General features: G+C 71.4%; 125 protein-coding genes and 1 pseudogene (2 of these 126 running past the window's edge). 57 read left to right on the top strand and 69 right to left on the bottom strand.

The window, feature by feature from the left end; translation table 11 throughout:
* From ACFVST_RS02780 to ACFVST_RS02655, 26 genes are all read right to left on the bottom strand, one after another.
* Positions 1 to 128, bottom strand: the 5' end (the start) of a protein-coding gene (locus tag ACFVST_RS02780) for an HK97 gp10 family phage protein (protein WP_390146174.1). 286 nt of this gene lie to the left of the window's left edge; 128 of the gene's 414 nt are visible here — the first part of the coding sequence; the start codon lies at positions 126 to 128; its stop codon lies beyond the left edge, outside the window.
* Complete coding sequence (locus tag ACFVST_RS02775; RefSeq protein ID WP_390146172.1) at positions 125 to 253, bottom strand: hypothetical protein; 129 nt, start codon at positions 251 to 253, stop codon at positions 125 to 127. The genes ACFVST_RS02780 and ACFVST_RS02775 overlap by 4 nt, the downstream gene beginning before the upstream one ends.
* Entirely contained in the window at positions 253 to 777 is a 525-nt protein-coding gene (locus tag ACFVST_RS02770; RefSeq protein ID WP_390146171.1) for a hypothetical protein, read from the bottom strand. Before ACFVST_RS02770 ends, ACFVST_RS02775 begins: the two co-directional genes overlap by 1 nt.
* Positions 774 to 1,610 (bottom strand): hypothetical protein, encoded by an 837-nt coding sequence (locus ACFVST_RS02765; RefSeq protein ID WP_390146169.1) that lies wholly within the window; start codon positions 1,608 to 1,610, stop codon positions 774 to 776. Before ACFVST_RS02765 ends, ACFVST_RS02770 begins: the two co-directional genes overlap by 4 nt.
* Before the next feature lie 59 nt (positions 1,611 to 1,669).
* Positions 1,670 to 2,674: a hypothetical protein gene (locus ACFVST_RS02760; protein WP_390146167.1), complete on the bottom strand. Its 1,005-nt coding sequence runs from the start codon at positions 2,672 to 2,674 to the stop codon at positions 1,670 to 1,672.
* Positions 2,675 to 2,687: 13 nt separating this feature from the next.
* Positions 2,688 to 3,992 carry a hypothetical protein gene (locus ACFVST_RS02755; RefSeq protein ID WP_390146165.1) on the bottom strand — a complete coding sequence of 435 codons (1,305 nt, stop codon included), beginning with the start codon at positions 3,990 to 3,992 and terminating at the stop codon, positions 2,688 to 2,690.
* Complete coding sequence (locus tag ACFVST_RS02750) at positions 3,992 to 5,449, bottom strand: hypothetical protein (protein ID WP_390146163.1); 1,458 nt, start codon at positions 5,447 to 5,449, stop codon at positions 3,992 to 3,994. The genes ACFVST_RS02755 and ACFVST_RS02750 overlap by 1 nt, the downstream gene beginning before the upstream one ends.
* 75 nt (positions 5,450 to 5,524) lie before the next feature.
* Positions 5,525 to 7,303, bottom strand: coding sequence for a major capsid protein (locus ACFVST_RS02745; RefSeq protein WP_390146161.1), 1,779 nt, complete (start codon positions 7,301 to 7,303; stop codon positions 5,525 to 5,527).
* 344 nt (positions 7,304 to 7,647) lie between these two features.
* Positions 7,648 to 9,870, bottom strand: coding sequence for an NUDIX hydrolase (locus tag ACFVST_RS02740; protein ID WP_390146160.1), 2,223 nt, complete (start codon positions 9,868 to 9,870; stop codon positions 7,648 to 7,650).
* Positions 9,871 to 9,881: 11 nt separating this feature from the next.
* Positions 9,882 to 10,658, bottom strand: a complete 777-nt coding sequence (locus tag ACFVST_RS02735; RefSeq protein WP_390146158.1) for a phage minor head protein — start codon at positions 10,656 to 10,658, stop codon at positions 9,882 to 9,884.
* Complete coding sequence (locus ACFVST_RS02730; protein ID WP_390146156.1) at positions 10,658 to 12,532, bottom strand: hypothetical protein; 1,875 nt, start codon at positions 12,530 to 12,532, stop codon at positions 10,658 to 10,660. Before ACFVST_RS02730 ends, ACFVST_RS02735 begins: the two co-directional genes overlap by 1 nt.
* A 12-nt stretch (positions 12,533 to 12,544) precedes the next feature.
* Complete coding sequence (locus ACFVST_RS02725) at positions 12,545 to 12,919, bottom strand: hypothetical protein (RefSeq protein ID WP_390146154.1); 375 nt, start codon at positions 12,917 to 12,919, stop codon at positions 12,545 to 12,547.
* 32 nt (positions 12,920 to 12,951) lie between these two features.
* On the bottom strand, positions 12,952 to 14,484 hold the full coding sequence (locus tag ACFVST_RS02720; RefSeq protein ID WP_390146153.1) for a terminase large subunit domain-containing protein: 1,533 nt from the start codon (positions 14,482 to 14,484) through the stop codon (positions 12,952 to 12,954).
* Positions 14,481 to 15,050 (bottom strand): hypothetical protein, encoded by a 570-nt coding sequence (locus ACFVST_RS02715; RefSeq protein ID WP_390146151.1) that lies wholly within the window; start codon positions 15,048 to 15,050, stop codon positions 14,481 to 14,483. Before ACFVST_RS02715 ends, ACFVST_RS02720 begins: the two co-directional genes overlap by 4 nt.
* Positions 15,051 to 15,148: 98 nt before the next feature.
* A complete protein-coding gene (locus tag ACFVST_RS02710) occupies positions 15,149 to 15,430 on the bottom strand; it encodes a hypothetical protein (RefSeq protein ID WP_390146149.1) in 282 nt (93 codons plus the stop codon).
* An 18-nt stretch (positions 15,431 to 15,448) separates the two neighbouring features.
* Entirely contained in the window at positions 15,449 to 15,622 is a 174-nt protein-coding gene (locus ACFVST_RS02705; RefSeq protein ID WP_390146148.1) for a hypothetical protein, read from the bottom strand.
* 32 nt (positions 15,623 to 15,654) lie between these two features.
* Complete coding sequence (locus tag ACFVST_RS02700; RefSeq protein WP_390146146.1) at positions 15,655 to 15,918, bottom strand: hypothetical protein; 264 nt, start codon at positions 15,916 to 15,918, stop codon at positions 15,655 to 15,657.
* 64 nt (positions 15,919 to 15,982) lie between these two features.
* Entirely contained in the window at positions 15,983 to 16,822 is an 840-nt protein-coding gene (locus ACFVST_RS02695; protein ID WP_390146144.1) for a hypothetical protein, read from the bottom strand.
* Positions 16,819 to 17,205: a hypothetical protein gene (locus tag ACFVST_RS02690; protein ID WP_390146142.1), complete on the bottom strand. Its 387-nt coding sequence runs from the start codon at positions 17,203 to 17,205 to the stop codon at positions 16,819 to 16,821. The genes ACFVST_RS02695 and ACFVST_RS02690 overlap by 4 nt, the downstream gene beginning before the upstream one ends.
* Before the next feature lie 32 nt (positions 17,206 to 17,237).
* Positions 17,238 to 18,098, bottom strand: a complete 861-nt coding sequence (locus tag ACFVST_RS02685; RefSeq protein ID WP_390146140.1) for a hypothetical protein — start codon at positions 18,096 to 18,098, stop codon at positions 17,238 to 17,240.
* Positions 18,095 to 18,796, bottom strand: a complete 702-nt coding sequence (locus ACFVST_RS02680; RefSeq protein ID WP_390146138.1) for a GIY-YIG nuclease family protein — start codon at positions 18,794 to 18,796, stop codon at positions 18,095 to 18,097. The genes ACFVST_RS02685 and ACFVST_RS02680 overlap by 4 nt, the downstream gene beginning before the upstream one ends.
* Positions 18,797 to 18,807: 11 nt before the next feature.
* The gene (locus ACFVST_RS02675; protein ID WP_390146136.1) at positions 18,808 to 19,599 is read right to left on the bottom strand and encodes a DUF2637 domain-containing protein; all 792 of its coding nucleotides are present in this window, start codon (positions 19,597 to 19,599) and stop codon (positions 18,808 to 18,810) included.
* A gap of 150 nt (positions 19,600 to 19,749) precedes the next feature.
* Entirely contained in the window at positions 19,750 to 20,019 is a 270-nt protein-coding gene (locus ACFVST_RS02670; protein ID WP_390146134.1) for a hypothetical protein, read from the bottom strand.
* A gap of 75 nt (positions 20,020 to 20,094) precedes the next feature.
* Positions 20,095 to 20,268: a hypothetical protein gene (locus ACFVST_RS02665; protein WP_390146133.1), complete on the bottom strand. Its 174-nt coding sequence runs from the start codon at positions 20,266 to 20,268 to the stop codon at positions 20,095 to 20,097.
* Complete coding sequence (locus ACFVST_RS02660) at positions 20,265 to 20,390, bottom strand: hypothetical protein (RefSeq protein WP_390146131.1); 126 nt, start codon at positions 20,388 to 20,390, stop codon at positions 20,265 to 20,267. The genes ACFVST_RS02665 and ACFVST_RS02660 overlap by 4 nt, the downstream gene beginning before the upstream one ends.
* Before the next feature lie 109 nt (positions 20,391 to 20,499).
* On the bottom strand, positions 20,500 to 20,868 hold the full coding sequence (locus ACFVST_RS02655; protein ID WP_390146283.1) for a hypothetical protein: 369 nt from the start codon (positions 20,866 to 20,868) through the stop codon (positions 20,500 to 20,502).
* A gap of 242 nt (positions 20,869 to 21,110) precedes the next feature.
* On the opposite strand from ACFVST_RS02655, the gene ACFVST_RS02650 reads away from it, so the two are divergent.
* The 7 genes from ACFVST_RS02650 (at position 21,111) to ACFVST_RS02620 (ending at position 26,255) form a co-directional block, all read left to right on the top strand.
* On the top strand, positions 21,111 to 21,446 hold the full coding sequence (locus tag ACFVST_RS02650; protein ID WP_390146129.1) for a hypothetical protein: 336 nt from the start codon (positions 21,111 to 21,113) through the stop codon (positions 21,444 to 21,446).
* A gap of 145 nt (positions 21,447 to 21,591) precedes the next feature.
* Entirely contained in the window at positions 21,592 to 21,843 is a 252-nt protein-coding gene (locus tag ACFVST_RS02645) for a hypothetical protein (protein ID WP_390146128.1), read from the top strand.
* Positions 21,843 to 22,298: a DUF6907 domain-containing protein gene (locus ACFVST_RS02640; protein ID WP_390146126.1), complete on the top strand. Its 456-nt coding sequence runs from the start codon at positions 21,843 to 21,845 to the stop codon at positions 22,296 to 22,298. Before ACFVST_RS02645 ends, ACFVST_RS02640 begins: the two co-directional genes overlap by 1 nt.
* Entirely contained in the window at positions 22,295 to 22,573 is a 279-nt protein-coding gene (locus tag ACFVST_RS02635) for a DUF6907 domain-containing protein (RefSeq protein ID WP_390146124.1), read from the top strand. Before ACFVST_RS02640 ends, ACFVST_RS02635 begins: the two co-directional genes overlap by 4 nt.
* A 239-nt stretch (positions 22,574 to 22,812) precedes the next feature.
* The gene (locus ACFVST_RS02630; protein ID WP_390146123.1) at positions 22,813 to 23,892 is read left to right on the top strand and encodes a helix-turn-helix domain-containing protein; all 1,080 of its coding nucleotides are present in this window, start codon (positions 22,813 to 22,815) and stop codon (positions 23,890 to 23,892) included.
* A 77-nt stretch (positions 23,893 to 23,969) separates the two neighbouring features.
* On the top strand, positions 23,970 to 25,370 hold the full coding sequence (locus ACFVST_RS02625) for a replicative DNA helicase (protein ID WP_390146121.1): 1,401 nt from the start codon (positions 23,970 to 23,972) through the stop codon (positions 25,368 to 25,370).
* A gap of 432 nt (positions 25,371 to 25,802) precedes the next feature.
* Positions 25,803 to 26,255: a hypothetical protein gene (locus ACFVST_RS02620; protein WP_390146119.1), complete on the top strand. Its 453-nt coding sequence runs from the start codon at positions 25,803 to 25,805 to the stop codon at positions 26,253 to 26,255.
* A gap of 53 nt (positions 26,256 to 26,308) precedes the next feature.
* Here ACFVST_RS02620 and ACFVST_RS02615 read toward each other — a convergent pair whose 3' ends face one another.
* The 12 genes from ACFVST_RS02615 to ACFVST_RS02560 form a co-directional block, all read right to left on the bottom strand.
* A complete protein-coding gene (locus tag ACFVST_RS02615; protein WP_390146117.1) occupies positions 26,309 to 26,842 on the bottom strand; it encodes a WhiB family transcriptional regulator in 534 nt (177 codons plus the stop codon).
* Between the two features lie 436 nt (positions 26,843 to 27,278).
* A complete protein-coding gene (locus tag ACFVST_RS02610) occupies positions 27,279 to 27,509 on the bottom strand; it encodes a hypothetical protein (protein WP_390146115.1) in 231 nt (76 codons plus the stop codon).
* Positions 27,506 to 28,075 carry a 3'-5' exoribonuclease domain-containing protein gene (locus ACFVST_RS02605; protein ID WP_390146113.1) on the bottom strand — a complete coding sequence of 190 codons (570 nt, stop codon included), beginning with the start codon at positions 28,073 to 28,075 and terminating at the stop codon, positions 27,506 to 27,508. Before ACFVST_RS02605 ends, ACFVST_RS02610 begins: the two co-directional genes overlap by 4 nt.
* Entirely contained in the window at positions 28,072 to 28,461 is a 390-nt protein-coding gene (locus tag ACFVST_RS02600; RefSeq protein WP_390146111.1) for a hypothetical protein, read from the bottom strand. Before ACFVST_RS02600 ends, ACFVST_RS02605 begins: the two co-directional genes overlap by 4 nt.
* A gap of 10 nt (positions 28,462 to 28,471) precedes the next feature.
* Positions 28,472 to 28,909: a hypothetical protein gene (locus tag ACFVST_RS02595; protein WP_390146109.1), complete on the bottom strand. Its 438-nt coding sequence runs from the start codon at positions 28,907 to 28,909 to the stop codon at positions 28,472 to 28,474.
* 70 nt (positions 28,910 to 28,979) lie between these two features.
* Positions 28,980 to 29,930, bottom strand: coding sequence for a DNA-methyltransferase (locus ACFVST_RS02590; RefSeq protein WP_390146107.1), 951 nt, complete (start codon positions 29,928 to 29,930; stop codon positions 28,980 to 28,982).
* Between the two features lie 63 nt (positions 29,931 to 29,993).
* Complete coding sequence (locus ACFVST_RS02585; protein WP_390146105.1) at positions 29,994 to 30,266, bottom strand: hypothetical protein; 273 nt, start codon at positions 30,264 to 30,266, stop codon at positions 29,994 to 29,996.
* Positions 30,263 to 30,703, bottom strand: a complete 441-nt coding sequence (locus ACFVST_RS02580; protein WP_390146103.1) for a DUF4326 domain-containing protein — start codon at positions 30,701 to 30,703, stop codon at positions 30,263 to 30,265. Before ACFVST_RS02580 ends, ACFVST_RS02585 begins: the two co-directional genes overlap by 4 nt.
* Positions 30,703 to 30,885: a DUF6011 domain-containing protein gene (locus ACFVST_RS02575; RefSeq protein ID WP_390146282.1), complete on the bottom strand. Its 183-nt coding sequence runs from the start codon at positions 30,883 to 30,885 to the stop codon at positions 30,703 to 30,705. The genes ACFVST_RS02580 and ACFVST_RS02575 overlap by 1 nt, the downstream gene beginning before the upstream one ends.
* Before the next feature lie 17 nt (positions 30,886 to 30,902).
* Positions 30,903 to 31,121, bottom strand: coding sequence for a hypothetical protein (locus tag ACFVST_RS02570; protein WP_390146101.1), 219 nt, complete (start codon positions 31,119 to 31,121; stop codon positions 30,903 to 30,905).
* Positions 31,122 to 31,179: 58 nt separating this feature from the next.
* The gene (locus ACFVST_RS02565; protein ID WP_390146099.1) at positions 31,180 to 31,911 is read right to left on the bottom strand and encodes an ATP-binding protein; all 732 of its coding nucleotides are present in this window, start codon (positions 31,909 to 31,911) and stop codon (positions 31,180 to 31,182) included.
* Between the two features lie 11 nt (positions 31,912 to 31,922).
* On the bottom strand, positions 31,923 to 32,783 hold the full coding sequence (locus tag ACFVST_RS02560) for a hypothetical protein (RefSeq protein ID WP_390146097.1): 861 nt from the start codon (positions 32,781 to 32,783) through the stop codon (positions 31,923 to 31,925).
* Positions 32,784 to 32,913: 130 nt separating this feature from the next.
* Between ACFVST_RS02560 and ACFVST_RS02555 the strand changes: the two genes are divergently transcribed.
* Positions 32,914 to 33,117 carry a type II toxin-antitoxin system prevent-host-death family antitoxin gene (locus ACFVST_RS02555; RefSeq protein WP_390146095.1) on the top strand — a complete coding sequence of 68 codons (204 nt, stop codon included), beginning with the start codon at positions 32,914 to 32,916 and terminating at the stop codon, positions 33,115 to 33,117.
* Between the two features lie 15 nt (positions 33,118 to 33,132).
* Complete coding sequence (locus tag ACFVST_RS02550; RefSeq protein WP_390146094.1) at positions 33,133 to 33,597, top strand: GIY-YIG nuclease family protein; 465 nt, start codon at positions 33,133 to 33,135, stop codon at positions 33,595 to 33,597.
* 71 nt (positions 33,598 to 33,668) lie between these two features.
* Here the strand turns inward: ACFVST_RS02550 and ACFVST_RS02545 are convergent, their stop codons facing one another.
* From ACFVST_RS02545 to ACFVST_RS02480, 14 genes are all read right to left on the bottom strand, one after another.
* Positions 33,669 to 33,854 carry a helix-turn-helix domain-containing protein gene (locus ACFVST_RS02545; protein ID WP_390146092.1) on the bottom strand — a complete coding sequence of 62 codons (186 nt, stop codon included), beginning with the start codon at positions 33,852 to 33,854 and terminating at the stop codon, positions 33,669 to 33,671.
* A complete protein-coding gene (locus tag ACFVST_RS02540; protein WP_390146090.1) occupies positions 33,854 to 34,090 on the bottom strand; it encodes a hypothetical protein in 237 nt (78 codons plus the stop codon). The genes ACFVST_RS02545 and ACFVST_RS02540 overlap by 1 nt, the downstream gene beginning before the upstream one ends.
* Positions 34,087 to 34,563 (bottom strand): hypothetical protein, encoded by a 477-nt coding sequence (locus tag ACFVST_RS02535; RefSeq protein WP_390146088.1) that lies wholly within the window; start codon positions 34,561 to 34,563, stop codon positions 34,087 to 34,089. Before ACFVST_RS02535 ends, ACFVST_RS02540 begins: the two co-directional genes overlap by 4 nt.
* Entirely contained in the window at positions 34,560 to 34,751 is a 192-nt protein-coding gene (locus tag ACFVST_RS02530; protein ID WP_390146086.1) for a hypothetical protein, read from the bottom strand. The genes ACFVST_RS02535 and ACFVST_RS02530 overlap by 4 nt, the downstream gene beginning before the upstream one ends.
* Positions 34,748 to 34,915, bottom strand: a complete 168-nt coding sequence (locus tag ACFVST_RS02525; RefSeq protein ID WP_390146085.1) for a hypothetical protein — start codon at positions 34,913 to 34,915, stop codon at positions 34,748 to 34,750. Before ACFVST_RS02525 ends, ACFVST_RS02530 begins: the two co-directional genes overlap by 4 nt.
* 112 nt (positions 34,916 to 35,027) lie before the next feature.
* Complete coding sequence (locus tag ACFVST_RS02520; RefSeq protein WP_390146083.1) at positions 35,028 to 35,750, bottom strand: exonuclease domain-containing protein; 723 nt, start codon at positions 35,748 to 35,750, stop codon at positions 35,028 to 35,030.
* Entirely contained in the window at positions 35,747 to 36,277 is a 531-nt protein-coding gene (locus tag ACFVST_RS02515) for a hypothetical protein (RefSeq protein ID WP_390146082.1), read from the bottom strand. Before ACFVST_RS02515 ends, ACFVST_RS02520 begins: the two co-directional genes overlap by 4 nt.
* 67 nt (positions 36,278 to 36,344) lie before the next feature.
* A complete protein-coding gene (locus ACFVST_RS02510; RefSeq protein WP_390146080.1) occupies positions 36,345 to 37,190 on the bottom strand; it encodes a Rad52/Rad22 family DNA repair protein in 846 nt (281 codons plus the stop codon).
* Entirely contained in the window at positions 37,187 to 37,837 is a 651-nt protein-coding gene (locus tag ACFVST_RS02505; protein WP_390146078.1) for a hypothetical protein, read from the bottom strand. Before ACFVST_RS02505 ends, ACFVST_RS02510 begins: the two co-directional genes overlap by 4 nt.
* Positions 37,834 to 37,980 (bottom strand): hypothetical protein, encoded by a 147-nt coding sequence (locus ACFVST_RS02500; RefSeq protein ID WP_390146076.1) that lies wholly within the window; start codon positions 37,978 to 37,980, stop codon positions 37,834 to 37,836. The genes ACFVST_RS02505 and ACFVST_RS02500 overlap by 4 nt, the downstream gene beginning before the upstream one ends.
* Before the next feature lie 110 nt (positions 37,981 to 38,090).
* The gene (locus ACFVST_RS02495) at positions 38,091 to 38,423 is read right to left on the bottom strand and encodes a hypothetical protein (protein ID WP_390146075.1); all 333 of its coding nucleotides are present in this window, start codon (positions 38,421 to 38,423) and stop codon (positions 38,091 to 38,093) included.
* Positions 38,420 to 38,803, bottom strand: a complete 384-nt coding sequence (locus ACFVST_RS02490) for a hypothetical protein (protein WP_390146073.1) — start codon at positions 38,801 to 38,803, stop codon at positions 38,420 to 38,422. The genes ACFVST_RS02495 and ACFVST_RS02490 overlap by 4 nt, the downstream gene beginning before the upstream one ends.
* Positions 38,800 to 39,168 carry a hypothetical protein gene (locus tag ACFVST_RS02485; protein WP_390146071.1) on the bottom strand — a complete coding sequence of 123 codons (369 nt, stop codon included), beginning with the start codon at positions 39,166 to 39,168 and terminating at the stop codon, positions 38,800 to 38,802. The genes ACFVST_RS02490 and ACFVST_RS02485 overlap by 4 nt, the downstream gene beginning before the upstream one ends.
* A gap of 249 nt (positions 39,169 to 39,417) precedes the next feature.
* On the bottom strand, positions 39,418 to 39,633 hold the full coding sequence (locus ACFVST_RS02480) for a helix-turn-helix transcriptional regulator (protein WP_390146069.1): 216 nt from the start codon (positions 39,631 to 39,633) through the stop codon (positions 39,418 to 39,420).
* A gap of 237 nt (positions 39,634 to 39,870) precedes the next feature.
* Here ACFVST_RS02480 and ACFVST_RS02475 point away from each other — a divergent pair, with 237 nt between their 5' ends.
* Complete coding sequence (locus ACFVST_RS02475) at positions 39,871 to 40,284, top strand: helix-turn-helix domain-containing protein (RefSeq protein WP_390146067.1); 414 nt, start codon at positions 39,871 to 39,873, stop codon at positions 40,282 to 40,284.
* 148 nt (positions 40,285 to 40,432) lie between these two features.
* Positions 40,433 to 40,675 (top strand): hypothetical protein, encoded by a 243-nt coding sequence (locus ACFVST_RS02470; protein WP_390146065.1) that lies wholly within the window; start codon positions 40,433 to 40,435, stop codon positions 40,673 to 40,675.
* A 76-nt stretch (positions 40,676 to 40,751) separates the two neighbouring features.
* Here ACFVST_RS02470 and ACFVST_RS02465 read toward each other — a convergent pair whose 3' ends face one another.
* The gene (locus tag ACFVST_RS02465; protein ID WP_390146063.1) at positions 40,752 to 42,299 is read right to left on the bottom strand and encodes a recombinase family protein; all 1,548 of its coding nucleotides are present in this window, start codon (positions 42,297 to 42,299) and stop codon (positions 40,752 to 40,754) included.
* Positions 42,300 to 42,336: 37 nt separating this feature from the next.
* Between ACFVST_RS02465 and ACFVST_RS02460 the strand changes: the two are divergent.
* The 4 genes and pseudogenes from ACFVST_RS02460 to holA all read left to right on the top strand — a co-directional run.
* Positions 42,337 to 43,965 (top strand): annotated as a pseudogene (locus tag ACFVST_RS02460) (ComEC/Rec2 family competence protein); the annotation flags it as partial.
* Positions 43,966 to 44,311: 346 nt separating this feature from the next.
* On the top strand, positions 44,312 to 45,211 hold the full coding sequence (locus tag ACFVST_RS02455; protein ID WP_390146061.1) for a YceI family protein: 900 nt from the start codon (positions 44,312 to 44,314) through the stop codon (positions 45,209 to 45,211).
* Between the two features lie 59 nt (positions 45,212 to 45,270).
* On the top strand, positions 45,271 to 45,516 hold the full coding sequence (locus tag ACFVST_RS02450; RefSeq protein ID WP_390146059.1) for a hypothetical protein: 246 nt from the start codon (positions 45,271 to 45,273) through the stop codon (positions 45,514 to 45,516).
* A 127-nt stretch (positions 45,517 to 45,643) separates the two neighbouring features.
* Positions 45,644 to 46,627 (top strand): DNA polymerase III subunit delta, encoded by a 984-nt coding sequence (gene holA, locus ACFVST_RS02445; RefSeq protein ID WP_390146057.1) that lies wholly within the window; start codon positions 45,644 to 45,646, stop codon positions 46,625 to 46,627.
* 384 nt (positions 46,628 to 47,011) lie between these two features.
* On the opposite strand, the gene rpsT is transcribed toward holA, so the two are convergent.
* Positions 47,012 to 47,278 (bottom strand): 30S ribosomal protein S20, encoded by a 267-nt coding sequence (gene rpsT, locus ACFVST_RS02440; protein WP_390146055.1) that lies wholly within the window; start codon positions 47,276 to 47,278, stop codon positions 47,012 to 47,014.
* Positions 47,279 to 47,597: 319 nt separating this feature from the next.
* Between rpsT and lepA the strand changes: the two genes are divergently transcribed.
* From lepA to hemW, 3 genes are all read left to right on the top strand, one after another.
* On the top strand, positions 47,598 to 49,466 hold the full coding sequence (gene lepA / locus ACFVST_RS02435) for a translation elongation factor 4 (RefSeq protein ID WP_390146053.1): 1,869 nt from the start codon (positions 47,598 to 47,600) through the stop codon (positions 49,464 to 49,466).
* A 319-nt stretch (positions 49,467 to 49,785) separates the two neighbouring features.
* The gene (locus ACFVST_RS02430; RefSeq protein WP_390146051.1) at positions 49,786 to 51,678 is read left to right on the top strand and encodes an AMP-dependent synthetase/ligase; all 1,893 of its coding nucleotides are present in this window, start codon (positions 49,786 to 49,788) and stop codon (positions 51,676 to 51,678) included.
* A gap of 67 nt (positions 51,679 to 51,745) precedes the next feature.
* Positions 51,746 to 52,987, top strand: a complete 1,242-nt coding sequence (gene hemW, locus ACFVST_RS02425) for a radical SAM family heme chaperone HemW (protein WP_390146049.1) — start codon at positions 51,746 to 51,748, stop codon at positions 52,985 to 52,987.
* A 270-nt stretch (positions 52,988 to 53,257) separates the two neighbouring features.
* Here hemW and ACFVST_RS02420 read toward each other — a convergent pair whose 3' ends face one another.
* Together ACFVST_RS02420 and ACFVST_RS02415 are read right to left on the bottom strand one after the other, a co-directional pair.
* Complete coding sequence (locus ACFVST_RS02420) at positions 53,258 to 54,058, bottom strand: DUF3097 domain-containing protein (RefSeq protein ID WP_390146047.1); 801 nt, start codon at positions 54,056 to 54,058, stop codon at positions 53,258 to 53,260.
* A gap of 35 nt (positions 54,059 to 54,093) precedes the next feature.
* Entirely contained in the window at positions 54,094 to 54,888 is a 795-nt protein-coding gene (locus ACFVST_RS02415) for an MBL fold metallo-hydrolase (RefSeq protein WP_390146045.1), read from the bottom strand.
* A gap of 430 nt (positions 54,889 to 55,318) precedes the next feature.
* Here ACFVST_RS02415 and hrcA point away from each other — a divergent pair, with 430 nt between their 5' ends.
* From hrcA to ACFVST_RS02380, 7 genes are all read left to right on the top strand, one after another.
* Positions 55,319 to 56,335, top strand: a complete 1,017-nt coding sequence (gene hrcA, locus ACFVST_RS02410) for a heat-inducible transcriptional repressor HrcA (protein ID WP_390146280.1) — start codon at positions 55,319 to 55,321, stop codon at positions 56,333 to 56,335.
* On the top strand, positions 56,336 to 57,469 hold the full coding sequence (gene dnaJ, locus ACFVST_RS02405) for a molecular chaperone DnaJ (RefSeq protein ID WP_390146043.1): 1,134 nt from the start codon (positions 56,336 to 56,338) through the stop codon (positions 57,467 to 57,469).
* Positions 57,470 to 57,547: 78 nt separating this feature from the next.
* Entirely contained in the window at positions 57,548 to 58,633 is a 1,086-nt protein-coding gene (locus ACFVST_RS02400; protein WP_390146041.1) for a nitronate monooxygenase, read from the top strand.
* Complete coding sequence (locus tag ACFVST_RS02395; RefSeq protein WP_390146039.1) at positions 58,630 to 59,385, top strand: 16S rRNA (uracil(1498)-N(3))-methyltransferase; 756 nt, start codon at positions 58,630 to 58,632, stop codon at positions 59,383 to 59,385. Before ACFVST_RS02400 ends, ACFVST_RS02395 begins: the two co-directional genes overlap by 4 nt.
* A gap of 97 nt (positions 59,386 to 59,482) precedes the next feature.
* Complete coding sequence (locus ACFVST_RS02390; RefSeq protein ID WP_390146037.1) at positions 59,483 to 62,734, top strand: S41 family peptidase; 3,252 nt, start codon at positions 59,483 to 59,485, stop codon at positions 62,732 to 62,734.
* Positions 62,735 to 62,916: 182 nt separating this feature from the next.
* Entirely contained in the window at positions 62,917 to 63,276 is a 360-nt protein-coding gene (locus tag ACFVST_RS02385; protein ID WP_390146036.1) for a histidine triad nucleotide-binding protein, read from the top strand.
* A 48-nt stretch (positions 63,277 to 63,324) separates the two neighbouring features.
* Entirely contained in the window at positions 63,325 to 64,230 is a 906-nt protein-coding gene (locus ACFVST_RS02380; protein WP_390146034.1) for a ribonuclease Z, read from the top strand.
* 40 nt (positions 64,231 to 64,270) lie between these two features.
* Here the strand turns inward: ACFVST_RS02380 and ACFVST_RS02375 are convergent, their stop codons facing one another.
* The gene (locus tag ACFVST_RS02375; RefSeq protein WP_390146033.1) at positions 64,271 to 65,611 is read right to left on the bottom strand and encodes a 6-phospho-beta-glucosidase; all 1,341 of its coding nucleotides are present in this window, start codon (positions 65,609 to 65,611) and stop codon (positions 64,271 to 64,273) included.
* Between the two features lie 76 nt (positions 65,612 to 65,687).
* Here ACFVST_RS02375 and ACFVST_RS02370 point away from each other — a divergent pair, with 76 nt between their 5' ends.
* The 18 genes from ACFVST_RS02370 (at position 65,688) to era (ending at position 84,877) form a co-directional block, all read left to right on the top strand.
* A complete protein-coding gene (locus tag ACFVST_RS02370; protein ID WP_390146032.1) occupies positions 65,688 to 66,848 on the top strand; it encodes a carbohydrate kinase family protein in 1,161 nt (386 codons plus the stop codon).
* Positions 66,849 to 66,980: 132 nt separating this feature from the next.
* A complete protein-coding gene (locus tag ACFVST_RS02365) occupies positions 66,981 to 68,030 on the top strand; it encodes a PhoH family protein (RefSeq protein WP_390146030.1) in 1,050 nt (349 codons plus the stop codon).
* A 12-nt stretch (positions 68,031 to 68,042) separates the two neighbouring features.
* Positions 68,043 to 68,540 carry an rRNA maturation RNase YbeY gene (gene ybeY / locus ACFVST_RS02360; protein ID WP_390146028.1) on the top strand — a complete coding sequence of 166 codons (498 nt, stop codon included), beginning with the start codon at positions 68,043 to 68,045 and terminating at the stop codon, positions 68,538 to 68,540.
* A gap of 4 nt (positions 68,541 to 68,544) precedes the next feature.
* Positions 68,545 to 69,846 (top strand): hemolysin family protein, encoded by a 1,302-nt coding sequence (locus tag ACFVST_RS02355; RefSeq protein ID WP_390146026.1) that lies wholly within the window; start codon positions 68,545 to 68,547, stop codon positions 69,844 to 69,846.
* Between the two features lie 22 nt (positions 69,847 to 69,868).
* Entirely contained in the window at positions 69,869 to 70,225 is a 357-nt protein-coding gene (locus ACFVST_RS02350) for an MmcQ/YjbR family DNA-binding protein (RefSeq protein WP_390146024.1), read from the top strand.
* Positions 70,226 to 70,700: 475 nt separating this feature from the next.
* Positions 70,701 to 71,843, top strand: a complete 1,143-nt coding sequence (locus ACFVST_RS02345; RefSeq protein WP_390146022.1) for a polyprenyl synthetase family protein — start codon at positions 70,701 to 70,703, stop codon at positions 71,841 to 71,843.
* 11 nt (positions 71,844 to 71,854) lie between these two features.
* Positions 71,855 to 72,565, top strand: a complete 711-nt coding sequence (locus ACFVST_RS02340; protein WP_390146020.1) for a methyltransferase domain-containing protein — start codon at positions 71,855 to 71,857, stop codon at positions 72,563 to 72,565.
* Positions 72,562 to 73,464 carry a 1,4-dihydroxy-2-naphthoate polyprenyltransferase gene (locus tag ACFVST_RS02335; protein WP_390146018.1) on the top strand — a complete coding sequence of 301 codons (903 nt, stop codon included), beginning with the start codon at positions 72,562 to 72,564 and terminating at the stop codon, positions 73,462 to 73,464. The genes ACFVST_RS02340 and ACFVST_RS02335 overlap by 4 nt, the downstream gene beginning before the upstream one ends.
* The gene (locus tag ACFVST_RS02330) at positions 73,461 to 75,032 is read left to right on the top strand and encodes a flavin-containing monooxygenase (protein WP_390146016.1); all 1,572 of its coding nucleotides are present in this window, start codon (positions 73,461 to 73,463) and stop codon (positions 75,030 to 75,032) included. The genes ACFVST_RS02335 and ACFVST_RS02330 overlap by 4 nt, the downstream gene beginning before the upstream one ends.
* A complete protein-coding gene (locus tag ACFVST_RS02325) occupies positions 75,019 to 75,450 on the top strand; it encodes a DUF2834 domain-containing protein (RefSeq protein ID WP_390146014.1) in 432 nt (143 codons plus the stop codon). Before ACFVST_RS02330 ends, ACFVST_RS02325 begins: the two co-directional genes overlap by 14 nt.
* Positions 75,447 to 77,321 carry a prenyltransferase/squalene oxidase repeat-containing protein gene (locus tag ACFVST_RS02320; protein WP_390146012.1) on the top strand — a complete coding sequence of 625 codons (1,875 nt, stop codon included), beginning with the start codon at positions 75,447 to 75,449 and terminating at the stop codon, positions 77,319 to 77,321. Before ACFVST_RS02325 ends, ACFVST_RS02320 begins: the two co-directional genes overlap by 4 nt.
* Positions 77,318 to 78,793 (top strand): FAD-dependent oxidoreductase, encoded by a 1,476-nt coding sequence (locus ACFVST_RS02315; RefSeq protein WP_390146010.1) that lies wholly within the window; start codon positions 77,318 to 77,320, stop codon positions 78,791 to 78,793. Before ACFVST_RS02320 ends, ACFVST_RS02315 begins: the two co-directional genes overlap by 4 nt.
* A complete protein-coding gene (locus tag ACFVST_RS02310) occupies positions 78,790 to 79,575 on the top strand; it encodes a 2,3-dihydro-2,3-dihydroxybenzoate dehydrogenase (protein WP_390146009.1) in 786 nt (261 codons plus the stop codon). The genes ACFVST_RS02315 and ACFVST_RS02310 overlap by 4 nt, the downstream gene beginning before the upstream one ends.
* Before the next feature lie 38 nt (positions 79,576 to 79,613).
* Positions 79,614 to 80,327, top strand: a complete 714-nt coding sequence (locus ACFVST_RS02305) for an isochorismatase family protein (RefSeq protein WP_390146007.1) — start codon at positions 79,614 to 79,616, stop codon at positions 80,325 to 80,327.
* Positions 80,321 to 82,225 carry an anthranilate synthase family protein gene (locus ACFVST_RS02300; RefSeq protein WP_390146006.1) on the top strand — a complete coding sequence of 635 codons (1,905 nt, stop codon included), beginning with the start codon at positions 80,321 to 80,323 and terminating at the stop codon, positions 82,223 to 82,225. The genes ACFVST_RS02305 and ACFVST_RS02300 overlap by 7 nt, the downstream gene beginning before the upstream one ends.
* Positions 82,222 to 83,427, top strand: coding sequence for an FAD-dependent monooxygenase (locus ACFVST_RS02295; RefSeq protein WP_390146004.1), 1,206 nt, complete (start codon positions 82,222 to 82,224; stop codon positions 83,425 to 83,427). The genes ACFVST_RS02300 and ACFVST_RS02295 overlap by 4 nt, the downstream gene beginning before the upstream one ends.
* Before the next feature lie 33 nt (positions 83,428 to 83,460).
* On the top strand, positions 83,461 to 83,817 hold the full coding sequence (locus tag ACFVST_RS02290) for a cytidine deaminase (protein WP_390146002.1): 357 nt from the start codon (positions 83,461 to 83,463) through the stop codon (positions 83,815 to 83,817).
* 100 nt (positions 83,818 to 83,917) lie between these two features.
* Positions 83,918 to 84,877: a GTPase Era gene (era, locus tag ACFVST_RS02285; protein WP_390146000.1), complete on the top strand. Its 960-nt coding sequence runs from the start codon at positions 83,918 to 83,920 to the stop codon at positions 84,875 to 84,877.
* Positions 84,878 to 84,895: 18 nt separating this feature from the next.
* Here era and ACFVST_RS02280 read toward each other — a convergent pair whose 3' ends face one another.
* Both ACFVST_RS02280 and ACFVST_RS02275 read right to left on the bottom strand, forming a co-directional pair.
* A complete protein-coding gene (locus ACFVST_RS02280; RefSeq protein ID WP_390145998.1) occupies positions 84,896 to 85,174 on the bottom strand; it encodes a protealysin inhibitor emfourin in 279 nt (92 codons plus the stop codon).
* Positions 85,175 to 85,251: 77 nt separating this feature from the next.
* Complete coding sequence (locus ACFVST_RS02275) at positions 85,252 to 86,343, bottom strand: M4 family metallopeptidase (protein WP_390145996.1); 1,092 nt, start codon at positions 86,341 to 86,343, stop codon at positions 85,252 to 85,254.
* Between the two features lie 319 nt (positions 86,344 to 86,662).
* Between ACFVST_RS02275 and leuA the strand changes: the two genes are divergently transcribed.
* From leuA to ACFVST_RS02255, 4 genes are all read left to right on the top strand, one after another.
* A complete protein-coding gene (gene leuA, locus ACFVST_RS02270; RefSeq protein WP_390145994.1) occupies positions 86,663 to 88,420 on the top strand; it encodes a 2-isopropylmalate synthase in 1,758 nt (585 codons plus the stop codon).
* A 193-nt stretch (positions 88,421 to 88,613) separates the two neighbouring features.
* Complete coding sequence (locus ACFVST_RS02265) at positions 88,614 to 89,321, top strand: TerB family tellurite resistance protein (RefSeq protein WP_390145993.1); 708 nt, start codon at positions 88,614 to 88,616, stop codon at positions 89,319 to 89,321.
* A 75-nt stretch (positions 89,322 to 89,396) separates the two neighbouring features.
* On the top strand, positions 89,397 to 90,146 hold the full coding sequence (gene recO, locus ACFVST_RS02260; RefSeq protein ID WP_390145991.1) for a DNA repair protein RecO: 750 nt from the start codon (positions 89,397 to 89,399) through the stop codon (positions 90,144 to 90,146).
* Between the two features lie 11 nt (positions 90,147 to 90,157).
* On the top strand, positions 90,158 to 91,009 hold the full coding sequence (locus tag ACFVST_RS02255) for an isoprenyl transferase (RefSeq protein ID WP_390145990.1): 852 nt from the start codon (positions 90,158 to 90,160) through the stop codon (positions 91,007 to 91,009).
* A 24-nt stretch (positions 91,010 to 91,033) separates the two neighbouring features.
* Here the strand turns inward: ACFVST_RS02255 and ACFVST_RS02250 are convergent, their stop codons facing one another.
* The 4 genes from ACFVST_RS02250 to ACFVST_RS02235 all read right to left on the bottom strand — a co-directional run bounded on the left by ACFVST_RS02250 (position 91,034) and on the right by ACFVST_RS02235 (position 94,265).
* The gene (locus tag ACFVST_RS02250) at positions 91,034 to 91,441 is read right to left on the bottom strand and encodes a Fur family transcriptional regulator (protein ID WP_390145988.1); all 408 of its coding nucleotides are present in this window, start codon (positions 91,439 to 91,441) and stop codon (positions 91,034 to 91,036) included.
* 69 nt (positions 91,442 to 91,510) lie between these two features.
* The gene (locus ACFVST_RS02245; protein ID WP_390145986.1) at positions 91,511 to 92,437 is read right to left on the bottom strand and encodes a metal ABC transporter permease; all 927 of its coding nucleotides are present in this window, start codon (positions 92,435 to 92,437) and stop codon (positions 91,511 to 91,513) included.
* 8 nt (positions 92,438 to 92,445) lie between these two features.
* Positions 92,446 to 93,237 (bottom strand): metal ABC transporter ATP-binding protein, encoded by a 792-nt coding sequence (locus tag ACFVST_RS02240; protein WP_390145984.1) that lies wholly within the window; start codon positions 93,235 to 93,237, stop codon positions 92,446 to 92,448.
* Positions 93,238 to 93,278: 41 nt separating this feature from the next.
* Positions 93,279 to 94,265 carry a metal ABC transporter substrate-binding protein gene (locus ACFVST_RS02235; protein ID WP_390145982.1) on the bottom strand — a complete coding sequence of 329 codons (987 nt, stop codon included), beginning with the start codon at positions 94,263 to 94,265 and terminating at the stop codon, positions 93,279 to 93,281.
* A gap of 229 nt (positions 94,266 to 94,494) precedes the next feature.
* On the opposite strand from ACFVST_RS02235, the gene ACFVST_RS02230 reads away from it, so the two are divergent.
* The 3 genes from ACFVST_RS02230 (at position 94,495) to ACFVST_RS02220 (ending at position 96,895) form a co-directional block, all read left to right on the top strand.
* Positions 94,495 to 95,877, top strand: a complete 1,383-nt coding sequence (locus tag ACFVST_RS02230) for a glycine--tRNA ligase (RefSeq protein WP_390145981.1) — start codon at positions 94,495 to 94,497, stop codon at positions 95,875 to 95,877.
* Between the two features lie 214 nt (positions 95,878 to 96,091).
* Positions 96,092 to 96,625 (top strand): GNAT family N-acetyltransferase, encoded by a 534-nt coding sequence (locus tag ACFVST_RS02225; RefSeq protein WP_390145979.1) that lies wholly within the window; start codon positions 96,092 to 96,094, stop codon positions 96,623 to 96,625.
* 72 nt (positions 96,626 to 96,697) lie between these two features.
* A complete protein-coding gene (locus ACFVST_RS02220) occupies positions 96,698 to 96,895 on the top strand; it encodes a hypothetical protein (RefSeq protein ID WP_390146286.1) in 198 nt (65 codons plus the stop codon).
* Positions 96,896 to 96,926: 31 nt separating this feature from the next.
* Here the strand turns inward: ACFVST_RS02220 and ACFVST_RS02215 are convergent, their stop codons facing one another.
* Positions 96,927 to 98,387, bottom strand: a complete 1,461-nt coding sequence (locus tag ACFVST_RS02215) for an MFS transporter (RefSeq protein WP_390145977.1) — start codon at positions 98,385 to 98,387, stop codon at positions 96,927 to 96,929.
* Positions 98,388 to 98,452: 65 nt separating this feature from the next.
* On the opposite strand from ACFVST_RS02215, the gene dusB reads away from it, so the two are divergent.
* Positions 98,453 to 99,604 carry a tRNA dihydrouridine synthase DusB gene (gene dusB / locus ACFVST_RS02210; protein ID WP_390145975.1) on the top strand — a complete coding sequence of 384 codons (1,152 nt, stop codon included), beginning with the start codon at positions 98,453 to 98,455 and terminating at the stop codon, positions 99,602 to 99,604.
* A gap of 22 nt (positions 99,605 to 99,626) precedes the next feature.
* Here the strand turns inward: dusB and ACFVST_RS02205 are convergent, their stop codons facing one another.
* The gene (locus tag ACFVST_RS02205; protein ID WP_390145973.1) at positions 99,627 to 100,337 is read right to left on the bottom strand and encodes a sulfite exporter TauE/SafE family protein; all 711 of its coding nucleotides are present in this window, start codon (positions 100,335 to 100,337) and stop codon (positions 99,627 to 99,629) included.
* A gap of 509 nt (positions 100,338 to 100,846) precedes the next feature.
* On the opposite strand from ACFVST_RS02205, the gene ppdK reads away from it, so the two are divergent.
* The 3 genes from ppdK to ACFVST_RS02190 all read left to right on the top strand — a co-directional run bounded on the left by ppdK (position 100,847) and on the right by ACFVST_RS02190 (position 105,555).
* Positions 100,847 to 103,567, top strand: coding sequence for a pyruvate, phosphate dikinase (gene ppdK / locus ACFVST_RS02200; RefSeq protein ID WP_390145972.1), 2,721 nt, complete (start codon positions 100,847 to 100,849; stop codon positions 103,565 to 103,567).
* A 177-nt stretch (positions 103,568 to 103,744) separates the two neighbouring features.
* Complete coding sequence (locus ACFVST_RS02195; RefSeq protein WP_390145970.1) at positions 103,745 to 104,671, top strand: oxidoreductase; 927 nt, start codon at positions 103,745 to 103,747, stop codon at positions 104,669 to 104,671.
* A gap of 101 nt (positions 104,672 to 104,772) precedes the next feature.
* Positions 104,773 to 105,555 carry a sulfite exporter TauE/SafE family protein gene (locus ACFVST_RS02190; protein WP_390145968.1) on the top strand — a complete coding sequence of 261 codons (783 nt, stop codon included), beginning with the start codon at positions 104,773 to 104,775 and terminating at the stop codon, positions 105,553 to 105,555.
* Between the two features lie 25 nt (positions 105,556 to 105,580).
* Here ACFVST_RS02190 and ACFVST_RS02185 read toward each other — a convergent pair whose 3' ends face one another.
* The 3 genes from ACFVST_RS02185 to soxR form a co-directional block, all read right to left on the bottom strand.
* Positions 105,581 to 106,198, bottom strand: a complete 618-nt coding sequence (locus ACFVST_RS02185; protein WP_390145966.1) for a class F sortase — start codon at positions 106,196 to 106,198, stop codon at positions 105,581 to 105,583.
* 111 nt (positions 106,199 to 106,309) lie between these two features.
* Positions 106,310 to 106,969, bottom strand: coding sequence for a hypothetical protein (locus tag ACFVST_RS02180; protein WP_390145965.1), 660 nt, complete (start codon positions 106,967 to 106,969; stop codon positions 106,310 to 106,312).
* A 304-nt stretch (positions 106,970 to 107,273) separates the two neighbouring features.
* Positions 107,274 to 107,819 carry a redox-sensitive transcriptional activator SoxR gene (soxR, locus tag ACFVST_RS02175; protein WP_390145963.1) on the bottom strand — a complete coding sequence of 182 codons (546 nt, stop codon included), beginning with the start codon at positions 107,817 to 107,819 and terminating at the stop codon, positions 107,274 to 107,276.
* A gap of 63 nt (positions 107,820 to 107,882) precedes the next feature.
* Between soxR and ACFVST_RS02170 the strand changes: the two genes are divergently transcribed.
* Together ACFVST_RS02170 and cutA are read left to right on the top strand one after the other, a co-directional pair.
* A complete protein-coding gene (locus ACFVST_RS02170) occupies positions 107,883 to 108,554 on the top strand; it encodes an NADPH-dependent FMN reductase (protein ID WP_390145961.1) in 672 nt (223 codons plus the stop codon).
* A 219-nt stretch (positions 108,555 to 108,773) separates the two neighbouring features.
* Positions 108,774 to 109,103 (top strand): divalent-cation tolerance protein CutA, encoded by a 330-nt coding sequence (gene cutA, locus ACFVST_RS02165; protein ID WP_390146278.1) that lies wholly within the window; start codon positions 108,774 to 108,776, stop codon positions 109,101 to 109,103.
* Positions 109,104 to 109,178: 75 nt separating this feature from the next.
* Here cutA and ACFVST_RS02160 read toward each other — a convergent pair whose 3' ends face one another.
* Complete coding sequence (locus tag ACFVST_RS02160; RefSeq protein WP_390146276.1) at positions 109,179 to 109,910, bottom strand: vancomycin high temperature exclusion protein; 732 nt, start codon at positions 109,908 to 109,910, stop codon at positions 109,179 to 109,181.
* A gap of 298 nt (positions 109,911 to 110,208) precedes the next feature.
* On the opposite strand from ACFVST_RS02160, the gene ACFVST_RS02155 reads away from it, so the two are divergent.
* Positions 110,209 to 110,990, top strand: the 5' portion of a protein-coding gene (locus ACFVST_RS02155) for a deoxyguanosinetriphosphate triphosphohydrolase (protein WP_390145960.1). The gene runs 631 nt beyond the window's last position; only the first 782 of its 1,413 coding nucleotides appear in the window; its start codon is at positions 110,209 to 110,211; the stop codon falls past the right edge of the window.

The following is a 110,990-nucleotide window of genomic DNA, read 5'->3' as shown; positions in this document are numbered from 1 at the left end:
TGTCCGTTGTCGACCGGGGCGAGGCGGCGCGCTGCGTTGGCCGTGGCCGTGGTGATGTCGCCGACGATCTCGCGGACCAGTTCGGCCACGGCCGCCTCGTCGATGTCGGTGGTGACCCTGACGCTCATCGCCGCCTCTTCTCCGCTGCGGAGTGGATCCGGGCGATCTCCACCCGGGCCCGCGCCACGACCCCCACCGCCGCCACCAGACACGCGCCCAGCAGCACGAACACGAACGCCGTCGTCCCCGCCATCAGACCTCCACAGTGATCTGCATGATGACCCCGGCACAGCCGCCCTGCGGACCCATCGGCGTCACCGTGCCCGGCCACACCTGCACGTCCTGGAGGGCCTCGCAGCAGGCCACCGCCTCCCGCAGCAGCCGCTGATCGAGGACCAGGCCCCAGGCGTCCGACTCCCGCTGCGCGCAGGTCGGCGCGGACTGCCCGTCCTCGGCGACCACCGCGACGCAGCGGGCGACTCCGACTTCGACGATGGTCTGCATCCGCCAGGTCTGGCACCGGCGCCGCCGCTGCTGGTCAGTGTCGACCGGCTCCTGCCGCACCACCCGCACCCACGCCTGCCCATGCCCGCCGTCGCAGTCGCACGCGCAGAAGTCCTGCGCGGGCTGGTTGCCCCACACCAGGCAGCAGGCGCACGCCGGGCGCCCGCCGTCTGTGAGCGTGGCGCACAGGCAGGCCACCAGGCCGGACAGCACCGGCCCCAACCGCGGGTCGGCCTCCGGCGGGAGGATCACGTCATCGGGCGGGGTGGTCACCGGGTCGCCTCCGGCCGGTAGCGGGCCGCGACCGGGGCCGGCGGCAGATCCAGACTGAACACCGCGCCGAACTGCCGTACCCTGCCCGGGTTCACGAGCTGCACCCAGGACCACACCTGCGGCATGTGTGCCTCCAGCGTCTCGGGCCACGACCCGGGCGGCACGATCTCGTACGCCACGCCCTCGCGGGTCACGCTCTTGGTGCCGGTTGGCAGAGCGCATCCGCCGGTCCCGCCGGCACAGAGCTTGTCAATCTCACACGCGAGCTGGCCAACCGCCCGCCGCCCCGCGGCCGGCACCTCCAGCCCCCGCAGGTAGGTCACGGACAGTGTGCCGGGCTCCGTGTCCGGCAGCCGCAGATCCTGGCACTCCGGCCAGCACTCCCCGCCGGTACGCACCAGGCGGCCGCCGGTCGCCGTGCGGTGCAGCACGTAGCCCTCCGGGTCAACTTCCTGGCCGTCCTGCCGCACCTCCACGACCGAGTGCACCGGCCCCGGCAGGTCGATCACGCACAGCGGCACGCAAGAGCATCCGCTGGGGCCGCAGCCGCACGGCCGGTTGAACCACCTGCCCCCGTCGAGGATCGGCCGGAGCAGACCACCGCCGTACGACAGCGCGGGCGACGGTTCGTCGCAGCCCTTCCGGCACGGCCGCAGAACCTCCTCGCACAGCCCGTACCGGCCCGCCGTCAGCCGCCACAGCACCTCGGTGGCGATCTCCGCCGCAGCCTGCTGCTCCGGGCTCCACTCGGCCGGATCGTCCGGCCAGCCGGGACAGCACGACAGGTCCAGCGGCCACGGACCGCACGGCCCGTCGAGTACCTCGTCCGGCACGCCGGCTCCCTTCTCCGGTAGACCGGGGGCCGCCCCTCGATGCGGCCCCCGGGGCTCGGTTACTTGCGCTTTGCGGAGCGCAGAGCAGCAGCACCACCAGGCGTGAACGTCGTGCTGGCGGTCTCGCCGGACGCGGCCGTGGACGTGGCGGTGATGGTCTGCTCGGTGGTGACAGCCGCGTCGTAGACGTGGCTGGCGGCCGTCGTACCGGCAGCGACCGTCTCGGCTGCCGTGCCGTCGCCCCAGTCCACCGACACTGTGCTAGCCGCCGGGAAACCGGCCAGGGTGATGTTCGCGGTGTGTCCGGTCCCATCGCCCGCGTCCGCGGTGGCGGTCACTGTCGGGGCGGCCGGGGGCGCGGTCGGCGTGAACGTCGCGGTCGCCGAGGTCTCGGCCGTCTGCTCCGAGGTGACCGTGATGGTCTGCTCGGTCCCCGCGGTGCCGGCCGCGTAGTTGTGGGCGGCGGTGCCCGCTCCACCGGTGGTGGCCTGCCCGGTCTCGGCAGCGGTGCCATCACCCCAGGTGATGCTGACGCTGGTGGTGCCAGCCGGGAAGTCCGACCATGTCAGGTCCGCGGCCAGCGGGTTGGTGACGTTGGCGGTGGCCGTGGCGGTCGGCGCTACCACCGGCGGCGCCGGGGTGAACGTCGTGCTGGCGGTCTTCGTGGCGTCCGTGACCGACGTCGCGGTAATGGTCTGCGCGCCCTCGATACCGGCCGCGTAGGCATGGCTGGCGGTCGTGGTGCCCGCAGGCAGGGTCTGGGCGGTAGTCCCATCCCCCCAGGTGACCGTGATGCCGCCGACGGCCGGGAAACCAGTCAGGGTGATCGCGGCGGTACGGCCGGTGGCGTCCGCATCGTCCGGCGTTGCGGCGACGGACGGCTCGCCGACCGGCCCCATCGGGATGCCGACGGTCACCGTGGTGCAGGCGGTGGTGGCGTCACCATCGCATACCTTGATCGGGTACGAGCCGTCAGCCGTGTACGTGTGGGAGGCAGTGCCCTGCTCGGGCCCGGCCTCTACCGGGGACCCGTCGCCCCAGTCAATCGTCGTCGGTCCAGCCATGGATGATGCCTCCTCAGGCGTTGGTGATGGTGAGGACCACGGTGCGGCCCGTGGTGTCGGCCGGATCTGCGGCGGCACTCACCTCGGGCGGCAGGACACCCGGGTCCTGGGCGGGCACGACGATCGCCTCGCGGGTGCGGTACGTGTCGATGTCACCGCGGCGCACCGACACCGTGTAGACGCTGGGAACGCTGTACTTGTGGATCACGGACACGGTGCCGTCCGCCCCGACCGTGATCTCCTCCGGCTCCGTACCGTCGCCCCAGTCGATGAGGGCGGTTCCGTCCGACTGCGACGGCAGCCCGACCGTGGCGGTCACCTCGTACGGGTCGTCCGCGTTGTCCGCGGACAGGGCCAGGGTTGGCTCGTCGGCTGGCAGCGCGATGGTCACGTCCCGGGACGCGCAGATGACCGGAGTCTCCTTGTCGCACGCCTTGATCGTGTAGTCGCCCTCCGCGGCGTAGACGTGCGTGACCCACGCGCCGTCGGAGACTTCCTGCGGCGCGGTGTCGTCGCCCCAGTCGACCATCAGCGGCCCGAAGCCGTGATTGTCCGCCCGGAAACGTACGGTCATCCGGTTCGCCTCGTTGGCGACGCCGGTGATGTACAGGTCCGCCGGGTCCGGAGTGGGCCGGTCCACCGGCTGGCAGCCGCACTCCGGCTCGGGCGGCCGGATCGTGGTCACGAAGAAGCGCCTGGGCGTCTTTGGCCCGACGGGCTTCAGCATCGGCCCCGGGACACCGCCCTGTCCGGCCTGCACGTTGTACGGGCCCCGGCGCCAACCGGAGCCGACCTTCGTGCGCCCGTTGAAGTTGAAGCTGATCGCGTCGTTGCCGATCTCCAGGTCACCCGGAGCACCACCGATCACCCAGGGCAGTAGCAGGTAGCCCCACTGTCCCTGCGCACCGGCGCCCGTGCAGGCGTCCTCGGCAGCGTAGACGTTGGTCCACAGCTCCAGGGCGTAGCCAGTGTCGCAGCGCAGCTCCACCGAGTCGTCCCAGCCGATGGCGTTGCCCTCGGTGTCGCGGTAGATCTCGAACGACGGGTTCATGATGTTCACGAGATCGGGGTCGACCGCGCAGAACTCCATCTCCAGCGAGTAGTACGACAGTTGCTCGCAGGGGGCTTCGTTGATGCAGGTCTGGCCGTTGGCTTTGGTGACCGAGATCGTTTCTCCCTCTTCGGTCTCCGCGCTCATCGACACGGTGACGAAGCCATCGGACACGACCTGGTTGCAGTCGCCGTATACGGGGCGCCCGCAGGCGTCCAGGCGCGTGGCGCGCATCACGACGCCGCGCAGCAGGGAAGGGCACGCCATCAGTTGGTCTCCTTCGACGTGGACTTGCGCCGCGCGGCCTGGCGGCGGGGGGAGGCGAGGGCGGCCGGCTCGGCCGCGGCGGGGGTTGCGACCGTGACGAGGACGGCGGCCAGGTAGCAGTCGTGATCGAGGACGTAGGTGCGCTCCGCGATCGCCACCAACGAGTTCGTGGGCGGCTCGAACGCCTCGTTCACGAAGGACTGGCTACGGCGGGCGGTGACGGTGCCGGTGGCGTACAGCCAGAACTGGCCGCCCGCCGGGTCCGGTTCGCCCGGTGCGGCGGGGTCGTCGTAGTAGCCGCCCCCGAACGCGATCCGCGACTCCAACTCGGTGCGCAGGACCTGGCCCTGCTGCGAGACCAACAGGTCAGCGGTGAAGTACGGCTGCGTCCAGCGGGGGGCGTGCAGCGTCGGCTGCCCGCCGTAGTACAGAGCCGCGTCCGCCTCCAGCGCCCCGAGCGCCACCCGGAGCGCCACCGCAGCCTCGCCCACCGGCAGCCGCGGCTCCTCTCCAGCGAGCTGGAGAGAGAACGCCTTCTCGACCTCCCGCGGCTCCACCAGGCGCAGCCGGGCCATGGCCCGATTCGAAGCGTCCGTGAACGCCACCGGGTTGCACTCAACCCGGGTGTAGACCGTGAACGGGCCGCCGCTCCCTACCCAGTTCAGGCCCTCGGACAACGGCTTGTCGTGAGACGTGCCAGCGTCGAACGCGAACGATAGGGAGAAGGGCTGCGGCCCGGCGCCGGGCACCGTCAGTGTCCCGGTCTGCGGGGCGCTCGCCCCAGTCGCCGTGAACTCGACTTCGTACGTACCCGGCCCGTAGGAAACCGCCGGGCTCTGCGCACCGGGCGCGACCGTGCCGGCCTGCACGACCGTCCCGTCCGGCGCCCGCACCGTGTACGTCACCGGCACCTGGCTGTCCGCAGCGGACGACCACTGCACCGGGTAGGCCAGCGAGAGGCAGGACCCGAAGTCGCCGGCCCCCGCCTCGTAGAGAGAGGTGACCGTCGTGGCCGTACAGCCCGATCCGGCCGGGTAGGTGAACGTCCAGGCGCCGTCGGTGGTATCCAGCGGCGACGATCCGCCCGGCGGCACCTCGACCTGGGTCACATCCCCCGCAGGCGAGGTGACCTCCACTGTGACCGGGCCGGGCAGGGCCGGATCACCGATGAGGACCACGCCGGAGGTGGCCGTGGCCGAGGGACGGGCGATGCGCACGCCCACGCCGGCGCCGGGGGTGGCGGTCAGCGTGGCGGCCTGGACGAGCGGAGGGTTGGGGACGGGGCAGGATCCCTCCACCCGGCCGCCCTGGGCGCACGCATCGGTCTCGTACTCGACACCGCCCATCTGCCACCGGCCATCCGCGGTGATGACCTGGGCGACCGACAGCAGGCCGTAGGTGTAGGGCTCGATCGGAGGCGCGTCGACCTCAACACGCCCAGGGATAGGGGTACTCACAGTGCGCCTCCTGGCGATGGAGGCAGCCCGGACCCCGCCACCAGGGGGGACACCCAACGGGGCCGGGCTGCCGGATCAGGCGGCCGCCGCGCAGGTGGTCGTCTGGAGACCACCGGACAGGCCGTTGGCGCACAGCGGGATCGTCACCACGTAGGAGACGCCGCAGCGCATACACACCTGGATGCCCTCCTCGGTGAAGAGGCTGGTGTACATGTTCTGGGTGAGGCTGGCGTGGTCGTAGACGCCGTCCAGGGTGATGACGTCGGCCTGGAGCTGGAAGAAGCTCCCCGCGCGGTACAGCAGCACCTTGACCTCGTCCGGCCACACGGTCGGGATCGTGGTGCCGCCGAAGCCGGTCGGGTCCTGGTCGGCGTAGGCGTCCTGCCAGTCGTACACCCACTGCGGGTTGACGCCGATGCTGCGGAGATAGGCGTCGATGTCGCCGTCCGCGACCGTCCAACGGCCCTCGATCGCCTGCTTCTTCCGCAGGTCGCTCTTGAGGATCGGCTTCAGCCAGATCGGGGCGAGCATCTCCAGCGTCGCGGTGGGCGAGAGCCGCTCCCGGTAGCGCTGGTAGTAGACCTGCAACTCCAGCATCGACAGGACGGACTCGACCAGGCCAGGCCCGTGCGGGTCAGCGATCGCGGCCTGCGGGTTCGGGGCGCCCGGCGCTGGCATGGTGATCGGAGTCGACAGCGACTCCATCTTTGCGATCTTCCACGCATTCAGCTTGTGCGCGTGGATTGCGAGGACGCCCTCAGTGAACTGCGCGACGCGCTCGGGCCACCCGCGCTCGGTGAGGATCGGGGTGCGCAAGCAGATGCCGTCCACGTCGAGACGGCACTCCAGCATGTCGTCCGGGCACGGGACTTCAAGGCACGGCTTCACCGTGCCCGCGATCGCCTCTTCCTCGGTCTGGTGAAATCCCACCTCGTCCCACGCGCCGAAGATCGCTGCCCAGTCGAAATCGCCTGGGTAGCGGATGCCGCCGCGGCGGGCGGTAACGGACGGCAAGCTGACCATGCCGTCCTGGGTGATGCGCATGTCGCACAGGTCGTAGAGCTGCTCGCTGGGGGCGCACCAGCCGCCCGCGGCGACAAGAGAGCCGCCGTTGAGCTGGGACTCGTCGGTGGCCCGCTTGATGACCTCGTCGGCCACGCTGTCGTCGCGGATCGTGAACTCGGCCGGGACGTTGCGCTTGATGCGGGCGACGCCGACGCGCTGCCGTCCGCCGCCCCGGCCACCGGACGAGATCAGCGGCATCATGCGCTGTTCCCACGCCTGGCCGAAGTCGGCGAGGCTGCTGAGTTGCTGGCCGGTGGAAAAACCGGGGACGTCCGCCGCGGCGACGAGCGTGAACGATTCACGGTCCGTAGACGTGGTTCCGGGCGCGGTGGTGTTGCCGAGACCGAGCGGGACGCGCGGCCGGTTGCCGGATGCGGCGACCGCCACCGGCTCCGGGGCCGGATCGGCAGCGGGCGCAGGTTCGACGGCCGGGGCCGGTTCGACCACCGCAACCGGCTCTACCTCCGGGGCGGTCGGCTCGGGCTCCGGTTCGGCGGGCGCCTGGAGCGACCGCAGTCGGTCCGCGGCCGCGGCGGCCCGGGAGTTCCTGTCGTCAGCGGCGGCCTGGTGCTCGCCCAGGCCCTCGCCGATCGCGGCGAGCTGCTCCAACTGCGCCACGGTCGCGTCGTCGGTGGCGCCCTGGGCGGCGTCGAAGCGCGCCATGATCTCGGCGTGGAGTGCGGTCGCGTCGACCTCGCCGGCGTCGGCGATGGCCTGGCGGACGAGGTCCGCGTGCTGGTCGGCCGGGGCTGCGCTCAGCCGGGCGAGGAGATCGTCAAGGAAGCTCACGCTTCTCCCCCTTCATGTGGGGTGTCGTCGTCAGCTCCCGGCCCACCAGCCAGCGGAGTCGGGCCCGAGGGTACGGGCGTGTACGGGATGCCCTGGCGCTACTGGGGCGGCGCCTGGTAAGGGATCGTCTCGGTGACGGTCCCGGAGCGGTCGACCTTCTCTACGCGCCCCTTGTGACGACGCAGCGAGTTCAGGGCGTCCACCTTGTTCGGATAGTCGACCTTTCCTCCGTTCTGGGGGTAGTGCCGCCAGAAGGTTCCCTGGGCTGTGTTGCCGGTTCGGGTAGCGCGGCCGCCAGAGCGACCGCCGCAATTGCAAGCGATGGTGATCACGTCCTCTGAAGATCAAGGATTGCGGGAGTCCCCAGGCCAGAGGCCTGTGACGTCGTGGTGCCATTCCGAGCAGATACGCCGTGCACGCTCGTCCCCAACGTGCTTGATGAGGAATCGGTGGCAGCGCGTCCAGTCGCCTGGAGTGCCCCACCGGATCCGTGCCGCGCCTGCGCCGCGTTTCCAGTACTCCTCCAGGTTGTTGACGAACGCTTCGTCCGCCTCGTTGATCTGCAAGTTCTGGAGTCGCTGGCGGACGTTGCGGATCCGGAAGGGGGCGAATCCACCAGGGTCGTCGTCTTCGCTGCCGTCGGCGGCGAGGCGGGCGACGTGCGGTGCCCGCAGGCGGCGGGCGGCGGCCTGGACACGCACCTGCTGCACCCGCCCAGCAGCGGCCGCAGCGCGCCCCCTGCGCTCCTGCACCGCGAGGACCTCCTCGGCCAGGGCTTCGACGTCGGCTCGGGACATCGGCAGCGTCGACCCGCTCGGCGCGAGGACGGCGCCGGCTGCGACGAGCGCGTAGTCGCCTTGGTCGCCCCGGCGCCGCTCCGGCACCGGGAATCCCTCGGTGTTCACGGCGAGCGCGGCCACCAGCTCCAGCCCGGCGCCCTCCTGCCGCCAGTCCCCGGAGAACCTGCTGAGGCTGAGTCGGAGGCGCTGCTCATCGGACAGGGTCGGCAGCACGGCCCCGGCGAGCCAGATGCCGCGGGAGTCCTCCCCGGCGCGGACGACGGCGGCCATGGTGCCGGTGTCGTCGTAGTGAGCTGCTGCGGCTCGCCGGTCGCAGCCGAGGGCGGCGTGCCCGGTACCCATGGTGATGAGGCCGACGTCGACCAGGCCCTCCGACGTGGCCAATGGGCGGGAGTTGAACAGGCGGTACTTCGTGCGCGACCGGGGCGGGGTGATGCTGCGGCCGGGGTAGGAGCGGTGGGATACGCCCCATGCGGCCAGGTATCCGCGGAGGCGCCCGTCGTCGTCGACGGTGACGGGCTGGAGGTCGGGCAGGTCCGGGGCACGGAACCAGTCGGTGGGCGGTGTCCACCCGTCGTACCGGAACGCAGCAGCTACCACGGCCCTGTCATCGTCGCCCGCGTCGGAAAGCAACTGCCACGGTGTCGCACGGGCCTCCTCGCGGAGCGCAGGCATGTCGGGCAGCGCGTCGATGTCCCACCAGGCGACAGCTTCTAGCATGTCGCCGTCCGGATCGTCCGGGTTGAGGACGGCCCGATCGTCGGCGTCGGGGTTGATCGCCAGGTTCATCTCCGCTGGCACGGTGGCGACGTAGCCCTGGTAGACGCCGTTCTCCGACCGCCAGCCGTCCACCACGGTCACGGTGTCGGGGAGCACGATGCCGGTCTCTTCAGCGAATTCCCGGAACGCGGCCGCCTCCGGGTCCTCGCCGTCCTCGATACTGCCTCCAGGGAACTCCCACGTCCCGGAGGCCGGATCGTCGTCGTCGAGGGCGCGCTGGATGAGGAGCACGCGCCCGGTGTCGAGGGCTTTCACAGCCAGGCCCGCGTGCGTGGGCGCGCCCTCGTCCTGGCCCTCCGGGTCGTACGGAGCGCCATCGGGCCCGGCCGGCACAGCGTCGTCGTCCGTGCAGTCTGCGGTCTCCCATCCGCCGTCGCCGTCGGTGCGTACGCAGCCCCATGCCGGGTTGTAGCCCACGATGTCGTCACTGTCGCTGTTGCTGTCGTTCTCGGCGAGCGCGATCTGCGCCTCTGGGAAGGCGGGGTGCGCGAGGAGCGACGCGCCCATGATGCGCCAACTGGTGTACATCTCGCCGGTTTCCGTGCCGTCCTCGGCCGGGTCGCAGCCGTCGACCGGGGTCCCGTCCTCGGCGACGCACACGACACGGCCGTCGGCCTGGTCGATGTCGGCAGACACGAAACGCAGGAAGCCGCGGTCGATCTTGCGGGCGAGGGCAGCGCCCTGCGGGTCGTCCACGTCGATGCGGCCGCGGCCCATGACGCGGTGCCCGTCCTGCCACACCTCGTCCAGCGTCATCAGGCCGACGGTCGCACCGTCGTGGCCGGGGCCGGTGACGTACTGCACGGTAACGGGCAGCGGCAGCGGCCGGACGTCGATGTCGGCGCCGTCAGCGAGGGCGAGCATTCGGCCGTCGGCGGACCACTCGTTGACGAGGGCAACGGTGCCGGTCCAGGTGCCGTCCTCGGCGACGGCGACGGTCGCCGGGTCGCCGGCCGCCACGAGAGCGGAGGGCCAGGGGATGAGCATCAGGGGGTCTCCTACTCGGAGGCGGGGTGGAGGGTCAGCGAGCAGCGGCAGTTGATGACCTCACCGGCCGGACCGCGGGGGTCGCCGGGGAACTGGAGTCGTGCGCGGCCCACGGTGAACGGGGTGGCGAGCGGCACGGTTTGGCCGTCGGCGGCTCGGTGGGTAGCGCGGGTGCGGTCGTCGGCGGTCGACAGCCACGCTTTCGTCCAGGGCCGACGTGTGCGGGCCTGTTCGTCCAGGGCGGCCCCGATGGCGCCAGCGTTAAGGGCGCCGATGACCTCGGTTCGGGTCATGGTGTCGGTGGCACCGGTCCAGCCCTCCAGCGTGGCCAGCTCGGCGACGCGGACCCGGAGTTCGGCTGGAGTCTCGCCGCGGGCGGTACCGTCCCGCCAAGCCGTACGGAGGCGTGCCCACACCCGGCGCGGGAACTGCCGAAGCCGCTCGGCGAGTTCCTCGGCCTCATCGTCCGCCCGGCCGTCGCCGGCGGACGGCGGAGCGGACGGCGCGGTCCGCCGGTAGGAACCGCTGAACACCTTGCGCCACGCTGGGGCGATGCGCTGCTGCACGATCCGCCGCCACGCGCTGTCATCGGGATAGCCGGTCCAGTCCGGCTCGCCGTCGCCGGGCGCTGCGGCCGCCGTCACGGTGCCGAGGCCGAGGCCGGATTGGACCGCGGCCAGGTACTCCTCGACGGCAGCTCGCACCGCCGGCGCCAACTCCCGCTCGGCGGTAGCGACCTGGTCCCGCTGGTGCATCCGGGCCACGAGCCACGGGTCCTGTGAGGCCATCAGGCCGACCACCCATCGCAGCCGGCCTGTGCGATGGCACGGGGGATGTTCTCGCGGTCGTGCTCCTCGCGGCCCCGCAGCAGCGCCCGTACGTAGTCGTCCACGGCCTGATGCAGGCACGGATCGTCCGGTGTCGCGGCGTGAAATTCCTGGTATGCCCCGGACAGCATGGCGTCGAAATGATCCTCCTCGGCGCCCAGCTCGACGTGAATGCGGTGCATCGGCACATGCAGGAACTGGCCGCGCATCGACCGGCCGCCGCGGTTGAGGAGCCACTGTCCGGCGCGTACCAGAGCCCGCCGGACGGCCATGTCGAGGCATCTGGTGCGCCAGTCCGCCGCCGCGGCGAGGGCAGCGGACGCCGTACGGGCAGGCGGCTCCGGCCGGTTACTGGCGGGGGCCTCGATGGCCGACCGGACAGGTGCTGCGGATACCGCCTCGGGTGCCGGCGCGTCGATGACGGCGGCTGCCGCGGCCTGCGGGAGGTTGATTCCCAGGTACGGCAGCAGGGCCGGTGCGAGGCTCGGCACGGACTGCATGAGCTGCTGGACTACCGCCCGGGTCCGCTCCTCTTCGGTCGGGGCGTCCTCGTCGCTGAAGCCCAGCTCGCGGCGGGTGGGGGCGGCGCCGATCAGACCCCGCTGGAACGCCTCCAGCGCTTCCGGGCCGCGGTTCGGGCGCTGCTTGAGGTCGCTCGTGTCGTACCAGCACGCCCAGTTCTCAGGGTCCGGGACGCCGAGTGCCTCCCACGCGGGCCGGAAGTGCTGGCTGTTGAGAGCGTCGCAGACCAGGCCCAGTTTGGGCTCGATGTGCATCGTGATGCCGGTGTCGGACAGGAGCCAGCCGGTCCAGTGGTTGACGTCTGCCATGCCCGTGAGCGCTTCGGGCGGCATGTCCAGGCCGATCGCGACCCGCTTGGTTGCGCCCTCGCGCAGCGGCAGCACCTGCTCGTCCAACTCGGTGGCGAAGCTGAACCACTTGAACTTGTCCTCCACCGAGCCGGGTACGCGCAGCAGCAGCGGAACCAGCGCGGCAGCTGAGTCCCGGTTCCGCAGCGAAGCACTCGCGGCCTCGATCAGCGCGGCCGTGACCGGGTCGGAGTGAATCGGGTTCGCCCCATCGGACTGCTGCGGTGACGCCGGGGTCACGTCGTCGGAGATCAGGCCGAGCCCGGCGCCCTGGAGGCGGGAGTCGACGGTAGCTAGGACGTGAGCGGTCAGACCTTGCAGCTCCCGCAGCGGCTCCTGGAGACCGTTGAGGGGGGAGTCGGGCAGGTAGGCGAACTCGTCGTCCGGCCGCCACAGCCGGATCAACGTCGTCTCGTCCAAGGACAGTTCGACGCGCGCCGTCTGGGACTCGGGCAGCTGCACGCGGATCGTGCCTCCGCCGCCAGCGGACGTGATCTCGGAGGGTGAGCACACCAGCCAGCGCCGCTCACCGCTCTTCGGGTCGTCGAAGCCGACCAAGTAGGACTCGCCGGGGATGTCGAGGTGCACAGACAGGCGGCGCAGCATCTCGGACTGGCCGAGCTGCCCGCCGGCTAGTTCCTCCAGCGGAGCGAGGAGCCGGTCGACGAGGTCGGGGCTGAGGTCCTCATCCTGCGCGTCGACCGGGGTAGGGCGGGATGATCCGTCAGGGTCGATCCGGCCGATGTACAGGCGGGCCCGGGAGCACCCGTTCGCAGCCCACCGGATTCCGGACTTCAGCTCGGGGACGGTGCGGTAGAAGTCCCAGCCCTGGGCCTGCCACTCCTGCTTGCGGCCGACGACGCTGCGGGCCTGGTCCCGGGTGATGATCGTGGCGGAGGCCAGCACCGGACCGTCCGGTGCACCGGGTTCGTCCCGCTGATGCTTGTGGAGCTTCCACCAGGCCACTGGTAACCCCCCTTATCGGCGCCGCTGGTCGCGGACGGCCATGTCGAGGGCGACCGGGTCCAGCACGATGTGCCGCGGCGGTGGCGGCGCGTCGAGCCAGGACGCGGCGAGCGAGACGACGTGCGATGCCGTGAGCGCGCCGACGAGGTAGACGAACGGCACAGTGTCGTGCCAGGCCCAGTGCGCGGCGGCTGCGGCGGCGCCTGCCCAGATGCTGGTGCACCAGGAGCAGCCCATCAGGTCCGCGAGCCACGCGAAGAACGGGCGGTCGGCCCGTTTGTCGACCGAGGTCCGCACGGGCTGGAACAGGGTGTCGTCGACGACGAACCGCGTGATGCGGGCGACGGCGCCGAGGGTGAGGAGCGCGATGATGATCTGGTGGGCCACGGGCCGGACCGTAGGGGCGAGTACGGGCAGCCCTACCGGCCGTAGCCGCCGCGTCCGAGGCTGATGGCCCCCAGCCCACCGCGGACCTGCCCGGCCTGCGAGAGGGACACCCCGGCCGGGGAGCTGATCGCGTCTCCGGTGCTCGGCGCCCGCAGGAGCCCGTAGGCCAGGTACACGCTCGCGTCGATCCGGCCCGGCGAGTCTGAACCCGGCTGCCACGACACCCACTCCGACACCAGTTCAGGCAGGTGCGAGGCGAGGCGGACACGGTCCTCACGCCACTGCTGCGCCACCGGCTCGGCCCGCAGCAGCTTGCCTGCCCGGGCGGTGACCGGCTGGACGTAGGGCGGTAGGGCGTCGGCGGGAATGGCGCCCTCGCGCTGGAGTGCATCCCATGCAGTTCGGATTGCGAGGGTGACCATGTCGCCGCCGTAGTTCTTCTCCACCACGATCAGTGTCGCGTCCGTCTCGGACGCCAGCGTGCACGCGGTCCGCGCCCACTGGTCGGACGGCATGCGGCGGGTCCGGTCGTGTGTCAGGTACAGCCGTTGATCGGTGCCGAGGTACCCAGCGATGACGCCGGCAGTGTCCCGGCCGCCGCCCGACGGGTCGACCGCGACGGCCTTCCGGACCGGGGCGGGTGGTGTGGGGCAGTACGGCATGTCGGCGTGGCTGAGCAGTGCGCCCTCAGGTGGCTGCGGGTCGCCTTGGTAGAGGGCTCCCCAGTCCCGTGGGGTGGATGTTCGCCGCTTGTCCGACCAGTGTGCGAGGAGCGCGTCCTGGTCGCGGTCGTCGAGCGCCGGGTGAGTCAGTGGTTCGCCGGGCCCGCGGCTGAGCGGGTCGTCTTCCTGGGTGGCGAGTGCGGGGAGGTGTACGACGCGCCACCGGCCGCCGGTCTCCGTGGTGCCCTCGTGAGCGAGGACGCGGCCGGCGAGATCGTCAGGGTGCCAGCGGGTCATACACAGCACCACCGGTACGCCAGGCCGTAGCCGGGAGAGGAACACCGACGACCACCAGTCCCATACGTTTTCGCGCATCAGCGCGGAGTCGGCTTCGCGGCGGTCCTTGTGAGGGTCGTCCACGATCCCGATCCCGGTGATTGGGTGGCCGGTGAGGCCGCCGCCCACGCCGACGGCGCGTACTCCGCCGCCGGTCGTGAGTGACCAGTCGTAGGCGGTCTGCTCGCCTCGCTGGGGTTGAAGGCCGAACTGTTCGCCATGGTCGGCGATCAGGCGGCGGACTGCGCGTGCCTTCTTCGTGGCGAGCGATCCGGCGTACGAGGCGATAGCGATGCGGTCCATGGGTCGGCGGGCGAGCCACCACACCGGCAGCAGCTCGGAGACGAGGACGCTCTTGCCGACCTGGGGCGGGGTAGTGATGAGGAGCCGGTCCGCATCGGGACCGAGTTGGGCGAGCGTGGACGCGATCAGCCGGGTGTGAGCCCGTACTCGGTAGGTGCCGCCGGGGTGGAGGTACAGGCCCATCATCGCGGGGTCTTGGAGGGCTGCGAGGCGGCGGGCGTGGGCGTGCAACTCGGCGTCGCTGTATCCGGCGTATCTCTTCACGGCTCAGAGGTCAGGATGGTTTCGGCGTCCGGGGGCTGACCGGCGGCAGCGCGGCGGGCGAACTCTGCGGTGACGGCGTCGAGTTGTTCCTGGCGTTCGGCTTCGGTGGCGGGCGGGGCTTGTCGGATGGTGACGTCGCTGCTCTGGGCTGCGTCGAGACCGTAGAGGCGGCGGTAGCTCTCGCGTACGGCGCGGAGTTCGCGGATGGCGGCGAGCTTCGGCCCGTCGTCTACGAGCGGGCGGCCCTCGTCGTCGTGGACGAGTTTGCCGTGGGAGTGGGCGTAGTGGGTGCGTTCCAGCACGCCGAGGGCTTCTTCGTAGAGCCCGTCGAGGCGTGCGGCTTCGCGTCGGCGGAGGGCTTCGGCGTCGTCGGCGACGATGGCGTGCAGGGCTCGGCTGACAGCGTCGTGCGCCGCGCTCTTGGAGCCGTAGCCGAGTTCGTGGGCGATCTGGAGGTAGGTCTTGCCCTGTGCCCGCAATCGCGCTGCTTGGGCCTCGCGGGCTGCGGTCTCGGGGCTGCGGGTGTAGCGGCCGTGGCCGTCCCGCAACTTGTCGTCCTTCGCCATGTGCCCTCCCTTCGGTGGGGAGGGTAGGGGCGGGTACTGCATGGGTGAGGCCCCGCGCGACGGGGGGGGATGCGCGCAGGGCCTCGGGTCGGCTCGGTTTACGAGGCGCGGGTGTAGCGGATCCAGCCGCCCAGTGGGTAGGGGCTCTCGATCTCGCAAACGGCGCCGCGGTAGTCGACCTGGCAGCCGTCCAGGAGGGCCTCGACGATGTCCTCACGGAAGAGCTGGCCGGTTGACTGGCGCGGATAGGTCCATGTCGCCCGGCCGTCGTAGGAGTCCTCGACCCGGTATGGCGCCTCGGGGTCGACGTCGGAGGACGGCCAGCTGTCGTAGAGCCGCATGTAGTGCGCGATCCGGTACGCCTTGTCGCGGTTGACCACGTCGGATGTCCTCTCGGGTCAGGCGGCGCCGCGCTGGCGGCGCATCTCGGCGGTGATCTCGTCGTGCGTTGCCCCGGCGTCGGCGGCGAGGCGCATGGCGTCGCGGACCTGGCGGGGGTCGGTGAGGCAGTCGGGGCCGCCGTGCGCGAGGAGTTCGCGGGCGGCGGCTTCGATGGCTTCCTGCTTGTCCATGTCGTGTGCTCCTTGCGGGCTGTGGTGGTGGGTCAGAGGAGTCCGAGCCAGCGCGCGATGTCGTCGACGGAGATCCCGGTGACGGTCTCGACGAGGACGAGACCGCAGAGGACTCCGAGGACGATCAGGGCGCCACGGTGGTCGGGTTGGGCATAGCGGATGTGGTCTCCGTCGGGTGGGGTCATCCCCCCGTGGGTGGTGATGCGGTGGGCGTCCCGGTCCGCCTCGGCGTCCGATTTCTGGTCGTGCGCGGCACCGCTGGTGCGGCAGGTGCGGCAGGTGTAGCGGTGGGGCATCGGGACCGTTTCTCGGGTGTAGTAGGGCTTGCTACAGGTGTAGCGGGATTCGCTACATAGCAGGTCAGGGGCGTGTAGCAGGGCGTAGTTGCTCCTCCGGGCCGGTTTCAGGAGAGGGGTCGGGGAGGGGCTCGGGAAGGGGCCCGATCACGGCCTCAAGGTCGTCTCGGTGGACCCCCTGAGCGACCCCCACCGGGGGCTCCTCGGCACCGGCCGGGAGGCGGTCGAGGGTGACCCCTTTGGGGGCTCTCACGGAGGGGCGTACACGCACTCCTAGGCGGGTGAGGTGGGAGCGCACTTCCTGGGCTCCGGTGGAGTCGGGGGCGCCGGCCTCTCGAAGGGCCATGGCGATGTCGCGGAGGTGGACTCCGCGGCGGGGTCCGATGAGGTGTGCGCAGAGCTGGAGGAGCGGGGCCGTCGCGGGCTTCTCCTCGGTGTCTGTGGGGACGGTGTCTGTCGGCTCGCCGGTCGCTCTGCCTGCATCCTTCGTAGGGGCCTGTGCGGCACCTGTGGGGCGCGGGCGGGGTGCGGGGAGTTCGGGGGTCTCCCCTTTCGCGTAGCCGACGAGGACGGCGGCGGCTGCGAGGCTGGTACCAGCCCACTGGAGGGTGTGGGTGGCGGCGGCCCATTCGTAGCCCCACCAGCTCATTCCGGCGCCGATGGCGTAGCGGGTGAGCGTGCCGCGGGGGCTGTTCTTCGTCGCCTTGTTCTTCTGGCCGGTGAGGATGATCCGCCATCCCGAGTAGATGCGGCCGGGGATCGTCAGGGGCCAGCGGGGCACGGGGACGATGCGGATCGGTGTGGTCAGGGCGGTGGTGCTCGCCCGGTAGCCGCGGCCGATGGTGTAGCCGACCTGCTCTGCTCGTGGCGCAGCTGGCTGGTCCGGGGTGGTGGATGCCGTCATCCCGCGATCACCCTGACGATGCTGGCGATGATGTCCGTCGCCTGCTTCATGAGCCCGGTGGCGGTGGACGCGGCAGTCATCATCAGCAGGCCTTGGATGACTGATCCGGCGGGGCCGGGGCGGGTGTAGTGCCACCATCCGCCGATAGCCAGGGCGAGGGCTGCGCCTCCGGCGCCGAATTCGTCGCCGACGTTGGTGAGGATCTGGCTGGCCTTGTCGGAGAGGATCGACCAGGGCTGTCCGGTGTGGGCGTAGAGGTAGCCGAGCCCGATTCCTAGGGCCAGTGCTGCAGTTCCTTTGAGGGATTTGCCGCCCTTCTTGAGTGCGGCGATGACCAGGATGGTGAGGACGAAGGCGAGGGCGTGGAGTCCGATTTCCAGCATGGTTTGGGTCCTTATTCCTGGTCAGTTCGGGGTCAGAGGTGCGGGATGAAGGCGATGACGGTGGCGGTGGCGGTGGCGTGTCCGGCCCAGGCGAGGGGGAGGGCGGCGTCTTTGGTGCTCCGGTGGATGGCCCAGCCGATGAGGCAGACGACGAGGGAGACCATGACGGGGGCGTCGGATGTGGCGTCCTGGAGCCAGGGGGTGAAGCCGATCTTCCAGGCGGCCCACATGCCGCTGGCGGCGTAGAAGACGCGATTGAGGCTGCCGTCCGCCGTGGCCACGGAGACGACGGCACTGGTGATCCGTTGTGTGAAGGGCGTCTCTTTGCGGGCTTCGTTGATCCGGGCGGCGGTGCGCTCGGCGATGCGAGTGGGGTCCCAGGCGGGGCGCTTGTCCTGCTCCCCTTCCTCGGCCTCGGCCGCTTGATCGTCGTCAGCGTCGGTCTTCTTGACGGGCTGTGCCGGCGCCTGCGGGGCCTGGACCGGTTGGTCCTGGGGCTCCTCCTCGACTGGGGTTTCCTTGCCGGGAAGCGGGTTGTCCTTGCTGCCTGTCCGCCACCAGTCGGCCCGCATGATCCGGGTTCGGGAGCGCGGATCCGGTGCGGTCTCTGCCGGATCTGCGGACTCGGTGGACGGTCCGGATCCAGCGGCCGCTTCGGACGGGTCCGGATCTTCCGGGGTGGGCACCGGCTCTGTCCTGGCCGGGGCGCGCCACGGTGGGACCTCTCCGGGCTCCGGCGCCCGCTTCGGCAGCTCGGCCCCGGCGGGGATGATGCGGGTCGGGGTGATGGGCTGGTCGGGCACGGGGTGCTCCAAGAGGTGGCCGATGGGGCGGGCGCCGGCGCGGTGGAGGTAGTAGCGGGCGCGGTGTTCGTCGGCGCCTATGGCGGTCATGCGTAGCCGTCCCGCATCTGGTGCTGGCGGCGGGCCCGGCGTACGGCGGCGGACACGCTGTCGCGGTTCGCGTCGGGCCGGAGTTGCATCACGGCGGCGACTGCGGCGGTGTTCGTTTCGGTTCGCTGGACCTGTTCGCGAACAAGATCGGCGATGGACGGCAAGGCGCTTTGCAACGCTGGGGCGTTGCCGCCCGTTGCGGCGCCACGCGGCGTCGAGATGTAGCGGAAGATCTCCGGGGACATCTCGAACCACTCGGTGTCCCCGTTGCGGTACGCAGAGAAGCGCCTGTGCAACGCCCGTTCCAGTTCCGGCCCGCCTTGCAACGTGAGGAGCACGCTGTCACTGCGCAGGGCGAGTGCGGCGAGACGGCTCTTCAAGTTGGTTGTGTATCCGATCTTGACTCGGCTGCCGTTCGCAACGAAGTAGACGACGCTGCTGTGCACCCCGTGCAACAGGTCATCGACTGTCACAGCGCGGGATGCTTCGACCACGTCGTTGCGCACTGCGGGTGCCGTTGCAGAGCCTCGGAGTGCTGCGTCGAGTTCGTTGCAGAGCAGTTCCGAGACTGCGGTGAGAGCGATCTCGATGCAGTGGGCGTGGCAGAGCGCAACGGGTCGCAGCACTGTTGCTTCACGCGGACACGGGCGCCCTTCGTCATTCGCAGTGCACGTGGGCGGGATCTCGTGGTCGTTCATGACGTCGTCTCTCAGTCCAGTTCTGCGACGGCGGCGGGGTGGAAGTGGGTGCGGCCGTTGGCGTCGCGTGCTGCGACGGCGAGGCGGCCACGCGACACCCAGGAGCGGACGGTGCCCTCGCGCACGTTCTTCATCGCTGCAACGTCTGCGACGGTGAGGAGTGCGACGCCGTCGAGGTCGCTCGCAACGGGTGCCATGGCTTCGTCGATGGCGTCGCGCAACGGGTCCGGCTCGGCGCTGTTGTGTTCCGTGTTGTTGCGTCGGGGTGCTGCGTTGCGCTGCGGCGCTGCGGGCGCGGGTGTTGCAACGGGTGCTGCGGCCGGGGGCGTTGCGGGCGGTGGGGGTGACGCAACGGGCTGCGTCGCGGTCTCCTGCTGCGGCGCGGCAGGGGTGGTCGTTGCGGTCTCGGCGTTGCGCAGCGCTTCGTGGACCTGTCGCATCAGGGCACCGAATGCAATGAGTGCGGCGGATGGCGGGACGGCTGCGACGACGTACTGCATGGGGTGGGCGCTGCTTCCGACGCCGGCGACGTTGAGGGCGATGGAGCCGATGCTGCCGACGGTGGCGAGGCCGATGGCCCACGGGTCGATGCGGTGTTGCAGGGAGGCGCGCAGCATGAGGAGTTCGCCGACGATGATGAAGAGGTCGACTGTTGCCGGCCAGGCCCAAGCGCGGGCGTCGCCCAGTCCGTTGCCGTCAGCGACGCTGGCGAGGTGTTCGTAGGACAGCCAGAACGCGATGCCGGTGAGCACGACCGAGGCCGTGGCTGCGACGGCGGCGAGCACGGTGGCGGGGCGTTGCATGGTGCTGTCTCCAGGCGTAGGCGGCGATGGCGCCGCAGATGAGGGCGGCGGGGTACTGGCCGGTGAGTGCGGCGAAGGCGGAGAGGGTGCCGAAGCCCCACCGGCCGAGCGGGCTGTGGAGTTGCTCGGCCAGTGGGCGGCGGCGTCGGGTCATCCGGCCGGGCTGAGGTTGAAGTGGAGGACTTCGATGTCCTGGGTGAGCAGCTCGTCGCGGGTCTGCTTGATGAAGTGGCCGCGGATCATGGCGAGGTCGAGCGGCTGGGTGAGCTGGAACTCGCCCCACACGGTGCGGGTCCGCTTTGTCGGGTAGCTGGCGGCCGTCCGGAGACTCGGCGGGGTGTGCTCGGGGACGTAGTGGCTGTCGAACCGGACCTTGATCTCGTAGCTGTAGCGGCCGGGCTCGATGGTCTGGGTGTCCATGGGTGGGTGCCTCTCAGGGGTAGGAGTGGGGCCGGGCCGCGCGGGGGGAGGTCGCGGCCCGGCCGGTCTGGTGGGTTAGGTGAAGCGGCGTCGGAAGGCGCGCCCGGACCGGTCGCCGTCACGCTGGACGCGGGCGGCGTGCTTCTCCCGGCGGATGCGGGCCGCGCGGTCGGTGGCGGACTCGCGGTCCGCGTAGCGCGTGGCGGCCAGTTGGTGGTCGCGGGCGATGAGTCGGTCGAGCCAGCTCACTGGCCACCTCGCAGGTTGGCGTCGTCGCGGTTGGACTGCGCTTGGCGGAGGGCTTCGGCGGCGGCGTAGTCGGCCGCGGCCTTGGCCTGTTCGGCGGCGATGCGTTCGGCTTCGGTGGTCATGGTCAGCACCCGCCGCAGGTCTGGGAGGGGGTGTCGGAGTGGAACCAGGTGCCGCACTGGTTGCACTGCCAGGCGCTGAGGAGCGGGGCGAACAGGAGGGTGAGGGTCTTCACGCCGCCACCGCCAGTGCGGCCTGGCGCAGCTGCGCGGCGACGGCAACGAACTCGACCTTCCGGGGTCGGTACGTGGCGGCGGCCTGCGCGACCTGGTCCGGGGTGAATCGCTGGACGTCGCGCATGCGTCGGCCGGCGTGGCAGCGTCCGGTGGTGCCGGTGATGTTCTGCTTCGCGGCGTTGCGGCGGAGCGAGTTGGCGATGGTGCGGGCGTCGCGGATGCCGAGGCCGGCGGCGATGGCGTGGGTCGTGAGGGATGCGGTGCCGCGGCGGCGGATGGAGGCGGTGGCGCGGGTGGTGCGGGCGCGGTCGCGGAGGACGGCGCGGCGGGTGCGGGCTGCCGTACGACGGCAGCGGCGGGCCATAATGCTCACTGGCTGGACTCCTGGTTGTGTCAGGCGGTCTGGCTTCCCGACCGGGTGTGTCACCACCTGGCCGGGGTGCCGGGCCCGGTGTGTCACCACCGGGCCCGGCGTCTGTGCCCTGGCTGAAGGTGTGTCACCACCTGGCCGGGGCTTTGTTGTTGGACTGGAGCGTCCGTCTTGCGCTCCACTGTAGGGGCACCCTACAGTGGAGTCAAGCGGCCTCCCCTGAAGAAGAGGCCACCATGTCGGAGACCAGCGAGGAGGTGCAGCGCGTGGCTGAAGCGATCGCCGCGATCGAGCAGATCGAGGACATCGAGGAGCGCGTGCGGGCCAAGAGCAAAGTCATGGCCGCTCAGGTCGAGCGCAACAAGGAGTGGTCGAAAGAACGGACCAGGCTGATCCAGGACCTATGGGCCGACGGTAACGGGCTCTCGTACCGGCAGATCGCGGACCGGCTCCAGATCAAGGTGAGCCTTGTCCAAGACGCTTTCCGTGGACACAAGGGCACTCGTACTAGCAAGTCTTCGGGGAAGGTGTCCCGTCCCGAGAAGAGCAGCGAAGCGTCGTCCGAGCAGTAAAACGGCCGAGCGGTGTAGAGACCGCCCGGCCGCAGAAAACCAGCGAGCTGGAACTCGCTGATCAAGAACCCCACTCGAACAAGAAAGGTTCGTCGTGAACCGTACCGTTGACGTGCCCGTATGCACCAGTGACCTCTTGGCCGACATGGACCAGGCGGTCCGGGACGCCACCACCAGCCTGCTGGGTCTGATCGCCGACCGGCGTGTCCTGGCTGACGCCCTGAACCCGGCCCTGTCCCCGCTGGACGAGTCGGAGTCCGAGCAGTTCTCGCACGCCGCGTTCTCCCTGGCCCTGTCCGCCATGGACGACGCGATCAGCACGGCCCCGGACCCCCGCTCGACGCTGCGAGCGCTCCGCACCGCCATCGAGCTGCACGCGAACGAGGTGAACGTCTGATGGCCACCACCTTCCACGCCCCCGTGACGATCACCCTGCCCGCACCGCAGGCCACCGCCCCGACCCGCCTCGTGCCCGCTGAGATCGACGGGCAGCGCATCCTCGTCGCCTGCCCCACCTGGTGCACCATCGACCACGTCACCGAACCCGAAGCGCGCCTCGAAGACCTCACGCACTCCGGAAACCACGTCGACCTGATGGCCGACGGGTTCGACCCCGCGGCCGACCAGCACGGCGACGGCTCCCAGCTCTTCGCCTACGCCTGCATCGGCGCCAACCCCGCGGCCCGCACCCCGCAGGAACGGGAAGCCGGGATCATCATCAGCGACGGCGACGGGTTCCTCCTGCGCTTGGACGCCGCGCAGGCCGACCAGTTCGCGGACGGCCTGGTCGCGTTCGCCGCCCAGATCCGCGGCCTCGCCCGCACGCTGGGCGACCGGGGGGTGGGGGCGTGACTGTCCTGACCCACGAGGCGCACGACACCGAAGTTCCTGCGGCGCAGCTCGCGTTGCCCGGCGGGATGACGGTCGTCGCGGAAGTCTTCGATGAGTTCGCGGACCCCGCACACCCGCCGGTCGTGTCCGTCTGGACCGACTACGGGCAGGGCGAGGGACTGGACGCGGACGGCCTGGAGCAGTTGTTGTCGCAACTCCCCGCGTTCCAGGCCCGGTTGCAGGCGATGCGGGACGCACTGGCGGTGACCGGTGGAGCGCGCCGTATGCGCCCTTAGCGTCCGAGCGACCACAAAGAGTGGCCCCTGCGCGGTGAGCGCCGCCAGGGGCACGGACCCAAGGAGAAGCGCCTTGAGCCGACGCCAATGTATCCCGTCGCCCGCCGCGGGCGGCAACGCTGCTGGTCCGGTCGCTGTTGGGACTGCCGGGGTCGCCTGGTGACGAACTGCACCACCGCGGCGGCCGGGGGCGACTCCGGCCACCGCGGGCACCACGCGGAATCCACAGGGGGCGCTCGGTGAGCTACATGGCCACGGCGTGGGCGAGCATGTCCGCACCCATCGCCGACGTGAACGAGTTCGCGGTCCTGATGATGCTGGCCGAGAAGGCGGGCGCCGACGGGTGCGGCGCCTTCCCGGCCCGGAAAACCATCGCCGACCGGACCTGCATCGCCCCGCGGACGGTCCTGCGGGCGCTGCAACGGATGGAGGAGCGCCGCCTTATCGCGCAGGGCGACCAGCGGGCCGCTGAGTACATCCGCGCCGACCGGCGCCCGGTCGTCTATGACCTCCTGATCCCAGCAGCGTGGTACTCCGCACAGCAGCTCGCCGACGTGAACGAAGAGCGCCAGCAGCATGGGCTACCGCCCCTGACGCCGAAGAACCGCCCGGAGATTGCCCCAGCACCCGGCAAGAACACCCGCAGCGACGTCGGTAAGGCCGCGCCGCAGCGCAGGCGGAAGACACAGCGGGGTGTCTCTGAGACACCCTGCGAGGGAGGCGTACGGGGTGTCTCTGAGACCGATACGGGGTGTCTTGAAGACACGCACGGGGTGTCTCAGAGACACCCGAGAGAGGTCCTTGATCCTGTTCTTGAACCTCTCTCTCAGGCTGACGCCGCCGACGCGGCGGCGCCCGCCGTCGGGGCCGATGCCGAGACCGGTGAGAGAGAGAACGGCGCTGCGCGCGGAACCACCCCCCACCTCCCGCCGCAGCGCACCGGGCAGGTCCCCGAGAACACCGGGGATGCGATCGCCGCCGCGCTGGCCGCCCAGTGGCGTACCGCGCACGGCACCGCACCCGGCCGTCGTCAACTCGTCCAGATCACCGCCGACGCCGCCGACGCCATCGCGGACGGCGACACCCCCGAATGGCTCCTCGGCTCGGTCGTGCCGTTCATGGTCGCCCGCCGCTACCTCGACCTCGGCCGCGCCCGCACCCACCGCGACTGCCCCGCACCCGCCGCAGCACGGGAACCGGCCAAGAGCCAGTGCCTGGCCGGGGAGTGCGACGGGTCCGGCGTCCTGTACCGGCCCGAGGACGTGTTGCAGGAAAGCCCGATTCGCTGCGCCTGCCGCAAGGCTCGCGCCACCGCGTAACGCGAAAGGCGGGCCACCCCATGCCCGGGGTGACCCGCCGGACACTCACCACCCTTTGACCAGACAGGAGTGCCGCAATGACCCTCACCGTACCCGCACAGTACGAGGACCAGGCCGCCGCTCTGGAGCGTGTACCCCCGCACGACTCCGAGACCGAACAGGGAATGCTCGGCGCGATGATGCAGCCGATCGGCTACGCCAACCCCATCGTGGACGTTGCCGCCGTCCTCGGTGAGACCGGCGCCGCCGCGCTCTACCACCCCGCGCACCAACTGATCTACAACGCGATCACCGCCGTGTACGAGCAGGGCGGGAAGCCCGACCCGATCACCGTCGCCAACGAACTCGTCAGCCGCGGCGAGGAGTCCCGCGCTGGCGGACGTAGCTACCTGCACCAGTGCATCCAAGCCTGCGCGACCCCGGGCAGCGGCGAGCAGTACGCCGAGATCGTCCTTGCCCGGTCGATCGCCCGGAACATCATCGAGTCCGGTACCCGCCTGATGCAGAAGGGCTACGCGAACGCACAGGCCGACATTGACGAGGCCCGGAACCTCGTCAACGACGCAACCGGTGAACTCCTGAGCCTCGCCCCCGCTCTCGACACCGGACAGGACCCAGCCGGATGGGAATACGACATGGGGGCTGCGCTCGACGACTGGGAGGGCGAACAGGAGCAGGGGCCGAACCCGGGTCTGCCCATGCCGTACATGGACCTCGGCGCCGTGCTCGGCACCGGCCCCGGAAACCTCGTCATCGTCGCCGGCCGCCCCGGCATGGGTAAGTCGGTCGTGCTCCTCGACCTCGTGCGCTGCCTGTCCATCCGCCACAACCTGCCCGCCGCATTCATCTCGCTGGAGATGGCCCGGCCCGAACTCGTCTCCCGGTTGGTCGCGGCCGAAGCGTCGATCTCTCAGCACGCCATCCGCCGACGCGAACTCGCCCGCGAGCAACACGACCGGTACGCCAAGGCCAAGGAACGCATCAAGGGTGCGCCGCTGCGCCTGGTCGTGCCGCCCGGAGGCATCACCGTCGCGCAAATCCGCGCGCAGCTCCGCAAGTGGTCACTCGAAGGCCGGTTGCCCGTCGCTGTCGCCGTCGACTACCTCCAGATCGTCAAGCCAGCCACCCTCGGCAAGGGCGGCAACCGGACGAACGAGGTCGACGCCATCGCGCGCGGCCTCAAGGAACTGGCCATCGAGTTCAACATCACCGTGTTCGCCGCCGCGCAGCTCTCCCGCGCCACGACCAGCCGCGAGGAGAAACGACCGCAGCTCTCCGACCTACGCGAGTCCGGAGAGATCGAGCAGGCCGCCGACGCGGTGATCCTGCTGCACCGGGACGACTACTACGACAAGGAGACCCCGACCGCGGGCGAGATCGAGTTCATCGTGGCCAAAAACAGGCACGGCTCTACCGGAACGGTGACCGCCGTGTTCCAAGGTCACTACAGCCGCGCGAAGGACTTCGAGACCTACTAGGCACGTGTTGTGGGATCTCAAATCCCGTGTCGGAATCTCACGGTCGATGTCGGATGGAAGTCGGATCCGACATCGACCGCGAGACACCGCAGTTCAGCGGGTCGCGCCGTCGCAGCTGCTCGCTGGTGCCAGCGATTCCCGACACGGAGCTGAGACGGCGAGCGTCCGACATGACGTGAGACAGCGGACGGACCCGCAGGTCACGAGACCGACGTCCGACACGAGCCGCGAGACCCTACACGTGCTGTTGCCCGAGGAACCCGCCATACAGCCGTCTTGCGGACGATCATCATCCGGGACTTGACCGGCGGGGACTGTCGCCGAGAGGGCCGGAAGTCGCCCTAACTCCCGTGTACCCCGCGAGAATTGGTCGCGGCAAAAGCCGAGCAGGGGACCCACCGGTGAGCCGACAGATGAAACGAAGGAGAAGCAGTGACCGACCAGACCGTTTACGATCACGTACACGGCCTCGAATACGGCGGGAAGATCGTCAGCACGCTGCCCGCCCCCGAAGGCTGGCTCGTGTGTACCGAGGTTCGTCAGACGAAGCGTGGCGAAGACCCGACCACCGAGGGTGAGACGTGGCACCCGCTTATCGCGTGGGGGCACGTCGAGACAATGGACCGAACTGGAGACCCTGTCAGCCGCCTGGAACCCCTCTTCCTGGAGGACTTCGGAGCCGTCGTGCACGCCTCAGAGTTCCGGTGGCTCCACAGCGCCGGCCACACCGACGACGGATGGCGCACTTCGGTCACCGTCGATGTCGTCCCCCCGAAGGAGATGCGGCAGAGGCTGGACAGCATGAACCGACGCTTCTGCACTAGGCACACCGATCGGGAACGTACCGCCTACGACTGCGAGAAGTGCCAGGAGGAGCGCCGCTAGGTGGGAGCTGATCGAATGGCTTGGCGGCGGTCTGAACGTCTGGGGCTGACTCGCTACGCCGCCGTGGCCGCTGACATTCCGCGCCGGTACCACTTCGCTGCCCGGGGTCGGCCCGCGTAGTACGCCTGCCGGACCTGTCGGCACCGTACACACGTCGGTAGGCCGAGGAGCAGCTCCAGGCGGTACCCGGTCAACGAACCGCCGTGCTCGGTGTGTTCGTGCGAGAGGCGGGCGAGGCGCTGCTCGCGGAGCCGGTAGTCGTGGGCTTCGCGGCAGGTGAGGCAGGACTCCCCACGGGACAGGTGGCTGCGCCATCCGCGTTCGGTGCCGCAGTCCGGGCGCTGTCGGGCGCGGCGTTCCTTGGGGGTGAGGCCGCCCCAGATGCCGCGGGTTTCTCCGGTGCGGATGGCGTGGTCGAGGCAGCCGCGCTGGATAGGACAGCCCTCGCAGAGCGCCTTGGCGTACGCGGTCGGATCGTCGTCACCGGTACCGGGCTTGTCGGTGAACAGGTCACTGCGGCGGTGGCAGGGGGTGTGGGTGTGGGCGGGGAGGGCGCGGAGGAAGTCGGGGACGAGAGCATCGATCATCGCGGGTCCTTGATCGAGTTACGGTTGCCTCGCCGCTGTTGGGGCGCGCCCGGCCTGGGGAGGTCAGAGGGCGCGCCCCATTTGCCGGGATCAGGGTTCCTGGAGTTTGGCCAATATGGTGGTCGTCGGGCACGGCCAGGGGACCGAGTTCCCAGGGCCTCCGAGTCTTGAGCAGTGCAGGCAGCTCCCGGTGGCCTCATCGAGGCAGTGCAGTAGAAGCACGCGATCAAGGGCACCGCAGTGTCTGCCCAGTTCCGCATAGGTCTGGCGTACCAAGACTTCCTTCACGATGACCGACGTCCCTGCCGGGCTGTGAGGGATGTCCACCAGCCTGTTCATGACCCGTCCGAAGTGGTGACCGTAGAGGGCAATGGTCCGCTCTTCGGAGGTCTGGCTGTCGATCATTCGGCGCCCTCAACACCTGCGCTGGGATGGCTCATGAGGCGTCCTCGCTGGCGGAAGTGGGCATCTCGTCGGTCTGGTACTGGCCGGTTCTGCGGTCGTACGTCAATCCCTCACCGGCGAAATCGAAGGCGTACTGCTCGCTCGTGAGGGATTGGATAAAGGGTGATCCGCAGCAGCCGCAGCCGCCGATCTCCAGACCATGCTTACGGGTCAGGGCGGCGAGGTCGTTGAGAAACGCAGTGACGGTGCCGGTGCTGGTCACGTGGTAATTCCTCCGGTTGTGTCAAGGGTCATGCGGTGGCCGACCTGGTCGAGGAACTGGGCGCGGACGAGGTTGTGACGGGCATCCGCGAGCGCGTTGTGCACTCCGTCCGGCTGGGGCGGGAGGTCCTCCATGCTGAGGCCGAGGCGTTGCGCCTCTTGAACCAGGTCGCAGGTGTGCATCGGGCATCCGGCTGGTAGATCGATCATGGGGCCGAACAGTTGGGCGTACGCGACGTGGTCGTACGCGCCGAACCACGCCCAGAGCTGCGGGTCAGGGGTGTCAAGGATGAACTGGGCGACGAGACGGGCGATCTGCGCACGTGACCGAACGGCGGGGTGGTCGAGGTCGAGCGCCTCTACACCGCGGGTGCCCTCGGTGGTACGGATGGGCAGGGTGGGCCAGACGTGCTTGCGGAGCCAGGGGTGCTGGAGGACGGCGGCCTGGTTGAACTCGGAGCTGACGGCGTACAGCTCGCGGCCGTCCTCGCGGACCATGCCGATGCTGATGAGGTCGATCGTGGTGCCGTTCTCGTGGAACTCGGTGTCGTAGAAGATGCGGGTCACGGGGTCTCCTGGGTGTCGAGGATGGCGCGGGCCACGGCCAGCGCGTGCCGGATCATCCGGCACTGCGCCGCGTCGTCTCCGCACCAGCATTCGGTGTGGTCGTCTCCGGGGTGGGTGCTGCGGTAGTGCGTAGCCGCGATCTCCTCCAGCCAGGCAGCCAGCGCGAGGCCGACGGCCGGGTCCATCAGGGCGATGTACGGGAGGTCCCTCACCTGTTCGGGATGTCCGTTGTCGCTGGCGCAGCTCCGGTCGGCGACGATCAGTCCGTTGCTGCTGTAGGCGCATTCGTGGTCGTGGGCCCATGGTCCGGGGGAGACGCGGTGTGCGGTCTCGGCGTGGTGCCTCAACTGGGCAGCGGCGGCGTGGAGTTCGTCAGCGGGGGGCATGGTTCAGTCCTCACCGGTCGATACGAGCGGGCGCCACCTCGGCTATGCGGCGGAGGTGTTTCGCGGCGTCCTTCCAGGCGCACAGTGCACAGCCACCGCAGTCGCAGGTGTCGGCGTCGAACTGGCTGCTGACGCTGTCCAACTCGTCGGCGGCCTCGCGGAGCACGGCGGCCCGGACGTCCGTGGTGCTGCGCAGCTCGAACTCGGCGGGCGCGGGGAGGACGGCCAGGACCGCGTCGGCAACCTCGTCGGCCTCACCACCGGACAGGGTGATCAGCTCACCGCGCTGGGCCATGGCGACCGCATTCGGGCCGAGCCGCAGGCGGACAGTGCGCGCGGCCTGCCTGGCGAGGTACGCCTTGAACTCTGCGACGGCCGCGCGGTCTTCGTCGGACAGCGGGTAGTTCGGGTTGTTGCCGCAGGGCGGCCCAGCCGGACGGTTGGTCATAGTCAACTCCATGTCGTGGTGGACTGGTCGGGCTGGCCGCCCCCGGGTCGCACGGGGGCGGCCGGTGTTGTCATGCGGCGCCGTCGAAGTCGAGAACTCCCTGCGCAAACCGGGCGCGGGCGAGATCGTGGTAGGCGGGGTTGAGGTCGATGCCGATGTACCGGCGGCCGAGTTGGCGGGCCGCGGCGCCGGTCGTGCCTGAGCCGGAGAACGGGTCGAGGACAGTCCCGCCGGGCTGGCAGCCGGCCTTGATGCAGCGGATGGGCAACTCCAGCGGGAACGTGGCGAAGTGCGCAGCCGGATATGGGCGGGTGGCCACGGTCCACACGTCGCCGGGGTTGCGGCCCCGTTCTCCGCTCGGGCGAGACTTGACGTTCACCGTCTGTCCGGGGGCGGCGTACCCTCTGCGCGTCGTGTACGGGCGCAGGTTACTTGGAGCGTGCGGTTCACGGACCGAATCCAGGTCGAACCAGTACCGCGACGACTTGGCGAACATGAACAGGTGCTCGTGCCGGGAGGCGAGGCGGTCGCGCACGGACTCGGGCATGGCGTTCGGCTTGTGCCAGATGATCTCGGAACGCAGGATCCACCCGTCCTCTTGGAGGGCGAACGCCACGCGCCACGGGATGCCCAGTAGTTGCTTAGCTGCGAGTCCTCCGCCGTTCTTGCCGCCCTTCCCGGCCGGGGTGGTCGTGTGGTTGCTGCGCCCTTTCAAACCGTGCTTCTTCGATTCGCTGCCCTTGGGACTGCATACATAGGAGTCGCCCAGGTTGAGCCACAGCGTGCCGTCGTCGGCGAGGACACGGCGCGCCTCGCTGAAGACGCTGCGCATCGTCTCGACGTACTCGGCTGGCGTCGCCTCCAACCCGTACTGGCCGGACGTGCCGTAGTCACGGAGCCCGTAGTACGGCGGGCTGGTGACGATGCAGTCGACCGATCCAATCGGCAGGGTGCGGAGCACGTCGAGGGCGTCGCCGAGGAGCAGGGTGACCTGCTCGTCCTGGTAGTAGGGCTCGGGCATCAAAGGCTCCAGAGGGTGTGGGTGGCAGCGCCCGGCTACGACCCGGGCGCTGCACTCGGTCGGTCATGGGGAGGGTCGGGTACAGGTGTCGTGTAGGTGGCAGCGGCACTGGCCGCAGCCCGCGCACATCTCGATGGCCTCGGTGTCGCAGTGGCCGCAGCCGCCGGTGAGGGCGATCTCGACGCTGTCAACGAGCGCGGCGTGCGCGGCAAGGCGTGCCCGGTGGACGTCGCCGCGCCGAACGCCAATGCCGGAGTGCGACGTACACAGCACGCCCGGGCCGGACTGGCAGGCGAGGCACGGGATGGCGAGCGCGGCCCGCTGCTCCTCCGTCATCGCTGCGCTCCCGCGGTGCTCGGGTGCAGCGGCTCCTCGCCGCCGTTCACGCGGTGCCAGTCGACGCGGGCCCGCACGCCACGGATCCACTCGTCCAGCTCGGCGGCCGGCAGGTTCGCGCGGTCCAGCAGCACCTCGCCGTGGCAGGCCCGGTCGGGCGGGCAGACGCAGGCGAGGTCCTTCCCGCGTAGCCGGTGGAGGTCGGCGAGGATCCGGTCACGGGCCCGGTCGGCCTCGTCGGTCGGGGCGCCAAACCGGGAGCCGTAAAGCCACCGCCGGAAGTACTCGGTGGCTGCCGCGTGCGGGTCGACGTAGCCCATCTCCTGCATCAGGCCGACCTTGCACGGGTTCCCGAAGCGGGACGGACGGCTGACGATCACGGCGTTCTCGGGGAGACGCCAGCCGCGGGTGCGGCGGCGCTGGATCCGGGTGGGCATCAGAGGCTCCAGAGGGTGGGCTGGTGGTCGATGAGGGGTAGTTCGGTCTGCCCGGGGATCCGGTCGACGGACGGGGTGGCGGGCATCGGGCGGGCTGCTGGCTGCCCGTGTAGGCGGCGTGCGCAGACGGGGCCGAGGCCGCGGACCCGGGACACGGGATCGTGGAGGAGACGGCCGCACACGCACCGCACAGGGGCCGTCACGTCTCGCTCCAGCCAAACGGGCTCTCGCCGCGGTCGAGTTCGCACACGGCGAGCGGCGACCGGGCGGCCGGAACCACGGACCACTGGACGCGGTGGGCGTCCTGGTGGGTCCGGCCGCGGTGCCCCGGCCGGAGGACGCAGGGCCCGGTGTGCACCGGGGCGGTGCCGGCGACCACGCCGCAGATCCGAACCGCGGCCGGGGCGGGAGCAGTCACGGGGTTCCTCCTGGTCCGCCCGGGCAGCGGTTCGTCTGGCACGGTGCGTCGATGGTGCTCATGCGACGACCCCGAGGTGGCGGCGGCGGTCGGGGCCGTTGAGGGTGACGATGTCGGCGGCTTGCGCGATGCGGGATGCGAGTCGTTCGCCGAGTCGGGTGACGAGGTCGGTTCCCTCGGCGGCACGTACCAGGTAGTTGGTCGTGATGATCATCGGGAGGCATTCGTTGTACCGCTCGTTGATGAGTCGGTATGTGGCTTCTTCGGTCCACTCGGACAGCTTCTCGGTGCCGAGGTCGTCGAGGAGGAGGAGTGGTACGCGGCAGAGGCGGTCGAGTTCGTACTCGGTGCCGCGGTCGCTGCCGCCGGGGCGGAGGCGGCCGTACATGTCGGGGGCGGTGGTGGCGATGAGTTCGAAGCGGCGGGGTCCGGCTTCGGCGATGCGGCGGAGCGCCCCGTAGGCGTGGTGGGTTTTGCCGGTGCCGATGGTGCCGTTGAGGACGAGGAAGCCTGCGGAGCGGATGTCTTCGGCGGCTCGGTCGGCCCAGGCCTGGATGGTGGGGTGGGTGGTGGTGGCGTTGCGGTAGCGGTAGGGGGTGGCGTTGGTCAAGCGGCCGAGGGCGAATTCGGCGCGTTGACGACGGTGGTATTCGGGGTGGCCTGGGTCGTCCGGGTTGGGGGTGTCGTCGACGGGTCCGGCGGTGGTGTCGGGGGCGTGTTCGGCGATGCCAGCCATGAGGCGGGCCAGGGCGCTGGGCCGGTTCTGAGCGAAGGTCTGGGGGTCGGTCATGGGTGGGCTCCTCAGAATCCGAGGTCGTTTTCGTAGGCGGAGGCTGGCGGGCACTGGAAGGGCTGGTGTCCGCCGCCGGCGACTGCCCGGAGCGGCGGGCGTTGCGTGCCGGGTGCGGGGATGGGCGGGAGTTCGGCCCAGCCGCGGAGGAAGTACTTGGCCGACTCGACGCGGGTACGGCTGCGGGCGGCGACGGCGTGGTCGACCATCGCGGGGATCCCGGCGGTCTTGATGACCGCGAGGACGGGGAACCAGGCGTCGCCGCGGAAGGGCCAGCGGACGGTGACGCCTGCCGCGGTGAGGGCGTCGACGAGGGGGCGGGCGGCTTCGGGGATGTCGGGTCCGAAGCGGTCGGCGGCAGGCGTCTCCTGCTTGCTAGCTGAGGGGGTAGTTGGTGAGGGGTTATGAGGGGTAGGGGTCCCGGATTCTGGGACACTGACGTCCCGGATTCCGGGACACTGAGCCGCTTCAGTGTCAGGAGTTTCGGGACACTGGGCTTCTGCGTCAGTGTCAGGAGTTCCGGGACTCTGAGGGGCATCAGTGTCCCGGTTCTCGGGACACTGAGAAGGCGTGTCAGTGTCAGGGATTTCGGGACACTGAGGCTCGGGGATCCGGTACTTCGCGGTCCCGTTCTTCTGGCCGGCGGAGACCTTCTCCAACGCGCCCTTGGCCACCAGGGACTTCAGGACCGCGTACATCTGCGAGCGGGACACGCGGGCACGTCGGAGCATCTGGGGGCGCTCAACGCTGTTCCAGGTGGTCCTGGTCTCGTCGTTGGCATCCTCGGCAAGGGCGACCAGGACGTAGGCCTCACGGTGGGTAAGGGCCTGCGGCGCATGGTCGAGCATGTCGACGATCAGACGGATTCCCACGCGATGGCTTCTCTCGATCAGTTCAGTCAGGGCATGCGGAGCTGGGGCCGGGTAAGGGTGGATCCCTGCTCTCCCTGTAGACCCAAGTGTACACTTGGGTACGCTGGTGTACGTCAGATACCCTGTGCGTATGCCTGCGAACACAAGCGCCGAGATCGGTATCCGCGAGCTGCGGGCGTCGCTGTCCGACGTCGTGAACGAGACCGCCGTCCGTGGCCGAGTCACCTACGTGACCAGTCGGGGGCGTCGCGTAGCCGCGATCGTGCCCGTGCCCGAAGCGGAAGCGATCGAGGCGAGGCGACAGCCAGGGAGCGGCGACAACTCCCGGGCCTGACCGAGGAGCACCCACGTGTACCTGGACGACCGCCGAACGGCCCTGTACCGCATCTACGATGCGAGCGGCGTTCTGCTGTACGTAGGAATCACCCAGAACGTCGAAGAACGCTGGACCGCGCACGAACGCGACAAGAGCTGGTGGCCGCAGGTGGCAGCGAAGACCGTGGAGTGGTTCGACACCCGCCCGCTTGCTCTCGCGGCTGAGCGGTACGCGGTGCGTGAGGAGTCCCCCGTGCACAACGTCACAGGGAAGCCGTGGTCGGCAACTCGTCGCCCCCTCGAAGCTGGGGAACGCACCGTCCCTCAGCTCCGGGCCGGTCTCACCGAGCACTGCCGGGAAGCGGCCAGTTCGGGTACAGCCGTCACCATCGTCGACAGGGGACGCGAACGCAGGCGCGTCGCCGTGCTCGTGCCCTACGACTTCTACGAGCGGGCCCTCGAAGCACTCGACGAGACGGCAGTCCCCGCCGTGCAGTGATACGCGCCAGAGCACGCCGCGGCGGGGGCGCACCGTGCTGGTGTCCCCCAACGGCGTCCGTGCCGGCTGCGTCATGACCGGCGCCGGTGGCCCCTGCTACGCAGCTTCCCGCCGGCTTCGAGGATCAGGTACCGGGTGCAGCCGAAGCTCCGGCCGATCTCCTCGGCGACGGCGCGCACCGAGATGCCCGTCGCGTACAAGTCGGCGGCCTTCTGGGCGAGTCGGGCCCGTTCGGCGCCAGCGAGTTGTTCCGTCATCAGGTGTCCGTTCGCTGGTGGTAGGCGTCGGCCGCGTCGGCGGCCTGCTGAGCGAGGGCGGTCTCGGCACAGACCTTGTGCGCCGGGGCCTTCTTCGAGTCGCGGAGGTGGGTGTCGTGGCCGCAGTAGCGGCAGGGCTGCTCCGTTGCGGCCCAGTGGGTGGAGGAGCGCCAGTCGAGGAGCGTGCCGGGCACCCACTCGTCCGGCGGGGCACGGCGGTTTCGGCGGCGGCTCATCCCGTCACTCCGAGGGGGTCTTCGCCGGGGCGGAGGCCGCTGATGATGAGGGTGAGTTGGCCGCCCTTGCGCTTCTCCCGGAGTCGTATGTCGGGGCCGACGAGGTGTTCGTGGTCGTCATCGTCGAGGAGGCCGGCGTCGACCAGGCCGTCGATCGCTGCCTTGAAGCTGGGGTACCAGTTGGCGGGGTCGGCGCGGCGGTTCGACGGCGGGTGCAGGATGCCGAGGACGTGAGCCCGTCCGAACAGGGCGCCGGGGGTGGCCGCCGTAAGGGCGGTCATCAACTCGGCGTGTTCGGTGGTTGCTTGGTGGGCTGCGTCCCGAATCAGGCGGGTGCGCTGGGCGCGCATGTGGTGGTGGATGCGCTGGTTGGAGTTGATCAGCGGTAGGCCGGCGGGGAGCAGCACGGTGAACGGGCCGGGCCCGGCCGCCGTGGTGGCGGCCGGGCTGGCACTCAGGGAGGGCGCGGTCACTTCGTGGTCTCCGCGTCCCACATGTCCGCGATCTGCCGCAGCAGATGCGCGGCAGCGCGCTTCGTGATGCCGCGCGCGGAGGCCTCGGCCACGGGCCGGGCCGCGTCGTCGCCGGGCCTGATGATGACGTAGGCGAGAGCGTCACGGCCGTCGACCGCAACCATCTGGACATCGGGCTTCTCGGTCACTTCGGTCCCTCGATGGTGTCGGTGGTCGTGAGGCCGAGGGCGGCGAGCAGCAGCCGCTGATCCTCGGCGGAGCGGGCGTGCCGCTCGACCAGGCGCCGGGCCGCGGCGAGTTCGGCGGCCGGGTTCTCGGCAGCGGTGACGCCGTCGGTGTCCTGGAACGTCATGGACGCTCACCCCCGCGGTGCCGCCCCCGGGTCTGCGGCCACGCGCGCACGATGTAGACGAGGAGCGCGAGGGAGAGCGCGAGGACGATCACGCCGACCTGGGTCTGGGTACTCACGACTCGGCCCTCCGCGGGCCGGGGATCAGCGGCCAGCCGGTGTCGCACACCGCGGTCGGATCCGTCTTGCGGAGGTGCTGCTGGAGGCCGGTCTGCTGCTCCTCCCGCCACGCCTGCTGCGCCAGGTAGAGCGCCTCGGCGTCCACTTCGCGGAGCTTCGGGTACTTCTCGAAGAGGGCGTCGGCGACGCCGAGGGCGGCGGTCGCGTCGGCGTCGGCGGTGTGCCAGTCGGTCAGGCCCACGCCGTAGTGACTGGCCACCGTCTTCAACCGGCGGTTACCGCGGCGGTACTTGTCGACCTGCTTGTCCAGGACCAGCGGGTCCAGCAGCGTGTACGGGGTGCGGCCGTCGAGGCGCTGATCCATGGTCAGCAGCCCGTGGCGCAGCAGCTCGTGGTGCAGGACGGACCAGTCGTACGACAAGTTGAAGGCCACCACCGGCATTCCGTGCCGCAGGCAGGAGGCGAGCATCCCCGCGATCTCGTCGAGCGCCGCCTGCGGATCGGCACCGTGCTCGCGGGCCTGCTCGTCGCCGATGCCGTGGATGGCGGTGGTCTCCGGCGGGATCGGCACGCCGGGGTTGATCAGCCAGGTGCGGGTCCGGTCACGCCGGCCGCCGCCGCGGGCGACGATCGCCGCGGTGACGATCCGCGCCTCCGTCGGGTCGGTGGAGGTGGTCTCCGTATCCCACGCGAGGCGTCGGCTGTCCCTGTAGTTCACTGGGCACCCCCGGCGGTGAGCTGCGGCAGCACCGACTCAGGAAGCTGGCTCGTACGCCAGGCGTTCATCACGGCCTGGCGCCCGGTCTTCTTGAACCGCACGTTGTGAGTGCGGGACCGGGCCGGCGCGATGGTGACACCCGGCACCTCGTGGATGACACCGGTCTCCGGGTCGGCCCACTCAGTTCCTCCGGCCGCTGTCATCGCGCCGAGCACGCGGTCGGTGAAGGCCTGGCGGACCGAGGTGACGAACTTCCGCTCGATCTCGGTGCTGTAGTTCTCGCGGACCCAGGCGGTGAACGCCTCCAGGTCCGAGACGCGGGCCTCCGCAGAGCCGCTGGACAGGCTGACGGTGGCGATGTCGCCGACGCCCGACAGGTCGACGGCGACCTGCCGGGTGCCGGTCTCCGCAGCCGCAGCGTTGAGGAGCTGCTGAGTCTCGCCACGGGCGGTGTTGTAGGCGTCTTTGACCTCGTCGAGCAGGGTTTTCAGCACGGCCTCGCGGGCCGCTGCCTCTTTCAGGTTCACGGGGTCTCCCGGAAGAGGGCGCCGCCCCTCGAAGGGGAGGGAGGGGCGGCGCCCGGTCGATGGGTTGTCAGGCGGCCTGAGAGCCGCGCATCAGCTCGGTGGCCTGCCGGTACTCCGCGGCGGTGCCCTGCTCGATGGAGTGGCCGAAGGAACCCACGAACTGGGCGGGCAGGCCGTCCACGAACTGGGCGTCCTGGGCGGCCGCCCACATGGCGTCGAGCGCGGTCTGCCGCTCGGCAGCCCCGGCGGGAGGCATCGCCCCGGGACGGGAAACGGCCGCCGGGGCCGGGTCAGGGGCGGCCTTCGGGCGGGCCTGCTGCGAGGCGGCCGGCGCGGGCGTCGGCCGGTGCTCCGGTTCCGGCTCGGCACCCTGCTTGTCCGGCGTCGGTTCCGCACCGACCGGCGCGTCCTCCGACTCAGGCACGGGATCGCCCATGTACGCCAGCGACCGCATGACCACCGCACCCTGCGAACCGTCGTTGTAGAGGGACAGGCCGAACTGGTCGCCGAGGTTGACCGCACACCGCTTCAGCGCCTGCGAGAGAGCCGTCTTCATAGCGAGGTCGTGGGCGTCGCCGAGGGACGGCTGGTTGATCGCGTCGCCCGCGGCGGCGTCCTCAAACACGGTGAGCGGCCGACCGTCTACGGCCTTGACCGTGAGCCGGACCTGCGCCCGGTAGACCACGGTCCAGCGCGAGCGGTCCCCGTTCTTGGACTCCCGCTCAGCGACGAGGTCCAGGGACTGCGTCTCGACCGTGAAGCCCTCGAAGCCGAAGATCCGGATGAGCTGGCGGCGGACATCCCACGCTTCGAGGTGGGACATGCCGCGCAGGTTGCGGACACGCTTGCCGCTGATGGGCTGGAGCAGGAAGTTCACCTGCTGCTCGGTGAGCTTGGGGGCAGGGGCGGTCACGGGGCGGCCGTCCTTCCTGTTGTCGGGGTGGTGGGGCAGGATCCGCCGGGCAGGTGGGACTCGGCTCGGCCGTCGGGGCAGGCACAGCCCGCGCACCCCGGGCACCAGGCAGCTGGGGCCTCACCGCAGCGCTTGCACGCGCCGTCCGCGGGGGCTCGACCCGCCTCGGTGTCGTCCTCGTCGTCCAGGCCGAGGGCCTTGGCCACTTCGTCGATGTCCAACTCGGTCTCGCCCCGGTCGCGTGCTGCCGCAATGAGCAGATCCGCAGCGCTCCACTGCAGCGCCCGCTCGCGGTACCGGCGTTGGATCTCCGGCGACCATGCGGCCGCCTTCAGTTCGGCGACCCGGGCTCGCAGCGTGTTCGCGTCCTGGTGGGTGCGCGCGGCCTCCGTTACCAGGAAGTCCCACTCGGAGCTGTCGCAGGCGTGCAGGGCCTCGACCAGGTCGTCGTGGCGGCCGGAGAGATCCGCACGCACCTGCTCCAACTCACCCCGCAGGCGTTCAACCTCGGCGGCCAGTGACAGCGCGATCTCGTGGAGCGCCTTCTCGGTGCCGTCGTTGTAGGCGGCGTTGGACCAGGTCGACGTGCGCTCGCCGTACTGGCTCAGCCGCGCCAGTGCCGCCTCGGGCGTCAGGTCGGTGCTCATTCGGCACCGCCCTTCGGCTTCACGCCAGCGGCCTGGTGCCAGGCGCTGAACTCCGGGCCGCTCATGCCGGGCTCGCTGCCGTCGACCGGGGCCTGCATGGCGGTAGCAGAGGCGAGCGCGAGGGTCGCGTGCACCTGGGCCATGGCCAAGTGGTGTGCGGCTGCCGCAGGGTTGACTGGCTCTCCACCCGGGCTGTGGGTGTACGAGGCAGCGCTCAGCAGGCGCTCGGCTTGTGCGTAGTGCTCGGGGCCGGTCATGCCACACCGCCCTGGCGGAGGTACTGCACGAACTTGTCGGCACCCTGCTGAGTCCCGAACGACCTCGCCCGCAGGAGGCGGCCCTCCTGCCAGCGCACCCGCCAACCGAGGTCGGTCTGCTCCGCCTTAACCGACTTCCGGATGCCAGCGGTGGTGCCCCGCTCGGACCGGAACTCCGCGACCGCCGCGGTGCAGCAAACGGGCTCGCCCTCAACGCTGTACTCGTCGAACCGCAGCTCCGGGTCGGCCGCGGCCACCGGGGTCAACTCCTCCCACGGCAGGCGGCAGTACGAGCACAACGCAGTCTGGTCGTGACGCATGATCTTCACGCAGCCACACCACCCTCGCTGCGCTGCGCCGGGACCGACTTCGGCGCCACGGTCGCCCGCAGAGCCTCCGCCAACCGCAGCACCTGGGCGCCGTACACCGGCACCGTGCCGCCGCCGGCGATCTCCGCCAGCAGCCCGGCCACCCGCTCGTCCCGCTCGTGCGCGGCGTACGAGTCCAGCCCCTGCGCCCCAGCGGACCGGTCAAGTTCGGCGATGTCGCGCAGCTCGTCGAGGAGGCTCTCGCCGTCCTCCTCCGCGGCCGTCGCCAGGCCCAGCATCACCGTCGTCAGATAGTGCGAGACGTCCAGGCTGGCCCCGGTCGGCAGCGCGCCGACGTAGATACGGAACGGGCCCGTGACGGGCGGCATGTGATCAGTCATCGCTGACCACCCGCCACAGCGGCGGCCGGCGCGAGGAGCTGCCGCAGCGACTCCGCGTCCAGCGAGGGGAGCGGGGCCGGGTACGTCACACAGATCCCGACCGTCACCCCCCGCCACACGGTGGCCAGTTGCGCAGCCGCCCGGCGCTCGCCGGTGCCCAAGCTGTTGAAGATCGAGGTGCGGATGGTGCCACCCATCAGGGCGGCGCACTGCTCGACGGCCTGTGCGTCGGTGGCGTCGTGGCTGCGGCCGGTGAGCACGCCGTTGGTTGCCACCTCCCAGCTCAGGGAGCGGAGTTCGGGGTGGTTAGTGAGCAGGTCGGTCATCGCCTGGGCCGCGGCGACCTGCGGGATACTCGTGGTCACGGTGATCCTCTTCTTTCTGTGGTGTGAGGTGATCCGTTGGGCTGCCCGGGCCAGGCCGGGCTTGGGCAGCCCTCCTTGTTCAAGCCGCGTGGGCTTGAACCGCAGGCAGTTCTTGGCTTCTGCGAGGGCGGGTGAAGATCCGCTTCAGTGCTGCGATGGCCTCGGGGGGCGGCTCAGGGGCAGTAGCGACTCGTGCGTGAATATCCGCGATTGCTGCACTGCCGAGGAGACGCTGACGCTGTTCGGCGGTCACGCGGACATCTCCTCGATGAGTTCATCGACGGTGCAGCCGTAGGCCCGGCGGATGATGAGGAGCGTTTCCAGGCGGGGCCGGTGCTTCCCGCTGACGATCTTGGAGACGGTCGGTTCGGAGAGGCCGGTGCGCTTGGCGATCGCGTACTGACTCTCGTCGCCTTGCTTCCGGGCGAGATCCCGCAGCCGGTCAACGCGCAGGGTGTATGACATGACACCTCCTTCCTTGCTGGCCAGACCGAATATCTAGCTCATGCGCTAGGAAATCTAGCCTGAAGCAAGCTTGCTCGCAAGCTAGGTTCCGCGTGTCGCAATGCTTGATCGAGCCAAGTGGCGGGTTGTCTGAATCGCGCAAGGGTCGGGATCTGCGACCGCCATGGAGGTCTACCTGCAATCTTGCTCGTGTGCAAGGGGTGCACATACGTCTTGCGCGCTCGCTAGCCTGTCGCCATGAGGAGCGACGAAGCGACGATCCGGCACAGGTTCGGAGCCCGGGTGTCAGAGGCGGCACGTAGCGCCGGATACGACATTGACGGGCGCGGAGGGAAAGCTCAACTGGCCCGCGACGCAGGCATGTCCGAGAGCAGTGTCGGGCGAGTGCTCGCCGGGAAGGTCATTCCGGATCCCAAGTACTTCGAACCCCTGGCCAGAGTCATCAAAATCGACCCCGTTGAACTGTTCATCGAGGCTGAACTCTTGTCGCCTAACTCTGTCGCTGCCGTATGGAGTAGCGACCGCAGTACCCGGATCCTCGTCGCCCGCATTGGAGAGATGACGCAGCGGGACCGTGAAGAGTTCGCGGAGATTGCCGAGATCTACGCTCGACGCAGGCGGCAGTCGCGCAACGAACAACCATCCGATTGATCGTACTTTCTGGTTACTGAACCGCTAGTTCCGTTTTGATCTACGATTCTCTGAAAATGTCAAGCGCCGCGCCCGGTGGGGGCAACGGGTGCGGGCGCACGTTCACGCAATCGCAGCGTGCACCCAGCATGAGGGGGTAGATCAATCCGTGTCAGACCACACGCCTGACCCCGAGCGCAGTTTCGACCTGGATATGGAGTTCGTCGCGGAACTCCCCAATGGCCAAGCCGTCGCGCCCATCGAGCAGGAAGGTTCCTTTATGTGGCTCGTGGTCGAAGGGCACATGACAAAGCAGTGCCTTGACGAGATGTCGGAGCACCTCCAGCACATCGTCCGGAATGGACTGTGGGAGCAGAACTGGGATAACAGCCCCAGCGCTGCATCGGGCTGAAGATCCACCCCATGTCGGGAGGCTGGCCATACCCAGCCTCCCGACGACAGCCGATACCCATGCTGGCGACCACCTGTCACCGACCGACTTCCCCCGCAGGAGCGTTCCAGGCCACAGAGCGGCGGCGAGGCGACCGACTCACGAACCCCGGCTCGCCGACAAACGTCAGATTGATCCGGCCCGGCTCGATGGACCGCACCCCCTTCGCGCGTGCCCTGTTCAGGCGGATGTTGACCACTGTCCGCAGTACCGTTCGCTGCTGCTCGACCGTCAGCGACTCGTTCCACAACTGGTCGGTCTCATCGAGAGGTCTTCCAACGATCCGGCGCAAGAGTGGCGGCGCTGTCATCTCCTCCGCTTCACGCTTCGCCTCGTCAATCAAGGGTTCCAGCCGTGCTTCCAATGCCATCAGCGAGGTGATCGACAACCTCGGCCGATTCTGCTCGTCAAACTCACCCGCAGCCGCGCGAGCCTCCTCCAACTGCGTCGTCAGCATCTCCTCTCGGGCCCGGGCCTCCATCGTCCGCTGCTCCTGATCGCTCGATTGAAATGCGGTGACCGCGGCCTTCGAAGCGAGCCACGCGATGACGGCCTCTTCCACGTAGGCGTCCATCTTGTCCGTCCGCATCACGGTGTCGTACTTCTCGCTGCACTGATACGACAGAGCGCCCCGAGATTTCAGCACCTTCAGATGCGGCGTGTGTGCGCATACTCCGCACCGGGCGACCCCCGATAGCAGGTGCTTCACAGACCGGTCCTTCGTCGTGAGTCGACTCGGATCACTGATGATCTTCTGCACCGCAAGGAACAGATCCATCGGGACGATCGCAGGCCATATTGCTTCGCCGACGTCCTCGCCCTGAAAGATGCGCCGTCCGGCATAGCCGCGATTGCGTACCATGGTCGTGACGTGGTGTTGCTCCCACGGAATGCCAGGCAGCCGTTCACCGTGCGCCCGCAGGTCCTGCATGATTGAGTATCCCGTTTCCCCGGCCGCGACTCGCTCGAACACGCGCAGCACGATGTGGCTGCGCTCGGGGTGCGGGTACTGCTCGATCAGCTCACCCGAATCGGGATCGTAGCGGCGAGCGTAGCCCCAGAGCACCCGGCCGTGCGGGGCGCCCTTCTTAGCCTGTGCCCGGGTCGTACGAAGCACTCGGTCGCGGATGCCTTCGGCTTCGTCCTCGGCAGCGATCGCGTCCTGAGCAGTTGCCTTACGGTCCTCTCGCTTCGAAAGGTCGTAGACCTGCCCGTTGTAGCAGAGCAGTACATTTGAGGCCATACAGGCATTCCGCAGGCGAATGTAAGCCTCGATGTCGCGGTAATAGCGAGATGCCTCCCACGCGACGACGATCCGGCCACGGCCGGACTCGATGGCATCGATGAGTGATTCGAAGTCTTTCCGCTTGCGGCGGGCATGACGGGATGCGGAACGGTCGACGTCCTGGTCGAACACCTCCGCGATGGGCCAGTTGAATTGGTCGCAGAGTTCTGTTCCGGCGTTGATCTGGTCGGCAACTGAGCGGCCCTTCTTCTTCGGGTCGCGGGACGCCCGCCCGTAGAGCAGTGCGTGGAACGTGACGTTGGGAAACACCATGTGCAGGTACTCGGGGGCGATCGGCATGGGCGCAGCCTAGCGAAAGAACAGAGGGCAAGGCAGGCTGTCAGGGGCAAATTTCACGATTCTGTTGGCCCTGCTGATCGGCCCGCCGGGTCTCGCGCATCGGGTTGAGCGTCGCGGACTCGCACCCCGTCTCGGTCTCGGTCTTCGGACCACGGCTGTGCTGGGCGGCGCGCTCTCCCTCGGGTTCGTGGTGGTCTGCCGGCCCGATCCGAGTGTGCTGCGCGCCGCCGCCTGCGGGGCCGTCGCCCTCCTCGCCATCGCCACCGGCCGGCGCCGCACCCTGCTGCCCGCGCTCGCCGCCGTGACCTTGCTGCTGATCCTCTACGACCCCTGGCTGGCCCGCAGTTACGGCTTTCTGCTCTCCGTCCTCGCCACCGGTTCGCTGCTCCTCCTGGCCCCGGGATGGAGTCGCGCACTCCGGGCACGCGGGGTGCCCGGCAGGCTCGCGGAGGTGGTCGCGGCGGCCGCTGCCGCGCAGGCGGTGTGCGCTCCGGTCGTGGTGGTCCTCGCGTCGCGGGTGAGCCTGGTCGCCGTGCCGTGCAATCTGCTCGCGGAGTTCGCGGTGGCCCCGGCCACCGTTCTCGGTTTCGCCGCCCTGGCCGTGGCGCCGGTGGCGCTGCCGGTGGCCCGGGCGCTGGCCTGGTGCGCCGGGTGGCCCGTGGGCTGGCTCGCCACCATCGCCCGTACCGGTGCCGACCTGCCCGGCAGCGGTGTCGGCTGGCCCGGTGGGTGGCGGGGTGCGCTGCTGCTGGCCCTGCTGACCGTCCTTGTGCTGCGCGCCGGGCCCCGGTTGCTGCGGCACCGCTGGGTGGCCGCCCTCGGCGCCGCCGCACTGCTGCTCTTCGTGGTGCGGCCCGCACCGCTCACCCGGGTCGTCACCGGATGGCCGCCGCCGCACTGGCAGTTCGCCATGTGCGACGTCGGGCAGGGCGACGCCACCGTGCTCGCCGCGGGCCGCGGGAGCGCCGTCGTCATCGATGCCGGGCCCGACCCCGGCCGGGTCGACGGCTGCCTGCGCGCGCTCGGCGTGACCCGCGTTCCGCTGCTGCTGCTCAGCCACTTCCACGCCGATCATGTCGCCGGGCTGCCGGGGGTGCTGCGGGGGCGCCGGGTCGCGGCCATCGAGACCACCGGCTTCCAACAGCCCGCGGACCAGGCGGAGTTCGTGCACCGTACGGCCGCCTCGCGGCATATCCCGGTGACCCGCGCTTCGGCCGGTGAGCGGGGCCGTATCGGTGGGCTGCGCTGGCGGGTGCTGTGGCCGCCGCCGCGCCCCTCGCCGCCCGACGGGCCCAACGACGCCAGCGTCACCCTGCTGGCGCGGGTCGGCGGGCTGCGGCTGCTGCTCCTCGGTGATCTTGAACCACCGGCCCAGCAGGCCCTGTTGAGCGGACCGGACGCGGCCCGCCTGGCCCGGGTCGACGTACTCAAGGTCGCCCACCACGGCTCCGCACACCAGGATCCGGCGCTGCTGCGGTGGGCGGCGCCCCGGGTGGCCCTGATCTCCTGCGGTGAGGACAACCCGTACGGGCATCCCGCGGCGCGGACGGTGGGGGCGCTGCGGGGTGGCGGCGCGATGGTGCTGCGCACCGACCGCGACGGCTCGCTGGCGGTGACGGGTTCCCGGGGCGGCCCGGGGCTCGGTATCACGGCCTCGGCCCGCTGATGCCTGCGCGACGTGCGAGGTCGACAGCGTGCCGGACGGCGGTGCCACCGGCCCACGGCGTCCCGATCGACGGCGCCCCCGGCACCCCGGATGAACGGCGGAAAACAGTGACGGGTACGCTCAATTCGGTCCACTCGCCCCCGTAATCCATCACTTGTGCCGGATTCCCGCGATGTGGTCCGCAGTTGCCCGGACAGTCGCAACAGTGGTCAAATCCGTCTCGTCGCGCCGCCGGCAGCGATCGGCGGCAGGAACCCCACCGGTGGCCACCGCCCATGCGTCGCGCAGGTCGTCCCCCGGCCTCCGCCTACGTCCATCACCGTGAACCGCTAGGGATGTGTTGCTCATGTTCGGCCGCTGGCTGGGAAACCGTTCGGGTCGGGCGGAGCGGTCGGGTCCCCTCGCCGCCGTGGCGACCTCGCCGGGCGCGGGTGTCCTGAGTTGCCGGGTGCTCGGTCCGGCGGGCGGGGCGGTGCCCGGTGCGGAGCTGTCCGTCACCGATGCCATGGGGCGGATCGCGGTCTCCGGCGGGACTGATCCGTACGGGTCGTTCGTGACGACGGTGCCGGCGGGTGAGTACCGGATCGCGGTCGACGCGGACGGGTTCGCGCCGTTCCGGACGAACGCGACCGTGGCCGGGGACTCGCTGACCGATGTCGGCGAGGTGGCGCTTCAGATGGCGCAGCCGCCGGTCCTGCCCGAGGCGGGGGACTGGGAGATCGAACCGGCGCACTCCTCCATCGCGTTCACCGCCCGCCATATCGGACTGGCCCGTATCCACGGCCGGTTCAACACCTTCGCCGGGGCGATACGCATAGCCCCGGAGATCACCCGGTCCGCGATGCATGTGGTGATCGACGCCTCCTCCATCGACACCAACGTCACCCTGCGCGACGACCATCTGCGCTCGGCGGACTTCCTCGATGTGGAGCGCTTCCCCACACTTGAGTTCTACAGCGACCGCTTTGTGCCCAAGGGCGGCAACCGCTGGGCCCTCACCGGGGCGCTCACCCTGCACGGTGTGACCCGTACCGTCACCCTGGACGCCCAGTACCTGGGGCTGGGCAACGGTATGGAGGGGGAGACGCGCGCCGCGTGCCGTGCGACGGCCGAGCTGCACCGGGACGACTTCACGGTGAGTTGGCAGACGATGCTGGCCCGCGGTATCGCCGCGGTCGGCCCCAGTATCTCGATCGACCTCGACATCCAGATCGTCCCCAAGGAGCAGCCCGCCGCTCAGGGCTGAGGCCGCCCTGGTCCTGCCCCGCGCTCGGGGCGCCGCGGCCGGGGCGGCAGGATGGGCGGGTGAGTGATGTGAGACATGTGCTGGTGCTGCCGGACCGGGACGCCGCCGAGGAGGCGGTCGAGGCACTGGGGGAGCGGTTCGGACTGCCCGAGGAGCCCGAGTTGGTACGGGACGCGCTGGCGGGGGAGGACGACGCGGAGGACGCCCAGTGGCTGGTCGTCGTGGAGGACGCGGAGGGGAGGCTGGATCCGCGCGTACTGGACGAGTTCGCCGCAACCTGGGACGGCTGGCGCGAGGAACCCTGACCTGCCGGGACCCGGCCGACCCTGATGAACCGGAACCCGAACCGGAACCGGAACCGGAACCCGAGTCGATCGCCGTCCTGATCACGGGCGGGACCCGTTGTCGGTGGGGCGTGCGATGCTGTCGGGGATGGCCAGGAACAACGTGGAAGACGATCCGCTCGCCCCGGTGACCATTGCCGTCGGGCAGGAGGAGTTGCTGCTCGACCGGGCGGTGCAGCAGGTGGTGGCGGCCGCGCGGGCCGCCGACGCGGACACCGATGTGCGGGATCTCGCGCCCGAGCAGCTTTCGCCGGGCACGCTCGCCGAGTTGACCAGTCCCTCGCTCTTCGCGGAGCGCAAGGTGGTCGTGGTCCGGCAGGCGCAGGACCTCACCGCGGACACCGTGAAGGACGTCAAGGCGTATCTGGCGGCGCCCGCCGAGGAGATCACCCTGGTCCTGCTGCACGCGGGCGCCGCCAAGGGCAAGGGCCTGCTGGACGCGGCGCGGAAGGCCGGGGCCCGCGAGGTGGCCTGCCCGAAGATGACCAAGCCGGCCGACCGACTGGCGTTCGTACGGGGCGAGTTCAGACGGCTGGGGCGGTCCGCGGCGCCGGAGGCGTGCCAGGCGCTGGTGGATGCGATCGGCAGTGATCTGCGGGAGTTGGCGTCCGCGGTCTCGCAGTTGGTCGCGGATGTCGAGGGCACCGTCGACGAGGCGGTGGTGGCCCGGTACTACACCGGGCGGGCGGAGGCCTCCAGCTTCACGGTGGCGGACCGGGCCGTGGAGGGGCGGGCCGCGGAGGCGCTGGAGGCGTTGCGCTGGTCGCTGTCGACGGGGGTGGCGCCGGTGCTGATCACCAGCGCGCTGGCCCAGGGCGTGCGGGCGATCGGCAAGCTGTCCTCGGCGCGCGGCGGGAGACCGGCCGATCTCGCCCGCGAACTGGGAATGCCGCCCTGGAAGATAGACCGCGTACGGCAGCAGATGCGCGGCTGGACCCCGGACGCGGTGGCGGTGGCGCTGCGGGCGGTCGCGGAGGCGGACGCCGGGGTGAAGGGCGGCGGGGACGATCCCGAGTACGCCCTGGAGAAGGCGGTCGTCACCATCGCCCGAGCAGCCCGCTCCCGCCGCTGACCTGCGGCACCAGGCTCAACCGGGCGCACTGGTCGTGTAGTTGATGGCGGAGGCGACGTCGGCGGTGAGCACAGCCGCGAAGCCCCCGAACCCAGGGAGCACCGGAGCCCGCGCAGCCCCGTAACCCGCAAGAACCGCAGCCCGCAAGGACCCGGAAGGCCCGGTGCCCGGAAAGCCCGGAACCCCGTCTCGACCCTTGGGGAAAGGGCAGGAACGGGGTTCCGGTTCAAGATGGTGGGCTCGCACCCGCGTGGCGAACGCAGGCCGCGTGCGATCCCGGGGTGCCGGGCGGGAGCGGTTGAGAGGGTCCGCTGGGTCCCGTCCGGCGGTCAAGTCGGTCGGCCGACCTCGGGTCCGGTCCCGGCCGAGCGGGACCGTACGGGGTCAGCCGTTGAGGGACGCGACCTTGGAAGCAAGCGCCGACTTCTTGTTGGCGGCCTGGTTCTTGTGGATGACGCCCTTGGAGACGGCCTTGTCCAGCTTCCGCGAGGCTTCGCGGGCCAGCACATTGGCCTTCTCGGCGTCACCCGCGGCCACTGCCTCACGGGTGCGGCGGATCGCGGTCTTCAGAGAGGACTTGACGGCCTTGTTGCGCTGCCGGGCCTTCTCATTGGTCTTGATCCGCTTGATCTGGGACTTGATGTTCGCCACGAAAGAGCCTTCTCAGGTTCAGGTACTGATGATGGTTTTGCCGGTGTCCCGGCCTTGACCTGCCGGGAGGACCTGGCGGGGGAGGGTCGGGACACAGCGGCCCAGGCTACCAGCCGCCCGATGACCCTCCCAAACCGGTCGCAGTGCCCGGCGCATGGGACCATGGAGGCCGGATACGGACGCCACGGACGCGGTGAACGCGAAGAACGCCGGTGCACCGACCCCGCCGTACCGAACGGCGGCCCCCGCCGTACCCGACGGAACGAGACCCGCCCGAGGCCGACCGAGGCGTGAGAAGCCTCAAGAGACAGGACCCTGCGTGCCCGCGATCCCCAAGAATGTGCCCGAGCCGAGCCGTACCGACCCGGCTCTGATCCGCAATTTCTGCATCATCGCGCACATCGACCATGGCAAGTCCACGCTCGCCGACCGGATGCTCCAGCTCACCGGTGTCGTGGAGCAGCGGCAGATGCGTGCCCAGTACCTCGACCGTATGGACATCGAGCGTGAGCGCGGCATCACGATCAAGTCCCAGGCGGTGCGGCTGCCCTGGGCCCCGACCGCGGGGCCGCGGAGCGACACGCACATCCTGAACATGATCGACACCCCGGGCCACGTCGACTTCACCTATGAGGTGTCCCGGTCCCTCGCCGCCTGCGAGGGCACCATCCTGCTGGTCGACGCGGCGCAGGGGATCGAGGCGCAGACCCTCGCCAACCTCTATCTGGCGATGGAGAACGACCTCACCATCATCCCGGTGCTCAACAAGATCGACCTGCCGGCCGCCCAACCGGAGAAGTTCGCCGAGGAGTTGGCGAACCTGGTTGGCTGCGAGCCGGATGACGTGCTGAGGGTGTCGGCTAAGACCGGTATGGGCGTCGAGGCGTTGCTCGACAAGGCGGTGGCCGAGATTCCGCCGCCGGTCGGGGTGGCGGACGCCCCCGCCCGCGCGATGATCTTCGACTCGGTCTATGACTCGTACCGCGGTGTGGTCACCTATGTCCGAGTGGTGGACGGGCAGCTCGGCAGGCGTGAGCGGATCCGGATGATGTCCACCGGCGCCACCCACGAGCTGCTGGAGATCGGCACCAACTCCCCGGAGATGCTGCCGGCCGACGGCCTCGGCGTCGGCGAGGTGGGGTATCTGATCACCGGGGTCAAGGACGTCCGGCAGTCCAAGGTCGGTGACACCATCACCGCCATGCACAAGGGCGCCGAGACTCCCCTCGGCGGCTACAAGGATCCCAAGCCCATGGTGTTCTCGGGCCTCTATCCGCTGGACGGTTCCGACTACCCGGAGCTGCGCGAGGCGCTGGACAAGCTCCAGCTCAACGACGCGGCGCTGGTGTACGAGCCGGAGACGTCGGCCGCGCTCGGCTTCGGCTTCCGGGTCGGCTTCCTGGGGCTGCTGCACCTGGACGTGGTGCGGGAGCGGCTGGAGCGCGAGTTCGGCCTGGACCTGATCGCCACGGCACCGAACGTGGTCTACCGGGTGCTGATGGAGGACGGTGTGGAGCACATCGTCACCAATCCGAGCGAGTTCCCCGAGGGCAAGCTGGACCAGGTCTTCGAGCCGGTGGTGAAGGCGACGATCCTCGCGCCCAGTGAGTTCATCGGCGCGATCATGGAGCTGTGCCAGTCCCGTCGCGGCGCGCTCCTCGGGATGGACTACCTGTCCGAGGACCGGGTCGAGATCCGCTACACCCTGCCCCTCGCGGAGATCGTCTTCGACTTCTTCGACCAGCTCAAGTCAAAGACCCGCGGCTACGCCTCCCTCGACTACGAGCCCACCGGCGAGCAGAGCAGCAGCCTGGTCAAGGTCGACATCCTGCTGCACGGCGACAAGGTCGACGCCTTCTCCGTGATCACGCACAAGGACCAGGCGTACCAGTACGGGGTGCGGCTGGTGGCGAAGCTCAGGGAGCTGATCCCGCGGCAGAGCTTCGAGGTGCCGGTGCAGGCGGCGATCGGTTCCCGGGTGATCGCCCGCGAGACCATCCGCGCCATCCGCAAGGACGTCCTCGCCAAGTGCTACGGCGGTGACATCTCCCGGAAGCGGAAGCTGCTGGAGAAGCAGAAGGAGGGCAAGAAGCGGATGAAGATGGTGGGTTCGGTGGAGGTTCCCCAGGAGGCCTTCATCGCGGTGCTCTCCAGCGACGACAGCGGTCAGGCCAAGGCGAAGAAGTGATCCGGGGCCGTTCGCCCCGCTATGTCGGGCCCGTGGCGCGCTTCTCGCGCCGCGGGCCCGCGGGTTATCCACAGGCCGTCCCGGCCGGCGGCGGATCCGGGTAGCGTCCTGCTCACAGAGAAGGCGGCGCCCGGGAGTACTTACGTGCCGGGCGGCGGCGCTCTACTCTGATCCCTGCTAGTTACTCGTGGGTTAAACAGCCGGCGCCCGCACCGGAGGCCCACACCGCACCCAGCCGAACCAGCAGCCGCACAGAGTCAGTCGCACCGCCGACGCGCGTACTGACGACGCACGCACTGTCGCGGGCCCGGAGGATGTAGTGAGCGACACACAGACCCTGATCGAGAACCGGCCGCCGTCCGTGGCGTGCCTCTTCCTGGACCGCGTGGCGGCCACCCCGGACAAGGAGGCCTACCGCCACCCGGTGCCACCGGCCTCGGGCGTCGGCCCGGACGACTGGCGCTCGCTCACCTGGAGCGAGTCCGCCGAGCGGGTCTTCGCCATCGCCGCCGGTCTCATCGCGCTGGGCGTGCACCCGGAGGAGCGGGTCGCGCTCGCCTCCTCGACGCGGGTCGAGTGGATCCTCGCGGACCTCGGCATCCTGTGCGCCGGTGCCGCCACCACCACCGTCTATCCGCAGACCAACACCGACGAGTCGGCGTTCATGCTGTCCGACTCGGGCAGCAGGGTGCTGATCGCGGAGGACGCGGCCCAGCTCACCAAGGTGCGCGAGCGGCGCCATGAACTGCCGGAGCTGGCGCATGTCGTGGTGATCGACCCGCAGTCCATCGGGCCGGCGCCCGCGGGCGAGCCGGAGGACTGGGTACTGGGCCTCGCCGAGCTGGAGGCGCGCGGCGCGGCGTATCTGGAGAAGCACCCCGATCTGATCAAGGAGCGGGTGTCGGCCATCACCGCCGACCAGTTGGCCACCCTGATCTACACCTCGGGCACCACCGGCCGCCCCAAGGGCGTCCGCCTCCTGCACGACAACTGGTCGTACATGGCGAAGGCCATCCATGCCACGGGCCTGCTGTCCGGCGAGGACGTGGCGTATCTGTGGCTGCCGCTGGCGCATGTCTTCGCCAAGGTCCTCATCGGCGGTCAGATCGAGATGGGCCATGTCACCGCGGTCGACGGCCGGGTCGACAAGATCATCGAGAACCTGCCGGTGGTGCGGCCGACGTATATGGCGGCCGTGCCGCGCATCTTCGAGAAGGTGTACAACGGCGTCGCCGCCAAGGCGCGAGCCGGCGGTGCCGCCAAGTTCAAGATCTTCCAGTGGGCCGCCGGGGTCGCCCGCGAGTACGCCAGGACCACCCAGGACAACTTCCGCCGTACCGGCCGGGCCACCGTCCCCGCCTCCCTCGCCGCCAAGCACAAGCTCGCGGACAAGCTGGTCTACGGCAAGCTGCGGGAGGCCTTCGGCGGGCGGCTGCGGGCCTGCATCTCCGGTTCCGCCGCCCTCGCCCCGGAGATCGGCTACTTCTTCGCCGGCGCCGGAGTGCACGTCCTGGAGGGCTACGGTCTCACCGAGTCCTCCGCCGCCTCCTTCGTCAACCCGGGAGAGGCCTACCGCACCGGCACCGTCGGCAAGCCGCTGCCCGGCACCGAGGTGCGTATCGCCGACGACGGGGAGATCCTGCTGCGCGGCCCCGGCATCATGCACGGCTACCACGGGCTGCCGGAGAAGACCGCCGAAGTCCTGGAGCCCGACGGCTGGTTCCACACCGGGGACATCGGCGAGCTGTCCCCCGACGGCTACCTCCGCATCACCGACCGCAAGAAGGACCTCATCAAGACGTCCGGCGGCAAGTACATCGCGCCCGCCGAGGTCGAGGGCCAGTTCAAGGCGGTCTGCCCCTATGTCTCCAACATCCTGGTGCACGGCGCCGACCGGAACTTCTGCACCGCGCTGATCGCCCTGGACGAGCCCGCGATCATGGCGTGGGCCGCGGAGAACGGCCTGGAGGACCGCGGCTATGCGGAGGTCGTCGCCGCGCCCGCCACCGTGGAGCTGATCGACGGCTATGTGCAGCAGCTCAACGAGGGCCTTCAACGCTGGCAGACGGTGAAGAAGTTCCGGATCCTGCCGCGGGACCTGGCCATCGAGAAGGGCGAGATCACCCCCAGCCTCAAGGTGAAGCGCCCCGCCGTCGAGCGCTCCTTCAAGGACCTCATCGACGAGATGTACTCGGGCACCCGCGAGGCCTGAGCACCGCGCCCCCGTCCGACCGCCCGGCCGCGTCGGGCACCGGCCCCCGTACGGGACAATGGGAGGTATGCCTTCCGCACTTCCCGACGGTGAGCCCGTGCCCGACGACGGGGCGCTGCCCCCGCAGGCACTGGCCGGTGCCGCGGAGCGCCCCCTCGGCTTCTATCTGCATGTCCCGTACTGCGCCACCCGCTGCGGCTACTGCGACTTCAACACCTACACCGCCACCGAACTGCGCGGCACCGGCGGAGTGCTCGCCTCCAGGGACAACTACGCCGACACCCTCGCCGGTGAGATCCGCCTCGCCCGCAAGGTCCTCGGCGGCGACCCGCGTCCCGTGCGTACCGTCTTCGTCGGCGGCGGCACTCCCACCCTGCTCGACGCGGGGGACCTGGTGCGGATGCTGGACGCGATCCGCGCCGAGTTCCCGCTCGCCGAGGACGCCGAGATCACCACCGAGGCCAATCCGGAATCCGTCGACCCGGCCTATCTTGCGACGCTGCGGGCCGGCGGCTTCAACCGGATCTCCTTCGGGATGCAGAGCGCCCGCCCGCACGTACTGGAGGTCCTGGACCGCCGGCACACCCCTGGCCGTCCCGAGGCATGTGTGGCGGAGGCGCGTGCGGCCGGCTTCGACCATGTCAACCTCGACCTGATCTACGGCACCCCGGGAGAGAGCGACGAGGACTGGCGGGCCTCCCTGGACGCCGCCCTCGGCGCCGGACCCGACCACATCTCCGCCTATGCGCTGATCGTCGAGGACGGCACCGGTCTGGCCCGCCGGATCCGCCGCGGTGAGATCCCCATGACCGACGACGATGTGCACGCCGACCGCTATCTGATCGCCGACGAGGTCCTGGCCGCGGCCGGCTACGACTGGTACGAGGTGTCCAACTGGGCGGTGGCAGACGGTGGTTCGGCGGCCCGCTGCCGGCACAACGAGCTGTACTGGCGCGGCGCGGACTGGTGGGGCGCCGGGCCGGGCGCGCACAGCCATGTCGGCGGGGTCCGCTGGTGGAACGTGAAGCACCCCGGCGCCTATGCGGCGGCGCTCGCGGCGGGCGGCTCCCCGGGCGCCGGGCGCGAGGTCCTCTCCGCGGAGGACCGCCGCGTCGAACGCGTCCTGCTGGAACTGCGCCTGCGCGAGGGCTGCCCCCTCTCCCTGCTGCGCCCGGCGGGCCTGTCCGCGTCCCAACGCGCCCTGTCCGACGGCCTGTTGGCCCCCGGCCCGTACGAACAGGGCAGTGCGGTACTGACGTTGCGCGGGCGGCTGCTGGCGGACGCGGTCGTACGGGACCTGGTGGACTGACCCCCGTACCGCCGCGCGAAAGCCCCAACCCCCGTACGGCCGACCCGTGTTGGGTCCCTAGGCCGTGTCCGGAAAGTCCCTCCCCCAGCCTCCGGCCGGGAGGTGCCCCAGCCCCGCGACGCCTGGCACGCACTCTCGCCGCACCGGTCAAATGCCCAAGTAAGTCCAGTACGAGGGCATTCGGCCGGCAGGCCGAGAGCACGCACCATGGGGGCACCTCCCAGCCGCCAGGCTGGGGGAGCCGCGGGGCCGCCCTCCGGGTCAATACACCTAGGGCGCCGTCACGAAGTCGATGATCTCCTCCACGCGGCCCAGCAGCTCCGGCTCCAGGTCCTTGTAGGAGTGGACGTGGGAGAGGATGCGGGACCAGGCGGCGCCGGTGTTCTCGGGCCAGCCGAGGGCCCGGCAGACACCGGTCTTCCAGTCCTGCCCGCGCGGCACCCGCGGCCACGCCCCGATGCCCAGCGACGAGGGCTTCACCGCCTCCCACACGTCGATGTAGGGGTGCCCGACGACCAGGGCGTGCTCACTGGTGACGGCGGCCGCGATCCGGGACTCCTTGCTGCCGTCGACCAGGTGGTCCACCAGGACACCGAGGCGGGCGTCGGGGCCCGGCGCGAACTCGGCGACGATCGCCGGGAGTTCGTCCACGCCCTCCAGGTACTCGACCACCACGCCCTCGACGCGCAGGTCGTCGCCCCACACCTTCTCGACCAGTTCCGCGTCATGCCGGCCCTCCACATAGATCCGGCTCGCCCGCGCCACCCGCGCCCGCGCGCCGGGCACCGCCACCGATCCGGAGGCGGTGCGGGTGGGGCGTGCCGGGGTGCCGGTGGCGCGTACCAGGGTGACGGGGCGGCCCTCCAGCAGGAAGCCGCGGGGGGCCAGGGGGAAGACGCGGTGCTTGCCGAAGCGGTCCTCCAGGGTGACGGTCCCGGCCTCGCAGCCGATGACGGCGCCGCAGAAGCCGCTGCCGGGTTCCTCCACCACGAGGCCGGGCTCGGCCGGTACCTCGGGGGCGGGCTGCTGTCTCTTCCAGGGCGGAGTCAGGTCCGGCGAGTACGCACGCATTCGGCCGACGATAGGAAGAGTGGGCCGTCCGTGGGCTACGACACGCCGAAACGCAGGGCGAGTTGATCACGCTGGCGCCGGACGAATCCGGCGTCCACCACGGCCCCGTGGCCCGGTACATAGCGTGCGTCGGGCCCGCCGAGGGCGAGCAGCCGGTCCAGGGCCTCCGGCCAGCGGGCCGGGATCGCGTCGGGTCCCGCCTGCGGCGGCCCGGACTCCTCCACCAGGTCGCCGCAGAAGACGATCTCCGGGGCGCCGTCCTCGGCGGGCACCAGCACGGCCAGGTCGTGGGCGGTGTGCCCGGGGCCGACATTGGCCAGCAGCACCTGGCGGCCGCCGCCCAGATCGAGCGTCCACTCACCGCTCACCGCATGTCGATGGACACCGGCCTCCCCGGTGGCGGCGGCGGCTTCGGCGGCGGCCGTCGCCTCGGCCTCCGGCACCCCCTGCCGTACCGCGTCGGCGGCGAGTTCGGCGAGGCCGGTGGCGCCGGTCAGCAGCCGGTCCGCGCCGACCGCGGTGTACACCTCGGCGCCGGGGAAGGCGGGCGCGCCCAGTACATGGTCGAAGTGCGGGTGGGTGAGCGCGAGTTGGGTCACCCGGGGGCCGTCCGGGCCGGCCGCGCCGGGCACCGTGGCGAGCAGCGCCTCGGCCTCGGCGCGCAGCCGGGCACCCTCGGCGAGGGTGGCGCCCGCCTCGACGAGGAGGGCGGCGCCCCGTCCGGCGACCAGCCCCGCGGTGCAGTCCCAGTGGGGCAGCCGGCGGCGGGCGACCCGGGGGGTGAGCCATTCCCAGGCACCGGGGTCGGGGGCGGGAGCCGTGCGTGTCATACGACGACGCTATCCCGCGCCCTGGGGCCTGTCGTCAAACTCCCGGCTGCCCCGCGACGCCATGCACGCTCCCCCAGCTACCGCTGGGAGGCGCCCCCACTCGCCGCACCGGGCAAACGGGCGCCCGGCCGGCACACCGAGCGCACGCACCGTGGGGGCACCTCCCAGCCGCCAGGCTGGGGGAGCCGCGGCCTGATCCACGAAGATCGGGGAGACGCCCCCTGGCCCGCCGGCCCGGTCCGCCTGTACGGGTGTGATCGCCCGCCCTTGCCGGGGGCGCACCCCTCGGCCGTACACTGGGCCGGGGAAGGCTGGCACTCGTCCGCGGTGAGTGCCAGTGACGGTGCCGGGCTCGCGTCAGGCGGGGCCGGTGGTGTCTGGCACCAGACCGCGGAAGACCGCGGGGCTGTCGATCCGGGAGGTGTGCGCGGTGCTCAGTGAACGCAGGCTCGAAGTGCTGCGTGCCATCGTCCAGGACTATGTGGGCACCGAGGAGCCGGTCGGTTCCAAGGCACTGACCGAGCGGCACGGGCTAGGCGTCTCCCCGGCCACCGTCCGCAACGACATGGCGGTCCTGGAGGACGAGGGGTACATCGCGCAGCCCCACACCAGCGCCGGCCGCATCCCCACCGACAAGGGCTACCGGCTCTTCGTGGACCGGCTGGCCGGCGTCAAGCCGATGACGGCGCCGGAGCGGCGCGCGATCCAGAACTTCCTGGACGGCGCGGTCGATCTGGACGATGTGGTGGCCCGTACGGTGCGGCTGCTGGCGCAGTTGACCCGGCAGGTCGCGGTGGTGCAGTACCCGTCGCTGACGCGGTCCACGGTGCGTCATGTGGAGTTGCTGTCGCTGGCTCCGGCGCGGGTGATGCTGGTGCTGATCACCGACACCGGCCGGGTCGAGCAGCGCGTGGTGGACTGCCCGGCGCCGTTCGGCGAGAGCCCGCTGGCGGATCTGCGGGCCCGGCTCAACAGCCGGGTGGCGGGCCGCCGTTTCACCGATGTGCCGCAGTTGGTGCAGGATCTGCCGGAGGCCTTCGAGGCGGAGGACCGCGGTACGGTCTCCACGGTGCTCTCCGTCCTGCTGGAGACGCTGGTCGAGGAGACCGAGGAACGGCTGATGATCGGCGGTACCGCCAATCTCACCCGTTTCGGACATGACTTTCCCCTCATCATCCGTCCCGTGCTGGAGGCGCTGGAGGAGCAGGTCGTGCTCCTCAAGTTGCTCGGCGAGTCGACGGATTCGGGCATGACCGTACGGATCGGTCACGAGAACGCCCATGAGGGACTCAACGCAACGTCCGTGGTGTCGGTCGGCTACGGTTCGGGCGGCGAGGCAGTAGCCAAGCTCGGCGTGGTCGGCCCGACCCGCATGGACTACCCGGGAACGATGGGAGCAGTACGCGCAGTGGCACGTTACGTCGGACAGATCCTGGCGGAGTCGTAGGTGGCCACGGACTACTACGCCGTACTCGGCGTGCGCCGCGACGCTTCCCAGGACGAGATCAAGAAGGCGTTCCGGAGGCTCGCCCGCGAGCTGCACCCGGACGTCAATCCGGATCCCAAGACCCAGGAGCGGTTCAAGGAGATCAACGCCGCCTACGAGGTCCTGTCGGATCCGCAGAAGAAGCAGGTCTACGACCTGGGCGGGGATCCGCTGTCGCAGGCCGGGGGCGGTGCGGGCGGCTTCGGCGCCGGCGGCTTCGGGAACTTCTCCGACATCATGGACGCGTTCTTCGGCACCGCCTCGCAGCGCGGGCCGCGGTCCAGGACCCGGCGCGGCCAGGACGCGATGATCCGCCTCGAAGTCGAGCTGAACGAGGCCGCGTTCGGCACCACCAAGGACATCCAGGTGGACACCGCGGTGGTGTGCGGCACCTGTAGCGGTGAGGGCGCCGCGCCGGGCACCTCCGCGCAGACCTGCGACATGTGCCGCGGCCGCGGTGAGGTCTCCCAGGTCACCCGTTCCTTCCTGGGCCAGGTCATGACCTCGCGGCCGTGTCCGCAGTGCCAGGGTTTCGGCACCGTGGTGCCCACCCCCTGCCCGGAGTGCGCGGGCGACGGCCGGATCCGTTCCCGCCGCACCCTCACCGTGAAGATCCCCGCCGGTGTGGACAACGGCACCCGGATCCAGTTGGCCGGCGAGGGCGAGGTCGGACCCGGCGGCGGCCCGGCCGGCGATCTGTATGTGGAGATCCACGAGCTGCCGCACTCGGTGTTCCAGCGCCGCGGGGACGATCTGCACTGCACGGTCACCATCCCGATGACGGCGGGCGCGCTCGGCACCAAGGTGTCGCTGGAGACGCTGGACGGGATGGAGGAGGTCGACATCCGGCCGGGCACTCAGTCCGGGCAGTCGATCCCGATGCACGGCCGCGGCGTCACGCATCTGCGGGGCGGCGGGCGCGGTGACCTGATCGTCCATGTCGAGGTCACGACGCCGACGAAGCTCGACGCCGAGCAGGAGCGGGTGCTCAGGGAGCTGTCGAAGCTGCGCGGCGAGGAACGGCCTACCGGTCATTTCCAGCCAGGGCAGCAGGGCCTGTTCTCGCGGTTGAAGGACGCCTTCAACGGCCGGTGACGTAGGTGACTACCTCTGGCATATGCCAGACGTAAGGCTGGTTTCGGACGGACGCGGGGGACATGGCACCATGCGGGCATGTCCCCCGCGCTGACCGATCCTCCCTTCCTGCCGGTCGCCCGCCCGATCGTTCAGGCACCCATGGCGGGCGGTGTGTCCCACCCCCCGCTCGCCGCCGCCGTCTGCGAGGCCGGTGGCCTCGGCTTCCTCGCCGCCGGGTACAAGACGGCCGACGGCATGTACCACGAGATCAAACAGTTGCGGGGCCTCACCTCCCGTCCCTTCGGCGTCAACCTCTTCCTGCCGCAGCCCCTCTCCAGCGACCCGGCCGCCGTCGAGGTCTACGCCAACCAGCTCGCCGGTGAAGCCACCTGGTACGAGACCGAGTTGGGCGATCCGGACAGCGGGCGGGACGACGGCTACGACGCCAAGCTCGCCGTCCTCCTCGACGACCCGGTGCCCTTCGTGTCCTTCACCTTCGGCTGCCCCAGCTCCGAGGTGCTCCAGTCCCTCGCCCGTGCCGGCACCCGCACCGTGGTCACCGTCACCTCCCCCGCGGAGGCCCTCGCCGCCGAGGCCGCGGGCGCCGGGGCGCTGTGTGTGCAGGGCGTGGAGGCGGGCGGCCACCAGGGCACCCACCGCGACCTCCCCGAGAGCGAGGGCGCCGGCTCCGGCCTGCTCACCCTCCTCACCCAGGTACGGGAGGCGGTGGCGCTGCCGCTGCTGGCGTCCGGCGGGCTGATGCGCGGCGCGCAGATCGCCGCCGTGCTCGCGGCCGGGGCCGAGGCCGCCCAGCTCGGCACCGCCTTCCTCGCCTGCCCCGAGTCCGGCGCCCACGATCTGCACAAACAGGCCCTGACCAACCCGCTGTTCACCCGTACCGAACTCACCCGCGCCTTCTCCGGCCGGCCGGCCCGCGGTCTGGTCAACCGCTTCGTCCGCGAGCACGGCCGCTACGCCCCCGCCGCCTACCCGCAGGTCCACCACCTCACCGTGCCGCTGCGGAAGGCGGCCGCCCGGGCCGGTGACGCGCAGGGCATGGCGCTGTTCGCCGGGCAGGGCCACCGGCTGGCCCGCGCCATGCCCGCCGGGCGCCTGGTCGATGTGCTCGCCGCCGAACTCGACCAGGCCCGCTCCGCCGCCGCCCAGAGCGAGGGCGTATGACCGCCCCCGTCTTCGTCACCGGCGATCTCGCCCAACTGCCCCCGGACGGCGCCCCGTTCGTCCTGGACGGGCCCGAGGGGCGGCACGCCGTCTCGGTGAGGCGGCTGCGGCCCGGCGAGGCACTCGTCCTCACCGACGCCGCTGGCTGCTGGGCCCCCGCCGAGGTGCTCGCCACCGAGGGCAAGGACCGGCTGCTGGTACGCCTCGGGCCGGTGCGCGAGGAGCCCGCCGCCCGCCCCCGGATCACCGTCGTCCAGGCCCTGCCCAAGGGCGACCGCGGTGAGCTGGCCGTGGAGACCATGACCGAGACCGGCGTCGACCGCATCGTGCCGTGGTCCGCCGCCCGCTGCGTCACCCAGTGGAAGGGCGACCGCGGGCAGAAGGCGCTCGGCAAGTGGCGCGGCACCGCCCGGGAGGCCGGGAAGCAGTCCCGCCGGGTGCGGTTCCCGGAGGTCACCGAGGTCATGACGGGGCGTCGGGTCGCGGAGCTGCTGGCCGGTGCGCGGCTGGCCGCCGTCCTGCACGAGGACCCGGCGCACTCCGGCGAACCCCTCGCCACCACCGCGCTTCCCGAGGACGGCGAGATCGTGCTCGTCGTCGGTCCCGAAGGCGGAGTGTCACCCGAGGAGATCGCCCTCTTCACCGAGGCCGGCGCCCGCGTCTGCCGCCTCGGCCCCACCGTGCTGCGCACCTCGACGGCCGGGACCGCGGCCACCGCCCTCCTCCTGGGCCGCACCGGCCGCTGGTCGTAGGGGCCGGCCCGGGACCGCCACCGGAGGAGAACCGATGGAACTCGCCAAGTGATCAGAACCGGTCACCTGCCGCCGCCGGGCTGCCTAGGCTGACGGTGTGACACAGCCTGGGTACCTTCGGTTTCCGCATCTGCACGGCGAGTTGCTCGCCTTCACCGCTGAGGACGACGTCTGGATCGCCCCGCTCGACGGCGGTCGCGCCTGGCGGGTGAGCGCCGACAACATGCCGGTCGACCACCCCCGTATCTCGCCCGACGGCACCACCGTCGCCTGGACCTCCACCCGGGACGGGGCGCCCGAGGTGCTGGTGGCGCCCGTCGACGGCGGGCCCGCCACCCGCCTCACCCACTGGGGCAGCAACCGCACCCGCGTCCGCGGCTGGACCCCGGACGGGCGGGTCCTCGCCATCACCACCCACGGCCAGGCCTCCATCCGCCGCACCTGGGCCCGCGCGGTCCCCCTCGACGGCGGCCCGCACACCACCCTGCCGTACGGCCCGGTCGGCGACGCGGCGTACGGGCCGGACGGGCGGGTGCTGCTGCTCTCGGTGACGATGGGCCGGGAGGCCGCCTGGTGGAAGCGGTACCGCGGCGGCACCGCGGGCAGGCTGTGGATCCAGCAGCCCGCGGACGGCGAAGTCCCGGACGCCACACCGGAGTTCACCCGTATCCACCAGGACCTCGACGGCAATATCGAGTACCCGATGTGGGTCGGCGGGCGGATCGCCTTCCTCAGTGACCACGAGGGCGCCGGCGCCGTCTACTCCTCCCTGCCCGACGGCGGCGACCTGCGCCGCCACACCCCCGTCGACGCCCCCGTCGAGCCGCTGCCCGGCCACTACGCCCGGCACGCCGCGACCGACGGCACCCGCGTCGTCTACACCGTCGCCGGCCGCCTCCACCTCCTGGACGACCTGGACGGCGCCGAACCCCGCCCGCTGGACATCCGCCTCGGCGGGCAGCGCACCGACCTCGCCCCGCACCCGGTGAGCGCCGGCCGCTGGTTCGGCACCGCCTCCCCGGACCACACCGGCCGCGGCAGCGCCGTCTCGGTACGCGGCGCGGTGCACTGGGTCACCCACCGCGAGGGCCCCGCCCGCGCCCTGGCCGCCGAACCCGGCGTACGCACCCGGCTGCCCCGCACCTTCCGCGCCGACGGCGAGGAGCACGTGGTGTGGGTGACGGACGCCGAGGGCGACGACGCGCTGGAGTTCGCGCCCGCCACCGGCACCGCACCCGGCGCCACCCCGCGCCGGCTCGCCGCGGGCCGCCTCGGCCGCGTCCTCGGCCTGGCGGTGGCCCCCGACGGAGGCAGGGTCGCGGTCGCCTCCCACGACGGGCGGGTGCTGCTGGTGGAGCGGGACAGCGGCGAGGTCCGCGAGGTCGACCGCGGCGAGTACGGCCCCGCCACCGGCCTCGTCTTCTCCCCGGACTCCTCCTGGCTGGCCTGGTCCCACCCGGGACCGGAACCGCTGCGCCAGTTGAAGCTCGCCGGCACCGCCGACCTCACCGTCAGCGAGGCCACCCCGCTCCGCTTCCGCGACTTCGCGCCCGCCTTCACCCTCGACGGCAAGCACCTCGCGTTCCTCTCCGCCCGCTCCTTCGACCCCGTCTACGACGAGCACGTCTTCGACCTGTCGTTCGTCGAGACCACCCGCCCGCACCTCATCACCCTCGCCGCCACCACGCCCTCACCGTTCGGGCCGCAGCGGCACGGGCGGGCCGTGGAGGCCCCCGACAAGGACGAGACCCCGGACAGCGAGGGCGCCCCCGTCACCCGGATCGACCTGGACGGGCTCGCCGACCGCATCGTGCCCTTCCCGGTGGACGCCGCCCGCTACGGCACCCTGCGCGCCGCCAAGGACGGTGTGCTCTGGCTGCGGCACCCGGTCACCGGAACCCTCGGCTCCGGCCGTGCCGACCCGGAGGGCGCCGAACCGCAGACCGAGCTGGAACGCTATGACCTGGTCCAGCGGCGGGTGGAGCATCTCGCCCCGGACGCCGACCACTTCGCCGTCACCGGCGACGGCAAGCGCGTCCTGCTGTGGAGCGACGGCAAGCTGCGGCTGGTGCCCAGCGACCGCCGCGCCCCCGCCGAGGAGGACGGCGACAGCCACCTCACCGTCGACCTGTCCCGCGTCCGGCAGACCGTCGACCCGGTCGCCGAGTGGCGGCAGATGTTCGAGGAGAACGGCCGCCTGATGCGGGACAACTACTGGCGGCCCGACCTCGACGGCGTCGACTGGGACGCCGTCCTCGCCCGCTACCGCCCCGCCCTCGACCGCATCGCCACCCACGACGACCTGGTCGACGTGCTGTGGGAGGTGCACGGCGAACTCGGCACCTCGCACGCCTACGTCGCCCCGCCCGGCGGCTGGATCTCGCCCGACGTCCGGCAGGGCCTGCTCGGCGCCGACCTCTCCCGGCACGAGGACGGGCTGTGGCGCATCGACCGCGTCCTGCCCTCCGAGACCTCCGACCCGGACGCCCGCTCCCCGCTCGCCGCACCCGGAGTCGCGGTGCGCGCGGGGGACGCGGTCATCGCCGTCGCCGGCCGCCCCGTCGACCCGGTCACCGGCCCCGGACCGCTCCTCGTCGGCACCGCGGGCCGCCCCGTGGAACTCACCGTCTCCCCGGCGGACGGCGGTGAGGTACGGCACGTCGTGGTGGTGCCGCTCGCCGACGAGGAACCGCTGCGCTACCACGACTGGGTCGCCGGCCGCCGCGCCCATGTCCACACCCTGTCCGAGGGCCGCCTCGGCTATCTGCACGTCCCCGACATGCAGGCCCCCGGCTGGGCACAGATCCACCGCGACCTCAGAGTCGAGGTCGCCCGCGAGGGCCTGGTGGTGGACGTACGGGAGAACCGCGGCGGGCACACCTCGCAGCTCGTGGTGGAGAAGCTGGCCCGCCGCATCATCGGCTGGGACCTGCCCCGCGGGATGCGGCCCTACAGCTATCCGCAGGACGCGCCGCGCGGCCCGGTCGTCGCCGTCGCCAACGAGTTCTCCGGATCCGACGGCGACATCGTCAACGCGGCGATCCGCGCCCTCGGCATCGGCCCCGTCGTCGGCACCCGCACCTGGGGCGGCGTCATCGGCATCGACAACCGCTACCGCCTGGTCGACGGCACCGCCGTCACCCAGCCCAAGTACCCCTTCTGGCTTGAGGGTTACGGCTGGGGGGTGGAGAACCACGGGGTCGACCCGGATGTGGAGGTGGCGGTGGCGCCGCAGGACCACGTCGCGGGCCGCGACCCGCAGCTCGACGAGGCGGTCCGGATCGCGCTCGCCGCCCTCGTGGAGAACCCGGCGAAGACCCCGCCCCAACTCCCGCCGCCCCGCCACTGATCCGGGCGGGCGGCACCGTCCGGCCGTCGCCCGGCGCCCGTTGTCCACAGGCGCCGGGCCCCTGCCGGCCGACGGCGGATAACATGCCCGCGTACCAGCCGATCACGGGTCTGCCCGGCGCCTTGGTCCCACGGGGCCGCCGGGCGGACCCCGGCGCAGCACACCGCTGAGGAGGGGTGACCGTGGCCGGAGAGCCGCAGCCCGACTGCCTGTTCTGCAAGATCATCGCGGGCGAGGTCCCGGCGACCATCGTCCGGGAGTCCGAGACGACCGTCGCCTTCCGCGACATCAACCCCCAGGCGCCCACCCACGTCCTCGTCATCCCGCGGGCGCACCACCGCGACGCGGCCGCGCTCGCCGAGGCGGAGCCGCAGGTCGTGGCCGACATACTGCGGGAGGCCGCCGCGGTCGCCGCCGACGAGAAGATCGACGCCACCGGGTACCGGGTCGTCTTCAACACCGGCCCCGGCGCGGGCCAGACCGTCTTCCACACCCACGCCCATGTACTCGGCGGCCGCGGCTTCGAGTGGCCGCCCGGATAGACCGGACGCGTCAGACCGCAGCAGCCGCGCCGCCTGGAGGGGAGTCCCGTGTCCGTGCGTGAACTGGTGGTGCTGGGCACCGCGGGCCAGGTGCCCACCCGCCGCCGCAACCACAACGGCTACGTCCTGCGCTGGGACGGCGAGGGCTTCCTCTTCGACCCCGGCGAGGGCACCCAGCGGCAGATGCTGCACGCCGGGGTCGCCGCCCACGACCTGAACCGCCTCTGCGTCACCCACTTCCACGGTGACCACTCCCTCGGCCTGGCCGGCGTCATCCAGCGGATCAACCTGGACCGGGTACCGCACCAGATCACCGCCCACTACCCGGCGAGCGGCCGCCACTTCTTCGAGCGGCTGCGGTACTCCACCGCGTACCACGAGACGGTGCCGATCACCGAGGTGCCCGCCACCGGCGACGGCGTCCTCGCCACCACCGAGGCGTACACCCTGCGCACCCGGCGCCTCTCGCACCCGGTGGAGTCCTTCGGCTACCGCGTCGAGGAACCGGACCGGCTGCGGATGCTGCCCGAGCGGCTCGCCGCACACGGCATCGGCGGACCCGACGTGGGCCGCATCCAGCGCGAGGGCACCCTGCGCGGGGTGCCGCTCGCCGAGGTGAGCGAGGTGCGGCGCGGGCAGCGGTTCGCCTTCGTGATGGACACCCGGCTCTGCCCCGGGGTGCACGCCCTCGCCGAGGGCTGCGACCTGCTCGCCATCGAGTCCACCTTCCTGGACGAGGACACCGCCCTCGCCGAGGAGTACGGCCACCTCACCGCCGGGCAGGCCGCCGCCGTGGCCCGCGACGCCGGGGTGCGCCACCTGGTCCTCACCCACTTCAGCCAGCGCTACACCGACCCCTCCCTCTTCGCCCGGGACGCCCGCGCCGCCGGCTTCGAGGGCGAGCTGACCATCGCCGAGGACCTTCTCCGCGTCCCCCTGCCCAAACGCCGCTGACCAGGCCGAACTCCCGCCCCCGCCAAGGCGGTTGCGGCTCTCAGGCGGTGGCCGCCCGGGCGAGGATGCGGGCGGCCACCGCGGGGGAGTCCACCAGCGGATGCAGCGCCAGAGCGCGCAGCGCCGCCGTGCGGTCCTTGAAGACGGCGGCCTCCACCGCCGCCCGCTCCACCGCCTTCAGTTGCAGCATCAGCCCCAGCTCGGCCGGGCCCAGCGGCGCGCACGGCAGCGGTCTCGGCCCGTCCGGACCCACCTCGCACACCGTCTCCACGATCGCGTCCGCCGGAAGCTCCGGCACCGTGGAGCCGTTGCGCACATTGAGCACCAGCCGGGTCCCCGGGGCCCCGCTGAGCGCCCGCATCAGGGCCAGTGCCACCCGGTCGTAGCCCCCGCCGTCCAGATCGCAACCGTCCCGCTGCCACCCCCCGCTCGCCGCCCGGCTCTCCGCCATGTACGTCTCCTCCCGCCGCAGCCGCGCCGCCTCCCACAACTCCCTTGCCCGGGACGGCTCCCGGTCCGCCGCCGCGAAGAACCCGCCCTGCTGCCGGTCCAGGAACTCGCCCCGCGTCTCCGCCGCCCCGGTCACCGCGGCCAGCGTCTCCCGGCGGAAGTAGTAGTAGTGCAGATACTCGTTGGGCAGCGCGCCCAGCGCCGCCAGCCACTCGGCACCGAAGAGGCGGCCCTCCTCGAAGCCGGCCAGCGCCCGCGGATCGGCCAGCAGCCCCGGCAGCAGATCCCGCTCCCCGTCGTGCAACGAGCGCAGCCAGCCGAGGTGGTTGAGGCCCACATAGTCGAACGAGGCGGTGCCGCCGGAGCGGTCGGTGCCGTCCAGGAAGAGGTCCGGGTCGGCGCCCGCCGCGCGGGCCGCCCGCCGTACCAGGCCGACCGGTGAGTCGCAGATGCCGATGACCCGCCCGCCCAGCACCCCGGCCATCGCCTCCGTCACCATCCCCGCCGGATTGGTGAAGTTGATCACCCAGGCGTCCGGTGCCAGCGCCGCCACCCGCTCCGCGATGTGCAGCGCCACCGGCACCGTGCGCAGCCCGTACAGCACCCCTCCGGCGCCCACCGTCTCCTGCCCCAGCACCCCCTCCGCCAGCGGCAGCCGCTCGTCGCGCACCCGGCCCGCGGTACCGCCGACCCGGATCGCCGAGAACACGAAGTCGGCTCCGCGCAGCGCCTCGTCCAGCGAATCGGCCACCCGCACCGCGGGCAGCGGACGCTCCTCCGCCGCGGCGATCTGCTCCAGCACCGAGCGCACCACCCCGAGCCGCAGCCGGTCTGTGTCGTACAGCGTCAACTCGGACACCCCGCCACCGGCCAGCGCCCCGTACACCAGCGGTACGCGGAAGCCGCCGCCACCGAGAATCGTCAACCTCATGTCGCGGAACGTACCCCATCCGAGGGCCCGCGGATCGGGCACACTGTGGGCACCCGCACCATCCACGGGAGAGCCGGTGAACACGGAGAACAGGGGGGCGGCCCAGCCCCCGGAGCCCGCCCGCGGCGCCGGCCCGGGGCCCGCCGGCGCGGCCCCGCTGGTCGACCCGCTGGCCGCGGTCCGCGCCGAGCGGGACCCGGCCGTCGACGTCTACCTCACCGGCACCGTCTTCCTGGACATCATCTTCACCGGCCTGGACAGCGCCCCTGTCCGCGGCACCGAGTCCTGGGCGCGCGGCATGGGCTCCAGCCCCGGCGGCGTGGCCAACATGGCGACCGCCCTGGCCCGCCTCGGCCTGCGCACCTCGCTCGCCGCCGCCTTCGGCGACGACCACTACGGCGAGTACTGCTGGGACGCCCTGGCGCAGGGCGAGGGCATCGACCTGACCCCGTCCCGCACCGTCCCCGGCTGGCACTCCCCGGTCACCGTCTCCATGGCCTACGAGGGCGAGCGCACCATGGTCTCGCACGGCCACGAGCCACCCCCCGGCACCGCCCCGCCCACCCCCCGCTGCCCGCCCCGCACCCGGGCCGCCGTCGCCGCCCTCACCCCCGGCGAGCCGGCCGCCTGGATCGCCCAGGCCGCCCGCCTCGGCACCCGCATCTTCGCCGACACCGGCTGGGACGACACCGGCCGCTGGGACCTGGCCGCCCTGCCCGACCTGCGGTACTGCGAGGCCTTCCTGCCGAACGCCGAGGAGGCCATGCGGTACACCGGCACCGACTGCCCCCGGGCGGCCGCACACGCCCTCGCGGAGCGGGTGCCGATGGCCGTGGTGACCCTCGGTGCGGACGGCGCCTACGCGGTGGACGGTGGTACCGGTGAGGCCGCCGAAGTACCCGCGATCGAGGTGGCGGCGCTGGATCCGACGGGCGCGGGCGATGTCTTCGTCGCCGGTTTCGTCACCGGCACCCTGGCCGGCTGGCCGCTGGCCGACCGGCTCGCCTTCGCCGGGCTGACCGCGGCCCTCTCGGTGCAGGAGTTCGGCGGCTCGCTCTCGGCCCCCGGCTGGACGGAGATCGCCGCCTGGTGGCGCCATGTGCAGCGCTACGACGACCAGAATCCGGCGGCGCTGCGCCGGTACGCCTTCCTGGACGGGCTGCTGCCGGGGGCGGGGGCGCGGAGCTGGCCGCTGCGGCGGGCGGTCCCCACGATCGGCTTCGGCCGCGGCACCTGAGCGCCTGCCGTATCCCCCGTCCTGCCGTGCCGCGGGAAAAGGAGGAGACACGGTGTCGTACCGGAGACGTACCCTGGGACCGTCAAGGCACCGTGCCGAGCGAGGAGGATCAGCAGGCCACAGAGCCGGCCCATGACGCAGACACCCACCGCGCACACCCCGGGCAGCGGTCCCGCCCGCGCACAGTTCACCGTTCCGGCCAAACACCCGATGGTCACCGTGCTCGGCTCCGGCGACGCGCTGCTGCGAGTGATCGAAGAGGCCTTCCCGGCGGCCGACATCCACGTCCGGGGCAACGAGATCAGCGCTGTCGGCGACGCACAGGAAGTCGCCCTGGTCCAGCGCCTGTTCGACGAGATGATGCTGGTGCTCCGCACCGGTCAGCCGATGACGGAGGACGCAGTGGAACGCTCCATCGCCATGCTCCGGGCGAGCGAGGACGGCGAGAGCGAGGAGACCCCGGCCGAGGTCCTCACGCAGAACATCCTCTCCTCGCGCGGCCGCACCATCCGCCCCAAGACCCTCAACCAGAAGCGCTATGTCGACGCCATAGACAAGCACACCGTGGTCTTCGGCATCGGCCCCGCCGGCACCGGCAAGACCTATCTGGCGATGGCCAAGGCGGTCCAGGCCCTCCAGTCCAAGCAGGTCAACCGCATCATCCTGACCCGCCCCGCGGTGGAGGCCGGCGAGCGCCTCGGCTTCCTCCCCGGCACCCTCTACGAGAAGATCGACCCGTATCTCCGCCCGCTCTACGACGCCCTGCACGACATGCTCGACCCGGACTCCATCCCCCGTCTGATGGCCGCCGGCACCATCGAGGTGGCACCGCTGGCGTACATGCGCGGCCGCACGCTCAATGACGCGTTCATCATTCTCGACGAGGCGCAGAACACCAATCCCGAGCAGATGAAGATGTTCCTCACCCGGCTCGGGTTCGACTCGAAGATCGTGATCACCGGTGATGTGACCCAGATCGACCTGCCCAGCGGCACCAAGAGCGGTCTGCGGCAGGTGCAGGAGATCCTCGACGGCGTCGATGACGTGCACTTCTCCCGGCTCACCTCGCAGGACGTCGTCCGGCACAAGCTCGTCGGCCGTATCGTCGACGCCTACGAGCAGTACGACAGCCGCAACGGCACGCAGAACGGCACCCGTCAGGGCCGCCCCCGAGGGAAGTAGAACAGCAGCGTCATGGCGATCGACGTCAACAACGAGTCCGGCACGGAGGTCGACGAGCACGCGCTCCTCGACATCGCCCGCTACGCCCTGGCCCGGATGCGGATCCACCCGCTGTCCGAGCTGTCGGTGATCGTGGTGGACACCGAGGCCATGACGCAGTTGCACCTGCAGTGGATGGACCTGGCGGGGCCGACCGATGTGATGTCCTTCCCGATGGACGAGCTGCGTCCGCCGGTGAAGGACGAGGAGGAGCCGCCGCAGGGCCTCCTCGGGGACATCGTGCTGTGCCCGGAGGTCGCCGAACGGCAGGGCCGCGAGGCGCCCACCGGGCACAGCATGGACGAGGAGCTCCAACTCCTCACTGTGCACGGGGTGTTGCACCTGCTGGGCTACGACCACGAGGAGCCCGACGAGAAGGCCGAGATGTTCGGGCTGCAAGCGGCGATCGTGGACGGCTGGCGCGCCGAGCAGGGACTGACCGGGCCCTCCCCGGCCCCGACCGTCGCCTAGTGCCGTGAGTGCCCAACTCGTCCTCGGCGCCGTCCTGTTGATCGTGGTGGCCTGGTTGGCCGCCTGTGCGGAGGCGGGCCTGGCCCGGGTCTCCAGCTTCCGGGCGGCGGAGGCGGTGCGGGGCGGCCGGCGGGGCAGCGCCAAGCTCGCCCAGGTGGCCGCCGATCCGACGCGCTACCTCAATGTGGCGCTGCTGGTGCGGGTGGCCTGCGAGATGGCCGCCGCCGCCCTGGTGACGTACGCCTGCCTGGAGGCGTTCCGCACCACCTGGCAGGCGCTGCTGGTGGCGATCGCCGTGATGGTGCTGGTGAGTTATGTCGCGGTGGGCGTCTCACCGCGCACCATCGGCCGCCAGCATCCGCTGAACACGGCGACGGCGGCCGCCTATGTACTGCTGCCGCTGGCCCGGGTGATGGGCCCGGTGCCGCCGCTGCTGATCCTCATCGGCAACGCGCTGACCCCCGGAAAGGGCTTCCGCCGCGGCCCGTTCGCCTCGGAGGCGGAGCTGCGCGCCATGGTGGACCTGGCCGAGCAGGAGTCCCTGATCGAGGACGAGGAGCGCCGGATGGTGCACTCCGTCTTCGAGTTGGGGGACACCCTGGTGCGGGAGGTGATGGTGCCGCGGACCGATCTGGTGGTGATCGAGCGGTACAAGACGATCCGGCAGGCCCTGACGCTGGCGCTGCGTTCCGGTTTCTCCCGTATCCCGGTGACGGGGGAGAGCGAGGACGACGTGGTGGGGATCGTCTATCTGAAGGACCTGGCGCGCAAGACGCACATCAGCCGGGAGGCGGAGGCCGAGTTGGTGTCCACCGCGATGCGCCCGGCGACGTTCGTCCCGGACACCAAGAACGCGGGTGATCTGCTCCGCGAGATGCAGCAGGAGCGCAACCACGTCGCCGTCGTCATCGACGAGTACGGCGGTACGGCGGGGGTGGTCACCATCGAGGACATCCTGGAGGAGATCGTCGGCGAGATCACCGACGAGTACGACCGGGAGCTGCCGCCGGTGGAGGAGCTCGGCGAGGGCCGGCACCGCGTCACCGCCCGTCTCGACATCGGCGATCTGGGCGAGCTGTACGGCCTGGAGTCCTTCGACGACGAGGATGTGGAGACCGTCGGCGGGCTGCTGGCGAAGGCGCTGGGGCGGGTGCCGATCGCGGGGGCCTCGGCGGTGGTTCCGCTGCCGGACGAGCGGGAGTTGAGGCTGACGGCGGAGTCCGCGGCCGGCCGCCGCAACAAGATCGTCACGGTGCTGGTGGAGCCCGTGGGCACCGGCGCGCGCCGCGAGGAGGGCGCCCGGTGAGCCGCCGCGGAGGGGGTGCCCGATGACACCGGACGCGCTGCGCGCCTTCTGCCTGTCCTTCAACGCGGCGGTGGAGGACTTCCCGTTCAACCCGGAGACCTCCGTCTTCAAGGTCTGCGGCCGCCTCTTCGCGCTGACCGCGCTGGACGCGGTGCCGCTCACCGTCAACCTCAAGTGCGACCCGGAGGACGCGGTACGGCTGCGCGCCGAGCACCCGGCCATCGCGCCCGGCTGGCACATGAACAAGCGGCACTGGAACACGGTCACCCTCGACGGCAGCCTCCCCGACCGCCTGATCCGCGAACTCGTCGAGGACTCCTACGACTTGGTCGTGGCAGGGCTGCCCCGCCGCGAACGCCTCCGGCTGGACCGGGCGTAGGGGCCGAGCGGTGGCCGTCACCTAGAACGGTGCGGGCGCGGGCATCCCGGCCTTAGCTGACCAGCGGTCATATCCCTTGTGAGCAGAGACAGTTGGAGTGGTGTGCCCTGGGGCGTTCGGATGGGGATCGTCCGGATGGTGAGCGTTGAGGTGCGGTTAGTCACGGGTTTGATGTGATCTATGTCACCGTAAACCCGGTGGTGGTGATTACGGAGAGTGATATCTTTGGGTCCATCCTGGAACACTCCGGGAGGGCCTGTCCCGGTTCACCCCGGGAGCCGCCATGCGCTCGGTGACGGCGGAGGCGGGCGTTCCTCATTTGCGCTCGAATTTCCCTTCGTCATCACACTGGCGTGACCCGGATCGCTCTCCTAGCCTGTTTCTCGATCTTGGTGAGGCATGGGGGGAAGGAAACTCGACAATGACGGCGCAAATGCCGCGCACCGCGCATTCTTCTTCGCATTCAACCAAGTCCTTGTATTCCCCCTCGCCCGGCGAGGGGGCGGCCAGGATTCAGGAGCGGCTGCAGAAGGATCTGGTACGGGTCAGGGACGCACTGCACTCCCTGCTGCTCCCACCGCATTTCCGCATCCGGGAACCAGTGCTGTACTCCGTGGAGAACGCGGGGCGCCTCCTGCGGCCGACCCTGGTGCTGCTCGCCTCATACCTGATCGACTCCGCCGAGGACGGCCCCACGGACCAGGGCGTCATCGAGGGCGCCGCGGTCGTGGAGACCCTGCACATCGCCACTTTGCACCACGACGATGTGATAGACGAGGCGCAGATCAGGCGCGGCGAGCCGAGCATCAACGCCAAGTACGGCGACGCCATCGCGCTGCTCACCGGTGACTACCTGCTGGCCCGCTGCATGGAGGGCGCCGCCGCCCTGGGCCGGACCCAGCTCCTGGTGATGGCCGAGACGCTGACCAATATGTGTGTCGGGCAGATGCTGGAGTCCAGCCAGCTGCACGACGCGACCCGCTCCGAGGAGGATTACTTCGCCTCGATCTCCGGCAAGACCGCCCGCCTGCTGCGCACCGCGGCCGCGATGGGCGCCCTCCAGTCGGAGGCGGACAAGGGCGAGCTGGAGGCCCTGGAGAGTTTCGGCCACAACCTGGGCATGGCATTCCAGATCTGGGACGACATTCTCGATATCTGCAGTCGGGAAACCGGCAAGGAACCGGCGAAGGACATTCTTAACGGCGTCTACACTTTGCCGGTCATCTACGCCGCCCAGGATTTCGGGGACCGGCTGGAGTCGATTCTGTGGAAGCAGCCGCTCTCCGACGAACAATGCCATGAAGTGGTCGCCCTGGTGCATGAGTCGGGGGCGATCGCCCGGGCCGCGAAGGTTGCGCAGCGTTACACCGACGACGCGCTGCGGGCGGTCGAGACCCACCCGGCCACCGCCCCGCACGCACCCGTCGTCCGGCGCTGCCTCAGCGACCTGGTCGAGAGCTTCGCCGCCCAGCACCCCGCGCTGCGGGCGCTGCGTGAAGCCGCCTCCGCCTCCCCCGAGGGGACACCGCCGTCCACCGACGGCGCCCCCGAAGGGACGCACCCCGGCGCCCGGAAGGGCGACAAGACGACGGCCGGGCCCGGCCGCGTCCTGCCCTGAGGAGTGGTGCAGTGCAACACCTCCGCAGTGATCTGATCACTGACTACGACCGTCTCGCCGACACCTGGTGGGACCCGCGCGGCCCGCTCGCGCCGCTGGGCTGGATCGCCCGCGCCCGCGCCGAGTACGTCCCCGCCGCGGAACGCGAGGGCGCCCGGCTGCTCGATCTCGCCTGCGGCGGCGGTCTGGCCGGCCCGCACCTGGCCGGCAAGGGCTACCGGCTGACCGGGGTCGACCTCTCGCAGCTGTCCCTGGCCGAGGCCGGCCGGCACGGCTACCCGGACCTGGCCCGCGCCGACCTCACCCAACTGCCGTTCACCGACGGCTCCTTCGACGTGGTCACCGCCGGGCAGTGCCTGGAGCACGTCCCCGACCCGTACGCCGCCGTCGCCGAGGCCTGCCGGGTGCTGCGTCCCGGGGGCACGCTGATCGTCGACACCATCGCGGACACCCGGCTGGCCCGGCTGGTGGCGATCACCCTCGCGGAGAACCTGCCGCTGCCCGGGCGGCCCGAGCCCGGCACCCACGACCACCGGCTGTTCGTCAACCGGGCCCGGCTGGTGCGGACCGCGCGCGCCAACGGCGTGGAGCTGCGGCTGCTCGGCCTCCGGCCGCACTTCCGCGAGGGCCTCGCGTATCTGGCCGGCCGGCGCGACCGCGTCCGGATGGTCCAGGTGAAGCCGACCGGTGTGCTGTTCCTCGGCGTGGGGAGAAAGCGGTGAGCGAGACCACCCGCTCCGGCGCCCCGTTCCTGCCACCCCTGGTACGGGCCTGGCTGGTCGGGGCCCGGCTGAAGACGCTGCCGGTCACCCTGGCCCCGATCGCGGTGGGTACCGCGGTCGCCGCCGCCGAAGGGCACGTCCGGTGGGAGCGCAGCGTACTGACGCTGGTCTTCGCCCTCGGCTTCGTCCTCGGTACCAACTTCCTCAACGACTACAGCGACGGCATCCGCGGCGCCGACGACCACCGGGTCGGACCGGTCCGGCTGGTCGGCTCCGGGGAGGCCTCGCCCCGGCGGGTGCTGCGCTTCGGCCTGGAGCTGTACGCGCTCGCCGTGCTGGCCGGCCTGGTGATGGCCGTGACGATCAGTTGGTGGCTGCTGGCGCTGGCCGGGCTCTGCGCGCTCGGCGGCTGGTTCTACACCGGCGGCTCCACCCCGTACGGCTACCGGTCGCTGGGGGACATCAGCATCTTCCTCTTCCACGGCGTCATAGCCGTCTGCGCCACCACCTTCATCCAGCTCCAGCGGGTGCCGATGCTGGCCCTGATCGCGTCCCTCTCGATCGGGCTGCTCGCCTGCGCGCTGCTGACCACCAACAACCTGCGCGACATACCCACCGACACCGAGGCCGGCAAGATCACCCTCGCGGTCCGGCTGGGGGAGCGCCGCACCCGGATCTACTACGCCCTGGTGGTCGCCGGCGCCTTCGGCTTCGCGCTGGCGCTGGCGCCGCAGCGGCCCGCGGTGCTGCTGGTGGCCGCCGCCGCGCCGGTCGCGGTGCTGCCGCTGCGCCTGGTGCTGGGCGGTGCCCGTGGCGCGGGGCTGATCCCGGCGCTGGAGCACACCTGCTGGCTGCTGCTCGCCTTCGGCGCGCTGCTCTCCACCGGACTGGCGCTGTGACCGGCACCGCCGCCGGGGCCGAGGTCGCGCAGCCGCAGCACGAGGTGCTGGTGGTGGGCGCCGGTTTCTCCGGCATCGGCACCGCGGTCGGGCTGCTGCGCTCCGGCGTCGAGGACTTCCTGATGCTGGAGGAGCAGGACGGCGCCGGCGGCTCCTGGCACACCAACCGCTACCCCGGCATCGCCGTGGACATCAGCGCGTTCTCCTACTCCTTCTCGTTCGCCCCGCACGCCTCCTGGTCCCGCGCCTTCCCGCCCGGCCCGGAGCTGAAGGCCTATGCCGAGGCGTGTATCGACCGGTACCGGCTGCGCTCCAAAATGCGGTTCAACTCCCGTGTCGTACAGGCGAGTTACCACGAGCAGACGCATCTGTGGGAGGTCGAGCTGGCGGGCGGTGACACCCTCACCGCCCGCTATCTGGTGTGCGCCACCGGCTGGCTCACCAAGCCCAAGACGCCCAAGCTGCCGGGCCTGGACGACTACACCGGCCGGGTCGTGCACACCGCCCGCTGGGACGCCGGACTCGACCTGACCGGGAAGCGGGTCGCCGTCATCGGCACCGGCGCCTCCTCCGTCCAACTGGTCCCCGAGGTCGCCCCGCGGGTCAAGCGTCTCGATGTCTACCAGCGCACCGCCACCTGGGTGTTCCCCAAGCCTGACGTCCCGATCCCGGCCGCCGTGCGCCGGACGTTCGCCGCCGTGCCCTGGACCCAGCGGGCGGTGCGGCTGGCCACCGACACCGCGACCGAGGTCGGCTTCGTCATCGCCATGATCCAGTACCGGCGGTTCCCCTTCCTGGTACGGGCCGGCGAGGCGATCGCCCGGCTCTATCTGCGCCAACAGGTGTGCGGCGACCGCGAGTTGATGGCCGCGCTCGCCCCTCGCTACCGGCTCGGCTGCAAGCGGCCGTCGTTCGCCAAGGGCTACTGGCGGACCTTCACCCGGGACAACGTCCGCCTGCACACCGACTCCCTCGAACGGATCACCGCCACCGGCATCACCACCGCCGACGGCACCGAGCACCCCTGCGACGTCCTGGTCCTGGCCACCGGCTACCACGTGCTGGACAATCTCCCGCCGTTCCCGGTGCACGGCCAAGGCGGCCGCGACCTGCGGGAGTTCTGGCGCGAGGAGCGCTTCCAGACCTACGAGGGCACCTCCGTCAAGGGCTACCCCAACCTCTGGTTCATCGTCGGCCCGTACTCGTTCACCGGCGGCTCCTGGTTCGGCATGATCGACTACCAGGTCACCCATCTCACCCGGGTCATCAGCGAGGCCCGCCGCCGAGGCGCCACCCAGGCCGTCGTCCGCGCCGAGAAGCACGACGCCTCCTTCCGCCGAGCGCTGCGCCGCCAGCCCAACACCGTGTTCGCCCACCCCAGTTGCCAGGGCACCAACAGCTACTACTTCGACAGTCTCGGCGACGCCCCGGCCGTCCGCCCCTCGTCCACCTACGAGGCCGCCTGGCGGGCCCGCCACTTCGACCTCGACGACTACCACTACGACCGTGTCGCCGCCGCCCCCGCACCGGCGCCGCGCTCCGGGGGAGCCCGCCATGCCACCGAGTGAACCCTGGGCCGACGACCGGTTCCTGTGCCGGATGTACGCGGTCTTCGCCGTCATCGGCACGCTGGTGATGGGCACCATGGCCGTCCTCTTCGTGATCCGCAACGCCGGCTCGGGACCGATCGGTGTGGTGGAGGACTTCCTGCGCGACGCCACCGTCAACCTGGCGACCTGCTTCGTCTACGCCGACCTCGTGCTGATCTGGGCCGCCCTGGCCGCCTACATGATCATCGAGGCCCGCCGCTGGGGCATCCGCCACGTCTGGGCCTACATCGTCGGCGCCCCGGCGCTCGCCCTGATCGCCAGCTTCTCGATCTTCATGTACGTACGGCAGCGCCGGATAGCCGCTGCCCGCACCACGTCCACCCCCCAGCCGGTGCCGGCGCCCGCCGCGCCCGCCGGCAAGGAGCCGCAGAGATGACCACCGACGCCACCGGACCCGTCCGCACCCCGGAGCAGACCCTCGCGCTCGCCGCCGAAGCACTGCGCAGCCGCCAGCACGAGGACGGCTACTGGAGGGGGGACTGCCGCTCCAGCCTGATCGGCGAGACCGGCGAGGTCGTGCTCCGCCACTATCTGGGCTGCCCGCCCGACGAGCGCACCGCGGCCGCCGCCCGCACCATCCTCTCCGAGCAGACCCCCACCGGCGGTTGGGCCGCCCACCACGGCGGCGACGACCAGCCCCTGGTCAGCGTCTTCTGCTATGTCGCCCTGCGCCTGGCCGGCCACCACCCCGACGAGCCCGAGATGCGCGCCGCCGCCGGCGCCATCCGCGAGATGGGCGGTATCGAGGCCCTCAACAACCCGCTGATGCTGGCCTGGCTCGCCATGATCGGCCTCTGGCCCTGGCGGGACATCCCGCTCATCCCGCCGGAGATCCTGCTGCTGCCCGACGACGCCCCCGGCAGCATCTACCACATCGGGGCAGGCGGCCGCGGTGTCCTGGTCGCCAACAGCCTGCTGATGCAGAGCCGCCGGGTCGTCCCCGCCGGATTCGACATCGCCGAGCTCCGCGCCCACCCCGCCGAGCGCCCCAAGCGCCCGCTGCCGATGCGCGCGGCCACCGCCACCAGCCATGTGGTCGCCCGCCACCCCTTCCGCCCGCTGCGCCGCCGCGCCGTCCGCAAGGCCGTCCAGTACCTGCTGCGCACCCAGGAGCGGGACGGCGGCTGGGGCGGCAACTGGCCGCAGACCGCCAACGCCCTGATCGGCCTGGACGCCATCGGCCTGCCCGCCGACCACCCGATTCGCGCCCGCGCCATGGCCGCCCTCGACGAGTATGTGACCCACCACGACGGATACCGCCACATCGACATGTGGATACCCGTGGTGATGGACACCGCGCTCGCCCTCAACGCCACCGCCGCCGCCCCCGGCGCCGACCCCAAGTCCGCCGAGGGCGCGGTGCGTTGGCTGCTGGAGAACGAGGTCACCGAGCCGGGCGACTGGTCGGTGCTCAGCCCCGGGCAGGCCCCCGGCGGCTGGCCGTTCGTCTTCGCCAACAACACCAACCCGGACGCCGACGACACCGGCTTCGCCCTGGTCGCGATGCGCCGCGTCCACCCGCGGGGCACCGACGCCGCCGTCGACGGCGCCTGCCGCCGCGCCGTCGACTGGCTGGTCTCCCAGCAGTGCGACGACGGCGGCTGGGCCGCCTTCGAGCCGCTGCGCTGGCGGCTGCCCGGCCGTGAGCGGCTGGCCGACATCGGCCTGCTCGAAGCGCCCTCCGCCGATGTCACCGGCCATGTCCTGGAAGGCCTCGCCGCGGACGGCCGCGCCGATGAACCGCCCGCCCGCCGCGCCATCGCCTGGCTCCGGGAGAACCAGCACGAGGACGGCTCCTGGCCCGGCTGGTGGGCCTGCTTCCATCTGCACGGCACCGTCTCCGCCGTCGTCGGCCTCACCGCCTGCGGAGTCCCCGGTGACGACCCGGTGGTCGCCCGCGGCTGCGAGTGGATCATCGCCCACCAGCAGCCGGACGGCGGCTGGGGCGAGGACGTCCGCGCCCTCCAGGACCCGTCCTGGATCGGCCGCGGCCCCAGCATCCCCTCCCAGACCAGTTGGGCGCTGCTCGCCCTGATCTCCGCCGGCCACGCCGACAGCGAGGCCGTCCGCGGCGGCCTGGAGTGGCTCGCCCGCAACCAGCGCGAGGACGGCGACTGGGACGAGCCGCAGAACACCTGGATCGTCTACCGCGACGGTCTCACCTACCGGGACAGCATGTTGCGCCTCATCTACGCGGTGACGGCCCTGTCCGCCTACCACCACGCCACCCAGGGACGGCAGTCGTGACCCACCAGGACGATTCGCTCAAGGCGTCCGGCGGCGCTGTGAACAGCGACGAGGTGACCGTGATCGGCGGCGGCCTGGCCGGTATGGCCGCCGCCTGGGAACTCAACCGCCTCGGCCTGTCCGTGCGGCTGCTCGAAGCCTCCGAGGACCTCGGCGGCAAGGCCGGCTCCCGGCGTATCGACGGCCGCACCGAGGACCACGGCGTCCATGTCTTCCCGGTCTTCTACCACAACACCCACCGGCTGCTCGCGGAGTTGGGCCTCAGCGGCAGCCTGCGCCCCACCAGCAAGTTCCACCAGATCCGCCCCGGCCAGCTCGGCGCCAAGGGCCGCAAGGCCAAGGGCGCCCCCGCCGCACCCGTGGCCGAGGGCGTGCTCTTCCTGTACGGCGTGCTCGACCTGGTCGCCCAGGACTACCGCACCCGCGACGAGTCCCTGTACGACTTCCTGCACAGCCGCACCTACCTCACCGACCGGGCCAAGTCCGACTTCGAGCACTTCTTCCTCGCCTCGACCGCCTCCGAGGTGCGCGTCGCCTCCGCCGCAGAGTTCCGCGGCAGCATCGCCGCCTTCATGCGCCGCCCCGGCCGTATCCGGATGCCCCGCGGCGACCTCCAGCACTGGCTGATCGACCCGTGGCGCCGCCGTCTGGAAGCCAAGGGCACCAAGGTCCACACCGGCTACGAGCTGACCGGCGTCACCACCTCCGGCGACCGCCTGGACACCCTCACCCTGCGCACCGGCGACACCACCACCACCGAACCGGTCAACGGGCATGTCGTCCTCGCCCTCCCGCACGACCAGGTCACCGCCTTCGGCCCCGGCCTCACCGGCGAGCTGCGCCCCGCGCACGGCATCCGCGAGCTCAACTCCCGCCCGCTCGGCGCCCTCCACCTCTATCTGCGCCGCCGGCTGCCGCACCTGCCCCCGGACCACGTCCGCCTGGTCGACTCGCCGCACGCGATCACCCTGCTCGACGTCGGCCAGAGCTGGGCCGGCCACCGCACCAGCGTCCTCAACTGCGTGTCGGGTCGCATCGACCGCCTCGCCCACCTGCCCGAGTCCGAGGTCGTCGCCATCCTGGTCGAGGAGATGCGCGACTACCTGCCCGGCCTCGACCCGGCGGACATCGAGCACGTCTGCTTCCAACCCCACACCAAGGCGCCGTACTTCACGCCCTGCCCGGGCGCCGACAGCTACCGCCCGTCCAACACCACCGCGCTCACCAATCTCCACCTGGCCGGCGACTACACCGCCGCGCCGCCCGGGATGACCGGGATGGAGGGCGCGGTCAGTTCCGGGATGCGGGCGGCAGAATCCGTCCGGCGGGTGCTGTGCCCGCAGGAGACGCCGGTCCGCGTCGACCCCATCCCCGGCATCAAGCCGAGCACCGCCCGGATGATCCGCAGGGCGCTCTCCCCGCTCGCCGCCATCGCCCGTGCCAGGACCGCCCCGCTCAGGAGGCAGCCGTGAATCCGGCCACCGAAGGCCCTGTCGCCCTGGTCAGCGGGGCGGCCGGGGGCATCGGCGCCGCCGTCGCCCGGGTCCTCGCCGAGCACGGCAGCACCGTGGTCGCCGTCGACCGGGACGAGCAGCAGCTCGCCACCGTCGTCGGCAAGCTCACCGCGGACGGGCTGCCGGTGCATGCCCGCCCCGTCGACGTCACCTCCCGCGAGGCCGTCGAGGCACTGGTCGAGGACATCGAGGAGCACACCGGCCCGATCGCCCAACTGGTCAACGGGGCAGGCGTGTTGGGCCTCGGTGCGGCCCGGGGCCTGAGCGACGAGACCTGGCACACCACCCTCGCCGTCAACGCCACCGGCGTCTTCCTGCTCTCCACCGCCGTCGTCAACCGGATGGTGCCGCGCGGCCGCGGCGCGCTGGTCACCGTCGCCTCCAACGCCGCGGGCACCGCCCGTACCGAGATGGCCGCCTACGCCGCCTCCAAGGCCGCCGCCACCGCCTTCACCCGGTGCCTCGGCCTGGAGGTCGCCCGGCACGGCATCCGCTGCAACGTCGTCGCCCCCGGCTCCACCGACACCCCGATGCTGCACGGGATGCACCCGCCCGGCGCCGCCGCCTCCGCCGCCGTCGCCGGGAACCCGGACGCCTACCGCACCGGCATCCCGCTCGGCAAGGTCGCCACCCCGCTCGACATCGCGCACGCCGTCCGCTTCCTGCTCTCCGACGAGGCCGGTCACATCACCCTGGAGACCCTCACCGTCGACGGCGGCGCCACCCTCGGCGCCGTCTGAACCACCCCGACCACCGCCCGGAAAGGACCGCGCCGCCGATGTCCGGCCTCCCACCCGTCGAGCCCTACCCGCTGCCCCAGCCGGGCGACCTCCCCGCGCCGGTCGTCGGCTGGCGCGCCGACCCGCGGCGCGCCGTCCTGCTCATCCACGACATGCAGGAGTACTTCCTGAGCCCCTTCCCGGCCGGCGCCTCGCCCCGGGACGGGCTCGTCCGCAACATCGCCCGGCTGCGGGACACCTGCGCCGCCCTCGGCGTCCCCGTCGCGTACACCGCCCAGCCCGGCGGGATGACGCCCGAGGACCGGGGCCTGCTGGTCGACTTCTGGGGCCCGGGCATGGCCCTCACCCCGGAGCACCGCAGCATCATCGCCCCGCTCCAACCCGCCCCGGGCGACTGGCAGTTCACCAAGTGGCGGTACAGCGCCTTCTTCCGCAGCGACCTGCTCGACCGGATGCGCGCGGCCGGGCGCGACCAGTTGATGCTCTGCGGGATCTACGCCCAGATCGGCGTCCTCACCACCGCCGTCGACGCCTACACCAATGACATCGAGACCTTCATGGTCGGCGACGCCGTCGCGGACCTGACCGCCGAGGAGCACCGCGACGCCCTGCGGTACGCGGCGCGGCGCTGCGCCGCCGTGGTCAGTACGGAGGCCGTCTGCGCCGCGCTCGGCGGCGAGGACCGGGCAGCGGTGACGGCCAGCGGTGAGGACGGCGGCGGTGACGGTGGGGCGGGGGAGGGGCCGTGCTGAGACCCGAGCCGGGCCCCGATCTGCTGGAGCGGGTACTCAACGGCACCGCCGGGGCGTTCGCCCTGCTGCACCGCCCGCACACCGACCCCGACGCCGTCGAGGTACTCCTCGCCGACCCGGAGCCCCGCACCACCCTGGCCGAACTGCCCCTGGACGAGGGCCCGTCGAAGGCGCCGGGCGGCGCCGAGCTGCTGGTGCTGGTCCCGTACCGGCAGCTCACCGAGCGCGGGTACACCGTCCACGACGACGGCCACCCGCTGATGGCGATGACCGTCACCGCCCAGCAGAGCCTGCCGCTCACGGACGTCCTCACCCGGCTGCCCGACGAACCGGTCAAGCTCGACCAGGCCGGCTTCGACCTCTCCGACCAGGAGTACGCGGACATCGTGCGCCGGGTCGTCGCCGACGAGATCGGCACCGGCCAGGGCGCCAACTTCGTGATCCGGCGCACCTACAACGCCTGGCTGCCCGGCTTCTCCACCGCCGCCGTCCTCTCCTTCTACCGCCGGCTGCTGGAACGCGAACGCGGCACCCACTGGACGTTCCTGGTCCACACCGGCGACCGCGTCCTGGTCGGCGCCAGCCCCGAACGGCACCTCGGCCTGCACGAGTCCACCGCCGTCATGAACCCGATCAGCGGCACCTACTGCTACCCGCCCGGCGGCGCCACCCTGGAGGGCGTCCTCGGCTTCCTGGACGACCGCAAGGAATCCGACGAGCTGTCCATGGTCGTCGACGAAGAGCTCAAGATGATGGCCCGGATCTGCCCCGAGGGACCGCGGCTCATCGGCCCGAGGCTCAAGGAGATGACCCGGCTCGCCCACACCGAGTACCTGATCGAGGGCCGCACCGAGCACGACGTACGGCACATCCTCCGCGAGACCATGTTCGCGCCCACCGTCACCGGCTCGCCCCTGGAGAACGCCTCCGCCGTCATCGCCCGCCACGAACCCACCGGACGCGGCTACTACAGCGGGGTCGCCGCCCTCATCGGCCGCGACCAGGACGGCGGGCGCACCCTGGACTCCACCATCCTCATCCGCACCGCCGAACTCACCACCGACGGCCGCCTCGGCATCGGCGTCGGCGCCACCCTCGTCCGGCACAGCCGCCCCGAGGACGAGGCCCGCGAGACCAGGGTCAAGGCCGACGCCCTGCTCGCCGCGCTCACCGACACCGCCCCCGAGCGCTTCGCCACCCACCCCGACGTCCAGGCCGTGCTCAACGCCCACCAGGCCCGCACCGCCGACTTCTGGGTCGCCGAACCGGCCCGCCGCGGCCGCCCGCACCCCGGACTGGCCGGCCGCCGCGCCCTCCTGGTCGACGCCGAGGACACCTTCACCGCGATGCTCGCCCAGCAGGTCCGCGCCCTCGGCCTGCACGCCACCGTCCGCCGCCACGACCAGCTCCCCGACCCGGACGGCTACGACCTGGTCATCCTCGGCCCCGGCCCCGGCGACCCGCGCGACCCGGACCACCCCGCCGTCGCCCATCTCACGGCCCTGCTGCGCACCGGGCTCGACGCCCGCCGCCCCCTCTTCGCGGTCTGCCTCAGCCACCAGATCCTCGCCGCCCACCTCGGCCTGCCTCTGGTCCGCCGCACCCGCCCGCACCAGGGCGTGCGGCGCGCCATCGACCTGTTCGGCCGGCCCGAGCACGTCGGCTTCTACAACACCTACGCCGCCCGCGCCGACCACGACACCCTGCACCACCCGCAGGCCGGACCGGTCGCGATCAGCCGGGACGCCGCGGACGGTGAGATCCACGCCCTGCGCGGGCCGCACTTCGCATCCGTCCAGTTCCACGCCGAGTCCGCGCTCACCCAGGACGGGCCGCGCATCCTCGGCGAACTGCTCAGCGGGACCCTGCTCCCGGACCACCCCGGAGGTACCGCGTGATCCACTCCCTCGTCGCCGGCGGCGGCATCGGCGGCCTCGCCACCGCCCTGTCCCTCGCCTCGGCCGGCCACCGCGTCACCGTCCTCGAACGGCAGGACGAGTTCAGGGAGATCGGCGCCGGAATCCAGATCGCCCCCAACGGCTTCGCCGCCCTCGACCGGCTCGGCGTCGGCAAGGCGGTGCGCGAACGGGCCGTCCTGGTCGAGGAGTTGCGGCTGATGGACGCGATCACCGGGGAGCGGCTCACCGCCGTCCCGGTCGGCGACCGCTACCGCCGCCGCTTCGGCAACCCGTACGCCGTCGTCCACCGCGCCGACCTGCACACCCCGCTGCTGGAGGCCTGCCGCCTGGACGACCGCATCCGGCTGCTGGCCGGCGCCGAAGTCGCCGGGCAAGCTCAAGACGCCGAGGCCGCCGATGGCCGGGTGTCCGTCACCACGGCGGACGGGCGCCGCTTCGAGGGGGACCTGCTGGTCGGCGCGGACGGCATCCGCTCCGCCGTGCGCGCCCGGCTGCTCGGCGACGGGCCGCCCCAGCCGAACGGCCACACCATCTACCGCGCCCTGCTGCCCATCGAGGAGGTCCCCGACCATCTGCGGACCGGCGCGGTCACCTTGTGGGCCGGGCCCGACTACCACGTCGTCCACTACATCGTGGCCGGTGGCGCCAGCCTCAACCTCGCCGCCGTCCTCGACGACGGCGCCATGGAGGCCGTCTCCGGCCGGCCCGCCGACCGCGACACCGTCCTCGCCCGCTTCCCCCGGCTCGCCGCCACCCCCCGCGCCCTGCTCGAACTCGGCCGGGACTGGCGCCGGTGGGTCCTCTGCGACCGGGACCCGGTCGACCGCTGGACCGAGGGCCGCATCACCCTCCTCGGCGACGCCGCCCACCCGATGCTCCAGTACGCCGCCCAGGGTGCCTGCCAGGCCCTGGAGGACACCGTCGTGCTGGGCGCCCTCCTCGCCGGGGCCACCCCCGCCGACCTCCCGGAGCGGCTCACCCGCTACGAAGCCGCCCGCCGTGAGCGCACCGCCCGTATCCAGACCGTCTCCCGCCGGGTGGGCGCCGAGCTGTACCACCCCGTCGGCGACGCCGCCCGCGCCCGCGACGACCTCCTCGGCCCGCTCACCGAGGACGGCCTGCACGATCAACTGGCCTGGCTGCACACCGCCCAGCCCGTCCCCGGCGAGGAGAACGGCTGAACTCCCCGGGCCGGGCCTACGTATGCTTCCGGTATGAGTGAGAGCAGTGGGATCGAAGTGACGGAACCCGAGGACCGTAAGGCCGTCTCGCTGGCCCGGGTGGTCCGGTCCCGCAACAGCGCCCCGGAGGGCGCCACGGTGCGCGACGAGACGGGCCGCTCCCACACCGCGTCCACCGTCGAACTGGACTCGTTCCGGCTCAGCGCCCTGCGCGCGGCGGTCGCGATGGCACTGGCCTGGGGCGCCCACTCCCTGGAGGCCGCCGCCGTGGTGTCCGAGGGCCCGCTCGCCGACGAAGACGTGGCCGTGGTACGGGAGTTGGGCGGCGCGGGCACCCCTGTCCTGCTGGCCACCCCGGACGGCACCGTCAAGGAGATCCGCGAGGCCTGACCCCGGGCAGGGTCATCGGACAGTGACGGCCGCCCCACAGCGGGCAACCCTCGGCGGTCCGGGAGCGGGTGGTGCCGAGGGGGTCCGGGGATCGGGGACAATGGGCGCCATGAGCGTCCGTACCGAGTCCACCGAGCCGACCGCGACACCGCACCGGGCCGGCTTCGCCTGCTTCGTGGGCCGCCCCAACGCGGGCAAGTCCACCCTGACGAATGCTCTGGTCGGCCAGAAGGTGGCGATCACCTCCAACCGGCCCCAGACCACCCGGCACACCGTGCGCGGCATCGTGCACCGCCCCGACGCGCAGCTGGTCCTGGTGGACACCCCGGGTCTGCACAAGCCGCGCACCCTGCTCGGCGAGCGGCTCAACGACGTGGTGCGCACCACCTGGGCCGAGGTCGACGTGATCGGTTTCTGTCTGCCCGCCGACCAGAAGATCGGCCCCGGCGACCGGTTCATCGCCAAGGAACTGGCCGGCATCCGCAGGACTCCCAAGATCGCCGTGGTCACCAAGACTGATCTGGTGGACCCCAAGGCGCTGGCCGAGCAGTTGATCGCGGTGGACCGGCTCGGCAAGGAGCTGGGCTTCGAGTGGGCGGAGATCGTGCCGGTGTCCGCGGTCGGCGAGCGCCAGGTGGGGCTGCTGGCCGATCTGCTGGTGCCGCTGCTCCCGGAGAGCCCCGCGCTCTACCCGGAGGGCGACCTCACGGACGAGCCGGAGCAGGTCATGGTCGCCGAACTCATCCGCGAGGCGGCCCTGGAGGGCGTACGGGACGAGCTGCCGCACTCGATCGCGGTGGTGGTGGAGGAGATGCTGCCGCGGGAGGACCGGCCGGCGGACAAGCCGCTGCTGGACATCCACGCCAATCTCTTCATCGAGCGGCCCAGCCAGAAGGGCATCGTGATCGGGCCGAAGGGCAAGCGGCTCAAGGACGTCGGGGTGAAGTCCCGCAAGCAGATCGAGGCCCTGCTCGGTACGCCCGTCTTCCTCGATCTGCATGTGAAGGTCGCCAAGGACTGGCAGCGGGACCCGAAGCAGTTGCGCCGCCTCGGCTTCTGATCCGGGCCGGGCCGCCGGTCAGGCGCCGCTGCGCCGCCCTTCCTCCAGCACCCGGGAGATGAGGTGGCGCTGGGCGTCGGTGAGGCGGGGGTCGGCGCAGTAGACCGTCCGGCCGTCGACGGTGATCTGGTAGTTGAAGCCGTCCGGCACACCGATCGGCGGGGTCTCCCGGGCGGCGGAGACGGCCTGGTCGACAAGGGTGTGCCAGTCCGCGGCGTCGCCGTGGTCCGAGGTGTCCACCTCGGCGTCCCGCGTGATGCCCGCGATGCCACCCGTTCGTTTCACCTGGATACGCATGAGTCCTGTCTAGTCGCAGCCCGTCCGGGCGGCCACCCCGCGGGGACGGCCGCCCGGGACGCGGGGCGGGCGGGGGCTCAGGCCGGGTCGACGCCGACCTGGGTCCAGGCCTTGCGTACGGCCTCCTCGGCGTCGCGGCCGTCGTCCCCGTACCGGGCCCGGGCGGCGGTGGCGGTGAGTGCGGCGAAGGCGGCGAAGTCGGCGTCCTGGGCCAGCTCGCCGCCGGTGAGGACGTCGTACCAGATCTGCCCGGCGCGTTCCCAGGCGTGGCCGCCCAGCTCCTTGGCGAGGAGGTAGAAGGCGTGGTTGGGGATGCCGGAGTTGATGTGGACGCCGCCGTTGTCGTCGGTGGTGTCGACGTAGTCCGCCATGGTGGCGGGCTGCGGGTCCTTGCCGAGGGCGGGGTCGTCGTAGGCGGTGCCGGGGGCCTTCATGGAGCGCAGGGCCTTGCCGCTGACGCGCGGCGCCAGCAGCCCGGCGCCGATCAGCCAGTCCGCCTCGGCCGCGGTCTGCCCGAGCGTGTACTGCTTGATCAGTGAGCCGAAGACGTCGGAGACCGACTCGTTGAGGGCGCCGGACTGGCCCTGGTAGGCGAGGCCCGCGGTGTGCTGGGTGACGCCGTGGGTGAGTTCATGGCCGATGACGTCGACGGGGAGGGTGAAGTCGAGGAAGATCTCCCCGTCCCCGTCGCCGAAGACCATCTGATCGCCGTTCCAGAAGGCGTTGTTGTACTTCTCGTCGTAGTGGACGCTGGCGACGAGGGGGAGGCCCGCGCCGTCGATGGAGTCGCGCCGGTAGGCCTTCAGATAGAGGTCGAAGGTTGCGCCGAGACCGGCGTAGGCGCGGTTGACGGTGGCGTCCTCGACCGGGTCGGCGCCCTCGGTGCGGACGGTGCGGCCCGGGAGTTCGGTGCCGTGGCCTGCGTCGTGGATGGTGCGCCGCGCGGTGGCGTCGGCGGGGGCGTCCGCGGTGGGCGCGGCGGCGGAGCGGCGCGGCGAGGCGCCGGCGGTGAGCCTCAACTCGCGTTCCCGGGCGTCCCGTTCGAGGGTGCGCCGGGCCCGGGTGTGGAGGGCGGCGTCCTCGCTGCGGGAGAGGGCGTCGAGGATGTGCGGCGGGACGATGGTGCAGAAGACGGGTGCGGGCCGCTGGGGCGGCTGGTTCGCGGTCATCCCTCAACTGTGGCACTACGTAGCCGGATTGTCACTGAAAGCAACCGAAAGCAGCCGTGAGCGACCACGATCCGGTGGCTTTGGCGAAAAGTGCTGTTCTGTCACGGTCGATGCCTGTACGGGCACCGATCCCGCATACTGATACGAACCCTCGTGGGCGGGACGGCTGGGCTAGGCTGCCGCACATCATGCGATTCGGGCTGCTTCTCCTTAGCCGCCGCGGCGAGGGCCTGTAGTCGAGGCCGACCCCCTCCCCGCGGAGTTCGGCGTTGCGCCAGACCGTCGGCCGTCCCCCGCGGACACGAGGAGCCCTCGCACCATGTCGCAGCCTTCACAGCCCACCCCCGTCACCAATGCCACGCACCACCAGCGGCCGACGGCGATGCCGATCCACAAGTACGGCCGCTACGAGCAGGTCGACATCCCGGACCGCACCTGGCCCGAGCAGCGCGTCACCAAGGCGCCCCGCTGGCTGTCCACCGATCTGCGCGACGGCAACCAGGCGCTGATCGACCCGATGTCCCCGGCCCGCAAGCGGGAGATGTTCGACCTGCTGGTGCGCATGGGCTACAAGGAGATCGAGGTCGGCTTCCCCTCCTCCGGCCAGACCGACTTCGACTTCGTACGGTCGATCATCGAGGACCCGGACGCCATCCCCGACGATGTGACGATCTCGGTGCTGACCCAGGCGCGCGAGGAACTGATCGAGCGGACCGTGGAGTCCCTGGTCGGCGCGAAGCGGGCCACCGTCCACCTGTACAACGCCACCGCCCCCGTCTGGCGCGAGGTCGTCTTCCGCGGCTCCCGCGACCAGGTCAGGCAGATCGCGGTGGACGGCACCCGGCTGGTCATGGAGTACGCGGAGAAGCTGCTGGACGAGCGGACCGTCTTCGGCTACCAGTACAGCCCGGAGATCTTCACCGACACCGAGCTGGACTTCGCACTGGAGGTCTGCGAGGCCGTCTGCGATGTGTGGCAGCCCGGTCCGGACCGCGAGATCATCCTCAACCTGCCCGCCACCGTGGAGCGTTCGACCCCGTCCACGCACGCCGACCGCTTCGAGTGGATGAGCCGCCATCTGACCCGGCGCGAGTACGTCTGCCTGTCGGTCCACCCGCACAACGACCGCGGTACCGCCGTCGCCGCCGCCGAACTGGCCCTGATGGCGGGCGCGGACCGGATCGAGGGCTGCCTGTTCGGCCAGGGCGAGCGCACCGGCAACGTCGACCTGGTCACCCTGGGCATGAACCTGTTCAGCCAGGGCGTCGACCCGCAGATCGACTTCTCCGACATCGACGACATCCGCCGCACCGCCGAGTACTGCAACCAGATGGAGGTCCACCCGCGCCACCCCTACGCGGGCGACCTGGTCTACACCGCCTTCTCCGGCTCCCACCAGGACGCCATCAAGAAGGGCTTCGAGTCGATGGACTCCCGCGCGGCCGCCGCCGGGAAGACCGTGGACGACATCGAGTGGGCGGTCCCGTACCTGCCCATCGACCCGAAGGACGTGGGCCGCTCCTACGAGGCCGTGATCCGGGTCAACTCGCAGTCCGGCAAGGGCGGTATCGCCTATGTGCTGAAGAACGAGCACAAGCTGGACCTGCCGCGCCGGATGCAGATCGAGTTCTCCCGGCTGATCCAGGCGAAGACCGACGCCGACGGCGGCGAGGCCACCCCCAAGGCCATCTGGGACGCCTTCCGCGACGAGTACCTGCCCAACCCGGACGACCCGTGGGGCCGTATCCAGGTGAACGCCGGGCAGACCACCACCGACACCGACGGGGTGGACACCCTGACGGTGCAGGCCGAGGTGGACGGCACCGCCACCGAGCTGACCGGCTCCGGCAACGGCCCGATCTCCGCCTTCTTCGACGCCCTGCAGTCCATCGGCATCGACGTACGGCTGCTGGACTACACCGAGCACACCATGAGCGAGGGCGCCTCCGCGCAGGCCGCCTCGTACATCGAGTGCGCCATCGACGGGAAGGTGCTCTGGGGTATCGGCATCGACGCCAACACCACCCGTGCCTCGCTGAAGGCCGTGGTCTCCGCGGTCAACCGCGCGGCGCGATAACCCACCCGAGGTGTGAATTGCCCGGTCCCGCCTGCCTGTTGAGGGCAGGCGGGACCGGCGTGTCTCGGCCTGCTCCCGTCCGGGGTGATGACGCCGCCCGACCGATGTGGCTAACATCACGCCCACGCGGCGATGGTGCCGTGGGGGAGTCTCCGTGCCCGCGAGACGGGCCGGGGAGTTACGGAGGTGCCACGTGCTGCCAGGATGGGGACGCTACTTTCACACCATTCGTCCGTCACGTCTCGTAGGCACCCGCACCGCGTGGACCACCACCTCGGACGGCGAGTTCTTCTGCCCCGGCTGCGGCGGGGACCGCAACTACCGTCGCCGCACCGGCCGCCGGCGCTTCACCGTCCTCGGTGTCCCGCTGCTGCCGCGCGGCATCGCGGGCCCCGTCGTGGAGTGCGGCGGCTGCGGCGAACGGCACGGCACCGGCGTCCTCGACCACCCCACCACCCACCGCTTCGCCGGGATGCTGCGGGACGCCGTGCACACCGTGGCGCTCGCCGTCCTCGCCGCCGACGGCATCCCGGACCGCGCCCCGCTGGAGACGGCGGCCGCCACCGTACGGGCCGCCGGGTACGACGACTGCACCGAGGCGCGGCTTGCCGCACTGGTGGAGGCCGTCGCCGCGGACACCGGGCGGCTGCTGCCCGAGCAGTGCGGGCAGGGCCGGGTGGGCCTGGCCATAGAGCTGCACGAGGCGCTGGACCCGCTGGCCCCGCACCTCTCGGCGGCCGGCCGCGAGTCGGTCCTGGTGCAGGCGGCCCGGATCGCGCTCGCCGACGGCACCTACACCCCGGCCGAACGCGAGGTGCTCAGCACCGTCGGCAGCGCCCTCGGCCTCAGCCCCGAGACCGTCGTCCAGCTCCTCGACTCGGTGCGCACCACGCCCTCCTGACCCCGGCCGCCCCGCGCGCCCCCGGTCCACCCCGTGCGAGCGGGGCGGTGTCCGCGGTGCGCGAGAATGGGTGGCATGAGTCTGTTCCGGGACGACGGCGTCGTGCTGCGGACCCAGAAGCTCGGTGAGGCCGACCGCATCATCACGCTTCTGACCCGCGGCCACGGCCGGGTACGCGCCGTCGCCCGCGGCGTACGCCGCACCAAGTCCAAGTTCGGCGCGCGGCTGGAGCCGTTCTCCCACGTCGATGTGCAGTTCTTCGCCCGCGGCGGTGAACTCGTCGGCCGCGGGCTGCCGTTGTGCACCCAGAGCGAGACCATCGCCCCCTACGGCGGCGGCATCGTCACCGACTACGCCCGCTACACCGCGGGCACCGCCATGCTGGAGACCGCCGAGCGGTTCACCGACCACGAGGGCGAACCGGCCGTGCAGCAGTATCTGCTGCTCGTCGGCGGACTGCGGACGCTGGCCCGCGGGGAGCACGAGCCGCGCCTGGTGCTGGACGCCTTCCTGCTCCGCTCCCTCGCCGTGAACGGCTACGCGCCCAGCTTCGGCGACTGCGCCAAGTGCGGCCTGCCGGGGCCCAACCGGTTCTTCTCGGTGGCGGCCGGCGGATCCGTATGCGGCGACTGCCGGGCCCCCGGCAGCGTCGTACCCTCGGCGCAGGCCCTCGCCCTGCTCGGTGCGCTGCTCACCGGGGACTGGGCGACGGCGGACGCCTGCGAGCCCCGGTACGTCCGGGAGGGCGGCGGGCTGGTGTCGGCATATCTGCACTGGCACCTGGAGCGCGGCCTCAGGTCGCTGCGGTACGTAGAGAAGAGCTAGGAGCTATACCCATGGCACGACGTGGAATCCTCGGACGGTCCCGCCGCGAGTACAAGGCGCCGGAGCCGCATCCCTCGGGTGCGCGGCCGCCGAAGATCCCCGGCGAGCTGGTGCCGCGGCATGTGGCGGTCGTCATGGACGGCAACGGCCGCTGGGCGAAGGACCGGGGCCTGCCCCGCACCGAGGGCCACAAGGTCGGCGAGGGCGTCGTCCTGGACGTCCTCAAGGGCTGCCTGGAGATGGGCGTGAAGAACCTCTCCCTCTACGCCTTCTCCACCGAGAACTGGAAGCGGTCCCCGGACGAGGTCCGCTTCCTGATGAACTTCAACCGGGACGTGATCCGCCGCCGCCGCGACGAGATGGACGAACTGGGCATCCGCATCCGCTGGGTGGGACGGATGCCCAGGATGTGGAAGTCCGTGGTGCAGGAACTCCAGATCGCCCAGGAGCAGACCAAGGACAACGACGCGATGACGCTGTACTTCTGCGTCAACTACGGCGGCCGCGCCGAGATCGCCGACGCCGCCCAGGCCCTCGCCCGCGATGTGGCCGCCGGCCGCCTCGACCCGGGCAAGGTCAACGAGAAGACCTTCGCCAAGTACCTCTACTACCCGGACATGCCGGACGTGGACGTCTTCCTGCGCCCCAGCGGCGAGCAGCGCACCTCCAACTACCTGATCTGGCAGTCGAGTTACGCGGAGATGGTGTTCCAGGACGTGCTCTGGCCGGACTTCGACCGCCGGGACCTGTGGCGCGCCTGCCTGGAGTACGCCTCCCGGGACCGCCGCTTCGGCGGCGCCCTCCCTGACGAGAAGGCGAACGAGAAGGCGGCCGCGGACGGCAGGGACCCCGCCGGGCGCTGAGCCGGGGCGGGGCGGCGGCCGGGGTCAGCCCTCGGCCGCCGCGCAGTCCGCGCAGGTGCCGAAGATCTCGATGGTGTGGGCCACGTTCACATAGCCATGCTCTGCGGCGATGGCCTCGGCCCACTTCTCCACCGCGGGCCCCTCCACCTCGACGGCCTTGCCGCAGCTCCGGCAGACCAGGTGATGGTGGTGGTCCTCGCTGGAGCAGCGGCGGTACACCGCCTCGCCCTCCGAGGTGCGCAGCACATCCACCTCGCCCGCGTCGGCCAGGGACTGGAGGGTGCGGTAGACCGTGGTGAGCCCGACCGAGTCGCCCTTGTGCCGCAGCATGTCGTGGAGTTCCTGGGCGCTGCGGAACTCGTCCACGTCGTCGAGAGCGGCCGCTACCGCCGCACGCTGCCGGGTGGACCTGCCTCGTACCGGGGCTGCCACGATTGCCTCCTCACCTTGCACCTTCCGGCCATTGTGCCAGCCGGGGGCGGACGGGGCGGCGGACCTCCGTCAGCCGGTGGCGGACTCCCGCATTCCGTCCGGCAGTTCGCCGGTGGCCGGGTCCGGCCGGGGCTCGGGCACGGTGCACTCGGCCGGGTCCCCGGCGGCCCGCGCGGCCGCTCCGGCCCGTCGCCGGGCGAGCGGTGCGGCCGCCGCGGTCAGCGCCACGAAGGCGGCGATGGCCAGCAGCACGATGGTCGCGCCGGGCGGTACGTCCTGGTAGTAGGAGGTGACGGTGCCGCCGAGGGCGACCGAGACGCCGATCGCCACCGCGAGGGCGAAGGTGGCCGCGAAGCTCCGGGCCAACTGCTGGGCGGCGGCCACCGGCACCACCATCAGCGCACTCACCAGCAGCAGCCCCACCACCCGCATCGCCACCGACACGGTGACCGCCGCGGTCACCGCGATCAGCAGGTTCAGCGCCCGCACCGGCAGCCCCGTGACCCGGGCGAACTCCTCGTCCTGGCTGACCGCGAAGAGCTGCCGCCGCAGCCCCACGGTGACCAGCGCCACCAGCGCGGCCAGTACGCAGATCGCCCGGAGGTCGGCGGCGGAGACGGTGGAGAGCGAACCGAACAGATAGGAGCCGAGGTTGGCGGTGGAGCCGCCCGGCGCCAGGTTGACCAGCATCACACCGCCCGCCATACCGCCGTAGAAGAGCATGGCGAGGGCGATGTCGCCGCGGGTCCTGCCGTACCAGCGGATCAGTTCCATGGCGACGGCGCCCGCGATGGAGACCACGGTGGCCATCCACACCGGGGAGGTGGAGAGCAGGAAGCCGAGGCCGACGCCGGTCATGGCGACATGGCCGATGCCGTCGCCCATCAGGGCCTGGCGGCGCTGCACCAGGTAGACGCCGATGGCCGGCGCGGTGACACCGACGAGGACGGCGGCGAGCAGCGCGCGCTGCATGAAGGCGTAGTCGAGGATGTCCATGCCGGGCCCTAGCTGAGCAGGCCGGCGCGGGCCGGCGGGAGATGGTCGGAGTGCGGGTGCACATGGTCGTGGCCGGGAAGCGCATGCTGGCCCACGGCCGCGGGAGGCGGTCCGTCGTGGATGACGCAGCCGTCCCGGAGTACCACCGCACGGTCGATCAGCGGCTCCAGCGGCCCCAGTTCGTGCAGGACCAGCAGGACGGTGGTGCCGGCCGCGACCTGGCTGCGCAGGGTCTCGGCGAGCACCTCCTGGCTGGCCAGGTCGACACCGGCCATCGGCTCGTCCATCACCAGCAGCTCCGGTTCGGCGGCCAGGGCGCGGGCGATCAGCACCCGCTGGTGCTGGCCGCCGGAGAGAGCGTTCACCGAGTCCCCGGCCCGGTCCGCCAGGCCGACCAGTTCCAGGGCCCGGCGTACCGCCTCCCGGTCGGCGCGGCGGGGCAGGCCGAAGCGGGTGCGGGAGAGACGGCCGGAGGAGACCACCTCGCGCACGGTGGCCGGCACCCCGCCGGCCGCGGTGGTGCGCTGCGGTACATAGCCGACGCGGGACCAGTCCCGGAAACGGCGGCGGGGGGTGCCGAAGAGTTCGATCTCGCCGGAGGTGGCCGGGACCTGCCCGATCAGGGTGCGGACGGCGGTGGACTTCCCGGAGCCGTTGGCGCCGAGCAGGGCGACGACCTCGCCGGAGTGCACGGCCAGGTCGATGCCGCGCAGCACCGGCCGGGCGCCGAGCTCCGCGGTGACCCCGCGCAGGGATATGACGGGCCGGCCGGTGCTGCGGCCGGACGCGGTGCGGTCCATGGCGGGTGCCTCCGATACTGCGGGTACCGCGGGTGGAGCGGTCACTTGCTGCCGAGCGCCTTCTGCAGCGCCTTCAGGTTGGCGTCCATGACCTGGACGTAGTCCTGGCCGCGGGACTTGCCGGTGATGCCCTCGATCGGGTCGAGGACGTCGGTGCGCAGATGGGCGTCGCCGGCGAGGGTCTTGGCGGTCTTGTCGGAGACCAGGGTCTCGTAGAAGACGGTGGTGGCGCCGTCCTCCTTTGCCAGGTGCTGGAGTTCGCGGACGCGGGCGGCGCTGGGCTCGCTCTCCGGGTCGAGACCGCTGATGGCCTCCTCGGTGAGGCCGTAGCGCTCGGCGAGGTAGCCGAAGGCGGCGTGGGTGGTGATGAAGGTCTTGCGTTCGGTGTTCTTCAGCCCGGCGCGGTAGCGGCCGTCGAGGTCGTCCAGCTTGCCGACCAGGGCGCTGGTGTTCTTCCGGTAGTCGGCGGCGTGGTCCGGGTCGGCCTTGGCGAGGGCCTTGCCGACGCCCTTGGCGACCTTGGCGTAGCGGACCGGGTCGAGCCAGACGTGCGGGTCCAGACCTTCGCCGCCGTGGTCGTGGCCGTGTTCGTCGCCGTGATCGTGGTCGCCGTGATCGTGGTGCCCGCCGACCTCGCTGCCGTGCTTCTCCAGGGTGGTCAGGGAGGCCGCGTCGATCTTGGTGCGCACCCCGGACTGCTTGATGGCCTCGTCCACGGAGGGCTGGAGGTCCTTGAGGTAGAGGGCCGCGTCGGCCTTCTCTATCTGGCCGCGCTGCTTGGCGCTGATCTCCAGGTCGTGCGGCTCCTGGCCGGGGCCGGTGAGGTTGGTGACACGGACGTGGTCGGCGCCTATCTGCTCGGCGAGGTAGGCCATGGGATAGAAGGACGCCACCACGTCGAGCCGGCCGCCGCTCCGACCGTCCCCCGCACCGTCGTCCTCGAAGGCGGAGCAGCCGGTGAGGGCGCCCAGGGTGAGGACGGTGGCGGTGGCGGCGGCGGTGGGTATCAGATGGCGTCGTACGTTCATGAAAGTCATTTTCAACAATGCTGGGAACGATTGTCAATATTGACTGCCCGGTCAGGACCTTTTCGTCCCACCCCTTCGCACCTTCCGCGCACGGCCGGGAGATATGGGACGGGCCGTCACGGAAAGTGGGGTACCGATTTGATCCGGGGGGTGCGGACGCCGGTAACCTGAAGCATTCGCCCCTGAGGCGCTCCTGTCCCGTGATCGCCGTCGTAATGAAGAGAGCACCGTGGCCGCCGACAAGATCGACACCATCGTCAGCCTGAGCAAGCGCCGTGGCTTCGTCTACCCGTGCAGTGAGATCTACGGTGGCCAGCGCGCCGCCTGGGACTACGGTCCGCTGGGCGTGGAGCTGAAGGAGAACCTCAAGCGCCAGTGGTGGCGCAACATGGTCACCTCGCGCGAGGACGTCGTCGGCATTGACTCCTCGGTGATCCTGGCGACGGAGGTGTGGGAGGCCTCCGGGCACGTCGCCACCTTCACCGACCCGCTGACCGAGTGCACCTCCTGTCACAAGCGGTTCCGTGCGGACCACCTGGAGGAGGCCTTCGAGGCGAAGCACGGCCGCCTCCCGCAGGACGGCCTCACCGAGGTCAACTGCCCCAACTGCGGCAACAAGGGCCAGTTCACCGAGCCCAAGCAGTTCTCCGGCCTGCTCTCCACCCACCTCGGCCCCACCCAGGACAGTGGCTCCGTCGCCTATCTGCGGCCCGAGACCGCGCAGGGTATTTTCACCAACTTCGCCCAGGTGCAGCAGACTTCGCGCCGCAAGCCGCCGTTCGGCATCGCCCAGATGGGCAAGTCCTTCCGCAACGAGATCACCCCGGGCAACTTCATCTTCCGCACCCGCGAGTTCGAGCAGATGGAGATGGAGTTCTTCGTCAAGCCCGGCGAAGACGAGGAGTGGCACGAGTACTGGATGGAGCAGCGCTGGAACTGGTACACCGGCCTCGGGCTGCGCGAGGAGAACATGCGCTGGTTCGAGCACCCGAAGGAGAAGCTCTCCCACTACTCGAAGCGCACCGCCGACATCGAGTACCGCTTCCGCTTCGGCGGCGGTGAGTGGGGCGAGCTGGAGGGCGTCGCCAACCGTACGGACTACGACCTCGGCGCCCACGCCAAGGCCTCCGGCCAGGACCTCTCCTACTTCGACCAGGAGGCCGGCGAGCGCTGGACCCCGTATGTCATCGAGCCGGCGGCGGGTGTCGGCCGCACCATGCTCGCCTTCCTGCTGGACGCCTACATCGAGGACGAGGCGCCCAACGCCAAGGGCAAGATGGAGAAGCGCACCGTGCTGCGGCTCGACCCGCGGCTGGCCCCGGTGAAGGCCGCGGTCCTCCCGCTGTCCCGCAACCCCGACCTGTCGCCCAAGGCCAAGGGCCTGGCCCAGGCGCTGCGCCAGCACTGGAACATCGAGTTCGACGACGCCGGCGCCATCGGCCGCCGCTACCGCCGCCAGGACGAGATCGGCACCCCGTTCTGCGTCACCGTCGACTTCGACACCCTCGACGACAACGCGGTGACCGTCCGCGAGCGGGACACCATGAAGCAGGAGCGCGTCTCCCTCGACCAGATCGAGAGCTACCTCGCCTCCCGCCTGATCGGCTGCTGACCGGGCTCCGCCCCGAGCGGCCCGCCGCACGACCGAGCCCCCGCCGCTCCCGACACGGAGCGGCGGGGGCTCCGCGCTGCCCGGCGAGAACACGCCGACAGATATGTGGAGGGCGAATGCGGCTGCCGCGGTCACCGGTATCCGCGTCAAGCATCGTGAAGCAACGTGAAGTTCGCGTCGTGAAGTTCGCGTCGTGAAGTAAGAGGGGGATGGTGTGGCCGATTCGGGTGGGCCGGCGCGGGAGGTCGGCGGCGATGCGGAGTTCACGTTCCGTGAGGTGGGCCTCGACGACGAGGTGACGGCGCTCTCCGTGTACGAACTCGGGCGTCGTTCCTATGCCGTTGAGGCGGAACTGATCGGCTTCGACGGAATCCCCGCACTGCGGGAGAGCCTGAGTGAGATGCGGGCGCGGCCACTGCGCTGGCTCTGTGCGACCGGAGGGCAGGGGGAGATCAGGGCGTTCGTCGCATGGAGTTTCCTGGACGGGACGACCGATGTGGACATCGATCGGGTGTGTGTCGATCCGGACTGGTTCCGTCGTGGGCTCGCCACCCGCCTGATCAGGCACCTCCTGACGGAACAGCGGCAGAGCCGGCGGGTGCTGGTGAGTACGGGTGCGGAGAACGGGCCGGCCGTCGCCCTCTACGAGAGTCTCGGCTTCTCCCGGGCCGGCTCGGCGGAACCGGTGCCCGGCCTCTGGATCGCCGAGTTCGCCCTCACGCGGGACGAAACGCCGGCCGGCCGGTGACCCCGGCACGCGACCGCGGGGCCGCCGACACCACCGAGACCCAGGAGCCGGCCCGGTGACGAGCTGCCCACGATGGAGCTCCCTCCCCAGCCCCCGCCGGGCGAGCCCAGGCCGTGGGCCTTCCCGGCACCCGAGTACGGCACACTCGGCAACGGTCTGGCGGTCCGGTACGGCCACCGCCTCGTCACCGTCCTCGTCGGTGACGCCGCTCGCTTCCGGCGCCCGGTCGGGGCGCTGGGGATCGGGAACGTGACCGTCGTCGGCCGGTGAAGCGTGTGGACGAGGCCGCGGGCACCGGCCGTCAGCGGCGGGCGCCGCGGCGGTCGGGGGCCGGGCGGGACGTGGCGCCGTCGAGGAGCTCCGCGGTCCGGGCCGCCGTGGCGCGCGCCCAGCGGCCGCTGGTGACGGCGCCCAGCAGCAGGACGGCCAGGCCGCAGCCGGTGAGGATCCACCAGGCGGGTCGGCTGGCGGCGGCGAAGCCGGTGGCGTAGTGGGCCGGGTCCACCCCGGAGGCGAGGACCGCGCCGATCACGGCCACGCCCAGGGTGGTGCCGATCTGGCGGCTGGTGGAGGCGACGGCGGCCGCAACTCCCGCCTGGGCGCGGGGCATTCCGGAGACGGCGGTGTTGGTGATGGGGGCGTTGACGAAGCCGAAGCCCAGGCCGAAGAGGACATAGCCGGTGAGGAGGGTGGCGGCGGAGGCCTCCGCGTCGAAGGCGGCGAAGAGCAGTCCGCTCGCGGTGATCGCCACGCCCGCCAGCAGCAGCGGCAGCCGCGGCCCCCGGCTGCCCACCAGACGGCCGGACAGCGGGGCGCAGATCATGGTGACGGCGGCCATCGGCAGCATCCACAGCCCGGCGCCGAGCGCACTCATCCCCCGTACGTCCTGGAGGTAGAGGGTGCTGAGGAAGAGGAAGCCGCCGAGGCCGGCGAAGGCGCTGACGGCTATCGCGGTGGCGCCGCTGAACGGTGCGCTGCGGAAGAACCGCAGGTCGATGAGAGGTTCGGCGCGACGCGGCTCGTAGTAGAGCAGCGCGGCGAGGGCGGCGAGCGCCACCAGGGCGAGCAGCAGGGTGTGCGGGGAGGTCCAACCGGCGTGCGGGGCCTCGATGATGGCGTAGGTGAGGGAGCCGAGCAGGGCGATCACCAGGAGCTGTCCGACGGGGTCGGCGCGGCGGGGGTGCGGGGCTCTGGACTCGGGTACGTAGCGCAGGGTCAGCAGCAGGGCGGCGAGGCCGACGGGCAGGTTGATCCAGAAGATGGAGCGCCAGCCGACGGATTCCACCAGCAGCCCGCCGATCAGCGGGCCCGCGGCCATCGAGATACCGACGACGCCGCCCCAGACGCCGATGGCGCGGGCGCGTTCGCGGGGGTCGGTGAAGGTGTTGGTGATGATCGACATGGCGACCGGGTTGAGCATCGAGCCGCCGACCGCCTGCACCATCCGGAACACCACCAGCCACTGGAGGCCGGGGGCGAGGGAGCAGAGCAGCGAGCCCAGGGAGAAGATCACCAGCCCGGCGGTGAAGACCCGCCGCCGCCCGATCCGGTCCGCCGTGGAACCGGCGAGCATCAGCAGCGAGGCCAGTACCAGGGTGTAGGCGTCGATCGTCCACTGGAGGCCGGAGACCCCGGCGTGCAGCTCGCGCTGGAGGGAGGGGAGCGCGACGTTCAGGACGGTGTTGTCCAGGCTGACGATGAGCAGGCTCATACAGCAGATGGCGAGGACCAGCAGCCTCCGGCGGGAACTCAGCTCAGGCATTCATCAATAGTACGCCTAACTAATGACCTTGGGTCCTGGTCCCGCGATACGTGAGAATGGGGGGCATGGCCACCGTCCCGCCCCGTACCGCTCCCGCCCTCGCCATCGGACCGCACACCGTGCAGCCGCCGGTGGTGCTGGCCCCCATGGCCGGTATCACCAACGCGCCGTTCCGCACCCTGTGCCGGGAGTTCTCCGGCGGCAAGGGCCTCTTCGTCAGCGAGATGATCACCACCCGGGCACTGGTCGAACGCAACGAGAAGACCATGCAGTTGATCCACTTCGACCCGAGCGAGACCCCCCGCTCCATCCAGCTCTACGGTGTCGACCCGGCCACCGTGGGCAAGGCCGTCCGCATGATCGCGGAGGAGGGCCTCGCCGACCACATCGACCTCAACTTCGGCTGTCCGGTGCCGAAGGTCACCCGCAAGGGCGGCGGCTCCGCGCTCCCGTACAAGCGGCCGCTGCTGCGGGCCATCCTGCGGGAGGCGGTCGCGGGGGCGGGGGAGCTGCCGGTCACCATGAAGATGCGCAAGGGCATCGACGAGGACCACCTCACCTTCCTGGACGCCGGGCGGATCGCCGTCGAGGAGGGGATCACCGCCATCGCCCTGCACGGCCGCACCGCCGCCCAGCACTACGGCGGCACCGCCGACTGGGAGGCCGTCGCCCGGCTCAAGGAGCGGGTGCCCGAGATCCCGGTGCTCGGCAACGGCGACATCTGGTCCGCGGCGGACGCCCGCCGCATGATGCGTGAGACGGGCTGCGACGGGGTGGTCGTGGGCCGCGGCTGCCTGGGGCGGCCCTGGCTCTTCGGCGATCTGGTCGCCGCCTTCGAGGGCGGCGGGGCACCGGCCACCCCCGGACTGCGCGAGGTGGCCGCCGTGATGCTGCGTCACGCGGCACTCCTCGGCGAGTGGCTCGGCGACGAGGCCCGCGGCGTCATCGACTTCCGCAAGCACGTCGCCTGGTACCTCAAGGGCTTCGCGGTCGGCTCGGAGATGCGGCGGAGCCTCGCGGTGACCTCCTCGCTGGCCGAACTGGAGGCGCAGCTCGCCGAGTTGGACCTGGACCAGCCCTGGCCGCCCGGCGCCGACGGCCCCCGCGGCCGCACCTCGGGCAAGAACCGCGTGGTCCTCCCCGACGGCTGGCTGAGGGACCCGTACGACGACACGGGCGTGGCCGCCGACGCGGAGCTGGACACCTCGGGGGGCTGAGGCAGGGGCCTCCGCAAGCGGCTCAAGGCCCGAAGATCAGCACCGCCCCGGACACCAGGGCGAAGACCAGGACCACCAGCCGCATCCGGACCGCGTCCAGCCGCTGGTGCACCAGCCGGCTCAGCCACGCCCCGACGGCCAGCGCGGGAAGCAGCAGCAGCGCCCACCCGAGCTGCGCCGGACGCCCCTGCCCGGTGGCGAACAGCAGCGCCAGCGAGGCGACTTCACCGACCAGGAAGCAGACCGCCACCGTCGAACGCAGCTCCGCGGGCGGCCGGTGCTGGTAGACGAGGGCGAGCGGTGGACCGCCGACCCCGGTGGCGGTCTCGGTGAGCCCGGTGATCAACCCGGCGCCCACAAAGGCACCCCGCCCCGGGGTGAACGCGGGCGCGGCCAGGCTGACCAGCGCGGCCAGCACGGTGGACACTCCCACCACCAGACCGAGGCTGTCCGCGGGGATCGCCCGGAGCAGCAGCAGCCCCGCGGGGGTCGCCAGCAGCCGGGCCGCGGTGATCCAGCGGGCCCCGCTCAGATCCAGACTGTCCCGCTCCCGCCACGCCACATACAGGTTGAGCGGGATCATCGCGGTCAGGACGAAGACGGGCAGCAGTTCCGGCTGGAGCAGGCCGGCCACCGGGGCGACGATCAGCGCGAAACCGAGGCCGCTGGTGCCCTGGACGAAGGCGGCGACCGCCACCACCAGCGCGAGCAGTGCGAGAGTCCCGCCGCCCACCGTCCCGCACCCCCGCTCGCGCGCGTCCGCCGTGTCCCCGCCCCGTGAGGCATCGACCGTACTCCGGGGCCGGGTGTGCGCCGGGGGCGGGTGGCGGCGGGCGCCACCGGGTTGCCGTTCCGGCGGCGGTGTCCGGATGGTGGGACCCGGGTGGGCCGGAGCGCGTGATTCTCGCCACCTTTGATCGATCATCTGCTCAGACGAGCGGGAGGCCCTCGTCTGCACTTCTCCAAGGTCTGGCACCCAGTGCCACCTTCTTGGTTTTCAGCGGCCGAACTCGAATGCGTTCAATCCCGCTCAGGTGAGCGCCCAAAGTCATCCACGGGTATGTGAACGTTCGGGACTTGAACACGGCGGGCGTCCATGTGGCGTCCTGCCGTCACTTTCGATCTCCTGGCCGACGCTCGGTCAAGGCCGTATGGCGCACGAGTGGACGTACCCAGAACCCTTCGATCTGGGTATGTTCCTCGCCGTCAGGGCAGCCACCGCGTCCCGAGGAGTCGAGACCCGTGTCGGAAAACAAAGATCCCCACGTAGCCAAGTTCGTTTACGACTTCACCGAGGGCAACAGGGACCTCAAAGACCTTCTCGGTGGAAAGGGCGCGAACCTCGCGGAGATGACCAATCTGGGTCTTCCGGTCCCTCCGGGCTTCACCATCACAACCGAGGCGTGCAAGGTCTACCTGGACAGCGGCGAGGAACCGGCGGCACTCCGTGACGAGGTGAGCGGCCACCTCGACGCGCTGGAGCAGGCCATGGGCAAGAAGCTCGGCCAGCCCGACAACCCCCTTCTGGTGTCGGTCCGTTCGGGCGCGAAGTTCTCCATGCCCGGCATGATGGACACCGTCCTCAACATCGGCCTCTCCGACGCCTCGGTGCAGGGCCTCGCCCAGCAGGCCGGCGACGAGCGCTTCGCCTGGGACTCCTACCGGCGGCTCATCCAGATGTTCGGCAAGACCGTGCTGGACGTCGACGGCGAACTCTTCGAGGAGGCGCTGGAGGCGGCGAAGGCGGCGAAGAAGGTCACCGTCGACACCGACCTCGGTGCGGCGGAGCTGAAGAAGCTGGTCGCGCGGTTCAAGAAGATCGTCAAGTCCCAGGCGGGGCGCGACTTTCCGCAGGACCCGCGCGAGCAGATGGACCTCGCCATCAAGGCGGTCTTCGACTCCTGGAACGGCGACCGCGCCCGGCTGTACCGCCGCCAGGAGCGCATCCCGCACGACCTCGGCACCGCGGTCAACATCTGCTCCATGGTCTTCGGCAACCTCGGCCCCGACTCCGGCACCGGCGTCGCCTTCACCCGCGACCCGGCCAGCGGCCAACAGGGCGTCTACGGCGACTACTTGCAGAACGCGCAGGGCGAGGACGTGGTCGCCGGTATCCGCAATACGGTCGCGCTGGCCGAACTGGAGCAGATCGACAAGCAGTCCTACGACCGGCTGATGCAGATCATGGAGACCCTGGAGAACCACTACAAGGATCTCTGCGACATCGAATTCACCATCGAGCGCGGCCAGTTGTGGATGCTCCAGACCCGCGTCGGCAAGCGCACCGCCGCGGCCGCGTTCCGGATCGCCACCCAGCTCGTCGACCAGGGCCTGATCGACGAGGCGGAGGCGCTGCAACGGGTCAACGGGGCGCAGCTCGCGCAGTTGATGTTCCCCCGCTTCGACGACACCGCCCAGGTCGAGAAGATCGCCCGCGGTCTCGCCGCCTCACCGGGCGCCGCCGTCGGCAAGGCCGTCTTCGACTCCTACACCGCGATCAAGTGGTCCCGCTCCGGTGAGCGGGTCATCCTGATCCGCCGCGAGACCAACCCCGACGACCTGGACGGCATGATCGCCGCCGAGGGCATCCTCACCTCCCGCGGCGGCAAGACCTCGCACGCCGCGGTCGTCGCCCGCGGGATGGGCAAGACCTGTGTGTGCGGCGCCGAGGAACTGGAGGTCGACACCAAGCGGCGCCGGCTCACCGCGCCCGGCGGCGTCGTCGTGGAGGAGGGCGACCTGGTCTCCATCGACGGCTCCAGCGGCAAGGTGTACCTCGGGGAGGTGCCGGTGGTGCCCTCACCGGTCGTGGAGTACTTCGAGGGCCGGATGCACGCCGGGGCCGACGACGCGGACGAACTGGTCGCCGCCGTCCACCGGATCATGGCCTACGCGGACCGGGTCCGCCGGCTGCGGGTGCGGGCCAACGCGGACAACGCGGAGGACGCGCTGCGCGCCCGCCGGTTCGGCGCCCAGGGCATCGGCCTCTGCCGCACCGAGCACATGTTCCTCGGCGAGCGCCGCGAACACGTCGAGCGGCTGATCCTCGCCGACTCCGACAGCGAGCGCGAGGACGCCCTCAAATCGCTGCTGCCGGTGCAGAAGCGGGACTTCGTGGAACTGTTCGAGGCGATGGACGGGCTGCCCGTCACGGTCCGCCTCCTCGACCCGCCGCTGCACGAGTTCCTCCCCGACATCACCGAACTGTCGGTACGGGTCGCCCTCGCCGAGTCCCGCAAGGAGCCCCACGAGAACGAACTGCGGCTCCTCCAGGCCGTCCACCGGCTGCACGAGCAGAACCCGATGCTGGGCCTGCGCGGTGTCCGCCTCGGCCTGGTCATCCCCGGCCTGTTCACCATGCAGGTACGGGCCATCGCGGAGGCCGCGGCCGAGCGCCTGGCCGGCGGCGGCGACCCGCGCGCCGAGGTCATGATCCCGCTGGTGGGCACCGTGCAGGAACTGGAACTGGTCCGCGACGAGGCCGAGCAGGTCATCGCCGAGGTCCAGGCCGCCGCCGACGTGGAACTGAAGCTCGCCCTCGGCACCATGATCGAACTGCCCCGGGCCGCGCTCACCGCCGGGCAGATCGCGGAGGCCGCCGAGTTCTTCTCCTTCGGCACCAACGACCTGACCCAGACCGTGTGGGGCTTCAGCCGGGACGACGTCGAGGCCAGCTTCTTCACCGCCTACCTGGAGAAGGGCATCTTCGGGGTGTCCCCGTTCGAGACCATCGACAAGGACGGCGTCGGCAAGCTCGTCCGGGACGCGGCGGAGGCGGGCCGGGCCACCCGCCCCGACCTCAAGCTCGGCATCTGCGGCGAGCACGGCGGCGACCCCGAATCGGTGCACTTCTTCCACGAGGTGGGCCTGGACTACGTGTCCTGCTCACCGTTCCGCATCCCGGTGGCCCGCCTGGAGGCCGGCCGCGCGGCCGCCGCCTCCCACGGCAGCGACAGCCGCTGAGAGACCGCCGGGCGGCCGGTGTCGGTACCCCGACCGCCCGGCTCCGCCCGTCAACACCCGTACCGTGCCCCCTCTTTACGCGCCTCTGTCCCCGCAGCGGTGGCGCGCCCCGTACCGTGGCCCCGTCGGTTGTGGCAGGCACGGTGAGACGAGGGAAACTCGGGAACGGGGATCGGTATGGCGGGATGGACGGTGCGGGACATGCCGGGGCTGAGCGGCCGGGTGGCCGTGGTGACCGGGGCGAACAGCGGGCTCGGATACGTCACCGCACGGGAGTTGGCCCGGCGCGGCGCGCGTACCGTGCTGGCCTGCCGCAGTCCGGAGCGGGGCGAGGCGGCCGTCGAGCGGCTGCGCGCCGAAGTCCCGGACGCCGACGTCGAGTTGGCCCGGCTCGACCTCGGATCCCTGGCCTCCGTACGGGAGTTCGCCGACGGCTTCGCCCAGCAGCACGACCGGCTCGACCTGTTGGTGGACAACGCCGGGGTGATGGCGCTGCCGTACCGGCTCACCGAGGACGGCTTCGAGAGCCAGTTCGGCGTCAACCACCTCGGGCACTTCGCACTGACCGGACTGCTCATGCCGGCCCTGGTGGACACCGCGGGCGCCCGGGTCGTCGTCCTGTCCAGCGGTATGCACGCCCTGGCCGGGGTCGACCTCAACGACGTCAACAGCGAGCGCAGGTACCGGCGTTGGGTCGCCTACGCACGTTCCAAGAGCGCCAATCTGCTCTTCGTCCACGAGCTGGCGCGCCGGCTGGCCGCCGCCGGGTCCGAGGTGATCGCCGCCGCGGCGCACCCCGGCTACGCCGCCACCAACCTCCAGACCGCCGGTGCCCGCATGGAGCAGCGGCGGGCCGCGGAGCTCATGGCCAAGCTCGGCAACCGTGTCCTCGGCGAGAGCCCCGAGCAGGGCGCCCTGCCCACCCTCTACGCCGCGACCGCGCCCGGAGTGCGCCCCGACTCCTTCACCGGGCCCGGCCCCCTCGGCCTGCGCGGCGCGCCCACCGAGTCCTGGCGCGCCCGCTGGACCCGCGACGACCAGGACGCACGGGTGCTGTGGACCGTCTCCGAGCGGCTCACCGGGGTCACCTACGCCGGACTCTGACCCCCGATCGGCGCGGCACGGCCGGCGCCGTCCGACCGGTGCGGTTCGCCACACCTGCCCCGCGTGGACGGCGCGACCACCCGGTCCATAGGGTCCGGATCATGCCCGACATATCTGTGACCACGGTGATCGTGCTGTGCCTGGCCGCGCTGGCGGCCGGCTGGATCGACGCCGTGGTCGGGGGCGGTGGCCTGCTGCTCCTGCCCGCACTCCTGCTCGGCCTGCCCGCGGGCACCCCCGCCGCGTCCGCGCTCGGCACCAACAAGGCGGTGGCGATCGTCGGCACCACCGGCGCCGCCGTCACCTACATCCGCAGGACCCGGGTGGACGTCGGCATCGCGGTACGCATCGGGCTCGCCGCCCTCGGTGGTTCGATGGTGGGGGCCTTCTTCGCGGCCGGGATGCGTACCGAGGTGCTCAAGCCGGTGATCATGGTGGTGCTGCTGGCGGTGGCCGCGTTCGTGATCCTGCGGCCCTCCTTCGGCACCGCCCCGGCCCCCGGCCCCGCCTCCCGCCGCCGGGTCCTCGCCGCGATCGGCCTGGCGGGCCTCGGCATCGGCTGCTACGACGGGCTGATCGGCCCCGGCACCGGCACCTTCCTGGTGCTGGCGTTGACCGCGGTGCTCCACCTGGACCTGGTGCACGCCTCCGCCACCGCGAAGATCGTCAACTGCTGCACCAATGTGGGCGCCCTCGCCATGTTCGCCTGGCAGGGCGTGGTCCTGTGGCAACTGGCCGCGCCCATGGCCCTGTTCAACCTGGCCGGTGGCACCCTCGGCGCCCGCACCGCCCTCAAGCGGGGCAGCGGCTTCGTCCGCGTCGTCCTGCTCACCGTCGTCCTCGCCCTCGTCGCCGACCTCGCCTACGAGCAGTGGCTGGCCTGAGCGGGCAGCGACCCGGGCCGACGGGTCAACGGCCGCCGGTGAGGTGCGCGAAGACCACCACATTGCCCTGGTAGCCGGTGGTGGGGGAGTAGCCGCCGCCGCAGGTGATCACCCTCAACTCGGGCCGGGCGGCGGCCCCGTAGACCTTGCGGTCGGGGAAGTGCCGGGCGTCGTAGACGGCGACCGAGTCCACCGTGAAGACCGCGGTGCCGCCGTCCCGCCGCGCCACCTCGACCCGGGCGCCGCGGCGGAGGTTGCCCAGGTCGTAGAAGACGGCGGGGCCCTGCGCGTTGTCGACATGCCCGGCGATGACCGCGGTGCCGGTGGCGCCGGGCACCGTGCCGTCCCGGTACCAGCCGGCCAGATTCCGGTCCCTCGGCGGCGGCACGTCCAGACTGCCCTGCGGGGTGAGGCCGAGACCGGTCAGCGGCGCGTCCACACCGATCGACGGGATACGGACCCGCAGCGGCACCGAGCGCCGCAAGGGGGCGGCGGTGCCGGTGCGCCCGGCGTCCGCGGCGGCCTCGGTGGGGGCGGGCTGCGGCGGCGGATGGCCCTCGGCGCCGGTCCCCAGCAGCCAGGCGCCCGAGCCGAGCGCGGCCGCGGTGACCGCGGCTATGAGGGTGTTGCCGATCCTGCGCACCAGGACTCCTTCACGGTTCGGGTGCCGCGCCCGTCCGCCCCTCCGGGCCGCGCGGTGCGGCGGCGCCGGAGGGGACGGCGGCGGTACCGGTGGACAGCGGAGGCGTGTCCGTCAGACCCCGTCGCCTCTCGCGCGGCGATGCAGGAGCCAGGTACCGCCCGCGGCGGCGACGGCCAGCGCCGCCACACCCGCCGCGGTCCGCCCGGGGTCGGGGCCCAGAGCGCCGCCGACCCCCGTCTTCACATGGCCGTGCGGCCGCGCCCCCTCCCCGGCGGGCAGCGACACCACCAGATCCCCGTGCACCTCCCGCCCGTCGGCACAGCGCGCCACGATCCGGTACGTCCCCGGCTGCGCCGACGGCGGCACCTCGAATCCACCGACCCCACCGCCCTCGGGCGCCCCCGCCCCCGGAGCCAACGTGAACCGCCCCGCCCCCACCGCACTGGCATCCCCCGCCGCCCCCGTGGAACCGCAGGCCGTGGTACCCGCGGAAACCCCGCCACCGGGCGCCGCGGGCGACGGCACCAGATCCAGCCGGGGGGCGCCGTCGACGGGGGCGGTGGCTCGGTGGGCGGGCGCGGGTGCGGTGGCGGTGGCGGTGGCCGGGTGCGCGGCGGCGGGTGGGTGTGCGGGCGGACGGTGGGCGGGAGTGGCCGGGCCGGTGGTGGTGTGGGCGGGGGCCGCGTGTGCCGGGGCGGCGGAGAGCGCGGCGGAGAGTGCGGCGCCGGCCGCGGCGAGCAGGGGTCCGGTCAGCAGGCGGGCTGTGCGCATGGTGCGTGCTCCTTGGGGAGGGCACGGCCCGCGGCACCCCCAGTCGTGCCGCTGCCTCGGTCGCGCCCCTGCCCTACCGAGGTAAGTGGCTCCCGCCGCCCCACGCCTGCCGGTCCCCACCCGACACACCGCCGTACCTCCCGCCCCCCAGACCACCCCGACCACCGTTCCAGCAGGTCACCGCGCCGGACGACGGCCGCCCAAGCAGACCGCGTACGCGGAGTGTGAACGGGTGACGGACGGCGCCGGCCACCCGGGGCGTCGGCGCCCTGCCGGGTTGCCCAGGCCGGACATCCCCCTGCGCTCAGGCCTCCGCCGAGCGCTCGCGGCCCACCTGGTTACCCTCGCTCGCCCTGCTCCCTTCGCCCTCTTCCTCCTGCTCCTCGTTCTCGCCGTCCTCCAGGAGTCGGCGTGGGCCCGGGCCGTGCGAGGCGAGTTCGTCGTACGGGTTGGAGAGGGCGCAGCGGTCGAGGGAGAGGCAGCCGCAGCCGATGCAGTCGGACAGATGGTCGCGGAGCCGCTGGAGGGCGGTGATCCGCTGGTCCAGATCGGCCTGCCAGCACGCGGAGATACGGGCCCAGTCCGCACGGTCCGGGGTGCGGTCGTCCGGGAGCAGCGCCAGCACCTCGCGGATCCGGGCGAGTGGGATGCCGAGCCGCTGGGAGGTCCGGATGAAGGCGACCCGGCGCAGGGTGTCGCGGGTGTAGCGGCGTTGGTTGCCGGAGGTGCGGCGGCTCTGGATGAGGCCTTCGCGTTCGTAGAAGCGGAGTGCGGAGGGTGCGACTCCGCTGCGCTCGGCCAGCTCTCCGACGGTGATCTCCTTGGCGCGGGGCGAGAGCTTCGTCGACATGCGCCCACCGTACCGGCGATCGCCGCTTGACCTGAACAATGGTTGAGGTTCCACAGTGGCCCTATGAACCACGAGACGCAGCCCTCCACGGCTGCCCCCACCGCCCTGCCCACCGCGACCGAGCCGAACGGGGCCGGATCGGTTGGGTCCGCCGAAGCCCCGCTCCGGGTCGTGCTGCTCGTCGGCAGCAACCGTTCGGGGCGCTTCGGGCCGGTCGTCGCCCGCTGGCTGCTCGACCTGCTCGCCCAGCACCCCGAACTGGACGCCGAGGTGGTGGACGTGGCCGACCCACCGCTGCCCGCCGCCCTCACCGACCGCCCCACTCCCGAAGAGGCCGCCCAACTCGCCTCCGTACAAAGGCGTTTGGCGACCGCCGACGCCTTCCTCGTACTGACCCCCGAGTACAACCACTCCTACCCGGCGCCGCTGAAGAACCTCCTCGACTGGTACCGCGCCGAGTGGCAGGCCAAGCCGGTGGGCTTTGTCTCGTACGGCGGTGTCTCGGGTGGGCTGCGCGCCGTGGAGCATCTGCGGCAGGTCTTCGCCGAACTCCACACCGTCACCGTCCGGGAGACCGTCTCCTTCCACCAGGCCGGGGCCCACTTCGACGACGAGGGCCGCCACCGCGACCCGGGCGGCCAGGCCGACGCCGCCGCCAAGGCCCTCTTCGACCAACTCACCTGGTGGGGCCTCGCGTTGAGGCAGGCCCGAGAGGCACGTCCGTACGGCGGCTGACTCGCGCCGGGGGCCTGCGCGCGGGGTGTGGGGGTACGGGGTGGGGCCCACGCGCAGGCCGTTCACGGGGCGGTACGGGCCTCCGCGGCGGAGAGCGTAACGGCTCGACGGCCCCCGTAGTGGCGGGGGAGGGGGCGGGGTGACAATCGGTGGGGTGTGGGCACCCGGAGGCCGGTGGCGCCGCATCGTGCGAGGAGAGGACCCGACGTCATGACCACCATCACCAGCCCGGGGCAGTGGCTCACTGTGCTCACCACCACGGACACCGCCGAATCCGCCCAGCAGCTCGCGCGCGGCGCGGTCGAGGAGCGGATCGCCGCCTGCGCCCAGATCAGTGGACCGATCACCTCCGTCTACCGCTGGAAGGGCGAGGTCGAGACCGCCCAGGAGTGGCAGATCCACTTCAAGACCACCGAGGGCCGCTACCCCGAACTGGAGAACTGGCTCAGCCACCACCACGGCTATGACACCCCGGAGATCATCGCCACCCCCGTGGTCCGCGGCAGCACCGACTATCTGACCTGGCTGGAACAGGAGACGGCAGGCTGAGACACGGCCCGTCCTCCTCGACCCGTGACCACGACCTCAACCTCCCTTTCCCGCCTCGGAGTTGGCAGCCACCAGTCACCCCCCGTCGGACAGCGCCCGGCGGATGCCCGGCTCTCGGGGCCCCAGGAAGCGCGGGTCGGGGTGGAAGACGGCGTCCAGGGCTGCCTTGCCCGCCGCGAAGACCTCCCGCGTCGCGCCGTAGTACCAGGTCACGTCGTGCCGTTCGGAGACGCCCACGCCGTACGGGCGGATGCCGGCCGAGCGGCAGAGGGCGACCGCGCGGCGTATATGGAAGGACTGGCTGATCAGCACCGCGCGGTCCACGCCGAAGATCCGGTGGGCGCGGGCGCAGGAGTCCCAGGTGTCGAAACCGGCGTAGTCGCTCACGATGCGGGAGCCTGGTATTCCGTGCCGGGTGAGGTAGGCGCGCATGGCGTCCGGTTCGTCGTAGGAGGCCCGGCTGTTGTCCCCGGTGACCAGCACCACCTTGATCCGGCCCGCCTGGTACAACCGCGCGGCCGCGTCCAGGCGGTGGGCCAGATAGGGCGAGGGCTCGCCGTCCCAGAGACCCGCGCCGAAGACGACCGCCACGTCTGTCCTCGGTACGTCGGCCGGGGTGCGCAGCCGGTCGTCCGTGGTGAGGAAGAGCCAGGTGGCCGGAAGTAGCGCCAGTACGCACAGCCCGACCAGCGCCTGTACCGCCCGGCGCTGACCGCGGCGGTTCCGCGGCAGCCGCAGCAGCCACTCCGGCCGTGCCCGCCACCGCGCCGCCCAGCCGCCCGGCAGCCGCCCCTCGTCCCGCTCCATGGCATCCCCCGGATCCCAGCTCACCCGAAGCCGACCCTCGGCCCCGGCATCCCCAGCACACCCGCCTCAAGTCACCTGCCGCAGGCCGCAGTTCGCAGCACACGACAATGACGGTGACTCTCCGTCGATCTGCTGTGACCCAACGTAGGGCATCCCACTGACAATGACTCCGACGCCCCTACCGCCCGCCCCAGTTCCGGCGACCCGCAAGCGCGGACGCACCGCACAGGCACCCGCCTCACCTGCCCCCAGAAGCCCGTCCCGTCCCGTTGTCACCGGCTGCGGTTACTGTCGGTGCATGGCAGGCAATGAGGGAAGCCCCGGTTCCGAGTGTGCGGAAGGCGGGGGAGACGGGCAGGGCGGATACGACGCGGCCGCGCTGGAGCGCTGGGCGCCGGAGCCGGACAAGCGGCCCGGCCGTACCGCGTTCCAGCGGGACCGCGCCCGGGTCCTGCACTCCGCCGCGCTGCGCAGGCTCGCCGGAAAGACGCAGGTCGTCACGCCCGGTACGCCGCCGGGCGCCGGCCAGGGCTGGGATCCGAGCCCGCGTACCCGCCTCACCCACTCCCTGGAGTGCGCCCAGGTCGGCCGGGAGCTGGGGGCGGCCCTCGGCTGCGATCCGGATCTGGTGGAGGCGGCCTGCCTGGCGCACGATCTCGGCCACCCGCCCTTCGGGCACAACGGCGAGCAGGCGCTGAACGAGATCGCGGCGGACTGCGGCGGTTTCGAGGGCAACGCCCAGTCCCTGCGGCTGCTCACCCGTATCGAGCCCAAGCGCTTCGTCCCGGCCGACATGCTGCCCGCCTCCCCGCTGCCGGACTCTCCGCTGCCCGGGACCGGTGACGGCCTGGTCGCCGTCGGGCTCAACCTCACCCGGGCCGCGCTCGACGCCGCCACCAAGTACCCCTGGCCGCGCGGCCGCCACCCCGCCGACCCGGGCTCACCCAAGTTCGGTGCGTACGACGACGACCGGCCCGTCTTCGACTGGATCCGCGCCGCCGCCCCGCCCGGCGCCATCTGCTTCGAGGCCCAGGTCATGGACTGGTCCGACGATGTGGCGTACTCGGTGCACGATGTGGA

This window comes from Streptomyces sp. NPDC058045 (assembly GCF_042885635.1).
In the GTDB taxonomy this organism is placed as follows: Bacteria; Actinomycetota; Actinomycetes; order Streptomycetales; family Streptomycetaceae; genus Streptomyces.
This window is presented reverse-complemented; position numbering and strand designations above follow the sequence as displayed.

Coding starts and splice junctions, on each gene's coding strand:
- ACFVST_RS02415 (WP_390146045.1), bottom strand. CDS start 54,888: ATGACACGCACGGCTCCCGCCCCCGACCCCGGTGCCTGGGAATGGCTC.
- ACFVST_RS02655 (WP_390146283.1), bottom strand. CDS start 20,868: ATGGCCCGCCGCTGCCGTCGTACGGCAGCCCGCACCCGCCGCGCCGTC.
- ACFVST_RS02615 (WP_390146117.1), bottom strand. CDS start 26,842: ATGATCGATGCTCTCGTCCCCGACTTCCTCCGCGCCCTCCCCGCCCAC.
- ACFVST_RS02580 (WP_390146103.1), bottom strand. CDS start 30,703: ATGCCCACCCGGATCCAGCGCCGCCGCACCCGCGGCTGGCGTCTCCCC.
- ACFVST_RS02525 (WP_390146085.1), bottom strand. CDS start 34,915: ATGACGTTCCAGGACACCGACGGCGTCACCGCTGCCGAGAACCCGGCC.
- ACFVST_RS02160 (WP_390146276.1), bottom strand. CDS start 109,910: ATGGAGCGGGACGAGGGGCGGCTGCCGGGCGGCTGGGCGGCGCGGTGG.
- ACFVST_RS02220 (WP_390146286.1), top strand. CDS start 96,698: ATGGAGCTCCCTCCCCAGCCCCCGCCGGGCGAGCCCAGGCCGTGGGCC.
- ACFVST_RS02740 (WP_390146160.1), bottom strand. CDS start 9,870: ATGCTCATCCCCTGGCCCTCCGCTCTCGTGGCGGCCGGCGACCCGGCG.
- leuA (WP_390145994.1), top strand. CDS start 86,663: ATGTCGCAGCCTTCACAGCCCACCCCCGTCACCAATGCCACGCACCAC.
- ACFVST_RS02170 (WP_390145961.1), top strand. CDS start 107,883: ATGAACCACGAGACGCAGCCCTCCACGGCTGCCCCCACCGCCCTGCCC.
- recO (WP_390145991.1), top strand. CDS start 89,397: ATGAGTCTGTTCCGGGACGACGGCGTCGTGCTGCGGACCCAGAAGCTC.
- ACFVST_RS02290 (WP_390146002.1), top strand. CDS start 83,461: ATGAGTGAGAGCAGTGGGATCGAAGTGACGGAACCCGAGGACCGTAAG.
- ACFVST_RS02500 (WP_390146076.1), bottom strand. CDS start 37,980: ATGGCCCAGGTGCACGCGACCCTCGCGCTCGCCTCTGCTACCGCCATG.
- era (WP_390146000.1), top strand. CDS start 83,918: ATGGGCGCCATGAGCGTCCGTACCGAGTCCACCGAGCCGACCGCGACA.
- ACFVST_RS02245 (WP_390145986.1), bottom strand. CDS start 92,437: ATGGACATCCTCGACTACGCCTTCATGCAGCGCGCGCTGCTCGCCGCC.
- hemW (WP_390146049.1), top strand. CDS start 51,746: ATGCCTTCCGCACTTCCCGACGGTGAGCCCGTGCCCGACGACGGGGCG.
- ACFVST_RS02565 (WP_390146099.1), bottom strand. CDS start 31,911: ATGACCGACCCCCAGACCTTCGCTCAGAACCGGCCCAGCGCCCTGGCC.
- ACFVST_RS02775 (WP_390146172.1), bottom strand. CDS start 253: ATGGCGGGGACGACGGCGTTCGTGTTCGTGCTGCTGGGCGCGTGTCTG.
- ACFVST_RS02755 (WP_390146165.1), bottom strand. CDS start 3,992: ATGGCGTGCCCTTCCCTGCTGCGCGGCGTCGTGATGCGCGCCACGCGC.
- ACFVST_RS02695 (WP_390146144.1), bottom strand. CDS start 16,822: ATGACGGCATCCACCACCCCGGACCAGCCAGCTGCGCCACGAGCAGAG.
- ACFVST_RS02275 (WP_390145996.1), bottom strand. CDS start 86,343: ATGACCGCGAACCAGCCGCCCCAGCGGCCCGCACCCGTCTTCTGCACC.
- ACFVST_RS02675 (WP_390146136.1), bottom strand. CDS start 19,599: ATGCAACGCCCCGCCACCGTGCTCGCCGCCGTCGCAGCCACGGCCTCG.
- ACFVST_RS02760 (WP_390146167.1), bottom strand. CDS start 2,674: ATGGCTGGACCGACGACGATTGACTGGGGCGACGGGTCCCCGGTAGAG.
- ACFVST_RS02240 (WP_390145984.1), bottom strand. CDS start 93,237: ATGGACCGCACCGCGTCCGGCCGCAGCACCGGCCGGCCCGTCATATCC.
- ACFVST_RS02305 (WP_390146007.1), top strand. CDS start 79,614: ATGTCCGGCCTCCCACCCGTCGAGCCCTACCCGCTGCCCCAGCCGGGC.
- ACFVST_RS02585 (WP_390146105.1), bottom strand. CDS start 30,266: ATGACGGAGGAGCAGCGGGCCGCGCTCGCCATCCCGTGCCTCGCCTGC.
- ACFVST_RS02455 (WP_390146061.1), top strand. CDS start 44,312: ATGTTCGGCCGCTGGCTGGGAAACCGTTCGGGTCGGGCGGAGCGGTCG.
- ACFVST_RS02640 (WP_390146126.1), top strand. CDS start 21,843: ATGGCCACCACCTTCCACGCCCCCGTGACGATCACCCTGCCCGCACCG.
- ybeY (WP_390146028.1), top strand. CDS start 68,043: ATGGCGATCGACGTCAACAACGAGTCCGGCACGGAGGTCGACGAGCAC.
- ACFVST_RS02685 (WP_390146140.1), bottom strand. CDS start 18,098: ATGACCGCCATAGGCGCCGACGAACACCGCGCCCGCTACTACCTCCAC.
- ACFVST_RS02255 (WP_390145990.1), top strand. CDS start 90,158: ATGGCACGACGTGGAATCCTCGGACGGTCCCGCCGCGAGTACAAGGCG.
- ACFVST_RS02480 (WP_390146069.1), bottom strand. CDS start 39,633: ATGTCATACACCCTGCGCGTTGACCGGCTGCGGGATCTCGCCCGGAAG.
- ACFVST_RS02215 (WP_390145977.1), bottom strand. CDS start 98,387: ATGCCTGAGCTGAGTTCCCGCCGGAGGCTGCTGGTCCTCGCCATCTGC.
- holA (WP_390146057.1), top strand. CDS start 45,644: ATGGCCAGGAACAACGTGGAAGACGATCCGCTCGCCCCGGTGACCATT.
- ACFVST_RS02490 (WP_390146073.1), bottom strand. CDS start 38,803: ATGACTGATCACATGCCGCCCGTCACGGGCCCGTTCCGTATCTACGTC.
- ACFVST_RS02735 (WP_390146158.1), bottom strand. CDS start 10,658: ATGGCCTCACAGGACCCGTGGCTCGTGGCCCGGATGCACCAGCGGGAC.
- ACFVST_RS02595 (WP_390146109.1), bottom strand. CDS start 28,909: ATGACCAACCGTCCGGCTGGGCCGCCCTGCGGCAACAACCCGAACTAC.
- ACFVST_RS02320 (WP_390146012.1), top strand. CDS start 75,447: ATGACCACCGACGCCACCGGACCCGTCCGCACCCCGGAGCAGACCCTC.
- ACFVST_RS02475 (WP_390146067.1), top strand. CDS start 39,871: ATGAGGAGCGACGAAGCGACGATCCGGCACAGGTTCGGAGCCCGGGTG.
- ACFVST_RS02195 (WP_390145970.1), top strand. CDS start 103,745: ATGGCGGGATGGACGGTGCGGGACATGCCGGGGCTGAGCGGCCGGGTG.
- ACFVST_RS02555 (WP_390146095.1), top strand. CDS start 32,914: ATGCCTGCGAACACAAGCGCCGAGATCGGTATCCGCGAGCTGCGGGCG.
- ACFVST_RS02700 (WP_390146146.1), bottom strand. CDS start 15,918: ATGCCCCACCGCTACACCTGCCGCACCTGCCGCACCAGCGGTGCCGCG.
- ACFVST_RS02235 (WP_390145982.1), bottom strand. CDS start 94,265: ATGAACGTACGACGCCATCTGATACCCACCGCCGCCGCCACCGCCACC.
- ACFVST_RS02280 (WP_390145998.1), bottom strand. CDS start 85,174: ATGCGTATCCAGGTGAAACGAACGGGTGGCATCGCGGGCATCACGCGG.
- ACFVST_RS02365 (WP_390146030.1), top strand. CDS start 66,981: ATGACGCAGACACCCACCGCGCACACCCCGGGCAGCGGTCCCGCCCGC.
- ACFVST_RS02375 (WP_390146033.1), bottom strand. CDS start 65,611: ATGAGGTTGACGATTCTCGGTGGCGGCGGCTTCCGCGTACCGCTGGTG.
- ACFVST_RS02600 (WP_390146111.1), bottom strand. CDS start 28,461: ATGCCCCCCGCTGACGAACTCCACGCCGCCGCTGCCCAGTTGAGGCAC.
- ACFVST_RS02465 (WP_390146063.1), bottom strand. CDS start 42,299: ATGCCGATCGCCCCCGAGTACCTGCACATGGTGTTTCCCAACGTCACG.
- ACFVST_RS02590 (WP_390146107.1), bottom strand. CDS start 29,930: ATGCCCGAGCCCTACTACCAGGACGAGCAGGTCACCCTGCTCCTCGGC.
- ACFVST_RS02625 (WP_390146121.1), top strand. CDS start 23,970: ATGACCCTCACCGTACCCGCACAGTACGAGGACCAGGCCGCCGCTCTG.
- ACFVST_RS02180 (WP_390145965.1), bottom strand. CDS start 106,969: ATGCGCACAGCCCGCCTGCTGACCGGACCCCTGCTCGCCGCGGCCGGC.
- ACFVST_RS02545 (WP_390146092.1), bottom strand. CDS start 33,854: ATGACGGAACAACTCGCTGGCGCCGAACGGGCCCGACTCGCCCAGAAG.
- ACFVST_RS02395 (WP_390146039.1), top strand. CDS start 58,630: ATGACCGCCCCCGTCTTCGTCACCGGCGATCTCGCCCAACTGCCCCCG.
- ACFVST_RS02715 (WP_390146151.1), bottom strand. CDS start 15,050: ATGGCGAAGGACGACAAGTTGCGGGACGGCCACGGCCGCTACACCCGC.
- ACFVST_RS02705 (WP_390146148.1), bottom strand. CDS start 15,622: ATGGACAAGCAGGAAGCCATCGAAGCCGCCGCCCGCGAACTCCTCGCG.
- ACFVST_RS02670 (WP_390146134.1), bottom strand. CDS start 20,019: ATGGACACCCAGACCATCGAGCCCGGCCGCTACAGCTACGAGATCAAG.
- ACFVST_RS02190 (WP_390145968.1), top strand. CDS start 104,773: ATGCCCGACATATCTGTGACCACGGTGATCGTGCTGTGCCTGGCCGCG.
- soxR (WP_390145963.1), bottom strand. CDS start 107,819: ATGTCGACGAAGCTCTCGCCCCGCGCCAAGGAGATCACCGTCGGAGAG.
- ACFVST_RS02505 (WP_390146078.1), bottom strand. CDS start 37,837: ATGAGCACCGACCTGACGCCCGAGGCGGCACTGGCGCGGCTGAGCCAG.
- ACFVST_RS02540 (WP_390146090.1), bottom strand. CDS start 34,090: ATGAGCCGCCGCCGAAACCGCCGTGCCCCGCCGGACGAGTGGGTGCCC.
- ACFVST_RS02680 (WP_390146138.1), bottom strand. CDS start 18,796: ATGAACGACCACGAGATCCCGCCCACGTGCACTGCGAATGACGAAGGG.
- ACFVST_RS02690 (WP_390146142.1), bottom strand. CDS start 17,205: ATGCTGGAAATCGGACTCCACGCCCTCGCCTTCGTCCTCACCATCCTG.
- ACFVST_RS02350 (WP_390146024.1), top strand. CDS start 69,869: ATGACACCGGACGCGCTGCGCGCCTTCTGCCTGTCCTTCAACGCGGCG.
- ACFVST_RS02400 (WP_390146041.1), top strand. CDS start 57,548: ATGTCCCCCGCGCTGACCGATCCTCCCTTCCTGCCGGTCGCCCGCCCG.
- ACFVST_RS02660 (WP_390146131.1), bottom strand. CDS start 20,390: ATGACCACCGAAGCCGAACGCATCGCCGCCGAACAGGCCAAGGCCGCG.
- ACFVST_RS02325 (WP_390146014.1), top strand. CDS start 75,019: ATGCCACCGAGTGAACCCTGGGCCGACGACCGGTTCCTGTGCCGGATG.
- ACFVST_RS02645 (WP_390146128.1), top strand. CDS start 21,592: ATGGACCAGGCGGTCCGGGACGCCACCACCAGCCTGCTGGGTCTGATC.
- ACFVST_RS02420 (WP_390146047.1), bottom strand. CDS start 54,058: ATGCGTGCGTACTCGCCGGACCTGACTCCGCCCTGGAAGAGACAGCAG.
- dusB (WP_390145975.1), top strand. CDS start 98,453: ATGGCCACCGTCCCGCCCCGTACCGCTCCCGCCCTCGCCATCGGACCG.
- ACFVST_RS02650 (WP_390146129.1), top strand. CDS start 21,111: ATGTCGGAGACCAGCGAGGAGGTGCAGCGCGTGGCTGAAGCGATCGCC.